This window comes from Nonomuraea sp. B12E4 (assembly GCF_039871825.1).
In the GTDB taxonomy this organism is placed as follows: Bacteria; Actinomycetota; Actinomycetes; order Streptosporangiales; family Streptosporangiaceae; genus Nonomuraea.
Map to the genome: position 1 here is coordinate 1 of NZ_JBDPME010000024.1, position 114282 is coordinate 114282.

Consider the following 114282-nt stretch of genomic DNA (forward strand, 5'->3'; position numbering starts at 1 on the left):
GGGGACTGCTTGGGGTCCTGCTGTGGTCCTGCCACCTGCTCCAACCTCTTCCACGGAGTGATCAAACTACCCGCGGTTGATGGGTGTTTCGGACCGGGACTGGTTCATTGACTCTGACGCGGAAGGGTCGGTGCGATGGCTGCTAATGAGTCCTTGGCGCTCGTAGAAGCGCAGCGCGGAGGCAGGGACGCCGCTGCGCCCGGACAACTCCCCGATGGTCAACTCCTGGGCAACCTCGCCTGAATCTGACATATCGCTCACCCTAGCTTGACTTAAACCTTTGTTTAAGCACGAGCCTGTTCACACGGCGCGACGAGCGCCGCACTCCCCAACAACCCCGAGGAGCCCTGTCATGCCCGAGCAGCCGATCAGGCTCGTCGTCATCGTCGGCAGCGTCCGGTCGGGCCGATCCGGCCCGACCGTCGCGAACTGGTTCGCTCGTCAGGCCCGCCGGCATGGAGAGTTCGACGTCGATGTCGTCGACCTGGCGGAGGTCCCACTCCCCATGACGCTGCCGGATTTCGGGTCGGCGCCGCCCCCTGAGGCGGCACAGGCTCTTGAAAGCCTGACACCGCGGTTGGACGCCGCCGACGTGTTCGTCGTCGTGACGCCGGAGTACAACCACAGCTTCCCCGCGTCGCTGAAGAACGTCATCGATTGGCATCACCAGCAGTGGCAGGCCAAACCGGTTGGCTTCGTCTCCTACGGTGGCCTGTCCGGCGGGCTGCGGGCGGTGGAGCACCTGCGTCTGGTCTTCGCCGAACTACACGCGGTGGGGATCCGGGACACCGTCAGCTTTCACGGCGCCGGCCAGTTCGATGACAAGGGCGACCCGTCCAGCCCGGAGGGCTGCACGAGAGCAGCCACCATCATGCTTGACCGGCTCGCCTGGTGGGCCCGGACATTGCGCGCGGGCAGGACCGCCCGCCCTTACGCCGCCTGACCCTCACGCACGGAACGCGGCCTGCCCGCCAGCCTACGACGAGCAAAGAACTCCACGGAGACCGCAATGACCGAGACAGTACGTCGGTGGATCAGGCGTCATGCTCATCCCCTCACCACCCTTGCCCCCCACGCCCCGCTGACCGATCTGGCCGCCCTGCGCGACCTGACGCGTGATACCACGGTCGTCGCCCTCGCCTCATCGGCCCGCCAGGCCCACGAACTGTCGGCCATCGCCCATCGGATGCTGAGATTCCTGGTCGAGGAGATGGGGTTCCGCTCGATCGCCCTGGAAGGCGACAGCGCCGCACGCCTGAACCTCGACGAGTACGTCTACACCGGCCGAGGCGACCCGCATACGCTCCTGGCCGACGCCCGGTCCTTCTGGCGGACCGAGGAGATCGTCGAGGTCATCCGATGGATGCGCGCCCACAACGAACGGCACCCGGACGACCCGGTCCGCTTCGCCGACGCGCCCGACCGGGCGCCCCTACGACTCAGCAATCTGCCAGAGATGGTCGGCGACGCCATCGAACAACGCCTGGCCGAGGACACGATCTGGTGGCACGAACACACCGGCGACAAGATCGTCTACTGGGGCGGCCTCGCACACATGGTCAACGGAGCCACCCGGACGGTCCTCCCATCGCTCACGCACCGCAACGCGGGCAGCTACCTACGCGAACGCTTCGGCAGCGGCTACCTGTGCATCGGACTGACCTTCCACCGCGGGTCGCTGCCCTACCCAGTCCCCGCCCCGCCGCCCGACTTCGCCGAGGCCCCTCTGGGCGATGCCGGCCTGGACTCCTTCTTCCTGGACCTGCGCGCGCAGAGTCCGGCCCCGGTTCGCGCCTGGCTCAACAGTCCGGCCAGAACCCGGCTGATCGGCCCCGTCTATGACCCCGGTGACGACGCCGCCCACCACCTATCCGGCGGTTCGCTCGCCGACTGGATGGACATCGTCGCCCACCACCGGCAGGTGACACCCGTCCGCCTCATCAGCCGGGACCGTAGTCGAATCGCGCATCGGGTCCGGGGCGTGGCGTGGCAAGGACGCCGGAGTTGAAAATGGAAGCCGCAAGGATCGAGATCCCTCGTGCGGCGCAGGCCGGCAGCAACTCGTCGAGGGCGGATTGTCGCAGCAATGTGTAACGCGGGCCTGATGTCAACGTCGGGCTGGCATCCTGTTACATTCAAGGTCAAAAGATCAAAAGCGGCAGGAATAAACGGCCTTGCCGTCGGCCGCCGCGGCACAGGACCGGCTCGACGATCTCGGGGGATAGACACTCGACGAGCCACTGGCCCTGCTCAGTGCGACTGGCAGATACAGCCTGGTCGAGGCCCGTCGTGTGCCATTTGGGCGGCCAGGTCTGCCGATCGACGATTGGAGCAATGTGCGGAGCAGCTTCTCCAAGCTCGCCACCGTCTTCGTGACGATGGCGATCCTCTTACCCGCCTCGACGACCGCGTCGGCCAGCACGGCGGCCCCCGGCGGGACAGCCACGAAAATCGCGGGAAAGCGCGGAGTCATAGTCTGGGGACCGTGCGAGGAGGACTCCACCGTCGAGTGCGGCACACTGGCCGTCCCCATCGACTGGTCCAAGCCGAACGGCCCCACCGTCGACCTGGCCCTCGCCCGGCGCAAGGCCACCGACCCCTCCGCGCGGATCGGATCCCTGCTGAGCAACCCGGGCGGACCCGGCAACTCCGGCGTGGACGACATCCTTCGCCCCTCCGGCTTCAGTAAGAACGTCCAGCGGCGGTTCGACATCGTCGGCTACGACCCCCGGGGCGTCGCCCGCAGTGGCTCGGTGACCTGCTCGGCTTCGGTGTACAACAAGATGCCGTACCCGGTCATGACCAGCCAGGCCGACTACGACAAGTGGGTCGCCTTCGACAAAGAGCTGCACGCGGACTGCCGCAAACGCACCGGCCCCCTGTACGACCACATCGACTCGGCCAACGTGGCGCGCGACATGGACGCCATTCGCGCCGCGCTCGGCGAGGACAAGCTGACCTCGTACGGCGTCTCCTACGGCACGCTCGCCCAGCAGATGTACGCCGAGCTCTTCCCGAACCGGGTCCGAGCCATGGTGCTGGACAGCAACATGGACCACAGCCTGAACGTCAAGGCGTTCCAGGTGACCGAGGCGGCCACCGTCCAGGACAGCTTCGACGAGTTCGTCGCCTGGTGCGACCGGGACACCGACTGCGTCCTGCACGGGCGAGACGTCCGGGCGCTGTGGAAGGGACTGCTGAAGAAGGCGGACCGCGGCGAGCTGTACTGGCCGGGCGACACCGACCGCCCGGTGAGCGCCCACAACCTCCTCTGGCTGGGCGTGGTGCTCAATGAGGCGCCCGACTGGGAGCAGGAGGCCAAGGTGCTCCTCGCCCTGGACGGCGGGCCGGTGCCGGATGACATGCCGGGCCCTCCCGGCAACGGGCCCGTGGACGGGGACACCGCCGAGCTGCCGACCGCGATCCTCTGCGAGGACTTCAACCTGTCGCTGCGGAACTACGCGGAGTACGCCGAGGTGATGCGTAGCTCCAACCGTCAGGCCCCGGACATGCGCTACAACCCGATGCCGATGGGAGACATGCCCATCTGCCAGCACCACCCCACCAACAACCCGCAGCACCGCCTGCGGTACACGGGCAGCGCTCCGCTGCTGGTGGCCAATTCCCTGCACGACCCCGACACGCCATACGCGTGGTCGGCCAACGTGGCCCGCCAGCTCGGGTCCAAGGCCGTGCTGCTCACCTACGAGGGCTGGGGTCACGGCGTCTACGGCATGACCGAGTGCACCACGGCGGCGATGGACGACTACCTGATCTCGCTGACCGCGCCGCCGAAGGACTTCCGGTGCCCGGCTGTCGAACCGGAGGCCGAGTAGCGGTAACCCCCGCCCTCGGGGGTTCTCAGGCGACAGGCCGGGGAGCGCTGATCGCGCTGCTCGACCCGGCCCTGAGATCCCCGAGGTGCGGGTGGCCGTTGGTCGCCTGATGGCTTGGGCACGCGACCGCCAGGCATCGCGTCGCAAGCTCATGGTGATCGATGGCCACCATTCCCCGGCCACCCGCGTGGCCCGCGGCTCGGTGTGTTCGCGGCGGAACGGCGGGCAGGCCGAAGTGATATTGCTACGGTTGCCCAAGCGATATCCACATGAGGGGATTTATGTTCGGCATTGTCCGCCCGTGTCGGCACGTCATGTGCAAGGGGCTCTACGCGGACTGGATGAGCCACCTGTGCGGGCTCTGCCTGGCACTACGCGACGAGCACGGACACCTCTCCCGCCTGGTGACCAACTACGACGGCCTGCTCGTGTCCGTCCTCACCGAGGCCCAGTCGCCCGCGTCCGCACCGCGCCGGCGGGCGGGCGCGTGCGCGCTGCGCGGCTTCAAGGGGGCCGACGTGGTGGAGGCCGCGGGGGTACGGCTGGCGGCGTCGGTGTCGCTGCTCCTGGCGGCCGGCAAGGTACGCGACCACGTGGCGGACGGGGACGGCGCGTACGCCCGCCGCCCGGTGGCCGCCGGCGCCACCCGCCTGGCGAACCGCTGGTCCTCGGCCGGCACCGCCACGGCCGGGGCACTGGGCTTCGACCCCACCCCGCTGGCGGCGGCGGCCGGCCGCCAGGCCGTGCTGGAGCGCTCCTCGGCCCGGGCACCGGCGGGAAGCGCGGCGGCGCCGGGGTTACGGGAGCTGACCGGGCCCACCGAGGACGCCGTGGCCGCCGCGTTCGCGCACACCGCGGTGCTGGCGGGCAAGCCGCACAACCGGGCGGCCCTGGAGGCGGCCGGGCGCGGGTTCGGCAGGCTGGCGCACCTGATCGACGCGGTGGAGGACCTGGCCGCGGACCGGGCGTCGGGGGCGTACAACCCGCTCGTCGCCACCGGCACCGACCTGGGCGAAGCGCGCCGTCACTGCGACGCCGCGCACGCCGACCTGCGCGCCGCCGTGGACGGGCTGGACCTGGCGCGCCCCGCGCTGACGCGCGCCCTGCTGCTACGGGAGACCGGCAGGGCCGTCTCCCGCGCCTTCGCCACCGCCGGAACACCCGGCACCGGCTACCCACCCGGGCACCAGCCCGCCGATCCAGGCACCGGTCACCCACCCGGGCACCGGCCGGTCGATCCCGGCGCGCCGCCACCGGCGGGGCGGCCGCCGAAGCCGGATCCCGGCGGTCTGCTGTCGCTGATGTGCACCGCGCTGACCTGCTGCACATGCGGCCTCTACCGTCCCCCATGGGACGAGGACCACGAGAGCTCGCTCTGCCAGCGCTGCGACTGCTCCGGCTGCGAGGGCTGCGGCGACTGCTGCTCCTGCTGTTCCTGCTGTTCGGACGCGGAAGGCAGCGGCTGCTGCGAGGGCTGCGACTGCGGCTGTGACTGCGGTTGCGGCTGACCGCCGCGGAACCACACCCTCCCCGCACCAGGGCACCACCCCGGAAGACGGCAGCCCGACACGGGCCGACGACACAGCACCGACGGCCCGGAGAATCTGCCCTGATCAGGCCAGGCGAAGTCCGGCGGGCCGGAGGATGTACGCGGCCAGGCTCTGCACGAAGCGCGTGATCAGCGCTTCGAGGAGGATGAGCGCGGCCTTTGCCAGCAACGAGGCCAGGAACTCAGTCAACTCTCTACCTCTTCGTGAAACTACACTTAGAGGCATAATCGGGCATAAAGGTGTATATATGGTCATGATCAATATGTCGAAATGGTGAACAGTTGATGACTAGTCCGCATCAGACTGCTCGATCTTGCTCGCCAGCAGGACCGCGGCGCCGGCACTTCCCAGGCCGATCCCCCACCCGATCGGGCCGACCGGGCGGCAGCCGAAGAGCTGGCTGAGGCCGGGCACCGAGACGATCACGCCCAGCACGCCCAGGGACGACAGCGCGGCCAGCATCACCAGCCTGTCCCGCCCGCCCAGCGCCAGCGTCTGGATCAACTGGGCCGCCACCAGCCCGATGAGCCCGACGGTGTCCGCCCGGCCGCGGGTGCCGGTCACCCGCGCCATCAGCCACGCCGCCGTCGCCGCGGCGGCCGTGGTGACGGCGCGCAGGTAGATGTCGCGGGTCAGAGCGGCGCCCAGCGAGGCCTCCGGCCCCTCGGAGAGCAGCCGCTCGGGGCTGGCGGCGCTGGGCGGCCGGATGGCCACCGCCATCGCCGGCAGCATGTCGGTGAGCAGGTTGACCAGCAGCAACTGGCGGGCGTTCAGTGCGCTGCGGCCGGTGAGGAGGCTGGATCCGAGCGTGAAGGCGATCTCCCCGACGTTGCCGCCGAGCAGGATGCCGAGCGCGTCGCGGACGGAGGCCCACATGCCCCGGCCCTCGACGATCGCGTCGATGATCGTCTCGATCCGGTCGTCCACCACCACGATGTCGGCGGCGGCGCGGGTGGCGGGGGCGGCGTGCGAGCCGATGGCCACGCCCACGTCGGCCAGCCGGATCGCGGGCACGTCGTTGGCGCCGTCGCCGGTGACGGCCACGACCGCGCCCGTCCTGCGCAGGCCGGTGACGATCCGCGCCTTGTGCTCGGGCGTCACCCGGGCGAACACCGCCACCTTCGCCAGCGCCTCGACCAGCGCGTCGTCGTCGAGCAGCTCCAGCTCGGGTCCGGTCATCACGCGCATGCCGTTCAGGGCGCCGATCTCCGCCGCGATGGCCTCCGCCGTGCTGGGATGGTCGCCGGTGATCATCACGACCCGGACGCCGGCCCGCATGAGCTGCTCCACGCTGCGCTTGGCCGTCGGGCGCACCGGATCCGCCAGGCCGATGAACCCGCGGAAGCACAGGCTTTCGATGCGCGACTCGTCGAGGTCGGCGCGGCTGGACGCGGGCCGTTCGGCGACGGCCAGCACGCGATAGCCCTGCAGGGCGAGCCGCTCCACCTCCTGCTCCAGTTCCTGCCTGATCCGGTCGTCCATCGGGATGGTCCGCCCGTCCCGCTGGACGCTCGTGGAGCAGGTGAGCACGATCTCGGGGGCGCCCTTGACGCTCAGCAACTGCCCGGACTCGCACCGGCCGAGCACGGCGTGGTAGCCGCGGGCCGGTTCGAAGGGCAGCTCGTCCACCCGTTGCCAGTTCCGCAGACCGTCCCCCGGCGTGATGTCGAGCTTCTCGGCGCCGCGTACGATCGCCCGGTCCGTGGGGTGCGGGATGGCGCGCCCGCCCTCGAACCGGGGCCCCGCCCGCAACGCCGCGGCCACGATCATCCGCATCTCGGGCGTGGCCTCCTCCACCGCCTGCTCGACCCGGCCGTCCGAGACCCGGCCCAGGCTGATGCGGCCTTCCGTGAGGGTCCCCGTCTTGTCGAAGCAGAGCACGTCCACCCGGCCCAGGGCCTCGATCGTGGACGGGTTGCGCACCAGCGTGTTGTGCACCGACAGCCGCTTCGCCGAGGCCAGCTCGGCCACCGTGGCGACGAACGGCAGCCCTTCGGGGACCGCCGCCACCGTCATGCTCACCGCCGGGGCGAGCGCCTGCGACAGCGGCGAGCCGCGGAACAGCTCGACGGCCATCAGGACCAGGCCGGAGCCCAGCGCGGCCGGCAGGATCTTCCGGCTCAGCGCGCGCAGCCGCAACTCCACCCCGCTCGGCGGCGGCTCCTGCCGGGCCAGCCTGGCGGTCCTGCCCGCCTCGGTCGACTCTCCCGTGGCCACCACCACGGCGAGCCCGTGCCCGGCCGCGACGGTCGTCCCCTCATACACCATCGAGGCGCGGTCGGCGATGGCGGGCGCCGCGGTCGGCCTGGCGGTCTTGGGCACGAGCTGCGACTCGCCGGTCAGCGTGGACTCGTCGATCTCCAGCCCGGCCGCCTGGATCAGCCGCCCGTCGGCCGGTACGGCGTCGCCGGCCCGCAGCTCGATCACGTCCCCCACGACCAGGTAGTCGGCCAGGCCGGGCACGGGGCCGCAGGGGCGGCGCAGCCGTACCTTGACGGCGGTGGTCTCGGTGAGGCGGTGCAGCGCCCGGCTCGCGCCGCGCCGCTGGGCGCCGCCGAGCACGGCGTCCACCACGATCACGCCGCCGATCAGCACGGCGTCCAGCACCGAGCCGAACGCGGCCGACAGGCCCGCCCCGCTCGCCAGGACAGGCGTCAGCGGGTTGGCGAGCTCGTGCACGGACGCGCCGATCAGGGACTGCGGCCTGCCGTCGGCCCGGCGGGGGGCGGCCGTCCTGCGGCGTTCGGCCTCCTCCTCGGTCAACCCGGCCCGGCTGGTACGGAGCCTGTCCAGCACGTCCTGGGCCGCCATCGCGTGCCAGGGCGTGTGGTCGGCGCGTACCGGCGGTGCCTCCCGCCCCACTTTCCGGCCCGCCCACTCCCCGGCCACGAGGGCGGCCAGCGTCGTCCCGTCGCGCACCAACTGGGCGCGCCGGACCGCGGTCGGTGCCGGGCCGAGGAACGCCACCGTGGTCCCGGCCACCGCGCCGGCGGCCGCCACGAACACACCCCGCACACTCGTCCTCCTGGCCGCGGCCAGATACCGCAGCAGCAGGTGCACGCCGTCGAGCTCGGCGATCACGTCGGCGTCCCAGGGGACCCGCCCTGCCCCGTCGAGCACGCCGATGCCGAGGTCGGCCTGGCACAGCCCGCGCCGCCCGCGCCGTGACACCAGGGCCACGCCGTGTCCCTCGGCCTGCAGCGCGCGAACCGAGGAGACCAGCCGGGGGCCGCCCTCGACCCTATCCGTGCCCAGCCGCCGGGCCACGCCGATCTCCCCACCGGCCAGCACCACCCGGCACGTCCGTTTCGCCGCCGCGACCAGGGCCTCCGCGAGCGGGTCCAGCTCGCGGGCCAGGCCGACCAGGGCGACCAGGGTCCCGTCGCGCTCCACCGCGACCGCCCGGATCCCCTGCTCGCTCCACTGCTCGGGCACGTCCGCGTGCGGCGCCACGCGCCAGCCGTCCCTTTTGCGCCGGGCAGCCGGGTCGGTGAGGTCGACGAGCGCGTACAGCCGGGCGTGCAGCTCGTCCGCGTCCAGGTCGGGGGCGAGCGGCAGCACACCGTCGATCGTCCACCTGCCCGTGGTGAGCACCGGGGCGTCCAGCACGATGGTGTCGATGCGGTCCATGTGGCACAGGGCGGTGCGGTTGAACACGATCGTGCCGTGCCCGGCCAGATAGCGGGTGGCGGCGCTGGTGTAGGCCTCCCTGCCGAGGTTCGCGGCCTTGGGGACGCCCGAGACCAGGACGGACAGGCCCCGCTGGTGGCTGCGGCTGACGATCGTGGCCAGGCCGTCGGCGGCCACCGCGGCCGCGCTGGCCGCGTCGGCGTACCGCTCCACGGGCCCGCGCGGCAGCGGGGCCGGGCGCGTCGGCACGGCGGTCCTGACGTGGCGGTACGCGCCCGCCTCGGCCGCGAACTCGACCTCGCGCCGATCCCATGCCCGGCGCCCGGCACGCGTGTCGATGTAGCGGCTGGTCGCGGCGACGGAGTCCACCACCAGCGACATGGGCCGCATGGCCAGCGTGTTCGTGACGATCCTGCCGGTCGCCACCATCGCCTCCACGACCGGCCGGCCGAGACGCTCCTCCAGCTCCCTGCGGATGCGCGGGGTGTGCTCGACCAGCGCGAGAACGTTGGGCACCGCCGGGGGCAGCTTCGGGACACGGGTCACCGTGCCGACCGCGGCCATCACGGCACCGGCGAGGTGCAGGCCGAGGCCGGCGGCGGCGCGAGCGTGCTGTTCGACGCCGTCCAGCGTGCGCGCCCGCCCCGGCTCCTGGCCTGGGCCCACGTCGAGCTCCTCCACGACGGCCAGAAGGTCGTCCAGCCCCACCTGTTCCTCAGGGCCCTCCTCGCGGGCCACGAACACGCAGCCGAGCGCCCCGTTCACCTCGGCGCGCACCGCTCCGAGCGCCCGCAGCCGCTCCTCCAGCGCGCGGGCAGCCCTCTCGGTACGTGGCCCGCCGAGGTTCCGCAACTGGATGCGGACCCCGCCGGGGCACGAATGAACCCGCCGGGAGCTCGGGAGGAGCTTCCTCACGGGTTCGGGGAGCATGTTGTGGAGCGTGTCGACGGCGAGCAAGCCGAGCAACGCCATTTGTCCTCCCGCCCAGGGCGTCCTGGCTCACCCGCGTGCTGCGGGACTCTTGCGTGTTCTGGTCGTGGTGGTCTTGCGTCCGCTGCCGGCAGCGGACGTCGTGGCGACCTTGCGCCCCTCTGCGGCGCGAGCCGCCGTGGTGGCCTTGCCGGTGGTGGCGCGGGACGTCGCGGTGGTCTTGCGGCTGCCGCTCGTGGCCGCGCTGGTCCGGCTGGTGGTGCCGGAGGTCCTGCTGCGGGTCGTCGTGGCGGCGCGCTTCGCGGTCCCGGCGGCCTTCTCACGCGTCGTGGTCGCGGCGCCCTTCGCGCGGCTCGCGGTGTCGGCGGCCTTCGCGCGGGCCGTCGTCGCGGCACCCTTCGCGCGGGTCGTGGCCCCGGTGGCCTTGGTACGAGTGGTCGTCCCGGCAGCCTTGGCGCGGGTCGTGGTCCCGGCAGCCTTGGCGCGGGTCGTCGTCCCGGCGGCCTTGCGGGCGCCGGTGGTGCCGCCGGTCGCGGCGGTCCTGCGCCGGGCGGTGGTGCCGGGCGTCGTGGCCCTGCGCCGCGCGGGAGTGGCCGGCTTGCCCGGCTCGACCTCCTTGGCGGCCGGAGCGGCGGCGGTCGCGCGTGCCCTGCCGGCTAGCTGTTCCTGGCGCCGGCGCCGCTGCGCGATGACCGTGCCCGCGCCGATGGCGGCAGCGACCGGCCACTCGACGACCCCGAGAACCGCCAGCGCGCCGAGCGCCCCGTAGTACGCGATCCGCTCGGGCGGCGGCAGGAACGTGCGCGCGACGTCGACGTAGTGGCCGACCTCCTGCCTGCTGACATGCGGCATCTCGACATGCGGCATTTGAACTCGCGGCATTTTAACCCGCGGCATCGGAACCCGGGGCATCGAAACGTTCGGCATCTCAATGCGCGGCATTCGCATGTCGGGCCGGCGCAGCTCGATCTTGAGCATCGGCAGGTCCAGCGTGAACCGCTTGGGCACCTTACCGTCGGACGCAGCGGTGCGTCCGCGCGGCTGGGTGACGGCCATGATCCCTCCCTCTGTACGAGGAAATCCTTGGTGTCACCCATTTCCATCACTCGTCCCGTTATTCCGGACAGTAAGTATTTGGCGATTTTGCCTTCCCTATACCTGTTTCTTCGGGCTCGCCTCATCTCCGCCCCGGAACCAGGATTCCCGGCCCCGCAACCGCCCCGCCGTCCATCCCCTCCATGACGGCGTTGAGAGACAGGTCCTCGTGTGCGGGCCAACCGTGGGCGGCCCGCCGCGCCGTCCTCGCCGGGGGCGGCGCGGCGGGCGGCGGTCAGGGCGCGCAGCTCCGCTGCCACTTGCCCGGCCGCACGCACCGGAACAGGGAGGGGTTGACCACCGACGGCGGGCGCCACTCCTGCGCCGCCTGCTCGTAGGCGTAGGCGAAGGAGAGGAGCTTGGCCTCGGTGTAGGCGGTGCCGAGGAAGCTCATGCCGAACGGCCGCCCGTTGGCCGGGTCGTAGCCGATCGGCACGGCGACGGACGGGTACTGGGCCCGCGCGCCGATCCCGGCCGAGCCGCTGCCGGTGAACAGGATCGCGTCGAGGTCCTCGGCCGCCAGCACCGAGTCGATGCGCTGGCGGGCGCCGGCGATGCCGTTGTCACGGTCGGCCTCGTAGGCCGCCTTGGTGGCCGGGTCGTCGACGTCGATCGCGTTCGAGGTCTCCAGCAGGGTCTGGCCGAACTTGATCGTGCCCTCGGCGGCGTGGGCGAGGTTGTACCGGACCACGTCGTCCAGGGTCTTCATGGGAGCGTTGCGGGGCAGACGGGCGAGGTAGGCGTTCAGGTCGCGCTTGAACTCGTAGTTGAGGATGCCCGGCGGCAGGCCGCCGGTGTTCACGGTCACAGGGACGACCGTGGCGCCCTGGGCGCGCAGCACGTCGAGGGCCCGGTTGAAGGCGATCGCCTGGTTACCGGTCGGGCTGCTGGCGACACCGACACGCACGCCCTTGAGCGCCTCCTTCGACAGCGCCGCCGTGTAGTCGGTGCCGGCGACATCCTTGCTCGTCTCCGTCGCGGGGTCCTCCGGATCGATGCCGGTCAACGCGGTCAGCAGCGCGGCGGCGTCGTACACCGAGCGGGTCATCGGGCCGGCGGTGTCCTGCGAGGCCGCGATCGGCACCACGCCCGTCCTGCTGACCAGGCCGACGGTCGGCTTCACGCCGACGAGGGAGTTGGCCACGGACGGGCTGAGGATCGAGCCCGAGGTCTCGGTGCCGACGGTCACCGTCGCCAGCCCGGCGGCCGCCGCCGCGCCCGAGCCCGAGCTGGAGCCGCTCGGGGTCTGGCTGACGTCGTACGGGTTCAGCACCTGCCCGCCGAGACCGCTGTAGCCGGAGGGCATGCCGTTGGTGGTGAAGTTCGCGAACTCGGTCAGGTTGGTCTTGCCGATGATGACCGCGCCGGCCGCGCGCAACCGCTTGACGAGGAAGGCGTCGTCGGCGGGGTGGGAGTCGGCCAGCGCGAGCGCGCCCGCCGTGGTGGGCAGCCGCCGTACGTCGATGTTGTCCTTGACCAGCACGGGGATGCCGTGCAGCGGGCCGCGTACCTTGCCTCTCCTGCGGTCCCGGTCGGCCTGCCTGGCCTCCTCCACCGCGCTGTCGTTGAGCACGCGCACGGCGTTGAGGCCGGGCCCGTCGGAGTTGAGCGCGCGGATGCGCTCGATGTAGTCGTTGGTGAGCTCCTCGGAAGTGAGCTTCCGGGCACTCATGGCCTCCTGGAGCTGCTCGACGGTGGCGGTTTCGAGGTCGATGCGGGATCCGGCCCGGTCGGCCGCGGCCCGGTCCGGCGCGACCGGCGCGACCACGCCCAGGGCGGCCGCCGTGGCGAGCGCCGCCAGGCCCACGAGGCCCACGGTGGCACGGCGCGGTACGGATAAGACACGAGAACGGTCCATGGGGTGCATGCATGTCCTTCCGAGGTGTCCCATCTCGGCCACATCGGCACGAGTGACACACGATGATCACGCAGGAAGGGTGCAACGCGTAAGTTATGCCGAGGTTTCCGACCGGTTACTATCACCTTCCGGCCCCGACACCCAAGGGCAGCTCCGCGTACGCCGCACCGGCCGGGCGTCGACAGGGCGCGGTGGCCCTGAGCTCCTCGATCAGCCGGTGCTGTCGTTCGACGCGCGGCACGATCGGGTGGAGGCTGATGAGCAGGCCTTCACGCTGAGGAGAGATGCCCGACATACCCATGACGGTCTTTGCAGATCACCATGAAAGCGGCCGATCACCCGGATTTGGGTAGGAGCCCCCGCAAGAGGACGATCGTCGAGAAGGGCCTGCCGATGCGGAGCGAGGGCGAGCTGATGCTGGGCGGCCTGCTGCGCGCCAACCACCTGACCGTGCTGGAGCACCTGCCAGGTGTCATCACGGAGCACGTCAGCCAGGCCGGGTTCGCCGACCCGGTGGTCTACGTGACTGACCTGCAGCAGCAGCTCCTGGTGCCGCTGCCGGGGCAGTGGGACGCGGACGGCGGGCCGCTCCAGCCGCTCCGGATCGACACCACGCTCGCCGGCCGGGCCTTCCGCGGCGTGGAGGTCGTGCGCTCCAGGGTCACCTCCGGTTCCGCGGACGACAGCCCGGAACCCGGGGAGGGCGAGGCACAGCGGTGGTGGGTGCCGCTGCTGGACGGCGCCGAGCGGGTCGGCGTGCTCGGGGTGACGGTGACCGAGGGCGAGGAGCTCGCCGAGTGGCGGGCCACGAAACTGGCCTCGCTGATCGCGGTGCTGGTGATGAGCAAGCGCCCGCAGAGCGACTCCTACGCCCGGGTGGTCCGCACCCGCCCGATGACCCTGTCCGCCGAGGTGCTGATGACGCTGCTGCCGCCCGGCACGTGCGCCAACGACGACGTGGTGGTCAGTGCCGCGCTGGAACCCGCGTACGAGGTGGGCGGGGACATCTTCGACTACGCCATCGACGGGGACATGCTGCACCTGGCGATCTTCGATGCCATGGGCCACGACACCTCGGCCGCGCTGACCGCCACCATCGCCGTGAGCGCGTGCCGCAACCACCGGCGCCAGGGAGCCGACCTGCCCGCGACCGGGGAGGCCATCGACGCGGCCATCGCCGAGCAGTTCGTCGGCCAGTTCGCCACCGGCGTGCTGGCCGGTCTCAATCTGCGTACCGGCTGGCTGAGCTGGGTCAACCGGGGCCACCACCCCCCGCTGGTGCTGCGTGCCGGCCGCTGGGTGGCCACCCTGAGCAGCGAGCCCGACCCGCCGATGGGTTTCCGGCTGAGCCCGTCCACCGGGTTGCTCGGCTACCAGTTGCAGCCGGGTGACCGGGTGCTGTTCTACACCGACGGAATCATCGAGGCGCAGAGCCCCGACGGGGAGGTGTTCGGGCTGGAACGGTTCATCGACTTCATCATCCGGCACGAGACCGACGGCCTGGCCGCCCCCGAGACGTTGCGCCGGCTGATCCAGACGATCCTGAAGCACCAGCGCGGCCGGCTCCAGGACGACGCCAGCGTGCTGCTGGTGGAGTGGCGCAGCCTCCGGGAGCAGCGGCTCACCCTTTGACGGCTGCTCCCGGTGCGGCGGCTCACCCTGTGACGCCCGGCTCAGGCCGCGTCGCGATGGTGGCCCGGGCCCTCCCGGTACGGCGGGGCGAGGTCCGCGCCGCGCAGTCCCGACGCGTGGCCGTGCAGGTCGGCCGTCTGCACCGCGCGGCTGATGTCGGTGGGCGTGAGCAGGCCGATCAGCCGCCCCTCGGGGTCGAGCACCACGGCTCGGCCGTCGGGGCTGCCCCTCATCCTGGCCAGCAGCTCGATCAGCAACTCGTCGGGCCGCGCCTGCGGCACCTCGGCGGGCGGGCAGGCGATGTCCCGCACCCGGGTGACGTCACGTACGGCGGGGTCCACGTGGCGCACGCGGTTGAGCGTCACCAGCCCGGCGAAGGAGCCGTCGTCGCCGACCAGCGGGTAGGTGGACAGCCGCCGCGGCATCACCACCCGATCGACGAGCTCCGCCACGGTCTCGTCCGGGTGCGCGACCACGGGGTGCCGCGACATCACCTCGCCGACCCGGACGCCCTGCAGGGCGCTGCCGAGCCGGGTCTGCTGCTCCTCGGCGCTGGCGGCGTTCACCAGGAAGAGGCCGATCAGGGCCAGCCACAGCCCGTCGAAGCTGCGACCCGTGACCACCTGCAGGAATCCCAGGGCGATGAGCCCGTAGCCGAAGCCGCGCCCGGCGCGCGCGGCGGTGATGGCGGCGCGGACACGGTCGCCCCAGCGCGCCCACAGGGCCGCCCGCAGCACCCGCCCGCCGTCCAGGGGCGCGGCCGGGATCAGGTTGAAGACGGCGAGCAGCACGTTGACCCCCGCCAGGTACGCGAACATCCCGGCCACCAGCCCTGGCCCGAGCGTGGCCGAGGTCAGCAACGCCACGACGGCGAACACCACCCCGGCCGCCAGGCTCGTCGCCGGGCCCACCACGGCGATCCGGAAGTCGGCGCCGGGCGAGCGCGGCTCGCTCTGCAACTCCGCGACCCCGCCCAGCAGCCAGAGCGTGATCCGCGACACCCCGACGCCCTCCCGCCGGGCCATGATCGCGTGCGCCAGCTCGTGCGCGAGCAGCGACGCCATGAACAGCACGGCCGCCACTATCCCCGCCAGCAGGTAGACGGCCCAGGACCGGCCGGGGAAGACCAGCGGGAACCGGCCGAAGGCCAGCCCGAACACCAGGATCGCGACGATGACCACCACGCTGATGTTGAGTCCGACCTGGACTCCCGCGATGCGGCCCAAAGAGATGGATGAGCGCATCTCGCCTCCCACGCTCGATCGATGCCCGCCCCCTACCCCCACCGGGCCGCAGGTCACCCGCCCCAGCCGGATTGACCGGACCATTCCCCAACGCGGGGATTATGCCCTTGAGCTGCGTCATCACTTCCCCCGATCCCCGGGCCACCCCTGCCGGCGCGCACTATGCTGCTTCGCACCCACCGCAGACGAGAGCGCAGGGCTTCCCATGGCCGAGCACGTCATCACCGCCCACTCTGCCGATTCCTTCGACTGCGCCTGTGGCCTGCCCCTCGACGGCCGGGCCGGGGCCGTCCGGCACGCCGCCCAGTCCGGCCTGTGCGCCGCGTGCCTGGGCTCGGGACAGGCCGCCACCGGCCGGGACGTCACCGGTGACTGCGGGGCCTGCGGCGGCTCGGGGGACGCGGCGGCCAGGAGCGTCACGGTGCAGACGCGGGTGACCGAGGAGTTCGTCCGGAGGACGGCGGCGCTGCTGCCCGACGAGTTCGGGCTGGCCGAGGTGGTGGCGCTGCTGGAGAGGCACCTGCCGAGGAGCGGCGGGATGGAGACCGTGCTGTCGGTGGCGGCGGGCATGATCCGTTATCTGGAGGTGCGGGGACAGATCGTGCTCTGCTCGGCACCCGATTTCGTGCCCGCCGAGGGGATCAGGAAGAACTACAGCGACCCCCGGTGGATTCGGACCTCTTGAGTGATTTGCGGGTCTTGATACTTTATTGAGAGGTGTGCCGGGAAGTCTGGTCGGCGGTTCCGTCGCCGCGCCCGGAGGTCCCGCCCATGCTCCTCGACCCCCCCGCCTTCCACCCCTGTGCAGGGCGAGTGGTCGCGTGACCGTGACGGCGTGGTTGGCGGTGGCGGTCTTCCTGTTCGCGTACACGCTGATCGCCACCGAGAAGGTGCACCGGGTGGCGGCCGCGCTCGGCGGGGCGGCGATCATGCTGCTGGTCCACGCCACCGGCGCGGGGTCCGCGTTCTTCGACGAGCGCTCCGGGATCGACTGGAACGTGATCTTCCTGCTGCTCGGCATGATGGTCATCGTCGGGGTGCTGAAGCAGACCGGGATCTTCGAATACCTGGCCATCTGGGCGGCGAAACGGGCCCGGGGGCGGCCGTTCCGGCTGATGGCGCTGCTCATCGTGATCACCGCCTCCGCCTCCGCGCTGCTGGACAACGTGACCACCGTGCTGCTGATCGCGCCCGTCACGTTCCTCGTGTGCGAGCGGCTGGCCCTGCCGGTGGCTCCCTACCTGATCGCCGAGGCGCTGGCCTCCAACATCGGCGGCGCCTCCACCCTGGTCGGCGACCCGCCGAACATCATCATCGCCAGCCGCGCCGGCCTGACCTTCAACGACTTCCTGGTGCACATGGCGCCGCTGATCGTGGTGCTGGTGGTGGTGTTCGTGGGGCTCTGCCGGTGGTTGTTCCGGAAATCGTTCCGGTACGACCCCGAGCGGGCCGCCGCGATCATGACGCTGAACGAGCGCGCGGCCATCGCCGACCGCCGCCTGCTGCGGCAGTCGCTCGCCGTGCTGGCCCTGGTGATCGTGGCCTTCGTGCTGCACCCCGTGCTGCACTACGAGCCCTCGGTCGTGGCGCTGCTCGGCGCCGGCACGCTGGTGGCGGTCACCAAGGTGACGGCCGAGGAGGCCATCGCCGAGGTGGAGTGGCCGACCCTGGTGTTCTTCGCGGGCCTGTTCGTCATGGTCGGAGGGCTGGTGGAGACCGGGGTCATCGACCGGATCTCGCACGCCGTGGCCGAGGCCACCCAGGGGCGGCTCGCCCTGACCACGATGGTGCTGCTGTGGGGCTCGACGCTGCTCTCCGCCGTGGTGGACAACATCCCGTACGTCGCCACCATGAGCCCCATCGTCGCCGACCTCGTCCAGGCGAGCGGCGGCCACGAGCACGCCCAGGTCTACTGGTGGGCCCTGGCCATCGGGGCCGACCTGGGCGGCAACGCCACGGCCGTGGGAGCGGCGGCCAACGTCGTGGTCATCGGCATCGCCGCCCGCAACGGCACCCCGATCAGCTTCTGGCAGTTCACCAGGTACGGGCTGGTCGTCACGCTCGTGACCGTGGCGATCTCGACGCCGTACCTGTGGCTGCGTTACCTCATCTGAGGGGCAGCACGTCCACCCCCTGCTCGTGGTCGGCGCGCGGGCCGAAGATGCGCCGCTCGGACTCCGCGACGGGCACGTCGTTGATGCTCGCCTCCCTGCGCCTCATCAGCCCGGACTCGTCGAACTCCCACTGCTCGTTGCCGTAGCTGCGCCACCACTGCCCGGTGGCGTCGTGGCATTCGTACTGGAAACGCACCGCGATGCGGTTGCCCAGCACCCCCCACAGCTCCTTGCGCAGGGCGTATTGCAGCTCCCTGTCCCACTTGCGGCGCAGGAACGCCCTGATCTCGTCGCGTCCGGTGAGGAACTCACCACGGTTGCGCCAGACCGAGTCCTCCGTGTACGCCGACGCGACCCGGTCCGGATCGCATGTGTTCCAGGCGTCCTCGGCGGCCTGGACCTTGATCCGGGCGGTCTCCTCGGTGAACGGCGGGACGGGCGGGCGTGACATGGTTGCCTCCATCGGCGGGAAATCGCTCTCCTGGGCACCCTAGAAAAGTTTGTCCAGCGTGATGGGGAGGTCCAGGACCCGCCGGCCCGTGGCGTGCCGTACGGCGTTGGCCACGGCCGCCCCGACGCCCGTGATGCCCACCTCGCCCACCCCGAGCAGCCCGAGTGGCATGGTCGGATCGGGATCGCCGAGCCAGTGCACGTCGATGCGGGGGGACGTCGGCGTGCACGGGGACGTGATACTCGGCCAGGCTGGAGTTCACGACCCGGCCGGTGCGGTGGTCGACCAGCGTCTCCTCCGACAGGGCCAGGCCGAGGCCCATCACGATGCCGCCGCGCAACTGCGCCGCGACCGTCTTCGCGTTGATCACCGTGCCCACGTCGAACACGCCTGCCCAGCGCGACACCCGTACCTCGCCGGTGTCCCGGTCCACCCGCACCTCGCAGAACTGCGCCCCGGTGGCCGCCTTCACCCAGTTGCGGCGGTCGCGCAGCATCTTGGCGGCGAACCCGAGCATGCCGGGCCCCGCCTCGACCTCCAGGTGGTCGCGGCCCGCCCGGGTCAGGATCGCCGCGTACGTCTCCCCGGCGGATCCCTCGTACAGCCCTCCGTCGCGGGCTTCCAGCCGGTCCAGCCGGCGCCCGCGCAGCGGCGAGCCGGGCGCGCGCCGGGCCAGGGCGAGCACGGACCGCTTCAGCTTGTCCGAGGCCGCCAGCAGGGCCGCCGCGGCGCTCGCCGTCTGCCCCGAGCCGCCCGCGCCGGGCCCCGGCGGCATGGATGCCGTTGTAGGCGCCGCAGCCGGGCCAGGCGGCCGGAGCACAAGCAGCAGCGGCGCGAGGCGATTCTCACCGCCGCTCGCGAACTCGCTGTTGCCTCCGGCGTGCGCAACGTCAGCCTGGGTGCCGTCGCGGAGGCAGTGGGCCTGGCGAAGTCCAACATCATGCGCTATTTCGGCACCCGCGAGGAGATCTACCTCATCCTGGCCGGCGACGAGTGGCGGGAGTGGGGAGAGGTCGTCAGCGACCGGCTGCCTGACTGCGCCGGGTCGGACGAGGTGGTGGCGGCCCTGGCCGAGACGCTGACCGCCCGGCCGCTGCTCTGCGACCTGATGAGCCACACCACGACCAGCCTCGAACACAACGTGTCGGTCCCGGCGGCCCGCATGCTCAAGCACGCCATCCTGGGCGTGATCGCCGACGTGGGCGCACTGGTCTCGCACGTCACGGACCTGACGGAGAGCGAGGGGATGGAGCTCGTCTCGGCGGCGACCGGCCTGGCCGGCATGCTCTACCCCGTCGCCCATCCCTCGCCGACCATGGCCGAGCTCTACGCCCAGGACCCCGACATCGCCGCGGCCTGCCCCGAGATGATGCCCACCCTCATCCGCATGCTCAGCGCGGTGGCCGCCGGCCTGCCCGCGCTCCGGCCCTGAAACTTTCACCCGCGCTGTACAGGGACGCCCCATCCGGTGTACATAACCGGTTAACCACCGAGGAAGGGCGACCCCATGCGAAAGCGACTCGGGCTCGTGGCGGCGGCGTTCCTGTCGCTCCTCGTCTCGATGCTCATCGTCCCGGCTCCCGCGCACGCCGCGGTCGGGCTCCGGGTCAACGGCACCAGGATCATGGAAGCCAACGGAAACGCGTTCGTCATGCGCGGCGTGAGCCACGCGCACACCTGGTTCCCCACCCAGACCAGCTCCTTCGCCGCCATCAAGGCGCTGCGCGCCAACACGGTGCGGGTGGTGCTCAGCGGCGGCAGATGGCCCGCCAACAGCGCCTCGGACGTGGCCAACGTCGTCTCGCTCTGTAGAACGAACCGGTTAATATGCGTGCTCGAAAACCACGACACCACGGGGTACGGCGAGCAGAGCGGCGCGTACACGCTCGACCAGGCGGTCACCTACTGGAACAGCGTCAGGAGCGCGCTCACCGGCACCGAGGACTTCATCATCATCAACATCGGCAACGAGCCCGTCGGCAACAACAACGCCGCGCAGTGGACCAGCGCCACCACGAGCGCGATCAGCCGGATGCGCACCATCGGCTTCCAGCACATGCTGATCGTGGACGCGCCCAACTGGGGCCAGGACTGGCAGTTCACCATGCGTGACAACGCCCAGGCGGTGTTCAACTCCGACCCGCAGCGCAACACGGTCTTCTCGATCCACATGTACGGCGTCTTCGACACGGCCGCCGAGATCACCGCCTACCTCAACGCGTTCCAGACGGCCGGGCTGCCGCTGATCGTCGGCGAGTTCGGGCACAACCACTCCGACGGCAACCCCGACGAGGACACGATCATGGCGCAGGCCCAGTCGCGCGGCCTCGGCTACATCGGCTGGTCGTGGAGCGGCAACGGCGGCGGCGTCGAATACCTCGACATGGTGACCAACTTCAACCCCGCCAGCCTGACCTCCTGGGGGCAGCGCATCTTCAACGGCGCGAACGGCATCAGCACGACCTCGCGCGAGGCCACCTTCTTCGGCGGCGGCGGGGGCGACGACACCACCGCGCCCACCACTCCCGGCACCCCGTCGGCCTCCGACGTGACCTCCAGCGGCGCCCGGCTGACCTGGCCGGCCTCCACCGACTCCGGCGGGTCCGGCCTGGCCGGCTACAACGTCTACCGCGAGCAGGGCGCCAACGACACGCTGCTCGGCCAGAGCACGACCAACTCCGTCACGCTGACCGGGCTGAGCCCTTCGACCCAGTACCAGGTCTACGTGCGGGCCCGCGACGGCGCGAACAACCTGTCCGGCAACTCCCCCACCACCACGTTCACCACCACTCCGGGGAGCAGCGGGGGCGGCGGCTGCACGGTCACCGGCACCGTGCAGACCCAGTGGAGCGGCGGCTACGTCGTCCAGCCCGTCACCGTCACCAACAGCGGCACCTCGGCCATCTCCGGCTGGACGGTCACCTTCACGCTCCCCAGCGGGCACACCGTGACCGGCTCGTGGAACGCCCAGGTGAGCGTCAGCGGGCAGACCGTCACGGTCCGCAACGCGGCCTACAACGGCAACCTCGGCCCGGGCGGCTCCACCAGCTTCGGCTTCCAGGCCGGCCGCCCCAGCGGCAACACGGCCACCACGGGCTCCTACACCTGCACCGCCTCCTGACCCACCCGCCGACCGCCCCCAGCGTATTCACCACCGCCGGGGGCGGTCATTCTGCCTCAACGCCGCCCGCTCACGGCTCAAGCAGGCCGAGGGATGCTGTGAGCGCTAACAGCGCAACGCGGGCCAACGGTTCAGGCACTGGATCGTGGTGGCCTGCTCGGCGAACTCCTTGAGCGTCTTCGGCCCCCGCTCCGGGTCCAGGCCGGCCTTCTCGTACAGGTCCTTGTTCCAGAACCAGACCGACAGGTCGAGCGTGTGCGGGAGGGTGTACTGGCGGGCGTCGAGCGTGCCCAGCTTCATGTGCGACGGCGCGAGGCTGTCCTTGTACGGCAGCGCCGCGATCTTGTCGGTGACGTCCAGGAACAGGCCCTGCGCGGCGGAGCTCTCCTTCCAGCCGAACGCCCTGGCCAGAGGGCTGATCTCGGGGCAGACCCGGACGGTGGGGCTGCTCACCTCCGACAGCGTCGGCAGGTTCGGCATCCCGGTGCTGCTCGGCGCGGAGGACGCGTTCGGCGCGGGCGAGATGGCCGTGCTGCTCTGCGACGCCCGCGGCGACGCGATCAGGGAGCAGCACCACCTGCGAGCGCTGCTGTCGCGCCGGGTGGACGGGCTGATCGTGGTGGGCGAGAACACCGATCCACGCCCGTCGGTGAGCAAGGACCTGCCCATCCCCGTCGTGTACGCCTACGGCCCGTCCGAGGACCCGGACGACGTGTCGTTCGTGCCCGACGACGTGGGCGCGGCGACGATGGCCGTCAACCACCTGCTGGCACTGGGCCGCCGCAGGATCGCGCACGTCACGGGCCCCGGGCACTACAAGGCGGCGCGTGACCGCGAGGAGGGGCTGCGCCAGGCGCTCGCGGCGGCGGGGTTCGAGCAGGCCGGGCAGACGCTGTCGGGTGTGTGGTCGCAGCGGTGGGGGCGGCACGCGGCGGAGATGCTGCTGATGGCCGAGCCGGAGATCGACGCGGTGTTCTGTGGCAGCGACCAGATCGCTGCCGGGTTCGTGGAGGCGGCCAGGGAGCGCGGGCGGCGCGTGCCCGACGACATCGCGGTGGTCGGCTACGACAACTGGGAGGTCCTGTCCACGGAGACCCGGCCGGCGCTCACAACCGTGGACATGAACCTGGAGCTGCTCGGCAGGACCGCCGCGCAGCACCTGTTCGCCGCCATCGACGGCAAGGCGACGCCCGGGGTGCACAAGATGCCCTGCCAGCTCGTGATCCGCGACTCCACCTCACCACCGGGCATCTCCTGACCCTCCCCTCCCCGCGGGACGAGCCCGGCTGGGGAGGTGGTTTCCTTGTATCCATGCCTGTTCTGGTGGTCGACGGCGGCGACAAGCTCTGCGTGCAGTTGCTCATCGAGCTGCGCGGCCACGTACGCGCCGCCGGGCCGGGGGCGGTGATCCACCTGATCGCCGCCGATCCCGCGGCGCCGGTGGACCTGCCCGCGTGGTGCCACATGACCGGGCACACCTACCTCGGGCCGGTGCCGGGGGCAGATCGGGCCACGTACGCGCTGCGCGTGGCCGAGGGCGCCAAGGAGACGGACGAGACGAGGCCCTGGCACTCGGCTTAACTGGTTAATACCATAACTGGATGGCAACGCTCCGGCCCAGTGAAAGTGGCCTACAGTAGGGGAGTTATCCGGTTCAGGAGAGGGAGTCCGTGAAGCGACCGACGATCGCCGACATCGCCACCCGGGCGGGAGTTTCCAAGGTGGCGGTCTCCTACGCGCTCAACGGGCAACCGGGGGTGTCGGAGGCGACGCGGGCCAGGATCGTCGCCATCGCCGACGAGATCGGCTGGCGGCCCAACAGCGCGGCGCGGGCGCTCAACGGCGCCAGGGCCAACTGCGTCGGGCTCGCCCTCTGCCGGCCCGCCCGCATCCTGGGCGTCGAGCCGTTCTTCATGGAGCTGATCAGCGGCATCGAGGGCGTGCTCGCCGACCGCTCATACGCGCTGCTGCTCCAGGTCGTCACCAGCCACCAGCAGGAGAGCGAGGTCTACCGGCGCTGGTGGGGCGAGAGCCGCATCGACGGGGTGTTCCTGGTGGACCTGCACTACTCCGACACCCGGGTGACCGAGCTGGAGCGGCTCGGCATGCCGGTCGTGGTCATCGGCCATCCCTCGGAGTCGGGCACGCTGTCGGCCGTCTGGTCCGACGACGGCCAGGCCGTCCGCGAGACCGTGAGCTACCTGGTGGCGCTCGGCCACCACCGCATCGCCCGGGTGGCCGGCCTGCCCGGGCTGGTCCACACGGCCGTACGCGACCAGGCGTTCGCCCAGGCGTGCGAGGGCCTGGCCGAGCACGTCACCGTGCACACCGACTACACCGGCGAGGAGGGTGCCCGGGCCACCCGGCGGCTGCTCAGCTCGCCCGACCGGCCCACGGCCATCGTCTACGACAACGACATCATGGCCGTGGCGGGCCTGTCGGTGGCCCAGGAGATGCGGGTCGAGGTGCCGGCCGACCTGTCCATCGTGGCCTGGGACGATTCCCCGCTGGCCCAGGTCGTCCGGCCGCCGCTCACGGCGCTCACCCGCGACATCCCCGCCTACGGGGCGCACGCCGCGCAGCGCCTGCTCGCCTTGATCTCCGGCGAGAGCGTGCCCCCCTTCGAGGACCGGGCGGCCTCGCTGACCCCGCGCGGCAGCACGGGACCGGCTCGTTCCCACACGTAGCCCCCGGCGAGCTCTCACCCGGGGAGCGAGTCTTCGGACACGCCGCGAACGTATGCCCGCGCCTGCGGAATGACCCTGGCCGGGACCCTCGTGCCACCGGCACGTGCCGCGGGGCGGGGTCCGCGCGGCTGGCAGACCGCCCGTCCCGACCCACGGCACGTGCCGTCCCCTCCTCCGCGGCACGTTCCAGGAGCCGCTCGCGTCCCCCACGCAGAGGCGGCTCCTACCGTGACTGAGTGCGAAGGGGGCGCCCCGAGTACCTCGATACCGAAAGAAATTGAGAAATCTGCCGGATTCATGGCCCGGGCGCCCGGTTGCCCCGGCCAACGGGTGACGGCCAGACCCGCATCGTCAAGCCGGCCGCGCCGGCGCCGGTCCTGGAGGGGTTCTTCTGATGAGGTTTCGCACCACGATCGAGCTCGGCGGCAAGACGGCCACGGGCTTCGAGGTCCCGGCCGAGGTCGTCACGGACCTGGGACCGGCAAGCGGCCCGCCGTGACGGTCACGATCAACTCCTTCACCTACCGCAGCACGGTGGCGGTCATGGGCGGTCACTTCATGCTGCCCCTGAGCGCGGAGAACCGCCGGGGGGCCGAGGTCGCGGCCGGGGACGAGGTGGAGGTGTCCGTCGAGCTCGACACCGCCCCCCGGGAGGTCGCCGTCCCCGCGGACCCGGCAGCGCCGCATCGTCGACACGATCGCCAAACTCGCCGACGGGACAGCCTGACGCCGTACCCTGAGCCGACACCCTCTGCGCGGCCTGGCACCACGGCCGGAACAGAAGCCCAGGCCACCCGCCCGGGGCGAGTACTCGCGGTGCGTAACGGTGGACATGACGGGTACACGGGCGATATGGCTGAGGGCTTCGAAACCGACATGCTGTGGGACGAGTTTCACCGGACGGTCAACATGAGCTCCGACGAGCTGCGGTCCTTCCTGCTGACCGACGCCTCCGCCGAGGAGGGGTTCCCGCCGGACCCGGACCTGGGCATCGACGAGCTGGGCCGTGGGGTGCTGCACGTCCTGAGCAAGCGGAAGGGCGACCTCACCACGGGCGATCTCGCGGTGATGCGCCAGGTCGTGGAGCTCGTGAAGACGATGGGCGACATGACCGACGACGACTCGCGGCGCGAGCTCATGATCGTGGGCCACGACCCGCTGAGAGGATAGTCATGGTGGAGCCGGGCCCATGGATCGACGGTTACGTACGAGCGTGGAACTCCAACGATCCCGACGAGATCGCCGCCCTGTTCACCGAGGGGGCCGTCTACTACACCGAGCCGTACAGCTCGCCCTGGCAGGGACGGGACGATATCGTCGCCAGGTGGCTGGAACGGAAGGACAAGCCTGGCGAGGCCACGTTCGAGTGGCATCCGGTGAGCGTGGCGGACGACGTGAGCGTTATCCAGGGGGTCACGACATATCCGGACAAAACGTACAGTAACCTGTGGGTTATCCGGTTCGTATCCGACGGGCGATGCCGGGAATTCACCGAATGGTGGATGCGACACGACGCAAAGTGATGCAATGGGCCGAGCCGTCTTCACCCGAGGAGATCCATTGAGAGACAATCTCGACCTCGCTGCCAGTGCCCAGGAGCTGGCCGACGCCGCACCTACGGGATCGATCGACCGTGCCGCCGCCTCCTCAGTGGCCATCACGCTTGCTACGACCCGTGACATCAGCGCCGCCAGGAAGACGCTCGACGGAGTCACGCCACAAGAGGTACGCGAAGCCGCGGTAGCGCTGTTCGACCGGCTCTCCGCGGGCTGACCCCCCAACCGACGGCCATCTCCGGCCGGGCATGACCATGCGCCCCGAGCGCCGCCACGACAGGGCCGCGTGACCGGGACCCCCGTGGCGCCCCCGGTAGCCTCGGCGCGAATGGGACGGCGTTAGCGAAACTGCGTTGGCGGGCGGCGCCCCGCCGAGCGGTGGATCAACGATCAAGCGGCACATCGCCTACTACCAGGCCACAGCGTGGTGTCGGCCCGGACCTGCGTGGTGTCGGCGGGCCCTGCGTGGCGCGGACGGGCCCGCACCGCACGGACGTGTTCTCTGCGGCTCGGATTGCCCGCGTAACGTGGCAAAGCCCGCGTTCACCGCGCGGTGCGTTTCCCGCTCATACCTGAGCCGCCTCTCCGCTACCTGAGCGCCGCACCGACAGCGTCCGGGATCGCCATCCGGGCGGCCGGGATCGCCCCCCGCCGACCACCTCGGCGACCGCCGCAGCGGTGCCGGTGGTGATGGCCGCGTCCGAGCGAGAGTTAGGCGCTCCCCTGATCAGGGCTGTCGGCAGCCCGGCGGTGAAGTCCAAGGCCCAGCCTGAACGACGTGCAGCTCAGTGAGCGTGCGAGCCGCAACTCGCCAACGACCCCGCCTCCCACGGCCGACCCCATCCGGCCAGCCGACCATCGCAACGATCAGCAACCGCCGCTCGTCGTGGGCTGGAGTCCATGTCGGGTTGGAGGGGTCGCGGGCTGGGTCCGGCGGACGGGGTCTTGGGGTGTAAAAGAGGGTCCCTTGGGGTGGTTGCGGACTTTGGTTAGTAAACCCGGTGTCAGTGCACCAAAAGGCTCTTGAGACCCTTGATGAACCCATGGTCGGCCGTGCCGGCCCTTGTCCCCTCCTTCGAAAGGATCTCGATGTCGAACGATGCTTCCTCGATTGCGGTGGCCGCGACTCGGAGCCGGACGGTGAACATCCTGCTTGGCCTGGCTCTTCTGCTGATGCTGGTGGACATCGTGACCGCGGAGGCGGGTGGTTGGGCCAGTGCGCAGTTCGTGGTGGGGGCAGTGGCGTTGATCCCTTTGGCCTTCGTCATCGGGGAGGCCACGGAGCGGCTGGCGGAACATACCGGCCCGGTGGTCGGTGGCCTGCTCAATGCGACCATGGGGAACGCGCCGGAATTGATGGTGTCGTTGTTCGCGGTGGCGGGTGGATTGTTCACGGTCGTGCGGGCGTCCTTGGTGGGATCTGTGGTGAGCAACCTGCTGCTGGTGCTGGGCACCTCGATGGTGTTCGCTCCGAGGGGGCGGGTGACGCGGTCCTCGGTGGTGGGGGCGCTGGGGCAGGTGGCCTTCGCGGTGGTGCTGTTCGCCGGGATGGCCGTTCACTACGGGTGGCGGCAAAGCGGACAGCAGGCATCGGGGTTCGACCTGCCGTTGTGCGCGATCCTGCTGGTGCTGTACGTCGTGGTGACGGCCCGGTCGGTGCGCGCGGCCGTCCTGGAGCAACGGAAGAACCGTGAGGCCGCCGACGCCGAGGAGCCGTCGTGGTCGGTGCGCAAGGGACTGTTGTATCTGGTGCTGGCGACGGCCGCGACGGTCGTGGTCACGCATGTGGTGACCGACACGATCGAGGCGTTCGCCAAGTCGAGCGGGCTGGGGTTGTTCTTCACCTCGGCGGTGGTCGTGGCGCTGGTGGGGAACGCGGCCGAGCACGGCGGCGCGGTGGTGGTCGCGGCGCGCGGGAACCGGGATCTGGCGTTGGAGATCTCGCTCAGCTCGTCGGCGCAGGTGGCGGTCTTCGTGCTCCCGGTGGTGGCGTTGCTGTCGGCGACTTTTGATCCGTTGCCGATGGCGTTCGAGCCGGTCGAGATCATCAGCCTGGCGATCGCGGTGGCGCTTCCGGCGCTGGTCCTGGGGCGCGGGTTGTCGAGCCGGGTACGGGGCGGCATCCTGCTGGTGGGATACGTGGTGCTGGCCGGCTTCTATTTCGTGGCCGGCTGAGGCGACCTCGGCCGGCGCGGGTTCGCTCGTCCTCACCCCTGGCTGACGTGGCCCGGCTGTCCTGTCCCCGCGTCAACGCGGGGTGACCGGTGGATGGCCGCCGAGCCGGGTCTGGACGCCGTGGCGGGCGTGGTCGGCCGCACGCGGGTCGTGGTGGAGTTGGAGGGTGTGGTTCAGCGCCATGAGCAGCCCCATGAGTTCGAACACGAGCTGGCCGGGATCCGTACCCGCCGGCAGGTCACCGGCCTCCACGGCCCGCCCCGCCTCCTTGCGCAACCGCCCGAGCCAGGCGTCGAACCGGCTCTCGACCGCGTCCCGCACCGGCCCCGGCCTGCCGTCGAACTCGTGCGCCGCGGCCACGAAGAAGCACCCACCGGGAAAGACCGCGCGTTCGAGGTAGGAGATCCACGTCTCGCACAACGCCCGCAGCCTGGTCAGGCCGGGCGTGATGGTCACGACGGGCACCCAGACCTCGGTACGGAAGATCTCGCCCGCGCGGTCGAGTGCGGCCAGTTGCAGGGCCTCCTTCGAGCCGAAGTGGCCGATTACGCCTGCCTTGCTCATGCCCAGCTCGGTGGCCAGCCGGCCGATGGTCAGCCCTTCGAGGCCCTCGGCGGAGGCGATGGCGACCGAGCGGTCGAGGATGGCCGAACGGGTGCCGCGCGCCTCGGCGACAGATCGACGCGGGCTCACCGGATCACTCCGCCGGCCGCCCGGCACCCTCCGGCCGCCCGAATCGAGGGACGCCCTCCCGCCACCCGAGTGGTGCCACACCGTCCGATCACCCCACGAGCATGGCAGCGGCCGTGGCGGCTGAGGCGGTGTGATGACGTGGCGTTGGGGACAGGCATGAGGCCAGTTTAGCGTCCGAACGTTCGGTTGCTATAGTGCGACGCCATGAATGGATCACGACTTGTCGCCATGGGTCACTACCAACCCGCCAAGGTCCTGACCAACGATGATCTGGCGGTGATGGTGGACACCAGCGACGAGTGGATCACCAGGCGGGTCGGCATCCGTACCAGGCATGTGGCCGAGGCCGACGAGAGCGTGGCCGACCTGGCCGGGCACGCGGCCGCCAAGGCGCTGGCCAACAGCGACCTGGACCCGACCGACATCGACCTCGTGCTGATCGCCACCTGCACGCAGACCGAGCGCGCCCCCAACGTCGCCTCCCGCGTCGCGGCCAGGCTGGGCGTGCCGCGCGCCGCCGTGACGGACGTCGGCGTGTCGTGCTCCGGGTTCACCCACGCCCTGGCCATGGCCGACCACGCGATCCGGGCAGGAGCGGCCACGAACGCCCTGGTCGTGGGCGCGGAGAAGATGACGGCGGTCACCGACTGGACCGACCGGACCACGTGCGTGCTCACCGGCGACGGCGCCGGGGCGGCCGTGGTGAGTGCGGCGCCCGAGGCGGCGATCGGTCCCGTCGTGTGGGGTTCGGCGCCGGAGCTGGGCTCGGCCGTACGGATCGAGGGCACCCCGACCCGCTTCTCCCAGGACGGGCAGAGCGTCTACCGCTGGGCCACCACCCAGATCCCGGCGCTCGCCCGCCAGGCGTGCGAGCGCGGCGGCGTCACCCCCGGGGAACTGGCCGCGGTGGTGCTGCACCAGGCGAACCTGCGCATCATCGAGCCCATCGCCGACAAGCTGGGCGCGGTCAACGCGATCATCGCACGTGACGTGGAGGTGTCGGGGAACACCTCGGCCGCCAGCGTGCCGCTGGCCCTGTCGAAGCTGCTGGAGCAGGGCAGGATACCGGCCGGGGCGCCGATGCTGCTCTTCGCCTTCGGCGGCAACCTGTCCTACGCCGGGATGGTCGTACGCTGCCCCTGACCGTGCTCGGCCAGCACGGCCCGCATGTCGGCGACGGCCCGCAGCGTGCCGCGTACCGTGCCCGTGACCTTGGAACGCCCGGCCCGCGGGAGATAGCTGACGTCGACTTCGGCGACGCGCCATCCCGCGGCGGCGGCCCGCAGCACCATCTCCAGCGGATAACCGAACCGCCGGTCGGTCAGCCCCAGGCCGACCAGCGCGGTGCGGCGGCACGCCCGCATCGGCCCCAGATCCCGCACCGCCACCCCGGCGCCGCGCCGCAGCCGCCGGGCCAGCACGGCGTTCCCCAGCCGCGCGTGCAGCGGCCAGGCCCCGCGCTCCGCGGGCACCCGACGCCCCAGCACCAGCTCCGACTCCCCCGCGACCACGGGGTCGGCGACGAGCGGGAGCTGACGCGGATCAAGGGAGGCGTCGGCGTCCATGAAGCAGATGACCTCCGCGGCGCCATCGGCGGCCCAGCGAGCATCGGCGGCGAGCAGCCCGGCATGGCAGGCGGCCCCGAACCCGCGCCGGGGCTCGCGCACGACGAGCGCCCCATGGGCGGCGGCCACCCGATCGGAGCCGTCGGTGGAGCCGTTGTCGACCACGATGGGGCGGTAACCGTCCGGCATCCGCTCCAGCACCCAGGGCAGCGCCTCGGCCTCGTTCAGGCAGGGCAACACGACATCGATCACCCATCAGACGCTAGAGCCCGCAGCCCCGCTCAACCCTTACGAACCCGTGACCATGCCCGTGGATCGCCCCGATACCCGGCCGCCCACAGGCCGCCTCCCGCCGCCCGTTCCTGCCGGCGGCTCGCGCGGCGGGCGCGCGCGGTGTCAGATGGACTTCGACCTGGGGTCCCCAGGCTGCCCGATCGGCTCTAGGAGGCGAACTCCTTGATGCCGTCCTCGAAGCGGATCTCCGCGGTGAAGCCCAGCTCCGTGGCCGCTCGGGCCGGGGAGGCGACGATGTGGCGGACGTCTCCGAGCCGGTAGTCGCCCGTCGTCACCGGACGCGGTCCTCCGGTCTGCGTCGCCAGGGCCGCTGCCAGGTCTCCCACCGTGTGCGGGGTGCCGCTGGCGATGTTGTACGCCACCAGCGCCCCCGGCGTTCCCGCCCCGAGAGCGAGGGCGTTGGCCCTGGCCACGTCCCGTACGTGGATGAAGTCCCGTTGCTGGGCGCCGTCCTCGAAGACCCGGGGCGCCCGGCCCGCCAGCAGCGAGGACAGGAAGATGGAGGCCACCCCGGCGTAGGGGGTGTCCCGTGGCATGCCGGGGCCGTAGACGTTGTGGTAGCGCAGGGCCACGGCGGTGCCGCCGGTTTCCCTGGCCCAGTTCGCCGCCAGGTGTTCCTGGGTAAGCTTGGTGGTGGCATACGCGTTGCGGGGGTCGAGTGGGGCGTCCTCGTCTATGACCGAGGGGGACAGGACGCTGTCACAGTGCGGGCATCTCGGGTCGAACAGGCCCCGCTCCAGGTCGTCGGTCCGCCTCAGGCCCGGGCGTACGCGGTCGTGACGCGGGCAGTCGTAGGCGCCCTCGCCGTAGACGACCATGGAGGAGGCCAGCACCAGCCGGCCCACTCCGTGCCTGGCCATGGCGGCCAGCAGGGTCGCGGTGCCGTAGGCGTTGACCGAGGCGTAGTCGGGCAGGTCGGCCACGTTCACGCCGAGGCCGACCTTGGCGGCCTGGTGCACGACGGCGTCGACGCCCGGCAGGAGACGGTCGAGGGCCTCGGGATCGCGGACGTCCACGCCCGTGCGGAGGTCGGCGGTGACCATCTCGTGGTCGAGCGCCTCCGCTATGTGGCTGCCGATGAAGCCCGCCGAGCCGGTGAGGAACACGCGCATGCCCCGATCCAACACCGGCCCGCCCTCTACGGATCTTACGAAGCGGGAACGCCGCTCCCCGTCGGTTCGGGAGATGTTGCGCGCGGGAGCCGGGCCAAGAATCTGCAGGCTTGCCAGGCGCGGACACCTTGGACGGGCCGCCGCGGGCCGTCGCTCCTGCCGACGGGCTCCACGACGCGGAAGCCGACGCCCCGCAGGCCAGTTCGATGGCCAACGTTAATCCTGTCGGCCCCGAGCCGACGACAAGCACGTGTGTCATGAGGACGACGATGCCCGGGACCACTGCCAGATCGCTGTCAGCCGCTTCCAAGGCCGAACTTCCGGTTTGGCCGCCGATGCGCCAAGGTAAGGGCAACCTTTATCGCTAAGTGAGGAGACCTGTGGCCAACCCTGGCACCCTAGACACTCAGGGTAGCGATTTCGCACGACTGTCCCGCACAATCACGGACGCCGGCCTTCTGGACCGGCGTCCCTTGTATTATGCGGTGCGGCTCAGCATCCTCACCGCCGTCTACCTCGGCGGCTGGACGCTGTTCGTCTGGCTGGGTGACTCGTGGCTGCAACTGCTCGTCGCGGCCGGGATGGCCGTCCTCTTCGCGCAGTTCGGCTTTTTCGCCCACGACCTCGGCCACCGGCAGGTCTTCAGGACCCGCCGGCCGAGCGACGTGGCGGGCCTGCTCATCGGCAACCTCGGCATCGGTCTCGGCTGGGGTTGGTGGACGACCAAGCACAACCGGCACCACGCCAACCCGAACCACGAGGACCACGACCCCGACGTCTCACCGGCCGTGATCGTCTGGTCCACGGATCAGGCCAGCAAAAGCCAGGGATTGCCGCGATTTATCGCAAAATATCAGGCCTTCTGGTTCTTCCCCCTACTCACCCTGGAGGCGTGGCACCTGCACATCGCCAGCGTCAAGGCGCTGCTCCAGCCGTCGGCCAAGCGCCCCGGCCTGGAGCTGGCGCTGCTGGCGACGCACTTCGTGCTCTACTTCGGCCTCATCCTCGCCGTGCTGCCGCTCGGCAAGGCGCTGCTGTTCCTGGTCGTGCACCAGGGGCTGTTCGGGGTGTATCTCGGGTGCACGTTCGCGCCCAACCACAAGGGCATGCCCATCCTCACCAAGGACGACAAGCTGGACTTCCTGCGCAAGCAGGTGCTGACCTCGCGCAACGTGCGGGGCGGCTGGTTCACCGACGTGGCGCTCGGCCAGCTCAACTACCAGATCGAGCACCACCTGTTCCCCAACATGCCGGCCCCCAACCTGCGCAGGGCGCAGCCGATCGTCGAGCGGTATTGCGCCGAGATCGGCGTCAGCTACCTGCAGACGGGGCTCGTCGAGTCGTACGGGCAGGCCCTGCGCCACCTGCACGAGGTCGGCGCCGGCCTGCGCTGAGAGGCTCTCACCCCTCTTCCTCGAGTCGCCGCCGCAGCCGGTCGCGGCGGCGCTCGAGCTCGGCGATCAGTTCCTCCTGTTCGTCGGCCTGGCTGATCATGGCCGAGATCTCCACCTGGTCGGTCACGCCCATGTCGCGCATCTGGTCGCGCATTTCCCGGTTTTCCCGCCGCAACCGGTCTAGGTCCTCTTCGACCTGCCGGAGCTCATCCTTTGTGCTCATTCACCGGCTCTACCCAGCACCGCCGGTGGGCTATCGCGGGGGCCGGGGGGCGTGCCCGGTCAGAAGAGGGGTACGCCGTCGCGGGTCAGCTTCCAGTTGGACTCGGCGAAGTCCGCGGGGTCGATGGTGCCCTTGGCGGTGGCGTACTCGATCAGTGCCTGGCGGATCTCCACCTGCGCGTTGTAGACCACCTCGGCCCCGGTGACGTGCGGGAATCCGCCGCCGCCCGACTGGCGGTAGTTGTTGATCGCGACCACGAACTGCTTGTCCGCCGGGACCGGCGCGCCCTCGTAGGTCAGGTTAGCGATCCGCTGGCCGGCCGGCTTGGCCACGTCCACGTCGTAGGAGACGCCGGAGAGCTGGTCGTAGTTGTAGTCGGGGGTGTTGCCGGCGTTGGTCAGCTTGGAGACGTCCACCGGGTCGCCCGGGTTGAGCTGGTTGAAGTACCTGGCGGAGTATTCCAGGTAGTCCTTGATCTGAGCGCCGGTCAGCTTGACCGCCAGGAGCGTGTTGTCGTACACGTAGAGCCCGGCCACGTCCCGCACCCGGATGTCGCCGGCGGGGAAGACGGCGGAGCGGCTGAACGGCGCGGCGATCGACAGCACCGGCAGTGTGTTGTCCGGCAGGGCCTGCTTGACCGTGTCCACCTGGACACGCTGGATGTAGTCCAGGATGGGCGTGTCCTTGTACGGCGACTCGGCCGCCCGCAGATCCTGCGCCGACTTGGCCACGACCTTGTTGACGTAGCCCACGGTGGTGTCGTGCTGCGGCTTGAGCAGCCGGACGATCTTCGGATCCTCCTGGACCGTGTTCGTGTTGAGCGTGGTGGCGGACCTGCCCGTCACGACCCACTCGCCGCGCTGCTTGGTGAGCTGGAAGTCCAGCCGCGACAGGCGGTTGCCCCACCGGCCGGGCTCGGTGAGCAGCACCTGCTTCCCGGTGACCTTGTTGGTGACGAACCGCTGCGGCACGTCGTTGTGCGCGTGCCCGAACAGCACCGCGTCGATGCCCGGCACCTGCTCGGCCACCATCGCCGAGGCGTTCTCGACCGGCAGCTCGCTGCCGTAGGAGGACATGCCGTCGTCGCCCGCGTGCGCGGTCACCACGACCACGTCCACGCCCTGTGCGCGGATGACCGGCACCCACTTCCTCGCCGACTCCACCAGATCGGTGAAGCGCAGCCGGCCCTCGACGTTCGCCTTGTCCCAGATGGCCACGCCGGGGTTGGTCAGGCCCAGCACGCCCACCCTGATCGGCTTCTCGCCCTTGACCTTCATGGATTTGATCACGTACGGCTGGTACGCCGGCCGCCCGGACTGCTCATAGACCGCGTTCGCGCCCAGCACCGGGGCCTTCATCTGCTTGATCCAGGTGGCCAGCAGCGGCAGGCCGTAGTTGAACTCGTGGTTGCCCAGGGTCACGGCGTCGTACCCGATGGCGTTCATGGCCCTGGCCATCGGGTGGATCTGGCCGGTCTCGGTGATCGGCTCCACCTTGGCGTAGTAGTACGCCAGCGGAGTGCCCTGGATGGTGTCCCCCGAGTCGAACAGCAGCGTGTGGTCCGCCCCGCGCTCCGCCCTGATCTTGTTGACCAGCGACGAGACCTTGGCCAGGCCGATGCTGTTGCCGGCGCCGTCGGTGTAGGCGGCGTCCTTGTAGTAGTCCCAGTTGAGGGCGTTGCTGTGGAGGTCCGAGGAGCCCATCACGGTGATGGTGACGGTCTTGGACTTCGCGGCCTGAGCCGGGGGTGACACCAGGGCCAGCACGCACAAGGCGGTGGCCCCGGTGAGGCCGAGTTTCTTGGGTTGCATGAAACTGCAGAGTAACCCGGACAAATTAATCGTTGGTTACTTCTCAGCGGCCGATGGGCTTGTCCGGTCACTGGGCCTTGATCGAGGCGTCCTCCGGAGGCATCTCCGGGGGCGCGGCGCGCAGCCAGCGGCAGTCGTGCGGGCCCAGCGGCACTCGCGGCGTGGCGAGGGCCTGACGGGCCGCCTTTCGTATGGTACGAGTCCGAGACACGCCGTACACGGCCAACCACCCGTCGCATCCGGCTCAGCGGTCAGAAAGCACCGCCTGCCGGGCCCTCAGCGCGATCTCCAGCTCGAACCGGATGTCCGGATCGGTGAGCTGGTCACCGTACAGCTCTTCGAGCTGCCGCAGCCGGTAACGCACGGTCTGCGGATGCACGTGCAGCCTGGCCGCCACCTCGCCCGCGCCCCGGCCGTGCCGCAGCCAGGCCAGCAGCGTCTCCGCCAGCCGGTCCTGCTGCGCCGGGCGCAGGTGGGCCAGGGGCGCCAGCCGCACCTCCGCCAGCGCGCTGACCAGCTCCTCGTCCTTGAAGACCACCAGCGTGGCCAGGTGCTCCTCGCACCGCAGCAGCCCGCCGGGCAGGACCCCCCGCCGGGACAGCTCCAGCGCCTCCCATGCCCACCGCAGGGAGGTCGCCGCCGCGGCCAGCGCCACGGCGGGCCCGATCGCGGCCCGCCGCCCACGCAGCGAGTACTCCAGCGACTGGGACCGGCCGGGCCCGGCGGGGTCGGGCACCAGCAGGCACGGCACCGGCCGCGCCAGGCCGGCGAGCACGTCGGGCGGCAGCGCCGGAGCGCGGCGGGCGCCGTTCGGGTCGTCCAGCGCCACGCACGCCACCGTCCGCGGCAACCGCCACCCGGCGGCCCTGGCCAGGTCGGCGACGGCCGCCGGGGCGGCGGGCGGGTGGGTCAGGATCAGGTCGAGCAGGCGGTCGCGGCGGCGGCCGATCTCGCCGGCGGCATGCGCCCTGGCCTGCTGGTAGCCCTCGGCCGCCGCGTCGGCGAGCTGGTCGAGGTGGACGAAGATGGCCTCGCCCAGGTCGTACAGGGACTGCGGGGACAGCCCGAGCGGGCCCGCGAGCTCGGTGAGCCGCCGCCAGCCCACTCGGGCGCCGAGCCGCATCGCGGCCTGCAGCGGCTCCAGGTCGCGGCCCTCGGCCGCCTCCCCCTTGCCGATCAAGCGGAACGGCTCGGGGTTCCAGGGGGTGTCCGGGTGCTCGACGCGGTCGACGAAACCCGTGACGGCCTGCTCCACCGCCCTCGTGACGGCCTTGAGGTAGAGCCCGTCCGACGGCCGGGCGTATTCGGGGATCCGGGTCTGGATCTCCTTGACCACCTCGTCGGTGACCTGGCCGACGCCTGACCTGAGCGTCCGTACGATGTCCGCGGGGGCACGGCTCTCGCTGCTGTCACTCTCGATGGCCATCGTCCCTCCTGCCGCCGTTGTGACCCGGCGACAAGAGGATACGGAGCAAGGGCTTGGTTTTTGTCACTTCTGGAGGAAGACGCCGAACTCCTCCTTGTCGATCAAGCCGTCACCGTCCCGGTCGAGCTTGCGCACGCCTTCCTGCGCGGCTTCGAGAGTCACCGGCTGGCCGAGCACCTCCATCAGCCGTACCAGCTCGACGGCGGAGATGCGGCCGTCCTTGTCGGCGTCGATCAGGTCGAAGGTGGTCGCGTATTCGCTCATGAGTCGCCCTTCCGCGAATCCGTTCAGGACCTGTACGAGACAGGCCAGAAGGCATATTTCGCGCGAAGACTATCGGCTCGCGCCCCGGCGCACCTTGATTGTGCCCGAGAAGAATCGGTGGCCGGGATGTCATTCACGCGGCCTGGCGCAGCGCCGTGACGAACGCGCTCACCTGCGGCCTGGTGTCTCCCTCCCGCCAGGCGATGGCCAGCTCCCCGGGCGGCAGCCCGGTCACCGGCCGGTAGGTCATTCCCGGGCGGCCGTAGAGCGCGGCGTTCCCCTCGGTCACCAGCACCACGCCGAGCCCGCCCGTCAGGGCCTCGAACACCACGTCGGGCGTGTTGGCGACGCTTCCGATGACCGGCTCGTCGTCGCGAGCGTCGAGTCCGAGCCAGTAGTCCCGCAGCGGCCCCGCGGCGGCGGGCAACGCGATGAACGGCTCATCCCGCAGCTCCGCGAACGGCACCTCCGCCAGCTCCGCCAGCCGATGGCCGTCCGGCATGGCCACCCCCCGGCGCTCTCGAACCAGCACGTGAGTGCTCAGCCCCGGCGGCACCGGCAACCAGATGAACGCCACGTCGGACGACCCGTCGGCCAGCCCGCCGCTGGGGTCGTCCCACCCGACCAGCCGCAACGACACCTCCCACCCGGGCATCGACTCCCGGAAGCGCCGCAGGGCCTCATGCTGCAACCCCCGGCCCACGGCCGTCTGCATCCCGATCACCAGCGTCCCGGAGGGCGCCGCCGCCCGCGCCGACTCCAGTCCGCCGGTCCAGCGTTCGAGCAGGTCGCGGGCGACCGGCAGCAGCGCCTCGCCCTGCTGGGTGAGCGTCACCCCGCTGGGCACCCGCTCGAACAGCCCGAAGCCGAGCTGCCGTTCCAGCGCCCGGAGTTGCTTGGACAGCGCCGGCTGCGACACGAACAGGCGCTCGGCGGCCCGCGTCACGTTGAGCTCCTCGGCCACGGCGACGAAATACCGCAAATCACGCAGATGCACGTCCATAGCCATCGGTTATAGCAAGAGGTCTTGGACTCCGCACGGATGGGGCGGCAAGCTCCCACCCATGAAGACACGCGAACTTGGCAGCCTGCGGGTCCCCGCCATCGGTTTCGGCGCCATGGTGCTCTCGCCCGGCGTGTACGGCGATATCGACGACACCCGAGCGGAAGCCGCGCTCAAGGCGGCGCTGGACGCGGGCGGCACCCATGTGGACACCAGCGACGCCTACGGAGCGAACGGTCACAACGAGCGCCTGGTCGGCCGCGCCATCAAGGGCCGCAGGGACGAGGTGGTGCTCGCCACGAAGTTCGGCCTGGCCATCCCGGAGGGCGAGCCGAGCCGGGCCCACCCGGTGGGCTACGCCTTCAACGAGCTGCGGGTGAACGCGGAACCCCGCCTGATCCGCGGCTACGCGGAGCGCAGCCTGCGCAACCTGGACACCGACGTGATCGACCTCTACTACGCCCACTATCCGGACCCGGGAGTGCCGATCGAGGACACCGTCGGGGCCATGGCCGAGCTGGTGCGGGACGGCCTGATCAGGCACGTGGGCCTGTCCAACGTGACGGCGGCCCAGCTCAGGGCGGCACACGCCGCGCATCCCGTCTCGGCCGTGCAGAACGAGTGGTCGATGTGGCGCCCGCTGGACCCCGACCTGCTGGCCACCGCCCGGGAGCTGGGCGTGGGGATCGTGGCCTGGAGCCCGCTGGGCAACGGTTTCCTGACGGGCACCGTACAGTCGCTGGGCGAGGGCGACTTCCGGCACAACGCCCCGCGCTTCTCCGCGGAGAACCTGTCGGCCAACAACGACCGCTATGCCCCGATCAGGACCCTGGCCGCCACCCTGGGCATCTCGCCGGCCCAGCTCGCGCTGGCCTGGCTGCTGCACCAGGACGAGCACGTGGCGACCATCCCGGGCAGCCGCACCCCGGCCCACATCACGGAGAACCTGGACGCCGCCGACCTCACCCTGCACCCCGACACGCTGGCCAGGGTCGACGAGGCCCTCTCCGGCATCGAAGTGACGGGCGGGACTCTGCTCTGAAAGGCAGGGCCGCCCCGGCCCGGTGGTGGCACGGGGCGGCCCGCTCGCGCCGGCCGGAACGCGCTCCCGGCCTGTGCGCTTCTGCTTGAAGACCCCACCCCGAGGCTTCGAAAGTCTCACGCACCGGGCACCGGGGCAACGGCCGGGCAGCGCCGCCACAGGACCCTGACGACGAGGTGACCCGGCCCCGCCCGAGGTCCCACGAAAACCGAAAGGGCCCCCGCGCTTGGCTGCGCGGAGGCCCTTTCGGTACGGCTGCGACGTCTGACGTGCACCTGAGCCGGTCAGACGGCGTGATCCGGCGGATCAGGCGGCGTGGAGGTACACCTGGCCGAAGACCTCGGACAGATTCTTCAGGTCGGTGGCCACGTCCACCTCGGGGTTGGCCGGGTCGTAGATGGTGGCCAGGCGGGGACGGATCGTGCCGAGCTTCTTGAGCTGGTCCCAGGTGGTGCTGGCGGCCCACTTCTCGCCGTACACGCGGCTGACCTGGCCCTGGTCGTTCTGCCAGCGGGACCACAGGGTGACGGTCTCGGCGGCGTCCTCCTGGAGCGGCATCGCGATGCGGTCGCTGATGGCCTTGGTGGCCTGCTCCTCGGTGAGCTGGGCGGTCCCGGCGGTGGCGAAGGAGGCGTCCTCGTACGCGATCTGGCCGTAGGCGTCCCAGGCGCGGGCGCGGACCTCGATCGACTGGTTGCGCTGGGCCTCGGCGGCGTCGATCTGCCAGGTGGCGTACTCGGTGGCCAGGCGGCCGCTGTCCAGCGAGAGCTGGTCGATGAGGCCGCTGGTCAGCCAGGCGCCGACGCGCTCGGGGTCGAGCAGCGGATACTTCTTGGTCATCTCGGTCTTGCAGGCGTCGTTGCCGCCGCAGCCGAGCGCCGGGACCACCGTGTGCACGGCCAGCTTCTTGCCCGGCACGAGGGTGTGCAGCGCGGTCGTGGCCTCGGTGACGAACTTGTCGATCTCGTCGGCCGTGGTGAACGTCTGGTTGTACCCGAGCTGCGAGGAGAACCTGATCCCGACGACCCCGGGCTGGGTGGCGGCCAGCGCGGCGACCTTCTTGGCGGCCTCCTGCAGGGTGCCCGCCTTGTAGTCGTCGGCGAGCTCGGTCTCGATCCAGACGCGCATGCCGGTCTGGGCGCCGGCCTGGGTGGCCTGGCCGGCCGGGGTCTTCTCGGCGGCGGCCCGGTCGGCGGCGCTGATGCCGTGGCCGTCCACGTAGCACTGCTCGCCGTTCTGGCACTCGGGCGTGCCGCCGTCCTCGGCACCCGGCACGTCCGGCGCGCCGACGTCATGAATCTCGCCGTCGCCCTCGGAGTCGGTGGGGCACTGGTCACCGGGCTGGTCACAGGTGAACTCGAGGCGGTCCGGCGGGCCGGAGTCGATCATGTTCTGACCGTCGTCGTTGAGCCAGAAGGCCGCGATCTCCAGGGCCTCCTCGGGGGTGGCCATCCACCGGCAGACCACGTACGACGGGGTGCCGGCCGGCAATTGGTCGTTGCAGCTGCGGGGGTCGTCCTCCGACCACGCTGGAACGCCTATGCCCAGGAGTGAGAGGGCGAGTCCGATGACGAAGATCTGCCGCAGTCGCTTTCGCATGGGCCTACTTCCCGGGGGTGATCGTGGGCATACCGCACAATATCCGGACGATCAAGAACGTTCAATGCGATCCGTGACTTGTTCACGCCGTCCTCAACAACCAGTCGCCCCGCCTGTCGCACAACGTTTCCAAACCCGTCGAACGCCGGCCACCCGGCCGTTACACCGAACGCCCACCCGTAAAGCCTCCCTCCTCCAGAACCCCAGAATTCAACGCATACCTTTCGAAAAGCGGAACCTTCAATCGTCCACCTCGACCCACACCCACCCGCTGCCACCAGGCCCCGGCCGCACAGCCCTGGCCCGCCCTTCAGCCACCTTCACCCACCCCATCCGCTCACCCTCGCCAACCTCCCCGGCGTCGAGGGGCCCGGTCGCCTCGACGGGCTCGACCGACTCGGCCCGCTCGTACCTGGCGGCCATCGGCACGGGATCGGTGTCCACGCCGAAAACAACCGGCCACCCATCGCCACCCACCACCCACCCCGCACTCGCCGCAAGACGGCGCCGCCCCCCACCGACGTCCCCACCCACCGAGCCGGCACCCGGAAAAGCGCCACCGCCGGCATCCGTCGCCGACGCGCCCTGGAAAGCGGCGGCGGCGAGCAGCATCGCCACCATGGCCAGGGACAGCATCAGGGCCGGCCACGGCAGGCCGGCGAGCAGGCTCTCACGGGTGTCGACCTGGGTGGCGGCGGGTCCGCCGACCACCACCCGGCGCACGTTCGGCTCCGGTGGCATGGACCGGATCAACCTCACCAGGGCCGGGGCGGCCTCCGTGGTGGATTCGTGCCGGACCGCCAGCCGCACCGCGCCGTTGGCCTGCGAGAGCCCGGTCACCCGCACACCCGTCACTTGGGGCAGCCTCTCCAGCCGCGCCACCAAGGGCCGGACGTCGGCCGCGGTGACGCGGGTGACGGCGCTGATCGGCGTGTATCCCTGCCCGAGCGGGCCGGGGGTGGCGGGGCGGGTGGTGAAGGACCGTTCGACCAGGACGTGTACGTCGATCGGGGCCATGACGCCCGGGGTGAAGTCACGCTCCACGGTCTCCGCCACCTGGCGGCTCTCCGCGGCGGCGGGAAGCGCCCGGTGGCCGGAGCTCCCGAAGGTGACCCGGGTCAGGGGGAACGCCAGCACCAGCAGGACCACGACCACCACGACCGCATACGGCAGCGGCCGCCGGGGCACGCTGGAGGCGACAGCGTGCCCGCCCCCGGCGGTACGTCCGGCCGTCGCCATCGTCCGCACCACGGCCTGCTCGCCGCCGGCCCCGCCCCGGAGTTCCGCCCGGAACGCCCTGAGCATGAAGAGCGAATAGTCGACGGCCAGCCCGAACCCGAGCAGCACGACCACATACCAGGAGAGGTCAGTGGTCGGCCGGAGCCACGCCAGCGCACCGAGCACGGCCACCGCCCCGACGACCAGCGGCAGAACGGCCGCCACCAAGCTCCCGGACACCAGCACGAGCAGCACCAGCAACACCGGCGCCGCGACCGCCGCGACCCGGGCCAGGTCGGCGGCGGTCCGGTCGTCGAGCTCCGCCGCCAACGGCACCGGCCCGCCGACCGCGACCCGCAGGTTCTCGACGTCCCTGAGCCGGGCCTCGATCGCCGCGTAGCCCTCCCGCTTGGCCTGGGGCCCGCCGCGCAGCGTGACCAGCGCGTACGTGGAACGCCCGTCCCGCGACACCATCTCCTTGGCCCCGCCGGTCCAGTACGTCACCACCTCCCGCACATACGACCCCGGTAACCGCCGCAACGAGTCGTGCACCGCCCGCCTGTACCGCGGGTCCCGGACCCTGACGGTCGGATGCCGGTAGAGGACGACCACGTCCGCGGCGCCGCCGTACCAGGTCTCGGACCAGCGCGCGGCGGTCGCGGAGTCGGTGCGCGGGTCCTCGGGACCACCGCCCGCACCCTGCCCGGGCGGCCCCGCGACCAGCGGCGCGGCGAGCACGGCGGCCGCCAGGGTCAGCGCCGACAGCGTCCACCGACCGCGATGGACCAGGCGCCCAACGAACTCGAACAAGGGCTCGCGGTCCCCTCGCCGACAGCAGGGAACTAGCAAATTACGGGAGACAGCCGGGCGATTCTTGCCAAACATCCTCACATTCCGCGTTCAGTCTTATCAGCTCAGTGACAACAGCGGGCGGAATATAGGCGACAATGAGCGAGCGGGAACGGCAGAATAACGGGGTTTGACTGCTTATTAAGGGGCCGCGACCGTGCACAGCTTCCTGGGCGACCTGCGACTGCTCCGGGACCGCCGCTTCGCGCTCCTGCTGACAGCGCGGACGATCTCCGTCCTGGGCAGCGCGTTCGCGCCTGTCGCGCTGGCCTTCGGCATCCTCAACCTGCCCGGGGCGACCGCCTCCACGTTGTCCATCGTGCTCACCGCCGAGTCGGTGCCCATGATCGTGTTCATGCTGGCCGGCGGCGTGCTCGCGGACCGGCTGCCGCGGCAGCGGGTGATGATGGTGGGCGAGTTCCTGATGACGGCGGGGTTCCTCGCGCTGGCGATCATGCTGCTCGTCGGCTGGACCCCGCTTCCGGCGCTGGCCGCCGCGGCGGCGCTGAGCGGGGTGGCCACGGCGGTCACGTTCCCCGCGCTGACCGGGATCATCCCCGAGGTCGTGCCCACCGACCGGCTACAGACCGGGAACGCGCTGCTCGGCCTGGGCGCGAACGCCTCCCGCGTGGCCGGCGCCGTGCTCGGCGGGGCCACGGTGGTGCTGTTCGGCGGGGGCTGGGCGCTGGCGGTGAGCGCCGCGATGTTCGCGGTGGCGGGCGTGCTGATCGCGATGTTGCGGATGCCGCCGGGCGATCGGAGCGCGGCCGGGCGGCGCTCTGTCCTGGCCGACCTGCGCGAGGGGTGGCGGGAGTTCCGGTCGCGGCAGTGGATCTGGGTGGTGGTGGCGCAGTTCTCGCTGCTGGTCATGGCCGTCCAGGCCGGGCACGGCGTGCTCGGGCCGCTGCTGGCCAAGGAGTCGCTGGGCGGCCCGGCGGCCTGGTCGGCGTTCCTGGCGGGCGAGGCCGCCGGGACGATCGCCGGGGTGCTGGTCTCCATGCGGCTGCGGCCGAGCCGGCCGATCCTGGTGGCGGTGCTGGTGTGCCTGCCGGCGGCGCTGCCGTACGTGCTGCTCGGGGTGAGCGCGCCGCTCTGGGGGATCGTCGCCGGGGCCTTCGTGGCGGGCGTGTGCTACGACGTGTTCGGGGTGCTGTGGCAGACGGCGATGCAGCGCGAGGTTCCGGCCGAGTCCCTGTCGCGGGTCAGCTCGTACGACGTGCTCGGGTCGATGATGTTCGGGCCGATCGGGCTGCTGCTGGCGGGGCCGGCGGCGAGCGTGTTCGGCACCCGGGAGGCGCTGCTCGGATGCGCGGTCCTCGTCATGCTGCCCACGCTCGCCGCGCTGCTGTCGCCGGGGGTGCGCGACCTGCGCGCGCCCCGGCTCGAACCCGCCTCAAGCTGACGTCAGCTTCCCGGCCGTAAACGACCGAGCTTGCAGCTCCTCGCCGTCGATGGCTTCGACGGTCCGGTCCGCGTCAGGCAGCGTGACTCACTGCCCAGCCCGCCTCACCGCGAGCGGCGATGTTGCGGGCTGCGTTGACGTCTGCGTGCTCAGCGAAGCCGCATGACGTACACGAGAAAGAGGCGCGGTGTGCCGACAGGGTCTTGAGCTGTTCGGCGGACGCGGTGAACCTCAGGTTCTTCAGCCTGCCGGCAACCGACCAGATCGACACCGTCCGCGCGTCGATCTGCCAGGACGGGCAGCGGTCGTCGAACGGCTGGGCGGCGTCGGCGCGGAAGGCGATCGGCGTGGCTTCGGCGCAAAGAGTTCGGCCCGCATGTGCGCCAATATCTGTGGGGCGGACAGTTCTGGTCCCCGTCCTACTTCGCCGCCTCCTGCGGCGGCGCCCCACTGTCGATCATCAAGGAGTACATCGAAGACCAGAAACGGCCGGACTGATCCGCCCACATGACCGGCCGCCAGGGCACCGCTCGGGCCTGGAGGCCCTCCCGCGCTGTCGTTTCCTCCCGGGCGTAAACGCCCGGGGTTCCACGCCAGATTCAGCTGAAGAAGGCGTTGGCCCTGGGCTGGAACATCAGCGCCACAGCCCCCAGCACCGCCAGCACGTGCAGGGTCCGGCTGGCCGCGAAGGCCAGCCCCATCGCGTCCGCCCCGGCCACACGACGGGCGGGACCGGGGTCGGGTCGTGGACGGTGCTGTTGCCGGGGATGGTCGTGGTGCTCATGGTGGGCCTCCGGTGTCAGGGGATCGTCACTGGAAGTGTCCGCCGCGCGGGCCCTCCGGATCATCCCCGCCATCCCCCCAGTCCAGGTCGGGAGCGCCCTACCAGACCTGTCCGCTTGTCCTCAGCCCCCGGCTGGGGGCTCGGTCGTGCGGCCCGAAGCGGGGTTCGGGCCGCCGGGTCCCGTCGACCACGTCCGCCATGTACGCGGCGAGCGCGGGAGCGTGTTTGAACCCGTGTCCAGAATCCCCGCCCAGCAGCCACACCCCCGGGGACACCTCGGCGACGAGCCACTCGGCGTCGGGCGTGAGCGTGTACTGGCACACCTGGCTGAACAGCACCGGCGCCCCCGCCAGCGACGGGAACCTGCGCCGCAGGTAGGCCCTGGCCGGCTCCTCGCTGTGCGCGTCCACGACCCGGCTGCCGTGCTCCGGCTCGTACGGTGGCCCCTCCGCGTCGGAGGTGGCCTTCATCCCCGTCCCGTCCACGTCGCCGTGCCCGTAGATGGAGGCCCCGTACTCCAGCCAGGCCGGCGTCTCGGGCAACGACCACGCGGGGGGCACCGCGAAGTGCAGCGTGTCCTGCTTGGTCACGGTAAGCTGCCCGACCTCGAACAGCGCGGGCAGCCACGCCCCGCACGCCCACACCACCCGGTCGGCGTGCCGAACCTCGCCGCCGACCTCGACCGCGCTCAGATAGGGCGATTCCTTCCCCGGTACGGGCGTCGCCCGGCCCCTGACCAGCTGGACCCCGGCCGCCACCGCCAGGCCCGCGGTCACCTGGGTGGCCCGCCTGGCCCTGATGACGCCCGCGTGCGGCTCCCAGAGCAGGAAGCTCAGGTCGTCGCCGCGGTAGTCGGGGAAGAACCTGCCGCCGTCGCGGGGGTCCAGCACCTCACACGGAATATCCAGATTTTTCAGGACCTGGGCGCTGGAGTGCTCCCACCCGTCCGGCGTGCCGGCGAACCACACCATGCCCGCCTCCAGGTAGAGCTCCTCCCCCACCCGCTCGCCCAGCCGCCGCCACTCGTCCCTGGCCTTCCAGGCGAACCGGGCGTACCAGTCGTCGGCGCCGTGCGCGCAGCGCATCAGCCGGGTCTCGCCCGCGCTAGCCTGCCGTACGTGTCCCGGTTTGTGTTGTTCGACGAGCGTCACCTGCCAGCCCGTTTCGGCTAGCCGCAATGCCAGTGACGACCCCCAAATACCCGCTCCGACCACAATGACCGATTTCATAAGACCACGGTGACCGGAATGGACGGTGACGGCAAGGCTCAGACGATGATGAGCCGGACGACAACGCCCGCGCAGTTTCCCGCCACGCAGATCCGCACCGGCACCTCGGACACGCCGGGCGCCTGGGGAACGCCGCCCACGTGACCGTCGGGGCCGATGGTGACCTGCCGGGGCAGCTTGGCGTGGTCGGTCACGGTGAAGGTGGGCAGCACGCCGTCGGGGCCGCCGTCCACGCCGATCTCGCCGTTCAGCGCGGCGCCCGCCCGGCCGGGGAAGGTCAGCTCGCGCGGCTCCCAGGGCACGTTGGGCAGCACCACGAGGGTGACCCGTTGCACGTGGCACGACCGGCCCGCGCAGATCTGGACCGGGGTGACGTAGGTGCCGGCGCGATACGGCGTGCCGTAGAGCCTGCCGGCGGGATCGACCTTGACGCCGACGGCGAGGTAGGCGGCACGGAACACGACGCCATTCGCGGTGGGCAGCAGCCGCTGGTCCACCTCGATGCCCTCGGTGACGTAGAAGGTGTCCTCCACCAGGGCCCGCCGGGGGTCGAGCGGGGCCTCCTCGGACATCTGGGTCATGGTGAGGGAGGGCACGGTGAGAGATAGTGCGCACACGGCTGCCCCGGCAAGCAGGAGCACCCACTTCTGCCGCATCATCAATCCCCCTGGCTCAACTCACCGTTATGTACCCTCTTCACCGCGCAGCGTCACTAGATAATCGGTCGCATGGCCGCTGAATCCGCTCAGACTCTGGAACGCGGGCTCCGCCTGCTGAGACTGCTCGCCGACGGCAAGTCCGGGCGCACCCCGACCGAGCTGAGCGCCGAGCTGTCGCTGAGCCGGCCCGTGGTCTACCGGCTGCTGACGACGCTGATGAACGAGGGGTTCGTGCGCCGGGACGCCGAGGGGCGGGTGCATCTCGGGTTCGGGCTGCTGGCGCTGGCACAGGCCGTACAGCCGCTCTTGCGGGCGGCGGCGATGCCGACGCTGCGGCGGCTGGCCGAGGAGGTGGGCGCGACCGCGCACCTGACGGTGGCCGAGGGCGGCGACGGGCTGGCCGTGGCGGTGGTGGAGCCGTCGTGGACCGACATGCACGTGGCCTACCGCGAGGGCTCGCGCCATCCGCTGGTCAAAGGCGCGGCGGGGCGGGCGATCCTGGCGTTGCGCGAAGGTCTGGACGACTACTTCGTGTCGGAAGGGCAGTTGCAGGAGGGAGCGAGAGGGGTCGCCGCGCCGGTGACCGGGCTGCCGTGGTTGGAGGCGTCGGTGGGCGTGGTGACGTTCGGACCGCTCAGGGAGTCCACGGGGCCGCGGGTGATGGCCGCAGCCGCCGAGCTCGCGGCCACGCTGGGTTGACATCTCCATACCGATGGCGGACGTTGGTCACGGATAGAGGACACATACGTCCGATTTACGGACACAATGGAGGAGAAATGCCCTACTACCGTGTCGTTGGGGAGGTCCCGCGTAAGCGACACGTGCAGTTCAGGCGCCCGGACGGCGGTCTCTACGCGGAGGAGCTGATGGGCGAGGAAGGGTTCTCGTCCGATTCCTCGCTGCTCTACCACCGCCACCTGCCGACGGCGATCGTCAAGGTCGAAGCGGTCCCGCCGGCGAAGGAGACCCGTCTGGAGCCCAACCTGCCGCTCTCGCCACGCCACTTCCGCACGCGGGAACTGCGGAGCGCGGGCGACCTCGTCATGGGGCGCATGCCGCTGGCGGGCAACAACGACGTCCGATTGTCGTACGCGACCAGCGACCGGCCGAGCGAGCTCTACCGCAACTCCACCGGCGACGAGTGCGTCTACGTACAGCGCGGCACCGTACGCTTCGAGTCCACGTACGGCGTGATCGAGGCCGGTGAGGGCGACTACGTCGTCATCCCGACCGGGACGATCCACCGCTGGGTGCCTGACGGCCAGGTCAGCGTGCTGGCCATCGAGGCGTCCGGGCACATCAGGCCGCCCAAGCGCTACCTGTCGCAGCACGGGCAGTTCCTGGAGCACGCGCCCTACTGCGAGCGCGACCTGCGCGCCCCGGCCGAGCCGCTCATCGTCGAGGGCGAGGAGGTGCCGGTGATGGTGCGCACCCGGGGCGGGCTGACCAGGATGATCTTCCGTGACCACCCGTTCGACGTGGTCGGCTGGGACGGCTGCCTGTATCCGTTCGCGTTCAACATCAACGACTTCGAGCCGATCGTGAAGCGGACGCACGCGCCGCCGCCGGTGCACCAGACGTTCGAGGGGCCGGGGTTCGTGGTGTGCTCGTTCTGCCCGCGGCCGCTGGACTATCATCCCGAGGCCGTACCGATTCCATACAACCACCACAATGTGGACTCCGACGAGTTCATGTTCTACGTGGGCGGCGACTACTCGGCGCGTAAGGGCTCGGGCATCGACATCGGGTCGATCTCGCTGCACCCGGCCGGGTTCACGCACGGCCCGCAGCCCGGAGCGGTCGAGGCGGTGGTCGAGGCGGTCGCCCGCGGCGTCACGACGACCAGCGAGATGGCCGTCATGGTCGACACGTTCCGCCCGCTCGACCTCGGTCAGGGCGCGCTGGCGTGCGAGGACCCCGGCTACGCCTGGACCTGGGCCCGATGAACATCTACACCGCGCTGATCGACGACGCCGGGCTGTTCCCGCCGACCTCGCTGCACATGGACGAGGCGCTCGATCGCAACCGGCGCGACCTGGAGCGGGGCAGCCCGGTGCTCACCCACCGCTTCCTGTGCCCGGCCAGCCGGCTCGACCGGTTGCGCGGCATGAGCTTCCGGCCGCGGCGGATCGGCCTGATCGCGGACACGACGCGGCTGCCGTCCTTCGACGACCTGCCCGTGGACTTCGTCGAGGCCCGGCTGCCGCCCGACTCGTCGGTCGAGGGACTCGCGGGAACGTTCGATCTGCCCGCGAACGTGCGGCTCTTCGTCGAGGTGGAGCCGCGGAAACTGGGCATCACCGTACCCGTGGGCGTGGGGCTCAAGGTGCGCTGCGGCGGGTCGAACGCCGAGGCGTTCCCGGCGGTGGAGCATCTGGCGGGCTTCATCAGGCACTGCGTCGAGCACGACATCCCGTTCAAGGCCACCGCCGGGCTGCATCATGCCGTCCGTCACTTCGACCCCTCGCTCGGCGTCGACCGGCACGGCTTCCTGAACCTGGTGCTGGCGGTCTGCGAGGCCGTGGACGGGCGCGACCCGGTGCCCGTGCTGCGCAGCACCGACGTGGGCCATCTCGTACGTCTCGCGCAGGCCGTGGCGGCGGACACCGCGAAGCGGGCCCGGCGGCTGCTGGTGAGCTACGGCTCGTGCAGCACCAGCACGCCCCTCGAAGACCTGCACACCCTCGGACTGATCAAGGAGACCCCGTGAACGGAGCACTGCTGTGAGCTGGGGAGTGGACAATCTGCCCTACGGGGTGTTCTCGGCTCCCGGCGAGCGGCCCAGGGTGGGGGTGCGCTTCGGCGACCGGATCCTCGACCTGGCGCCCGCGCTGCACGACGAGGTGTTCGCCGCGCCCACGCTCAACCCGTTCATGGCCCGTGGCCGCGCGGCCTGGCACGACACCAGGACCCTGATCCGCAACAAGCTCACCGACGACCTCGCCGTCGTCGAGCCGCACCTGATCCCCCTGGAGCAGGTGCGGCTGCACCTGCCGTTCGAGGTGGCCGACTACGTCGACTTCTACTGCTCGATCGAGCACGCGAGCAACGTGGGTAAGATCTTTCGTCCCGGCTCGGAGCCGCTGAAACCCAACTGGCGGCACCTGCCGGTCGGCTACCACGGCAGGGCGGGCACGGTCGTCGTGTCCGGCACTCCCGTCAGGCGGCCCAGCGGGCAGCTCGGGGCGGGGGTGTTCGGGCCGTGCGCGAAGCTCGACATCGAGGCGGAGCTGGGGTTCGTGGTCGGGGTGCCGACCGCGCCCGGTGTTCCGGCCGGGCCGCTGGAGGAGCACGTGTTCGGGGTGACCCTGGTCAACGACTGGAGCGCGCGCGACATCCAGGCGTGGGAGTACGTGCCGCTGGGGCCGTTCCTGGCCAAGTCGTTCGCCACATCGGTGTCGCCGTGGATCACGCCGCTGGAGGCGTTGCCGCGGGTTCCCGGGCGGCCGCAGGACCCCGAGCCGGTGGCTTACCTGCGCCGGCGGGGTGACTGGGGGCTGGACATCTCCCTGGAGGTGCTGCTCAACGGGGAGGTCGTGGCGCGGCCGCCGTACTCGGGGATGTACTGGACACCCGACCAGATGCTGGCGCACCTGACGGTGAACGGGGCCTCGCTGCGCACCGGCGACCTGTTCGCCAGCGGCACAATCTCCGGGCCCGAACGCGGACAGCGGGGCTCGCTCATCGAGCTGACCTGGAACGGGACCGATCCGATCAAGCTGGCGGGCGGTGAGACGCGCACATTCCTGGAAGACGGAGACACCGTCACCATCCGGGCCACCGCAGGCGACCTGACATTGGGCGAAGTTTCCGGAACTGTCGAATAGGTAACTCAACGTGCTTGATCGCTGACTCATCGCTACCCTGGGATCGCCCCTCCCTCGGAAAGCAGGAGTCACATGCGGCGTGCCGTGCTGATCTGTGTTGCCCTCCTCCTGATCTGCTGCGGCTGCGGCGCCGCCCCGGCCCAGCCCCCGACCCCGCCTCCGGTCGTGCGGATCTGGCCGGCCCCCGACAGCAAGCGCGCCCGTCCCGACCGTGGTGTGGTGGTCAGGGCGCGCGGCGGCACACTCTACGCCGTCCAGGTCTCCGAAGCCGGGCAGCAGGTGCCCGGCCGGCTCGACCGCTCGCGCACCGTCTGGCGCTCCGACTGGACGCTGAAACCCGCCGCCGAATACACGGTGACCGCCAGGGCCGCGGCCCCACGGGGTCCCGCCACGGTCGCGAGGAGCCGGTTCCGCACCCGGGCGGTGCCGCGCACGGTGCGGGTGGCCGCGACCGCGCCGCTGCCCGGCGAGACGGTCGGCACCGGGATGCCGGTCATCGTCGACTTCGACGGCCCGGTGACGGACAAGGCGGCCGTCGAGCGGGCGCTGGAGGTCAGGTCGCAGGCCCCGGTCGAGGGGGCGTGGCGGTGGATCGGCGACACACGGGTGGTCTACCGCACCCGGCGGTTCTGGGCTCCCCGGCAGCAGATCACGGTCACCGCCCACCTGGCCGGCGTCCGGGTGGCCGACGGCGTCTACGGCGGCGCCGACTCCACCTTCGCCTTCACCGTCGGCCGCGGGCAGACCAGCTCGATCGACACCAGGACGCACCGGATGGAGGTCCGCCGCGACGGCGAGGTGGTGCAGCGGATGGCCATCAGCGCGGGCATGGCCACCACCCCCGAATACACCACGACCAGCGGCATCCACCTGACGATGGACAAGGCCAGCCCGGTCCGCATGGTCTCGCCAGGCCGCGAGAAGGGCGACCCCGGTTTCTACGACGTGATGATCAAGCACGCCGTACGCATCTCCGACAGCGGCGAATACGTACACGCCAAGAACAATGTGTGGGCACAGGGCCGGGCAAACGTGAGCCACGGTTGCATCAATTCCCGCCCTGACCAGGCGGCCTGGTTCTTCGACACTTCCCTGCGCGGCGACCCGGTGACCATCACGGGCACCAGTCGCACGCTCGAATGGGACAACGGCTGGAGCTTCTGGCAGCTCTCGTGGCGCAGGTGGCAGGCGGGAAGCGCCCTGTCCGGCGCGGATGTCGCGAGGGGACGGGTCCCATGAGGATAGTTCCAGGATTAACGTAGTAAGGGGGGAACTAGAAGCGAAGACAGGCCCGTTGTCCAACCAGGAGGGCCGGACATGGATGAATGGATCGTCTGGGTAATCCTCGCAGTCGTCCTCGGCGTGGCCGAAATCTTCACGCTCACCGCCTCACTCGGGCTGCTGGGCGTGGCCGCCCTGCTGACCGCGGCGACGGCTGCCATCGGATTGCCCGTCCCCCTGCAGTTGCTCTTCTTCGCCGTCTCATCGGCGGCCGGTCTGCTGGTGATCAGGCCGATCGCGATGCGCCATATCAGGCAGCCGCCGCCGCAGCGCTTCGGCATCGAGGCACTCGTCGGCAAGCCCGCCTACGTGGTCGCGGAAGTCACCGGCCGCGACGGGCGCGTGCGCATCGGGGGCGAGGAGTGGTCGGCGCGCGCATACGACGAGACTCTGGTGATCCCCACAGGGGCGACCGTCGACATCATCGAGATCGAAGGGGCTACCGCCCTCGTATATCCCCGGGAGTGACCAATGGATCCGCTGTTGCTGGTCGGACTTTTCATCATACTTTTCGCGGTGTTCACGGTCCTCAAAGCCGTCCGCATCGTCCCGCAGGCGCGGGCGCGCAACGTGGAGCGGCTCGGTCGCTACCACCGCACGCTCAAACCGGGTCTCAACTTCGTCATCCCGTACATCGACCGCGTCTACTCCGTGATCGACCTGCGCGAGCAGGTGGTCAGCTTCCGCCCGCAGCCCGTCATCACCGAGGACAACCTGGTCGTGGAGATCGACACGGTGCTCTACTTCCAGGTCACCGACCCGCGGGCGGCGGCGTACGAGATCGCCAACTACATCCACGGTGTCGAGCAGCTCACCGTCACGACGCTGCGTAACGTCGTCGGCTCCATGGATCTGGAAAAGACCCTGACCTCCCGCGACACCATCAACAGCCAGTTGCGCGGCGTGCTCGACGAGGCCACCGGCAAGTGGGGGCTGCGGGTCAACCGCGTCGAGATCAAGGCCATCGACCCGCCCAAGACCATCAAGGACGCGATGGAGAAGCAGATGCGGGCCGAGCGTGACAAGCGGGCCGCGATCCTCAACGCCGAAGGCCAGCGGCAGTCGCAGATCCTCACGGCGGAGGGTGACAAGCAGAGCCGCATCCTGCGGGCCGAGGGCCAGCGGACGGCGGCCATCCTGGAGGCCGAAGGGCAGTCGCGGGCCATCGACCAGGTCTTCCAGGCGGTGCACCGCAACGACCCGGACCCCAAGCTGCTGGCGTACCAGTATCTGCAGGTCCTGCCGCAGCTCGCGCAGGGCGACGGCAACACCTTCTGGGTGATCCCCAGCGAGGTGACGTCGGCGCTGCAGGGCGTCTCCAAGGCGTTCACGGAGGCCCTGCCCAGGTCGGCGGCCACCAGGGACGAGATTCCCGAGTCGGTGTCGGAGATGGACGAGGAGGTCGCCAAGGCCTCGGAGGCGGCCGCCGAGGCGGTCGCGGACGCCCAGGAGGCCGAGGGCCCCAGCGGCCCCCGCCAGCTCACCCAGGCCACCCAGGAGCCCTCCCCATTCCCCGACCTGGACCACAACCCCAAGAAAGCCGAACACTAACCCGGGTCAGGCTACGGAGTCGAACAGGTGGCGCAGTCCTTCCTCGCGATGCGCCGCCCGGGCCCGGCAGTTGATCTTGACGAGTGCGTCCGCCAAGGAGACGTCGGGATTCTCCGCCGGGATGTCATCCCCCATCCGCGTACGCAACCACTCGGAGATCTCAGCCCACGAGTAGATGCTGATGTTGTCGGCCTCGATGAGCGGGGCGGGGAACCCGCCGGGACCGCGCTGCCCCATGGCGAGCTGCCGCAGGCTGGCCTGCGTCCGCCCACCGTGCCGCCGCGCCGCGTCCCCCAGCGTCACCCCGTCGTCGTGCCCGACACCGACCGCCCAGAGCCCGTCGATCGTCCGAATCTGCTTGACGACGGACGCGACGGCGTCCAGCAGGGTCGCCGCCTCACGGTCGCACATGAAGTACGGCCGAGTGCCCCCCACCAGCGAACAGTCGTCCATGCCCGCCTCGAAGAGCCGGTTGGACTCGTCCGCGTCAGGCTCACGGTTGAGCATGACCCGGAAGTCCCACTCAGTCATGAGGTCTCCTCTTTGTCGTTGGCGCACTCAAGGTGCGTGGCGGCCCATTGGCGCATCTGCTTCGCATGCGTGCCGGGGTTTCGGGGGGGTGCAATTTACCGAAAACGGCCTGTCACCGCATACGCAGATGATCCACCCCCAGCGGTGCCCGTTGTGATCAGCGACAACGGAGAATGCGCTGCCCTCCTTGCGGATCGCTTTGAGCTCCGCATTGATCTCGTTGTGCTGATGTCTTCCTCGACTGACCATGTAGCAACCCTGCAACAGTGTTGCATGGTTGGAACGGCATTTCCACCCCTGGAGATTTCCACATATCTTTACTGTCCGCCCAGCCCGCCAGGTTCCGTTCGAACCCTACTCCGGTGGTCCCAGGCGGCGCCCGAGGTCGTCCCCCCAGGCGGCAATCCAGGCTCGGAGCTCCGCGGCCTCGGCTTCGCCGATACCTTACGGTTCGAGATCTGCCGTGGAGAATCGCGCGGCACGTGGCAGCCTGATCGAGGCGAGAAGATCCAGCAGCTCCGCCATGTCACGGCCTTTGAGCCGTGCCACGCCCAAAGCCGCCGATCAGAAGGAGGCCGTGGGGGTTGAGAAAGGGCACCACGTCATCGCCCGGCCCCTTCCCGAGACGTCTCCTCTCAGAGTCTCACTCCTGGCCGGCGTCGAAGTACGCGGCCAGTTCCGGGTCCAGGGCGGGCACGTCGTACGGCATCCCGGCGTTTCGCAGCGACATGGTGGCCATGTAGCCGGCCGCCACGCTCATCCGGGCCGCCACCGGTGAGGTGTCCGTGGTCCCGCCGTCCCGGGCGAAGCGCAGGAACTCGGTCATGATCTCCGGGTCCGCGCCCCCGTGCGTGCCCTGCGCCGCCGGCACCTTGTACGCGATGTCGCAGTCGTCCCGGTACCCCGCGGGCCCGGTGTTCCAGACCTTGACCGTGTCCCCCGGGCCGTCCCCGAAGTTCTCCAGGCGCCCCTCCGTACCGATGACCGTGTAGTTGCGCACGTAGTCGGGGCTGAAGTGGCACTGCTGGTAGGCGGCGATGACCCCGTTGTCCAGGCGCATGTTCATGACCGACACGTCCTCCACGTCCACCACGTGGTGCAGGTCCTTGCGCTCGGTCGGCGGCCACTCGTACTCCTCCAGCCAGTTGTCCGGACGCGGCGTGCCAGGGGCGCGGCGCGGCAGGTCACCGTGGAGCAGGAGGTCGCCGAACGCGTTGACCCTGGTGGTGTAGCCGCCGGCGAGCCAGTGGATCACGTCCAGGTCGTGGGCCGCCTTCTGCAGCAGCAGGCCCGTGGTGCGGGTGCGGTCGGCGTGCCAGTCCTTGAAGTAGTAGTCGCCGCCGTAGGAGACGAAGTGGCGCACCCAGACGGTCTTCGGCTCGCCGATGACACCCTTGCGGATGATGTCGCGCATCAGGCGTACGACGCCCATGTGGCGCATGTTGTGCCCGACGTAGAGACGGGTGCCGGTCTCGCGGGCGGTGCGCAGGATGCGGTCGCAGCCCTCCACCGTGATCGCCATCGGCTTCTCCAGGTAGACGGCCTTGCCGGCCTGGAGGCAGTCGATGGCCAGGCGCTCGTGCGTGTCGTCGGGCGTGTTGACGATGATCGCGTCGAGGTCGCGCCTGCCGAGCAGCTCGCGGTGGTCGTCGGTCAGGAACTCCGCCTCGAACCGTTCGGCCTGCCGCTTGAGCACCGCCGGGTCGGAGTCGCACAGCGCGGCCACGACCGCGCCCTTGCCGGGGCGGTGCCCGGCCAGCGCGATGCTCGTCCGCAGGCCGAGGCCGATGACTCCGATGCGCAGGTCTTCCACGGCGTGAAGCATAGCTGTGCGGGCACTTAAGAAGTCCTCGATGGACACGGGCCGAGGCGAGCGGGCACAGTACGTTCCCAATGAGGAAACCCGCGCAACGGGCTGCCGCCAAGGCCGTCACCAGGCGTGATATTAGGTGGCAGGTTGAGGGGCAGGTTTCATGTCGGGGTCCTCGCAGGGGGAAATGCGGCATCAACCACCACCGGCTGAGGCCGGTGGTTGCTCTCACGGTCCCGACTGGCTGAAGGGAGGCCGGTAGCGTGTGGCTGGTTGACGACAGCCCAGCCCGCAACGCCGCGTGCGGCGATGTCGCGGGCCGCAGTTGCACGACTGATGGCAGCCCTTTCCGTTCGGCGTCGGAGCGACGGATCGCCATCGCGCACCTCCTGTCACCGGGTCCTCACGCATCGCACGAGTTCGCAACGTAACCAAAGCTTTCCCTATCATTTTCGAAGGAGGATGGCGCTCATCTCGGCCCTGAAGGACCGGGCCTCCGCGTCACAATTCAGATGAAAGCGCTGGTCAAGGAGAAGGCCGAGCCTGGACTCCGGCTGGTGGACGTGCCGGAGCCCGAGGTGGGGCCGGGCGAGGTGAAGATCCGGGTCCTGCGGACCGGCATTTGCGGCACCGACCTGCACATCAGGAAATTTGATGACTGGGCGCGGCAGACGCTGAAACCCCCGATCATCGTGGGGCACGAGTTCTCCGGGCACGTGGTCGAGGTGGCGCCGGGCGTCGAGGACATCTCCGTCGGCGACCTCGTCAGCGGCGAGGGTCATCTCGTGTGCGGCAAGTGCCGTAACTGCATGGCCGGCCGCCGGCACCTGTGCCGCAACACGATCGGCCTCGGGGTCAACAGGGACGGCGCGTTCGCCGAATACCTCACCCTGCCCGCCTCCAACGTCTGGGTGCACCGGGTCCCCGTCCACCCCGACGTGGCGGCCATCTTCGACCCGTTCGGCAACGCCGTGCACACTGCCCTGTCCTTCCCCCTGGTCGGCGAGGACGTGCTGATCACCGGGGCGGGCCCGATCGGGCTGATGGCGGCGGCCGTGGCCACACACGTCGGCGCCCGGCACGTGATGATCACCGATGTCAGCGACGAGCGGCTCGACCTGGCCGGCAAGCTCGGCGTCTCCCTCGCGCTCAACGTCGCCCGGTCCACCATCGGCGAGGGCATGCGCCAGCTCCACCTGCGCGAGGGGTTCGACGTGGGGCTGGAGATGTCGGGCAACCCGGGGGCCATGCGAGACATGATCGCGAGCATGACCCACGGAGGGAAGATCGCCATGCTCGGGCTGCCCGCCGAGGAGTTCGCCGTCGACTGGGCCACCGTGGTCACGTCCATGATCACCATCAAGGGCGTGTACGGCCGCGAGATGTACGAGACCTGGTACAACATGTCGGTCCTGCTCGAAAAGGGCCTCGACCTCTCCCCGGTGATCACCGACCGGTTCCCGTACGAGGAGTTCGACGCCGCCTTCGACACGGCGGCCAGCGGCCGGACGGGCAAGGTCATCCTGGACTGGAGGCCGGAAAGCACGAGTGACGAGCCAACGGAGGCCGAAGCGGCCGTGACCATGGACAGGAGCGCCTGATGTTCACAAATGTGCGCGAGCAACTGCGTACGACGCTCGACGAGATCACCGAGGCCGGGCTGCTCAAGCCCGAACGCGTGATCGGCACCCCGCAGAGCGCCCAGGTGAGCGTGGCCGGGCGCGAGGTGCTGAACTTCTGCGCCAACAACTACCTGGGCCTGGCCGACAACCCGACCGTGGTGGCGGCGGCCAAGGAGGCGCTGGACCGGTGGGGGTTCGGGATGGCGTCCGTCCGGTTCATCTGCGGCACTCAGGAGGTGCACAAGGAGCTCGAAGCGCGCCTGTCGGACTTCCTCGGCATGGAGGACACCGTCCTGTACAGCTCGTGCTTCGACGCCAACGGCGGCGTGTTCGAGACGATCCTCGACGCCCAGGACGCGGTGATCTCCGACGCGCTCAACCACGCCAGCATCATCGACGGCATCCGGCTGTCCAAGGCCCAGCGCTACCGGTACGCCAACCGTGACATGGCGGACCTGGAGGCCAGGCTGAAGGAGGCCTCGGACGCGCGGCGGCGGCTGATCGTGACCGACGGCGTGTTCTCCATGGACGGATATCTCGCGCCGTTGCGGGACATCTGCGACCTGGCCGAACGCTATGACGCCATGGTGATGGTCGACGACTCCCACGCCGTCGGCTTCGTCGGACCGACCGGGCGCGGCACGCCCGAACTGCACGGGGTCACCGACCGGATCGACATCATCACCGGCACCCTGGGCAAGGCGCTCGGCGGGGCGAGCGGCGGCTACGTCTCGGCCCGCAAGGAGATCTGCGAGCTGCTGCGGCAGCGCTCGCGCCCCTACCTGTTCTCCAACTCGCTGGCGCCCGTCATCGCCGCCGCGTCGCTGCGCATCCTCGACCTGCTGGAGACCTCTGACGACGCACGCGAGCGGCTGCGCTCGAACACCGCCCGCTTCCGCAGCGAGATGACCAGGGCCGGGTTCGACATCCTGCCGGGCGACCACCCGATCGTGCCCGTCATGATCGGTGACGCCGCGGCGGCCGGTGCCATGGCCGAGCGCCTGCTCGACCTGGGCATCTACGTGATCGGCTTCTCCTACCCGGTGGTCCCGCACGGCCAGGCCCGGATCCGGGTGCAGCTCTCGGCCGCGCACTCGCCGGAGGACGTCGACCACGCGGTCCAGGCGTTCGTACAAGCCCGCGGGTGAGTATTCTCCCGCCTGGGAGTGCCGTCGCTTCGAGGAGCGGCGGGAGCGAGCGACCAGAGCGGGAGAAGGCGACGGCTCATGGCGACCGAGCAGCTCGCGTGATCGACACGCGGCGGTTGCGTACGTTGCGCGCGGTGGCCGACCACGGCACGGTCACCGCCGCCGCGGCCGCGCTGCACCTGACCCCCTCCGCCGTGTCCCAGCAACTGGTCGCGCTGGAGCACGAGGTGGGGCACCGGCTGTTCACGCGTGACGGGCGCGGCGTGCACCTCACCGCCGTAGGCAAGATCATGCTGGGCCACGCCAACGAGGTCCTCGCCCAGCTCGAACGGGCCGAGGCCGACGTGGCCGCCTACACCACCGGCGAGGCCGGCGAGGTCACCGTGGCCTGCTTCGCCACCGCGATCGGCGCCGTGCTCTCGCCCGCCATCGCGGGCCTGCGCGCCACGGCTCCCGGGCTGCGCGTACGCGTGCTGGACGCCGAGGGCGACCACAGCCTGACCATGCTGCTGGACGGGGAGGCCGACCTGGCCGTCACCGTCGAATACCGGGGCGCGCCCGACGCCGCCGACCCCCGGCTGTCGCGCCATCCGCTCTACGCCGAGCCGTTCGACCTGGTGCTGCCGCACGACCATCCGCTGGCCGGGTCGGCCACGCTGGTGTCGCTGGCCGCCGAGACCTGGATCGGGCCCTATCCGGGCAACCCGGTGCACGACGTGATCACGTTCGCGTGCCAGCAGGCGGGCTTCACACCGAACCTGGTCCACTGCTCCGACGACTTCCGCGCCGTGGTCGCCCTGGTGGGCGCGGGGGCGGGGGTGGCGCTCGTGCCGCGGCTGGCGCTGCGGGACATGGCGCTGGCGGGGGTCGTGGTGCGGCACACGCCGGGTCCGGAGCGCCGCGTCTTCGCGGCCGTCCGCCGGGGCGCGGACTCCCATCCGCTGCTGCGCCCGCTCCTGTCGGCCCTCCATACGGTCGCCGGCTCGCTCGGAACCGAGTGAAACACTCTGACTTATCCGGACATCTCCTCAGGCGTGTTCACCGATCGGCAGGACCGCCTCCATGGGGCCGCTTTGCCGACTGCCCCACCTCTTGATCTACGAGGTAGCGTGCAGTCCGTATGAGCTTTGGAAACGTACCGTACCGCACGCTGCTCGGCCTGCCCGGGGTGACCGGGCAGGCCGTTCTCGGCTTTCTGGCGCAGCTCACGCAGCAGGTGGCGCCCGTGGGGATCGTGCTGGTGGTCCAGTACGCGAGCGGTTCGCTGGCGCTGGCCGGGGTGACGGCGGGGGCGTTCTCCGTGGGGGCGGGCATGGGCAGGCCCGTGCACGGGCGACTCATGGACCGGCGCGGGCCGGGGCCGGTGCTCGCCGCCACCGCGCTGGTGCACACGGCGGCTCTCGTGGTGCTGGCGGTCCTCGCCGGCGGTGACCTGCCGTCATGGGTGATGGTGGCCCTGGCCTGGCTGGCCGGGGCCGGGCTGCCGCCTATCTCGCTGAGCATGCGGATCGCGTGGGGGCGGCGGATGGCCGACTCCGGGCGCACGGCGGCCTACAGCCTGGTGTACCTGGTGCAGGAGCTGGCCTTTCTCATCGGGCCGCTGGTGTTCGGGCTGCTGATCGCGGCGGGCACGTCCGCACCGGGCGGGGCGGCGCCGGAGACGGTGGAGTCCTCCTCACTCGCGCTGGTCGTGGTGGCGGTGGCGGCCGGGCTCGGCACGCTGGCCTTCGCGCGGGCGCTGGGGGCGGGGCCGGTCACGGAGACGCGGGATCGGGGCCGGGTGTTCGCGGATCGGCGCATGCTGGTGCTGGTGTCCGTGGCGCTCCTGCTCGGCGGGGTATTCGGGGCGCTGCAGGTAGGGCTGCCCGCGCTGGCCGCCGCCCGGGACGCGCCGGCGGCCACCGGGTTACTGGTGGCGGCGCTGTCGCTGGGCGGGATCGCGGGGGCCGCCGTCTACGGGGCCCGGTCCTGGACGTCCTCTCCGGCCGTGCGGCTGGTGGGGTTGATGCTGGCGCTCGGGGTCGTGGTGGCACCGCTCGTACTGATCGAGGCGTTGCCGGTGGTCTGGATCGGGTTGTTCGCCGGAGGGCTGGCGTTGAATCCGGCGGTGACCACGACGTCATTGCTGGTGGACGAGTTCGCGCCGGCGGCGCAGGCGGAGGCGTTCGGGTGGGTCTCCACGGCCATCGGGATGGGGGGCGCGGTGGGGTCGGGGGTGGCCGGGGTGACCGGGGAGGGGCACGGGGCTTCCGCGCCCTTCCTGGCGGCGGCGGCGTTCGCGCTGGTGGGGGCGGGGTTGGCGCTCACCTTGCGCGGGCGCGGGTAGGGGTGGGTCAGGCTCTGGTCGCTCCGGCCCTGGCCAGGTCGAGCGCCTCGGCGAACCGGGCGTACCGGTCCAGCTCCGCGTCCACGGGGTCCAGCACGTACGCCTTGCCGACCTCGCCGATGGCGTTGTGCAGGGCCTTGGCCGTACGGCGGGCTCTGCGCCTGCCGCCCGCCCACGCTGCCAGCCGTGACAGCAACGCGACCAGGACGCCCGCGACCACGCCGCCCGCCAGCAGGACCGTCGGCCACGGCACCACGCCCACGGTGGGGAGCGGCGGCTGGGGCAGGCGCAGATAGTCCAGCCCGAGCAGCACGCCGAGCCACAACGCGCCGGCCACCATGGTCGCGAACACCAGCCACTGCAGGACGTTCACCACCCGCCACCACCTGGGCCGTTTCGTGGCGCCGACGGAGGTCCTGGCCACCGCCTTGTCCACCGCGTCCGCCAGCTCCCGCGTGCGGGACCTGGCCGCCTGCCGCACCGCCGCCCCCCACGGGCCCGGCAGCCCGGACGCGGCCGCCTCGCCGACGTCCCTGATCGCCGTCTCGACCTGAGCTCTCTGTACGGCCGACGCCGCCGGGACCGAGGTACGCCCGACGATCTCCCTGCCGGGCTTGGCCTGCGGTGCCATGGCGCCGATGCGCAACCTCCTGAGGGGGTCGGGCCGGAACTTGCGCATCCACCGGGTAACCGGCCAGCCGGTGGCGACGACGGCCCGGTGCCGGTGCCCCTTGGCCACGGCCTCCACGACCAAAGGCGCGCCGGCGGCGTCGGAGAGCGCTCGGGTGAGCGCCTTTCCGAGACCCGCCACCCGCTTCCCCGCACCCTCCGCCACCCGATCGGCGGCGCCTTCCGCCGCCTGCTTCCCGGTGCCCTGCTCGACGCGCCCACTCACCAGCACACCGCCGCCGGACACCGCCCGCACGCGCTCGGCCCGCACGCGCTCGGGCTGCTCGTGGTCGGCCTTGTGGCCGGCCGGCTCGGGGCCGCCGCCGGGCGATGCCGCTTCCGGCTCGCCCTCTGCCGCACGCCCGTCGTGGACCGGTGCGTCCCCCTCGGCATGCGGAGGCCCGGCGGGCTCGTTGGTCGTGTACGGGGTGGGCTCCGGTGGGCCTGCCGTGGCGAGGTGGTCGGCGGCTGTGGTGATGTCGGCGGCCAGGCGGGCGGACCAGGACATGCGTTCCGAGACGCGGTCGCCGAGGATCGCGCGGAGCTCGGGCAGGCCCGTGCCGGTGCGGGCCGAGACGGCGAGCACGGGGACACCTCCGAGGCCGTCGTCGTCCAGGAGGCGGCGCAGGTCGCGTGCGCACCGGTCGACGGCCTGCGGTGGCAGGCGGTCCGCCTGGTTGAGCACCACCAGCATCACGTCCCGGTGCCTGGCCAGCGGGCGCAGGTAACGCTCGTGGAGGGCGGCGTCGGCGTACTTCTGCGGATCCACCACCCACACCAGCAGGTCGACCAGCTCCACCAGGCGGTCCACCTCCAGGCGGTGGGAGAGCCGGATGGAGTCGTGATCGGGGAGATCCAGGAGGATGAGTCCGGACAGGTCGGAGGTGGCGGGTGCGGAGTGGCGTTGCGGGATGTCCAGCCAGTCGAGCAGCGGGCCCGTGCCTTCCCCGTCCCAGAGCGCGGCCTGCGCGGTGGAGGTCGTCGGCCTGGTGACGCCCACGGCCGCCAGGTCCTGCCCGGCCAGGGCGTTGTAGAGCGACGACTTGCCGCTGCCGGTCGCCCCGGCCAGCGCGGCGACGGTGTGCTCGACGGAGAGGCGGCGGCGGACCCCGGCCCGCCCGGCGACCGCCCGCGCGCCGGACACCGCCCGCTCGGACAGCCGCCCATCGCCCAGCGAGGCCGCCTCCAGCAGGGCCGCGAGCCTGGAGTCGAGCGACGGGCCCTCCTTACGGCGCAGCAGCTTCACGGCTTCTCCTCCGGCTCCGAGATGGCACCGGGCGGCCTGGCGGGGAACTCCGAGGCGGCATCGGGCGGCGTCGCGGCAAGCTCCGAGGTCCCGCCAGATGGCGCGGCCGGAAGATCCAGGTCGTCGGGGGCGGCCGGAGGGTTCGGGTTGTCGGGCTTTGCCGGGAGTTCCAGGGCCGGCTCGGCGGCGGGTAGCTCCGCACGGTGGTCGCGGACGCGCACGGCTGACGCTCTCAGTGCCTCCGCCGTCCCCCGGGGTGGCTCCACCATCTCCAGTTGGGCCGTGAACCGGGACGACTCCTCCGCCAGCAGCTCCCGCACCCGATCACGCAGATCGGCCCGCGCCCGGATCGTCAGCGTACGCACGGCCTGGTCCCCGAACACCGCCTCCAGCAGCTTCTGCGACAACACGCTGGTCCCGCCCGCGATCCCCACCTCGATCCCGGTCAGCCCGCCGGTGGAGGCGAACACGGCCAGCATGAGCAGCAGCCCCGCCCCGTTCACGCCGAACGACGCGATCCGAGCCGCCGTACGCTTCTCCGACCCCTCCTCGCGTACGAGGTCCAGGACGTATTCCTGCCAGCCCCGGACCGCGGCCTCGGCCCGCCTGCCGAGGTCAGGCGAGGCACGGCCGAGGCGGGCGGACTCGACGGCGCCGAGCCGTTCGAGCAGCCCGGGCCCGCCGGGCGCGGCCGACCAGCCGTCCAGGGCGCGTTCGGCGGCCCTGTCGGCGGCGCCCCTGATCAGGGCGCCCACGCCGCTCTCCAGCGCGTTCCTGAGCTGGACCTCTGGCATGCGCCCGGTGAAGAACCCGACGATCCGGTCACGCAGCCAGCCCACCCGGCTCTCCAGGGAGCGCATGAGATCGCCGGTGCCGATGAAGTCCTGCCACCGGGCCAGCACCTCGCCCCGCAGCAGCGACCCGTCGCGCATGCCCTCGTCGAAGTCGGCCATCCCGCCCGCGTACGCGCCGGCGACGATGGAGTGCAGGCCCTCGAAGGCGGACTGCTGGCGTTCGACGGCCTCGGCCAACGACGGCACCCGGACGGCCAGGCTGTCGAGCGCCCCCGACAGCGTCTGGCGCACGACCCGGGACCGCGCCGCGGCGTCGGCGGCCAGCCCGGCGAGCCAGGAGGCGATGGGCCGCACGGTCTCGGCGGGCAGCCGGGCCTTCTCGGAAGGGAGCGCGGCCTCGGGGACGGTGAACAGCCTGGTGCCCTCCAGGCCGTTCTCGACGAGGAGGCGGGACAGGTCGCGTGCGACGGGTTCGGAGGCGTCCGGTGGCACCCGGTCCAGCACGACGGCCAGCGCGGTGCTGCGTTCGCGGGCCGAGCGCAGGAAGCTCCAGGGCACCTCGTCGGCGTACCGGGCGGCGGTCGTGACGAACAGCCACAGATCGGCGGCGGCCAGCAGTTGCGCGGCGAGCTCGCGGTTGGCGGTCACCACGGAGTCGATGTCGGGCGCGTCGAGCAGCGCCAGGCCCGCCCCGAGCGTCTCGGAGGTCACCACGCGCAGCGCTCCAGGCCCGGCGCCGGTGGCGCGGGACAGGCCGGGCAGGACGTTCTGGCCCATGAACCAGTCGCGGTCGGCCGGGCTGACCACGAGCGTGGGGACGAGCGTGGTGGGCCGCAGCACGCCCGGCTCGGCCACGTCGGCCCCGACCAGCGAGTTGACCAGCGTGGACTTGCCCGCCCCGGTGGACCCGCCGACGACGGCGAGCAGCGGCGCGTCGAGCGCGCGCAACCGGGGCAGCAGATAGTCGTCGAGCTGCCCGGTCAGCTCCCGCAGCGCCCGCCGGTCCGCCTCCGCCGCGCCGACCGCCAGCGGGAACAGCTCGCGATCCAGCGGCCGGCGCAGCGCCTCCAACGCGCCAAGCAGGTCCATAAGACCCACGCTACGTGCTGCACCCGCACCGAGCGGCCACCACGACAGGCGGAGTGTCGCGCCAAAGCCCGCAGGGCGGCTGGCGGAGTGTCGCGCCAAGCTCGCGGGGCGGCTCCCGTACGCCGGGCTGAGTGTCGCGGTCAGCCCGCGGGCGGTTCCCGCAGCACGTAGCCGACGCTACGCAGGGTGTGGATGAGTCGAGGCTCGACGTCGTCCACCTTGCGCCTGAGGTAGGACACGTACGACTCGACCACGCCCGCGTCGCCGCCGAAGTCGTAGTTCCACACGTGGTCGAGGATCTGCGCCTTCGACACCACGCGCCCGGCGTTGACCATGAAGTAGTGCAGCAGCTTGAACTCCGTCGGCGACAGCCGTACCTGCCGGCCGCCCCGCCACACCTCGCGGGCGTCCTCGTCCAGCTCCAGGTCGGCCACCTTGAGCTTGCTGGCGGGCGCGCTCTCCCCCCGAGTACGCCGCAGCACGGCCCGGATCCTGGCCTGCACCTCCTCCAGGCTGAACGGCTTGGTGACGTAGTCGTCGCCGATCCGCAGCCCGGCGATCTTGTCCTCGGTGGCGTCGCGGGCGGTCAGGAACAGGACGGGCGCGTCGATCCGCTCGGCCACCTCGAAACCATCCAGATCGGGCAGCATCACGTCCAGCACCACCAGATCGGGCGAGGTCCGCTGGGCCACCTCCACGGCCTCCTGCCCGTCGGCGGCGGTCAGCACCTCGAACCCGGAAAAGCGCAGGCTGGCGGAGAGCAGATCGCGGATGCTGGGCTCGTCGTCCACCACCATGATCAACGCTTCGGGTTTCGTCACCAACCCAGAGTGACGCAGGCACCTGAGGGTTAGCTGAAGGGTCACTCCAAGGCGAGTGAAAGTCCCCCGGACGGTCGGACCAAGGGGAACGGCAGCTCCACGGGTCAGTCCAAGGCGAGCGGGAGTTCCACCCGGAACGTGGAGCCCGCCTCGGGAGAGCTGGTCACCGTCACCGTGCCACCGTGCGCCTGGACGAGCGCCCGTACGATGGCCAGGCCCAGTCCGGTGCCGCGGTCCTCGCCCCGGCGCCGCGACCGGGCGGAGTCGGCGCGGTAGAACCGTTCGAAGACCCGCTCGACCTGCTCCGGGGTGAGTCCCGGCCCGTTGTCCACGACCTCCAGGAAGAACGTGTCCGTGCCCGCCCCGGCCCGGACGATGATCGGCGAGCCGGGCTCGGTGTGCACGATCGCGTTGGTGATGAGGTTGCTGATGACCTGGCGCAGGCGTACCTCGTCACCGGACACGATCAGGGCCGCGCCGCCGACCACGTCCAGCTTCACCAGCCGTTCGGGCGCGAGGATCCGGGCATCCTGTACGGCGTCCGCCGCCAGGGCCAGCATGTCCACCGGCCGCATCTGGAGCGGCCGATGCTGGTCCACCCTGGCCAGCAGCAGCAGGTCGTCCACCAGCATGCTCATCCGCCCCGCGGCCTTCTCCACGCGCTGCATCAGCTCGGCGGGGTCGGCGCCGGGGTTCTGCCTGGCGTACTCGGCGAAACCGAGGATGGAGGTCAGCGGGGTGCGCAGCTCGTGCGAGGCGTCGCCGACGAACTCGCGCATCCGGTCCTCGGAGCGGCGGGCCGCCGCCTCGGAGGCCGACCTGGCGGCGAAGGCCGCCTCGATCTGGGCCAGCATCCCGTTCAGCGACCCGGCCAGGCTGCCGACCTCGGTACGCGGGTCGGCGTCCGGCACCCGGCGGCCCAGCTCCCCGGTGGCGATGGCCTCGGCCGTCCGCTCGATCTGGCCCAGCGGGCGCATGCTCCGGCGCACGATGGTGATGCCCGCGACGGTCAGGATGAGCAGGATGCCGCCGCCGCCCAGCAGCTCGATGAGCACGAGCCGCTTGGTGATGGCGTCGACCTCCTCCAGGTCCACCGCGACCACGAGGGTGCGCCGCTGGACCACCTTCTCCAGCACCCGCCACTCACCGTCCCCCTTGACGGCGGGCGCCGTGTAGGCGTCGGCGGCCGGCGAGGCGGCCAGTACGGGCTTCGGCTTCTGATCCACGTCACGGTCGGTCAGCATCGGGACGAACGAGCCGCGGGGCTCCCTGACCAGGACGATCGCGTCGGACTCGATGAGGATCGGCCGCTCGGGGGTGTCCCTGTCGTTCTTCCAGTCGCTGAGGACCTTCTTGTGCATCCTGACGCTGAGGAGGTGGAGCTGGCTGTCCACCCGGTCCATGAGGTAGCCGTGCAGCACCGACACGCTCACGACGCCGATGAAGGTCATGCCGAAACCCAGCAGCGCCAGCATCGACGCGATGAGCTTGATCCTCAGCGGCAGGCCGCGCATCAGGGGCCTGGCGGCAGGCGCAGAACGTATCCGACGCCCCTCAGGGTGTGGATGAGACGCGGGCTACGGTTGTCGATCTTCCGCCGCAACACGGACACGTACGACTCCACGATGCCCACCTCGCCCCGGAAGTCGTAGTCCCACACGTGGTCCAGGATCTGTGGCTTGGACAGGACGCGGCCGGCGTTCGTCATGAAATACCGCAGGAGCTTGAACTCGGTCGGCGACAGGGCCACGGCGTTGCCCCCGCGCCACACCTCGTGGCTCTCCTCGTCCAGCTCGATGTCGGCGAAGGTGAGCCGGGGCGGTGCCGACTGCGGCTCGCCGCTCGTACGGCGGAGCACGGCGTGGATCCTCGCGACCACCTCCTCCAGGCTGAACGGCTTGGTGACGTAGTCGTCGCCGCCGATCGTGAGTCCGCGGATCTTGTCCTCGGTCTCGTCACGAGCGGTCAGGAACACCACCGGGGTGTGCAGCCCGCCGCCGCGCAGCCGTTTGACGATCTCGAAACCGTCCAGGTCGGGCAGCATGACGTCGAGCACGACCAGGTCAGGGCGGTGCCGTTGCACGGCGGCGACGGCGTCGAGGCCGCTCTTCGCCGTGGTCACGTCGAATCCGGCGAACCTCAGGCTCGCGGCGAGCAGTTCGAGGATGTTGGGGTCGTCCTCGACTATCAGCAGGCGTGATTCCATCACCTCCAAGGATGCCCTCATCGGACGAGTGCTGGGACAATTCCGGCAATGTGCCGGGCAATCGCCAGGCTCGACGTCGCGGCGGGCGACGGCGCGTTGCGCACGAGGACGATGTTGCCGTGCACGTCCACCACGAAGTCGTCGACCATGCGGCCATCTCTGGCGACGGCCTGGGCGCGCACGCCCCCAGGGGCTTTCTCCAGGTCGGCGGCGGTGAGCTCGGGTACGTAGCGGCGGGCGCCCTTGACGAACGCGTTCTTGACGAGGGATCCGTGGATCTCCTTGAGCCCGGTACGCCAGTGGGCCCGGGCGAGGCGGAGGGTGCCCGGCCAGCCAAGAATTTGCCGGAAATTTCGGATATTTCGCCATTGGTAGCCTTCGTAGGCCAGGGCCGGCACCGCGTTCGGCCCCACCAGCACCTCCCCGCTGGTCTGCCGCGTCAGGTGCACGCCCAGGAACGGGTACCGAGGGTCGGGCACCGGATAGATCAGGCCCCGGACGAGATCCTTGGCCGCGCCCTGGAGCGCGTAGAACTCCCCCCTGAACGGGACGATCCGCACATCACCCCGATGTCCCGCCATTTTCGCCACCGCGTCCGTGCCCAGGCCGCCGCACACCACCAGGCGGTCGAAGGTGAACTTGCGCCGGCCCGCCACCACCTCGACGCCCGCCGCGCGTTCCCTGATCGCCCGGACCGGGTGCGAGAGGCGTACCGACCCGCCCAGCTCGGCCACGTCGAGCGCGAGCCGGCGCGCGACGGCGGGGAAGTCGGCGATCGCGGTGTGGGGTGAGTGGATCGCGCCGACGCCGACCGCGTGCGGCTCGATCTCGCGCAGCGCGAGCGCGTCGAGCTCGGCGATGCCGGGCACGCCGTTGGCGCGGGCGCGCTCGGCCAGCGCGCTCAACAGCGGCCGCTCGGCCCGCGTGCTCGCCACGACCAGCTTGCCCACCTCCTGGTACGGCAGCTCGTGCGCGGCGCAGTAAGCCTTGAGCAGCGCCACGCCCTCGCGGCACAGCCTGGCCTTGAGCGAGCCGGGCGGATAGTAGATGCCCGCGTGGACGACGCCGCTGTTGTGCCCGGTCTGGTGGGCGCCGACCTGGCTCTCCTTCTCCAGCACGGTCACCTCGGCGCCCCTGACCTCGGCCAGCTCGCGCGCCACCGCGAGCCCGACGATCCCCGCACCCACGATCCCGATCTTCTCCGTCACATGACGATTTTCCGGCTAACGAGGCCGTCCCCGCCATATCCCGACGAATCGAACATGCGTACGATGGCCCTATGTACGTCCCGCCAGAATGGCCCGCCGAGGTCCGGCCGCCCAGTGTTCCCGACTGGGAGACCTCGGCGGTGGCCTGGCTGCTCGACGCGGTGCCGCCGGACTACCGGGCGTATGAGGTGCTCAGACGGCATCCCGTGGCACTGGCCGCCATGGCCCGCCACCACGTCACCTCCGCCGTCGAGGCCGCCCGCGCGGGCTATCGGGGGGCGGCGGTCGATCTCAAGGGACACCTGCCGCCGCACGCGATCGAGGCCGTACTGGACACCTACCGTGAGGAGGGCCCGCGCCTCGTGCGCCTGGCCCGCTCGATCGAGGTGGTCGAACGCGCCCTCCGGGGGGATCTCTTTACCATGCGCTTTTAAGTGATCTTTTACGGCGGAGCACGGTGGGCTCCAACCACCGACGCGGCTTTCCCGCATTCCAGGGAGACGCTTACCGACTTCCCCGCTCACTCACCGTAACGGCGCACGGGCACCGGCTTCTTCGCAAGACGTGTTGACCATCCCTGCCCCTAACGCGTGCGGCGGGCGAGGAAGGTGATGCCGCCGACGGCGATCGCGGCCGCTGCCAGCCAGATGAGGACGTTCGTGAGGGTTAAGCCGGATGTGCCGCCCGTGTCGGCGGCGGCCGGGGCTGCGGTGGCGGAGCGCGTCGCCGACGGGGTGGGGGTGGGCCGGGCGCCCTCGCGTTCGGGGAGCGGGACCCGGTAGACCGGGCTCTTGACGCCTTCCGATCCCGTCAGGAGGGCCTTGCCGTCGCGGGTGTAGGTGATCGACTCGGCCTGTTTCAGCTCCGGCATCTCCAGCCTGGAGATCGTCTTGCCGGAGGGCTGGTAGAGGGTGGCGGAGAAGTACGTACGGATGACGTACGACGAGCCGTCGGGCGCGTAGGCGGCGTCGGTGGCCATGAGCGGGGCGGCGGCCACCTTGCGCAGGACGTTGGTGCGGTCGGCGCGCAGCTTCTTCGGCGCCGCGTAGACCGAGCCCGCGAACTCCTTGGACACCACATAGAGCCGCCCCGTCTTGGGGTTGACCATGATGCCCTCGGCGTTGCGGGCACCGTCGGCGTATTTGAACCGGTAGCGGGTGGCGGGCAGCGTCGCGCCGGCGATCGTCCGGGGCTCCGGCACCTTGTAGATGGAGATGTCCGGCCAGGCGCCGTCCATGTTGTCGCCGATGTCGGCGAACCACAGCACCCCGCGCCCGGTGGCGGCGTCCTTGGTCGCCGCCATGGCCTCCCAGTCTCTGGCCTCGGCGCCGCTGATCTGGAAGGCGGCCCTGGTGCGCCCCTTCCCGTCGACGGCGTAGAAGGTCGGGGCGGCGGAGCTGTCGTTGTGCGTGTAGTAGATCCCGTCGTGCGTCGGCGAGACGGCCAGCCCGCTGGACTCCGTTATCTTCGGGTCCTTGAAGGTGAACAGCCGCTCCGTCCCCTCGTCCGCCGCCTGGGCGGGAACGGCGAACAGCAGGCAGGCCGCCGGCACGACGGCAGCGAGCACCCGGACCACGACATCCCCCACGCGGACATCATGCCCCACCGGCGGCCGGTCCGGTCGTCACCACGGCGGTGGTGCCCACCCTGGCGCTGTGGCGGTGGAAGCCGGTGCCCTGCAGCACCACCAGCAGCACGTTCGCCACCGCCATGGCCGTCCACAGCCCCGTGATCCCCCACGTCCTGGCCACCGGTACGGCCGCCACGACCAGCAGCCCGTACCCGACGGCGAAGTACAGCAGGCTCGCCCCCGACCGCTTGGAGCGCCGTGAGCCCGAACCCCTGCACCGCCTGCACGGCATCGGCCACCGACGACACCAGCATCAGCGGCAGCACCGCGAGCACCCGCTCCCGCACCCCGGCGTCGTCGCTGAACAGACTCAGCGCCCACTCCCCGAACACCGCCAGCAGACCGGCCCCGGCCAGCGTCCCCAGAACGGCGAGCACGGCCGCGCTCCGGTTGGCCCGCCGCGCCCCGGCCGCGTCGCGGGCCCTGGCCACCTCCGGCAGGGCGGCCTGCGCCACCGACATGGAGGCCAGCATGATGATCCCGGCCAGCGTGGTCAGCAGGACGTGGGCGGCCGTGTCGCGCGCCCCGGTGGTGCCCACCGCGAAGGTGACCACCCCCAGCACGCCGAACTTGATGAGCACGGTCCCCGCCAGCGGGATGCTCACCTTCGCCAGGTTGACCATCTCGCCGACCCTGGGCCACGCCCGCCCGATCGGGCGCCCGAGCCCGCGGCGCAGGCTGACGTTCGCCACGACCGCCGCCGCCAGGCCCGCGACCAGCCAGGCCACGCCCACGCCGGTCAGCCCGAGCGGCGGCACCAGCACGGCCGTCAGCACGCTCAGCAGCACCGCGGAGGCGAGGCTGGGCCACAGCACATTACGGCTGCGCCCAAGAGCGACCAGGATGGTGCTCGTGCCTCCGGTGGAGGCGAAGACCAGCAGGTAGGCCGCCAGGAAACAGGGCAGCGAGCCCAACTCGCCCACCACCTCGCCCGGCACTCCCGCCGCACCCGCGAACAGCGGCACGGCGAGCACGGCGAGGGCTCCGAGCAGGCCCGTGACGAGGCTGAGCCAGCGCGCGTCCCGCACGATCGGCACGGCCCCGCCCGGGTCGTCCCGGTACGGGGCGACGAACGGCCCGAGCCCGCGCAACGCGGCCTGCACCGCGGCGCCGGCGGGATTGAGCACGGCCGTCATGACCGCGAAGGCGGCGAGCGTGACGGTGTCATGACGGCCGAGCACGGAGGCGACCACCAGAGAGCCGATCGTGCCCGTCGCCATCGCGAGGAACAGCGGCGCCGCGGAACGGAGCAGCGCGATCACGACACGGCCCGGAGGATCATGAAATGAGCATATGGCCTGGAGTGCACTCCAGGTTTGTAATCTTTATTTCATGGAATACGTCAACCTCGGCCGCAGTGGCCTCCAGGTGAGTCCGCTCTGTCTCGGCACCATGAACTTCGGCCCGGAGACCTCGGAGGAGGACTCCTTCGCGATCATGGACAAGGCCCATGAGCTGGGGATCAACTTCTTCGACACCGCCAACGTCTACGGGAGGAAGAAGGGCGAGGGGGTCACCGAGCAGATCCTCGGCCGGTGGTTCGCCCAGGGCGGCGGGCGCCGGGAGAGGACGGTCATCGCGACCAAGCTGTACGGCGACATGGGCGACTGGCCCAACGAGAAGCGGCTGTCCGCCCTCAACATCCGCCGGGCCTGCGACGCCTCGTTGAAGCGGATGCAGACGGACTACATCGACATCTACCAGGCCCACCACATTGACCGGAACACCCCGTTCGAGGAGTTCTGGGAGGCGATGGAGGTCCTGCGGCAGCAGGGCAAGATCCTTTACGTCGGCTCGTCCAACTTCGCGGGCTGGCACATCGCCAAGGCCCAGGAGACGGCGGCCAAGCGCAACTTCACCGGCCTCGTGAGCGAGCAGTCGCACTACAACCTGCTCACCCGCGCGGTGGAGCTGGAAGTGCTGCCCGCGTGCGAGGACTACGGCGTCGGCGTGATCCCGTGGAGCCCGCTGGCCGGCGGCCTGCTCGGCGGCGTGCTGCGCAAGATCGACAAGGGCCGCTCGGCCGCCGAGCACATGGTCACCCAGCTTGAGAAGCACCGCGACAAGATCGAGCAGTACGAGAAGTTCTGCGACGGCCTGGGCGAGGACCCCGCCAACGTCGCCCTGGCCTGGCTGCTCAAGCAGCGCGCGGTGACGGCGCCGATCATCGGGCCGCGCACCATGGAGCAGCTCGAAGGCACGATGCGGGTGCTGGAGATCGACCTGGACGGCGCCGCGCTGGCCCGGATCGACGAGATCTTCCCCGGCCACCGCACCGCCCCGGAGGACTACGCCTGGTGACCAGACCCGGCCCGCACACCTGATCGCCCTGCCGGTCGTGCGTCCCGTGCGCGACCGGTCAGGCGAGCACGGCGCCGACGACGACGATCAGCAGGAGGAGGCCGAGCACGATGGGCAGCAGCCAGGGGCGAGGACGGTCCACGACGTGGAGCCTAGTCGCGCCCGGAGGGTGCGAGCGCCCATTCGGCGAGTGACTCGTACCTCACCTGGGAACCCGTATGGCTACGGACAAGGCGGACGTGCTCCGCCCGCCAGGGCGAGCCGGTGAAGCCGGACAGTGACTCGACCAGCGGGCGCAGGTCGATCTCCGTCTTGGCGCGGCCGAGCGTCAGGTGCGGGTGGAAGCGTTTCTCGTCCGTATGGAGGGCGCCGGCCCGCCGCCCGCCCGCTTTGAGGGAGTCGGCCAGCGCGGTCATGGACTCACCGGTGACGCCGGCCCAGAAGACCCTGGCCCGGCGGGCGGAGGAGAAGGCGCCGAAGCCGGCGAAGGCCAGGTCGAGGGCGGTGTGGCGGCGTACGGCCCGGGCCAGGCGCACCTCCAGCTCGGGCAGCACCCGCTCGGGCACCTCGCCGTAGAAGGCGAGCGTGATGTGCCAGGTGGCCCGGTCGGGCCAGCGCAGCCCGGGCACCTGCCCGACGTGCGGCGCGATGGCGCTGGAGAGCTCGTCCAGCACCGCCTCGGGCGGCACCAGAGCCGCGAAAAGCCTCATGCCCCCCAATTCTCCCCCGGGATCACTCCACCCGGGAAACCGCCCCACCCGGCCTTGCGCGGCTCGCCCGTCCGACCGCCCGGGAATCCCCTTCGACCTTCCGCGGCCCCCTGTCCGACCGCCCCGGAAATCCCCCTCGGCCTTCCACGGCTCGCCCGTCCGACCGCCCCGGAAATCGCCCCCGGCCGGTCCCCCGCGTCCTATCGCGGCGGACCGGCCGTGAGGGCTTGACTCATGCAGTGGCGAGCGCGCGCTCGGGCCTGCCGACCCGCGCTCTGATCAGCCGCGTCATCAGCAGTGCCAGCACCGTGCCGGCCAGGACCATCGTCCCGGAAAGGATCACGCCCAGCCGCGGCCCGCCCATATCGGAGAACCACCCGACCAGCGGCGCCCCCAGCGGCGCCCCGCCGGTGAACACCAGGAAGTAGATCCCCATGACCCGGCCCCGCATGTCCGGGGAGGTGGCGATCTGGACGCCGGCGTTGGCGGCGGTGTTGATGGTGATCAGCGCGATGCCGGCCGGCACCAGCAGCGCCAGGTACGCGGGATAGACCGGCGCCAGCCCGGCGGCGACCTGGAACACCCCGAACCCGATGGCCCCGGCCAGCAACACCTTCCGCGACAACTGGGCCCGGCGCGCCGCGAGCAGCGCCCCGCCGAGCGCCCCCACCGCGAACATGCTGGAGGCCAGCCCGAACGAGGAGGCCCCTGCCTCGAACACCTCTCGTGCCATCAGCGCGATCGACATCGAGAACGCCTGCGAGAAGATCGACACGAACCCGATCAGCAACACCGGCATGAGCAGATCCTCACGCTGGATCACGTGCCGCAGCCCCTCGCGGAGCTGCCCCTTGGCCCTGGGCACGGGTTCGGACGGGGTCAGCTCGGACTTCCGCATGAAGACCAGGCTGTAGATCACCCCGCCGAACGTCGCCGCGTTGATCAGGAAGAGCGGCCCCGTCCCACCGAGCATGGAGATCAGCACGCCGGCGAGCGCCGGGCCGACCACGCGGGCCAGGTTGAAGCTGGAGCTGTTCAGGGCGATCGCGTTCGGCAGGTCCTGGCGGCCGACCATCTCGACCACGAACGCCTGCCGCGTCGGCACCTCCACACAGGAGATCAGGCCGAGCAGGAACGCCATGACGTAGACGTGCCACACCTGGGCGGTGCCGGTCATGGTCAGCACGCCGAGAGTGAGGGCCAACAAAGCCATCAGCACCTGGGCGGTGACCAGGATGGGCCGCTTGGGGTAGCGGTCGGCCAGCACGCCGCCGAACATCCCGAACAGCAGCATGGGCAGGAACTGCAGAGCCGTCGTCGTCCCGAGCGCCGAGGCGCTGCCGCCGCCCTGGTGCTGGGTCAGGTCGAGCACCAACCAGTCCTGGGCGGTGCGCTGCAGCCAGGCGCCGGTGTTGGAGACGATGCCCCCGGCCGCGTACATGCGGTAGTTGCGGATCCTGAGAGACCGGAACATTCCGGTCCTGGGTTCTTGAGGCTCTATATCTTGCTGAGCTTCTCCAGGATCGGCGCCGCCTGCCGCAGGACCGACCTCTCCTCCGGCGTGAGTTCCTTCAGCCGCTGCGTCAGCCACGCCTCCTTCCGGCGCCGCTCCTCCTTCAGCAGCTTCAGGGCGGATTCGGTCACGGTCACGGTCACCTGCCGCCGGTCGGTCGGATGCGGCGTGCGGGCGACCAACCCGCGTTCCTCTAGCGCGGCGATCACGCGCGTCATCGAGGGCGGTTGTACCTTCTCTAGCTCGGCCAGCTCGCCGGGAGTTATTCCGGAGTGCCGTTCCACCGCGGCGAGCGTCGCGAACTGCGTGGGAGTCAGCGAGTGAGCCGCCGCCTGTCGTCGTAGGCGCCTGGTCAGCCTTGCCATCGACACGCGCAGGGCTGAAGCCAGGCCTGCGTCGCTGCGCAGGTCCATCTTGGGCTGGGTTTTGGTTAGCATGAGTCATTACCTTTGCTAACTATAGGCGAAGGCAAGATATTTCCCCATATCGGACGTGTCACACTCTGATACCCGAAGCCGCCCCACCTGCGCGGGACGGCCCCCGGGCGTGCGGCTCATACTCCCAGGATGGCCCGGATCGGCCCCATCGCGAAGTAGATCAGGAACAGAACTGTGACGCCCCACAGCAGCGGGTGGATTTCCCGCACCTTGCCCCGTACGAGCTTGATCAGGACATAGCTGACGAAGCCGGCGCCGATGCCGTTCGAGACCGAGTACGTGAACGGCATGACCACGATGGTGAGGAACGCCGGGATGGCCAGCTCGTAGTCGTTCCAGTCGATCTCACGGATCTGGGTCATCATCAGGAAGCCGACGACGACCAGGGCGGGCGCCGCCGCCTCGTACGGGACGACCGTGACGAGTGGCGCGAAGAAGACCGCGAGCAGGAACAGCGCCCCGGTCACCACGCTGGCCAGGCCGGTGCGCGCGCCCTCGCCGACGCCGGCGGCCGACTCGATGTAGGTGGTGTTCGAGGAGACGGAGGCCGCGCCGCCGGCCGCCGCGCCGAGCGAGTCGATGAGCAGGATCTCCCTGGTACGCGGCAGCATCCCGTCCTCGCCCACCAGGTTCGCCTGGCGGCCGACGCCCACGATGGTGCCCATGGTGTCGAAGAAGTCCGTGATCAGCAGCGTGAAGATCAGCAGGAGGACCAGCAGCACCGAGACCCGGCTGAAGGCGCCGAACGGGTCGACCTCCTGGAACAGGGTGAGCGGGTTGTGGAAGTCGAAGGTCAGGTCGTGCAGGGTCGGCACGTTCAACTGCCAGCCGCCGGGGTTCCGCGCCGAGAACGCGCCGGACCTGGTGACCAGCTCCACGATGATCGCCAGCACGGTGGTGCCGACGATGCCGATCAGGATGGCGCCCTTGACCTTCCGCGCCACCAGCGCCGCCGTGACGAGCAGGCCGACCACGAACACGAAGATCGGCCAGGAGGTCAGGTTGCCCCCGATGCCCATCTCCAGCGGCGGTCCGGCGGGCACGCGGCGCACGAAGCCCGCGTCCACGAACCCGATCAGCGCGATGAACAGCCCGATCCCCACGCTGATGGCGGTCTTGAGCTGGGCCGGGATGGCCCGGAACACCGCCACCCTGAGCCCCGTCAGCACCAGGACGCCGATGACGACGCCTTCGAGGAGGACCAGGCCCATGGCCTCCTCCCAGCTCATCACGCTGGCGATGTTGAAGGTGACGAAGGCGTTCAGGCCGAGGCCCGCGGCCATCGCGAAGGGCACCCGGCCGACGACGCCCATGAGGATCGTCAGCACGCCGGCCACGAAGGCCGTCCCGGCGGCGACGAGCGCCACGTTCGGCGTCGTACCGTCTCCGATGACCTGTTTCTCCACGTCCGTGCCGTTGGCAATGATGATCGGGTTAAGAACCACGATGTAGGCCATGGTGAAGAACGTGGCCAGCCCGCCCCGGATCTCGCGGGAGAAGGTCGAACCCCGTGCGGTTATCGCAAAGAAACGATCTATGGCAGTTGATGCGTTATTCACGACGCGAAGAGTGACAGGCCCAATGAGCTGCGAAAAGAGCCGGGATGAGATCGAGACCCGATTGCAAGCTAGGCTGGATATGTGAAGCAGCAGTGGCACCCCGACCCTGAGCCGATCAAGACCAACGACACGGCCGCCGTCGCCGTGGGCACCGCGGCGTGGGCCGTCGCCCTGGTCGTCCTGCTGGTCTTCCGCCCCGCCCCGGAGAACACGTGGTGGATCTGGACCTGCGTGACGGGCGTCGGGTTCGGTTTGTTCGGCATCTGGTTCGTCCGCCGCCCCAGGCGCGGTTGACCGGCCGTCCCGTCCAGGCGCGGCTGATCGGCCGTCCCGTCCAGGCGCGTTTGACAGGAATCCCGGCCACGAGCTGACATTCGTCATCTTCCGGCATTCCCCGAAGTCACCCGGAAGTGGTGTTTCCGCCCACTACATCGGCGCATGCCCGTCAAATCATGCTTATCGGCATGAAGAAGTCTGCAGTGACCTTCCTCCTGAGTGCGGTGGCCCTCACGGCCTGCAGCACCGGTACCACTACCACGAGCAGCAGCACCCCCGCGGCCGCCGAGAAGACCGTCGGAACCGTCGCCTGGAGCCCGTGCACGGACCTGATCGGCCCGGACGGCAAGCCGTTCACCCCGGGCCCCGGCGTCGAGTGCGGCAAGATCCAGGTCCCCCTCGACCACGCCAAGCCCGGCGGCGAGAAGATCGATCTCGCGCTGATCCGCGTCAAGGCCACCGGTGACCGGCTCGGCTCGCTGGTGTTCAACTTCGGCGGCCCCGGCGGGTCCGGCGTGGACACGATGGCGCTGGCCACCCAGTCATTCGCGAACCTGGGCAAACGCTACGACCTGGTCAGCTTCGATCCGCGTGGCGTCGACCGCAGCTCCGGCGTCAAGTGCGGCGGCGAGATCGAGAAGCTCCTGGCGGCCGGGGTCGACGACGACGTGGACCGGATGGCGAAGGAGTTCGCGCGGGCCTGCGAGCGGGACTCGGGCAAGGTCCTGCCCCACGTCGGCACCGTCCAGGCCGCCAAGGACCTCGACCTGCTGCGGGCCGCGCTCGGCGACGACGAACTCAACTACTTCGGCCTCTCGTACGGCACCCAGCTCGGCGGCGTGTACGCCACCCAGTACCCCGGGAAGGTCGGCCGCTTCGTGCTGGACGCGGCCCTCGACCCGACCGTCACGTTCGAGGAGCGGGCCCTGACCCAGGCGGCCGGGTTCGCCCACGCGTTCAAGGCGTTCGCCGAGGACTGCGTGGCCAAGAGCTGCGAGCTCGGCGACGACCCGGCCGCCGCGCAGCGGGCGGTCGAGACCCTGCTGGACGGCCTGAAGACCAAGCCGATCAAGGTGGGGAACCGGGAGCTCACGTACGGGCTGGCGCAGCTGGCCGTCATCACCCCGCTGTACGCCAAGGCCAGCTGGCCGCTGCTGGAGCGGGCGTCCGCGGCGGCCATCAAGGGCGACGGCACCGCGCTGCTCACCCTCTCCGACCTCTACACCGGGCGCAGGGCCGACGGGACGTATTCGACGATGATGACGAGCCTGCAGGCCATCAACTGCGCCGACACCGCCGAGCGGCCCACCGTCGCCGAGACCGCCCGGATCTCCGACAAGATCCGCAAGATCTTCCCGATCCTGGCGATCGAGGGGTCGATCACCGCGTGTGCCCACTGGCCGGTGCCCGGGGACGACGCGGCCAAGCACGTCGACGCCACCGGCTCCGCGCCGATCGTGGTCATCGGCGGCAAGGGCGACCCCGCCACCCCGTACAAGTGGGCCCCCGAGCTCACCCGCCAGCTCAAGACCGGGGTGCTGGTGACGTACGAGGGCGAGGGGCACGGGGCCTACCTCAGCGGCAACGCCTGCGTGAGGAGCACGGTGGACGCCTATCTGACGGAGGGGAAAGTGCCGGCCGCCGGCACCACCTGCGCCGCCTGACCGACGACCCGCTGAGGGAGGCCCTGCGGGGACACTTCCCTCAGCCGCCGCTCACGACCGCCGCCCGCACGGCCCATTCGTCACCGTGCGGGTGGCCGGCGCCGTGCGGGCGACCGGCGCGGGTCAGGACAGGTCGGCCTCCGCCAGCAGGAGCGGCACGGCCTCGGGGTCCCGCAGCAGGGCGGCCACCGCGAGGCGGTCGTTCCACTGCCCGGTCGCCCAGGCCAGCCCGCGGGCCAGCCCGTCCACCCCCGTGCAGTGCACGGCACCCTCGAAGTAACGCCAGGCGCACTCCACCCCGTCCACCAGCAGCTTCTCGTGCGCCACATAGGTCTCGGGCGCGGTGGGCAGCAGGGACCGCACCTCGGCGGGCACCTTCGTCACCTCTCCCTGCGAGGTGACCTCGCCCGAGGCGAGCTCCCCGGCCAGCGGCAGGTCCAGCAGCTCCGACAAGGACTCCGCCAGATCGTACGAGGCCAGCACCAGGGGCCGATCGGTGACCAGTTGCAGCAGGTCGGGGGCCTCGACCACCACCGCGTCGTCGGCGGAGGCCACCACGATGGAGCCCCCCAGCACCGCCCGCACCCTGGACGGCGGCGCCACCCGGGACGGGTCGACGGCGGCCAGGGCGATCCACAGGGCGCGCAGTTGCGCCCGGTCCACCTGGATCGACTCGTCGGCCATCAGGTCCAGGAGCTCCTCGGGGCCGCCGTGCCCGGCCAGCAGCTCGGACAGGGTCGTGCGGACACCCAGCATCGACAGGGCCGCCTCGTCCAGGCCCGCGGGCACGTCTTCGTAGAGGCCCTGGAGGAGCGGATCGGCGCCCGGCAGCCGCAGCTCCGTCGGCTTGCGCCCGCCCAGCACCGGATGGTTGGCCAGCCACCAGGCCGTGTAGGAGGGCACCTCCACCCCCTGCACCCGCAGCGGATGCAGGGCGGCGCGCAGCGGCGGCCGGGTCAGCAGCGCCAGCGCCGCCGGCCAGTCGGCCACCAGCTCCAGGTCGCGCACCGCCGGGAACTCCGCCACCAGCGGCGGCACGTCGAGCTCCGGCAGCAGGTCGAGCACGTGGTCGAGCCACTCGTCCTCGCCGTCGAGGTCGTGGTCGCAGTCGTCGGGGTCGAGCAGCACGTCGGACTCGTGCACCACCGCGAACCCGTCGAGCACGCCCGCCGCCGCCAGCACCCGCGAGCCGTAGACCTCCTCCAGCTCGGACGCCGCCACCCCGAGGTGCGTGCCGGACTCCAGCAGCCCCGCCAGCGCCCCGTCGGCCAGCATGAGCTCCCCGGCCGGGTAGAGCTCGCCGTCGGTGCCGCGCAATGCCAGCTCGGCCAGCCACGGCGCCTCGCCGGGAGCCAGCCCGGCCGCCGCCACCAGCGACAGCACTGCCCGCGCCACCGGCTCGGGGTCGGGGCTGTCGAGCGACTGCGCGACGGCGGCCTTGGTCAGCGGGTCTTCGAGGACCGTGCGCGGCGTGGCCTCGGCGGCGCCGAGGCGCAGCAGCGCGGGATGGGCCGCCTGCGGGTGCACGATGCGCAGCCCCAGCGGCGTCAGGTCCAGGTCGGCACCGCCGTCGGTCAGGATGAGCGTGCCGCGCGGCCCCCGCACCACTCGGCCGTCGGTCAGCGGCACCGGCAGGGCGCCCAGCGACTCCGGGTCGTCGGCGGGCAGCACCTCGTAGAGCGAGCGCCACCACGACGGCTCGCGCGCCTCCACCGCCTCGCCGGACAGCAGGTCGACCACGTCGGACAGCTCGACCCTGCGCACCCCCAGCGCGGCCATGGCCGGATGCCGGGGCGGCCACCCGGCGGGCAGCAGCCCGGGCACGAAGTCGGCGACGGTCGCGAGCAGCCCCGCCGAGCCGGCGGACACCACGGCGGCCTCCCGGCCCGCGACCACCCAGCCGTCACCTTCGGGCTCGCGGGCGGGGTGCTCGACCTGCCACTCGGCGTCGGGTTCGTAGACCTCGGCGTCGGCGAACGACGGCGTCTGCACGGCCGGCGCGGGCGCGGACAGCGCCGGCAGCAGCGGCGTGCCGGGCAGCCGGGACAGCACGGCGCGGCGGATCCGGGCGTCGAGCTCGCCCTTGCCCATGAGGGAGGGCACCAGGTCCAGCAGCTTGGGCGTGCGCGGCAGCTCCCGCAGCAGCCGGACGTAGGCGTCGGCCGCCCGCTCCACCAGGAAGTCGGTGAGCGGCCCCGCGGCGACGTGGCGCCGGTCGGTGGCCATCGGAAACGACGCGATCAGCAGCGCGGGCAGGTCGAGCGGCTCGTCGCTGGGCGTGGGCGCGTGCACGACGGGCGGCACGGTGCCGGGCAACGGCACCGGCTCCCCCACCCCGCCACCGGCCCCACCAGCCCCGGCGGCATCGCTGACCCCGGCGACCGGGACGGCCCAGCGCACGGACCAGAAGGGGCGGGCGCGCTCCTCGGTGGGCCGGTCGGCGAAGAGCCTGCCCACCTCCTCGGCCGTGAACTCGCCGGACTCCGACACCACGTGCCAGCCCTCGGCGACCACGGTGCGGGTCACGCCGTCGAGCTCGATCTCGATGGCCCGCAACGCGGGCATGCCGAGCAGCAGCGCGGGGCTGGTGTCGGCCAGCATGCGCCGGACCGCGGCGAGGGCGGCGCCGTCGCGCATCGGCAGGCGTACCAGCGTGTCGAATCCCTCGGGCACGTCGAGCGGCGGCCCGTCGAACGGCAGCCGCAGCAGCGGCACGTGCCCGGCGCGGTCGGCCAGCTCGCCCGCCAGCTCCGGGATCCCGGCCACCACGGCCGTGGTCTCGGCGCGCGACCACCGGGCCGAGCCGCCGCCGCGCGAGCCGATGGCGGGCTCGTCACAGACCGAGACCACCGCCGCGAACCCGACACCGAACCGGCCCGCCGCGCCCGCCTCGTCCCGCTTGCCCGAGACGCGCAAGGTCGACAGGCCCTCCACGCCGGTGGCGTCCAGCGGGGCGCCGGTGTTGGCGGCCGTCAGCACGTCGCCCTGGAGGGTCAACCGCAACAGGCCCGGCGCGCCCGCGCGCAGCGCCGCGTCGGCGGCGTTCTGGGCGAGCTCGACGATCAGCCGGTCACGGTAGCCGCCGAGAGCGAAGTCCTCCTCGGCGTTGGCGTCCTCGCGGAACCTGGCGGGCGAGGCCGTCCACGCGGCGAGCACCGCGGCTCGCATCCGGTCACAGCCAAAGCTTGCGGTCATCGATCACGATCCTGGTCGAGGGTTGGAAGCCACCGTAGGTTAGCGGCCTGCACCGACACTCGGGCTCAGGAATGGCCAAGCTCCTCGTTGGCGGATTCGTCGACCGAGCCCGCCTCCTCCTCGATCAGGTCGTAACCGAGGTCATCGAGGATCGGTATGGCCTGCTCACCGGGTGGCGGCAGGGTCGCGGCCTCCGAATGCGCGCCACAGCCGTGGTCTGCGGCGACGACCTTGCCGTCGTCGGGCGCGTATTCATTGGCGCAGACCCCGAACGACAGTCGCAGCTCACCTGACAGCAACCAGTAGAAGCCGCAGGTGGAGCACTGCGCGGGCGCGGCGTGTGCGATCGGAGTGTGCGGCCCGTGCTCGCCCGAGTGCCAGCGCCTGGCAGCCCGGTCTCTGCCGACGGCCGAGAGCACACGGGCTCGGCCCAGGCCGTACTCGAAAACCATCTGGTGGTCTGTGTCTTCGTCGGTCTCGGTGAAACCCGGCGCGAGCCTGTCGTCGTCCTCCGCGGCCGGAAGCAGATCGCCCACGCCGAGATCACCGGGGCGCAGCCGCTCGCTCCACGGCAGCCACTCGGGAGCCAGCAGCGCTCCCGAGCCGGGCAGCAGAACGGCCTCGCTGACCGTGACCTTCTTCGCGCGCGAGGCGCGCGTCACGGTGACGGCCCAGCGCCAGCCCCGATAGGCCCGGTCCAGGCAGGCGAAGTAGTGGGTGACGATCCGGTCGCCCTCGCTCTCGCAGCCGAGGTGCTCGCCGGGCTCACCCGGCGACGCGAGCTCCTCGGCCGCGGCGCGTGCCAGATCGACCGCGGCGACACAGGCCTGATCGGGAGCGGCGACGCGGGCCCTGGTGCGGCTCATCGGGCCGGCTCCGCCGAAAGGTACTGTTCGCTCACACTTCATTCTCCCCCATCGGGGGACGTGAACGGGCCCACAACCACAGATCCGCACCTGAGATCGCCGACCAATTGGGTAAGACTGGTAGGCGTGGAGGGAGGCTGGGAGCGAGCACGTGATTTTTCGCGGCGCGTGGGGCGCGGAGTCGCCGGCGCGGGCCGCGCGACCGCGCGTGCCGGCAAGGCCACGGCCGGCGGGACCGCGCGGGCCGGCCGGGCCACCGCCAAGGGGGCGCAAAAAGTCGGCAGGGCGACCCGCCGGCTCACCTACGCCAACGGCGCGGGCCGCACCGGGCTCGGCCGCCTGATCGAGCTGTCGGCGGGCAACAGCGCGAGCGACGCGATGGTCACGGTGGCCCTGGCCAGCACCGTGTTCTTCGGCGTGCCCGTCGGCGAGGCCCGCGGCTCGGTGGCCCTTTACCTGGTCATCACGATGTTGCCGTTCGGGCTGCTGGCACCGTTCGTGGGGCCGATACTCGACCGTTTCAGGTCGGGGCGGCGCTACGTGATGGCGGGCACGCTGTTCGGGCGGGGGCTGCTGTGCTTCGCGATGGCCGCCGCCGTGGGGCCCGGCGACCTGCCGACCCTGTTCATCGGGGCGCTCGGCGTGCTGGTGCTGTCGAAGGCGTACAACGTGTCGCGGGCGGCGATCATGCCGAGCGTGCTGCCCGCCGACATCGGGCTGGTGTCCGCCAACGCGCGGGTGGCGCTGTTCACGCTGGTGTCGGCCGGGATCGCGGTGCCGGTCGGCGCGGGGCTGACCGCGTGGCTGGGCAGCGCGACGGTGCTGCGCGTCGCGATGGTGGCGTTCCTGCTGCTCGGCGTCGTCGCGGTACGCCTGCCGCGACACGTCGACTCCCCCGACCTGGAGGAGGAGGGCGCGGCCCCGCGCTGGCGCACCCTGCTCAAGGTCGGTCCCGCGGTCGCCGAGGCCGTCTGGGCCAACGTGGCCGTCCGGGTCTTCTCCGGCTTCCTGCTGTTCTTCCTGCTGTTCCTGGTCCAGGACCAGGCGGTGCCCTGGCTGGCGGCGGATCAGCAGGCGGCGCGGGACCCGTTCTTCGACATCCCCAAGACGATCGCGCTGCTGGCGGGTGCGGCCGGGCTCGGCGGCCTGCTGGGCGCCGCCGTCGCCAACTGGACACGTAAACACGCGCCACAGCTCATCGTGCTGGTCACGCTGGCCGTGGCCGCCGTCACCACCGTCGTTACCGCGATCTTCTTCGGTGTGTGGACGGCGCTGGCGATCTCACTGATCACCGCCTTCGCGCAGGAGCTGGGCAAGCTGGCACTGGACGCGATCGTGCAGCGGGAGATCGGCGAGGAGGTGCGCTCGTCCACGTTCGGCGTGGTCGAAGCGGTGCTCCAGCTCGCCTGGGTGTTCGGCGGCCTGGTGGGGCTGGTGTTCTCACTGGCGCGGAGCGGCACGGCCGGGCTGGTCACGCTCGCGGTGCTGCTGACCGTCGCGCTCGCCTGGCTGCTGGTCTCCAGGCGGAAGCGCGTGCGCGCGGCCACCGCCAGGGTGCACAGGGAACGGGCCGGATACGCCGACCAGCACCCCCGGCCGGACACACTCGACCCCACCAAACCCCTGACCAACCCCAACAGCCCCTGACCAAACCCCAACGGCCGTACCCCGAGGCGTCCGGCTGGGCACGACTTCGGGCACGCTCAGGGGGGCGGGACGCGTTCGGGCGTCCCGCCCTTGTCCGCTTGTGGGAATCAGACGTCGAGGTCGTCCGCGACGGCCCTGAGCACCTGCGCGATCTTCTTGGCGTGCGGCGCGTCCGGGTGTTTGCCCCGCTGGTAGGAGGTCGAGACGCCGTCGAGCAGCTTGATCAGGTCTTCGACGATGACCACCATCTCGTCCGGCTTCTTCCGCTTGGCCTTGGGCTTCGCCTTGGCCAGGGTGGGCGGTTGCTCCAGGATCCGGACCGAGAGCGCCTGCTGACCCCTGCGCCCCTCCGCCACGCCGAACTCGACCTTCTGGCCGGGTTTGAGCGGGCCGGCGCCTGTGGGCAGCGCGGAGGAATGCACGAAGACCTCACCGCCGTCGTCGCGGGTGAGGAAGCCGAAACCCTTGTCGGCGTCGTACCACTTGACCTTGCCACTCGGCACAGGAGGACCTCGTTCGAACTGTCGAAATAAGGACGGATGGATAGGTTATGCCCCGCGAAGCGCCAGGGCGACCGGGTAAATTTCCGGCATTTACCGGAGTTCATCATGCTTGCGCCAACCGGCGAACCAGTCCGCGAATTCGGTCAGGTCGCCCAACGCCACATCTGCTCCGTGATCACGCAGCTCTCTCACCGTGTAGGGGCCCGTTGCGACGGTCACGCTCACGGCGCCGCCCGCACGTGCCGCCTCGATGTCCGCGACATGGTCACCAACATAAGCCGCCGCGCCGAAGCGCGCGAGTGCCGATCCCTTGGCGGTGCCGAAAAGCGAACCGACGACCTCGTCCACGGCGAGCCCGAGCGCCTTGAGGGTGCCGGCGGCGTCCCGTACGTTCTTGGCCGTGACCACGATGACGCGGCCACCACGGGCGTGTACGGCCTCGATCGCGTCGTGCGCACCCGCCATGGCCGTGTGCGCCGGAACGCCCATGTTCGGATATATCTCCCTATACAGATCGGCGGCCGCGGCAACCTCCTCGGCGGGAAGCCAGTTGGCCAGCTCGACCTCCAACGGCGGCCCCAACCTGCTGACGATCTTCGCGCTGTCCATGGGCACCCCCAAACGCGAGGACAGCTCGTTGTAAACGGCCGCGATACCAGCCCTTGTGTCCGCCAAAGTCATGTCCAGGTCGAATCCCACCGAAGTTGTCACGTATGAAGGATGCCAAACAGTGCCCTTCCCCGCGTAACGGCCCTTGTTCTGTGGCCATAGGAATGGGAAGAAAGGAATTACTTATCGGAGAGGAGCGGCCGTGAGCGAGACCCCCAAACCTCCGCAGGCCGGTGACAGGCTCGTCGCGTCCTCCGCCCCGCCCCGCCCCCACCGTCCCGCCCGGCCGGGCAGGACGCCGGTGACGCTCTGGCACCGCCTGGTCAACGGCGCGGCCTACGTGGTACGGGTCGCCGCCCGGATGGCCGCGCTGTCGGTGCTGCTGTACGCGGTCTTCACGGTGTTCCGGGCCAACCCGGCGAACATCTGGTACCAGTTCGTCGAGTCGCTGGCCGCCTCGCTGTCCCTGGGCCTGGCCAACCTGTTCCAGCTCGCCGATCCGCGCTGGACGACGCTGGTCAACTACGGCCTGGCCGCGATCGTCTGGCTGGTTCTCGGCTCCGCGCTCTCGGGCCTGATCCGCCGCGCCGCCCCCTGAGCCCGCTCCCCGAGCCCACTGCACGCGGTTGCGGCAACCCGTCAGGTGCGGACGTGGCTCACCGCAACGACTACTCTCCTTACGGAGGTATCAGGAGAGACATGACCAGATCGACCCGTGAGCGGATCATCGATGAGGCCCTGCGGCTGTTCGCCGAGCGGGGCTACTCCGCCACTTCCGTGGCCGAGATCGAGGCCGCCTCAGGGCTGTCTCCCGGCGCCGGCGGACTCTACCGGCACTTCAAGTCCAAATATGAGGTGCTCGCCGCGGCGATCAACGAGCACGCCAGCCGGACACGGCTCCAGGTGGCCGAGAGCCTGGCCGAGCTGAGCGGCATGGAGTCCGCGGTGGACCTGGAGGACCGCCTGTCCCACCTGTGCCGCGCCGGGCTGGCCAAAGTACGCGAGGAGTCCGAGCTGACCCGGGTGTTCTTCCGCGACCTGAGCCAGTTCCCCGAGTTGGTCGCCGTGGTGCGCGAGGGCCTGCTGCAGCCCATGTTCGACGCGATCGTCACCTGGTTCCAGGCCCAGCCCGAATACCGCGACGCCGAGCTCGACTGGACGGGCATCTCGGCGGTGCTCGGGGGCGCGGTGGTGCACTACAGGCTGTTCCAGGAGACCGTGGGCGACCTGCCGGGGCACGTGGCGAAGGACCAGTTCGTGACCGCCTGGGTTCGCCTGGCGGTCGGCCTCCTCCCCAGCCCGGCCCCCGTAAGCTGACGCCGCGCGACCTGACCTGTCAGCCGACGCCGCGCGACCGGACCGCCCGTTATTTGACGCCGAGCAGCCGGTAGGCCAGCCACACCACACCCACCGCGGTCCCGATCATGAACATCGTGCCGCTGACGTCGTAGAACTGGGTCAGGAACGCGTCCAGCCCCGGATTCGCCCCCACCCGCAGCCCGCCGATGAGCGCCCCGCCCACCGTGTGGCCGAACACCGGGCCGCCGGCTCCGACGACCTTGTCACGCAGGTTCCAGGTCTCGCTGAACAGCACGATCGTGACGCCGACCGCCCACGCCACCAGCGGGACCGGGAAGATCGCCACCAGCGGCAGATCGAACGGCACCAGCAGCGCCGCCACCACAAGGATCACGATCGCGGCGGTGTCGCGCGGGTGCTCCTTGACCACCGTCCTGGCGTCCCTGCCGCCGGTGGCCATCGGGTTGGCGCCGGACATGGCCGCCCGGCGCAACCCCGCGAACGGCAGCCCCCGGCCGGCCTGCCTGTCGAGCCGCTCCTGCGCGATCTTGCGGTACGCCTGCACGCCCGGCGGCGTGTCGCGGTCATCGACGATCGCCGGGAACCGCAACGTGGCACCCGGTCCCGCCCCCGTGCCCCCGGACTCGCCCGGCGCCCCGTCACCACCACCGGACCGGCCCGCCGGGGGTGCCGGGTCGCGTCCCGTGCGAGCCCCGGTGGCGCCGGCCTCGGCCAGCCGCCGCAGCTCGCGCTCCACCAGTGCCACCGGATCCCCGAACCTGGCCAGCACCTTCGACACCTCGCGGGCGTTCTGGCTGCCCTGGCGCTCGACCTCGATCCTGGCCCGCAGCCGTTTGACGAAGTCGAGCCGCTGGTCGGCCCTGAGCACGCCGTGAGCCGCGTCCGCCGCCTTGGAGACGTAGTTCAGCACGAGTTGGTCCGCGCGCTCTATCACGTCAAGCAATGCTGCCTCAATCAGGTGGGACATACCATGGCATCGATGGAGTTCACGGAGTGGATCAGGGGGCGCACCGACGAACAGCTACGGGCGCTCGTCTCCGCGCGGCCCGAGTTGATCACTCCGGTGCCCGCGCATCTGGAGGGCCTGGCGTCGCGGGCGGGCAGCCCGTCGGCGGTCGGCAGGGTGCTCGACCGGCTCGACCGCTTCACGCTCGCCGTGGTCGAGACGCTGGCCGTGCGGGCCGGGCCGACGCCGAAGAAGGAGCTGCGCGACCTCGTCGCCGCCGCGATGCGGGGCGGCGACCTCGTCGCCGCCGCGATGCGGGGCGGCGGCCCCGAGCCCGCGCTGTCGGCGGCGCTCGACCGGCTGCGCGAGCTGGCGCTGGTCTACGGGCCGGACGACGCGCTCGACCTCGGCCCCGGCGTGCGCAAGGTGATCGAGGACCCGGCCGGGCTCGGGCCGAGGGCCGTGGACGTGTTCCGGCACCATCCGCCCGAGCAGCTCGACGAGATGGCCGACGACATCGCGCCCGGCACCCCCGGGTCGGGCAAGGAGCGGCTGGCGGCGGTGCTGGCCGACCCCGCCGCGCTCGTCGAGTCCGTCTCGCCGGAGGCCAGGGGGGCGCTCGACCAGCTCGTCTGGGGCCCGCCCACCGGCCGCGTGCCCAACGCCAGGCGCGAGGTACGCCTGGCCTCGGCCCGCTCGCCCATCGAGGAGCTGCTCGCCCGCGGGCTGCTGGCGGCCACCGGCGAGGAGAGCGTGACGTTGCCCCGCGAGGTCGGCCTCCACCTGCGCGGCGGCCGGGTGCACCGCGACCTGCCGGCCGTGCCGCCGCCGCTCGAAGGGACCGCGCGGGACCGCGAGCTGGCCGATCGTACGGCGGCCGGGCAGGCGTTCTCGTTCGTCAGGTCGGTCGAGGAGCTGTGCGAGCGGTGGAGCATCGATCCGCCGGGCGTGCTGCGTACCGGCGGGCTGGGCGTGCGCGACCTCAAGCGCTCGGCGACCGAGCTGGACCTGCCCGAGTGGGTGGCGGCGCTGGTCATCGAGATGGCGCACGCGGCCGGGCTGGTCGCGGCGGGCGGCGGCGTGGACGGCGAGTGGCTGCCCACCTCCGCCTACGACCTGTGGCGGGTCAGGGGCACCGCCGACCGTTGGGTGACGCTGGCGGCCACGTGGCTGCAGACGGACCGGGTGCCGGGGCTGGTCGGCGAGCGCGACGAGCGGGACAGGCCGCTCAACGCCCTGCACACCGACCTGCGCCGGGCGTCCGCCGCCGGGGTGCGCGCGGCCACGCTGGGCGTGCTGGCCGCGGCGCCGGGCCTGGCGCCGACCCGCGACTCGGTGCTCCAGCGGCTGGCGTGGGAGCAGCCGCGCCGCCGCGGGCCGCTGCGCGAGCAGCTCACCGAGTTCGCGCTGCGCGAGGCCGAGCAGGTCGGCGTGACCGGGCTGGGCGCGCTGTCGGCGCACGGGCGGGCGCTGCTCGACGGCGCCGACCCCGCCGAGGCCCTCGCGCCGCTGCTGCCGGAGCCGGTCGATCACGTGCTGCTCCAGGCCGACCTCACCGCCGTCGCGCCGGGACCGCTCACGAGCGAGCTCAACCGCTGGATGACGCTCACCGCCGACGTCGAGTCGAAGGGCGGGGCCACGGTCTACCGGTTCAGCGAGGGCTCGATCCGGCGCGCGCTCGACGCGGGGCACAGTGGTGAGGAGCTGGTGACAATGCTGGGCCGGCACTCGGCCACGCCGGTGCCGCAGGCGCTGTCCTACCTGGTGACCGACGTGGCCCGGCGGCACGGCCGCATCCGCGTGGGCACCGCGAGCGCTTACATCCGCTGCGACGACCCCGCGCTGCTCGACCAGATCACCGCCGACCGCCGCTCCGCCGCGCTGCGGCTGCGCCGGCTCGCCCCGACCGTCATCGCCTCCCGGACGTCACGGGCGGCGCTGGTGGACTCGCTGCGGGCGATGGGCTACTCCCCGGTCGCCGAGTCGCTCGACGGCGACGTGATCATCTCCCAGCTCGAAAGCCGCCGTACGGAGGGCGTGGCGCCGGTCCGCACCGTGGCGTCGGCCAACGGGCTCGACCAGGAGGTGGCGGCGGCAGCCGTACGCGCGTTGCGGGCCGGTGACGCGGCGCACCTGGCGCGGCGCGAGCCCGTCGACGCCCCCAACGGTCAGGTGCCGCGCTCGCCCGCGACGGCCACGATCTCGGCCCTTCAGGACGCGATCAAACAGGGCGTACGCGTGTGGATCGGCTATCTCGACTCCCAGGGCAACGCGACCTCGCGCATCCTGGAGCCGGCCCGGATGGAGGGCGGCTACCTGACCGCCTACGACGAGACGCGGGCCGCCGTCCACCGTTTCGCCCTGCACCGCATCACCGGCGTGGCCGGACTCTGACCACCCGCGCTCAGCACCGCCGGGGCAGAACTCCGACCACGCGCATCACCAGCGTGGCAGGACCGTGATCACCCGCGCCGGCCTGGCCAGCAGGTCCAGCGACTGCCTGGCCACCGCCGCCGCGGGCCCGTCGCCGCCCGCCAGCCGCCGCAGGTGCCGGCTCGTGTCGGCCGGGTAGCGCACGGACAACCCGCCGCCCAGCGCCACGGCCGCCGTCGTGGCCACGACGTCCCCGGGGTCCGCCGCCCAGGCCAGCGCCAGGCGGAGCGCCTCGGGCGCCAGGGCGTCGTCGGCGCACATGTACGACAGCACGTGCGCCGCCGCCACCCGCTCCGGGGCCGTGCCCCGCGCCCACACCTCCAGGAACTCCTGCTGGGCCTCCTTGAAGGAGTGCGCCGCCAGCGACGCCACCCCCTGCGCGGCCCGTACCATGACCTCCGGTTCCTGCCCCGCCAGCGACCTGACCCAGTCCCGCAGCGGCTGCCACAGCCAGAACCCGTACCGGCGGACCAGCTCCGCCAGCACCTGGTCGCGATGGTGCGGCACCAGGAAGTCCGTCCCCGAGGCGTCGGCCAGCGGGCCGCGCGGCGGCCGCAACCCGGTCTCGGGGCAGAACCGTTCGAGCTCGGCGAGCCGGTCCTGGAAGCCGGGCCCCGGCGCGAACGCGAGCGCCGCCACCGCCAGCACGTCCCGCATGGGCGGCTTGGTGTCGAACCAGGCCGCCACCTCGTCCTCCACGAGGGCCGCCTGGCCGGCCAGGCGCACCACTTCAGCGGGCGTGCGCAGCGTCAGCGCCAGGTCCCTGGCCCGGGTGATCTCCTCCGGGCTCCGGCCCGCCCGCAGGTCGAACGTGCTCAGGCACAGGTCGAACAGCTCCCCCGTCTCGGGCGCGGTCCAGGGCTGCTCCACCTCGACCGCCTGCGAGGGAGCCCCGTTCCTGGTGATGACGAGGTAGGAGCCCGACTCGGCCAGCTTGCGCGCCAGGTCGACCAGCTCGGTCCTGTCGGTGCTCGTGGCGATCCAGTCGTGCAGCAGGTAGGCCCGGCCGGGTTCGTACTCGGTCTCGGACAGCAGCTCGCGGGCGGTGCCGGCCGGGGACAGGACGGTGATCGTGCCCTCCGCCAGTGACATGCGTGACAGCAGCGCGATGCCGCCTAATCGTTTGCCCGTCTCCTCCTCGCCCACGAGCACCAGCAGGTGGCGCGTGGTCAGCCGGCGCACCGCTTCGGGGAAGCAGGCGGGCTCCAGATAGGAACGCAGAAGGGTGTCGGCCTCGCGCCTGTCGAGGTCCCGGGTGACGGGGGTGGTCACCGCTCGCAGGTGGTCGTTGACTGTCATGAAGCTCTGACTGAGCGTTATGTTCTCGAGGTCAATCCCGCCCGGCTCAGGCGTGTGGGTCACGAAAGTCACCTCGGACTTGACGAAGAAGGTTTCCTACCGAAAATGCCCTAGCCCAACAAATTTCTTCGATTTAACACCGCGATATCACACAGCGTCACCACGCCGCTCTGACCAGGGCCTTTGCGGGATAGTCGGCACGTGGCCCACTGATGCGGACACGTCGATCATGCCCTCCGCTGGTCTCGGCAGGTCGCACGGCGGTTAGACCTCCTTACCTTTACACGATCTAGGCCGACAAGAAAACAGGAATGGCCTCAGAAGCAGATTTCTGCACATTTACGGGGAGTAAGGGTCGTGTCCACAATGGCGGTCAAGTCGGAGTGGGGTTGACGACGCGTACGCGGTCGCATCAGTTTGGGCATGTGACCGAGCAAAACGCTGGGCCGATTGGCCGAGGAGTCGTGGAGCCGTTTCGACGACCACGAGTCGGTGTACTACGAAGGGGTCTGGCACCGCAGTCACGCGCTCGCCGAACGGGCGCGCCGGATGTGCGGCGGGGAGTTGCGTACCGGGGACATCGGGTGCGTGGACGACGACGGCTACCTCTACGTCGTGGACAGGAAGAAGGATCTGATCATCCGCGGCGGCTTCAACGTCTTCCCGCGCGACGTCGAGGACGCGCTCAACCAGCATCCCGACGTGGTGATGAGCGGTGTCGTGGGCCGCCCAGACCCGCGCCTCGGAGCGGAGGTCGTGGCGTTCGTGCAGCTCGGAAAGGGTGCGGCGGCCGACGCCGAGGAGCTGATCGAGTGGACCCGCGACCGGGTGGGGCGGGTGAAGTATCCGCGCGAGGTGAGGTTCGTGGACTCGGTGCCGGTGACGAGCGTGCTCAAGCTCGACCGGAAGGCGCTGCGGGCCAGGCTCGGCTGAGGTCCGGGCGGGTCTAGGGTGAGATCACGCTCCACGTCAGGCGCGTGCCGATTCCGTGATAAGTGTTGACCTGTCTGGAGGTGAACGTGAGTCAGGAAGATCCGTCGGACTACCCGTATCAGCCTTATGGCGCTCCCTACGGCCAGCAGCCGCCCCCGCAATACGGCTACGGTTACGGCTACCCGCCGCCCCCGCGCGACGAGGGACCGAACGCCAACGCGATCGTCTCGCTCGTGCTCAACCTCCTCGCGCTCGTGTCCTGCTGCAACGTACTGGGGCTGCCGGGGGCCATCCTGGCCGGCCTGGCGCTCGGCAGGGTCCGCAGGGAGCCGCAGGCCGCCCGCACGATGCTGGTGTGGAGCTGGGTCCTGTTCGGGCTCGGCTTCGCGTTGACGATCGGCGGTTTCCTCTTCCTGGGCCTGAACGGCTACCTGGACGACTAGCACCGGGCGGCTGGGGCCGCTGATCGCCGTGGGATTGCCGGACTAATCCGGGCGCTCCGGTTGTTGGTGTACCGGAGCGGCAGAGCCGGGATCAGGAGACGATGGTCCTGTTGAGCCCAAGCCCCGAAACCCCATGGAGACACCCCTGTGAGCGACGGACCTCTGATCGTTCAGTCGGACAAGACGTTGCTGCTCGAAGTCGACCATGAGCAGGCCGACGCGTGCCGTAAGGCGATCGCGCCGTTCGCCGAGCTCGAACGCGCTCCGGAGCACGTGCACACCTACCGCGTCACCCCGCTGGCGCTGTGGAACGCCCGCGCCGCGGGACACGACGCCGAGCAGGTCATCGACGCGCTGATCGGCTTCAGCCGCTACCCGGTGCCGCACGCGCTGCTGGTGGACATCGCCGAGACCATGGCGCGCTACGGGCGGCTGCGGCTGGAGAAGGACCCGGTCAACGGCCTGGTGCTGACCTCCACCGACCGTGCGGTGCTCGAAGAGGTGCTGCGCTCCAAGAAGATCCAGCCGATGCTGGGCGACCGGATCGGCGCCGACTCGGTCGTCGTGCACCCGAGCGACCGGGGCAACGTCAAGCAGGCCCTGCTCAAGCTGGGCTGGCCGGCCGAGGACCTGGCCGGCTACGTGGACGGCGAGCACCACCCCATCAAGCTGCTGCAGGATGGGTGGGCGCTGCGCCAGTACCAGCAGGACGCGGCCGAGGCGTTCTGGCACGGCGGCTCGGGCGTGGTCGTGCTGCCGTGCGGCGCGGGCAAGACCATCGTCGGCGCGGCGGCCATGGCGCACGCGCAGGCCACCACGCTGATCCTGGTGACCAACACCGTCTCCGCCCACCAGTGGAAGACCGAGCTGCTCAAGCGCACGTCGCTGACCGAGGACGAGATCGGCGAATACTCCGGCTCGAAGAAGGAGATCCGCCCGGTCACCATCGCCACATACCAGGTGATGACCACCCGGCGCAAAGGTGTCTACAGCCATCTGGAGCTGTTCGACGCCCGCGACTGGGGCCTGATCGTCTACGACGAGGTGCACCTGCTGCCCGCGCCGATCTTCCGGATGACGGCCGACCTGCAGGCCCGCCGGCGCGTCGGGCTGACCGCGACGCTGGTGCGCGAGGACGGGCGCGAGGGCGACGTGTTCTCGCTGATCGGTCCCAAGCGCTATGACGCGCCGTGGAAGGAGATGGAGAACCAGGGCTGGATCGCACCCGCCGACTGCGTCGAAGTACGCGTCACGCTGACGGACGAGGAGCGGCTGGCGTACGCGATGGCCGAGTCCGAGGAGCGCTACCGCTACTGCGCCACCACGCCGTCGAAGACCCGCGTGACCGAGGCCCTGGTGCGCCGGCACCTGGGCGAGCAGGTGCTGGTCATCGGCCAGTACATCGACCAGCTCGACGAGCTCGGCGAGCACCTCAACGCGCCGGTCATCAAGGGCGAGACCAGGATCAAGGAGCGCGAGCGGCTCTTCCAGGCCTTCCGCGACAAGGAGATCCAGGTGCTGGTGGTGTCGAAGGTGGCCAACTTCTCCATCGACCTGCCGGAGGCGGCCGTCGCGATCCAGGTGTCGGGCACGTTCGGCTCGCGCCAGGAGGAGGCGCAGCGGCTCGGGCGGGTGCTGCGGCCCAAGGCGGACGGCGGGGGCGCCCGCTTCTACACGGTGGTCAGCAGGGACACGGTCGACCAGGAGTTCGCGGCGCACCGGCAGCGGTTCCTGGCCGAGCAGGGGTACGCATACCAGATCATCGACGCCGACGACGTGCTGGGCGGGGTGTAATGCCCAGCCGCTCGGGTGAGCGGCCAGGCATCAGCGTGGTGTCACGTCCACGAAACTCCGCGGGCCGAAGACATCGAACCACCCCCCTCACCTGCGTACTATCACGCCGCCTGCGACATACCCTCATGATCCGGCAAACCCACCTGATATGCCCGATTTTTTCGGTATTCCCCGGTTGATCAACTCGCCGTCACGCCGCCCACGAACAGCACGCCCTCGGCCAGGATCCAGGACGCCACTCCGGCGCCCATGAAGCGGGTGAACACCCGCTGGTCGCGCCTCGACCGCGGGATGAGCCAGGCGGCCGCCGTGCAGCAGGCGGCCAGCGCGGCGAACAGTCCCGACACCGCGGAGACCCTGCCGAGCCGCTGGGAGCACGTCGAAGCGGACTCACCGCCCGCACAGAACGCCTCCAGCCCCCATCCGGCGAACACCGACAGCCCCCACAGCGCCGCGAGCAGGAAGCTCGCGATCGTGGGAAGGATCGGAGACACCCGCAGCCGAACCCGCGCCATCACCTGTCCGTACCCACGTAAATGCTTTGGTAGGCCACGGGGACCGCTACTAAACTGGTCGATTCGCTGCCTTGACCACCTCTGTCTACCGACCCGGGAGGCGATTCCGCATGCCCGCACACCAACTGGCCCCCGACATACCCTCCGACGTCCTCGCCGCCGAGCAGGCCCACCTGGCCGAGTCCAGGGCCGCGCTCAAAGCCATGCGAGCCCACGCCCAGTCACTGTCCGCGGACGCGGCGGGCGACTGGGTCTCGCAGCAGGTCCTGCAGTCCCTGCTCGACCAGCGGGTGGCCGCGCTGGCCGACCACCCGGACACGCCGCTGTTCTTCGGCCGCCTCGACCGTGACGCCCCCGAGCAGACGAGCACGCCCCAGGAAGGCGACGAGGAGCCGGCCGAGCTGCCCGGCACCATCTACGTCGGCCGCCGCCACGTACACGACGGCAACAGCCGGCCGCTGGTCATCGACTGGCGCGCGCCGGTGTCCCGCGCCTTCTACCAGGCCAGCCCGTCCGAGCCGATGGGGCTGGCGCTGCGGCGCCGCTTCGGCTACCACGGCGGCGTGCTCACCGCGTTCGAGGACGAGCCGCTCGGCCAGGGCGGCGAGATCGGCCCGTCCAAGATCCTCACCGAGGAGATCGAACGCCCCCGCACCGGCCCGATGCGCGACATCGTCGCCACCATCCAGCCGGACCAGGACGAGATCGTACGTTCGACGCTGGCCCATACCGTGTGCGTGCAGGGCGCGCCGGGCACCGGGAAGACGGCCGTCGGCCTGCACCGGGCCGCCTACCTGCTGTTCACCCACCGCGAGCGGCTGTCCAGGTCCGGCGTCATGATCGTCGGCCCCAACCGCGCCTTCCTGTCCTACATCTCCTCGGTCCTGCCCGCGCTCGGCGAGATCAAGGTCGACCAGACCACCATGGCGGGGCTGCTCGGCGACCACGACACCACCGAGGACCCGATGGTCGCGGCGGTGAAGGGCGACGCCAGGCTGGCGGCGGTCCTCGAACGCGCACTCTGGCTGCACATCGTGAAGCCGGAGGAGGGGGTGGTCTACACCCAGGGCGCCTACCGCTACCGGGTGGCCGACTACGAAGTACGCGAGATCGTGGCCTCGTTGCGCGGCACCACGCGGTACAACCCGGGGCGGGCGGCGCTGGCCCAGCGCCTGGCCCACCTGGTGCTGGTACGCATGGAGGAGCGCGGCGGGTCGCCGGACGACCGGGTCCAGGACGCCGTGGCCCGCTCGAAGCCCGTACGGCAACTGGTGGACGCGGTCTGGCCGAAGCTGACGCCGGAACAGGTGCTGTTCCGCCTGCTCTCCGACCCGGAATTTCTCGCCAAAGCCTCTAAATCCGATTTGTCGCCTGACGAGCGAGAAATGCTGATCTGGCGGAAGCCGTACCGGGGCTGGAAGTCCGCCAGGTGGAGCCCCGCGGACGCCGCGCTCCTCGACGAGCTCCGCGACCTCATGGATCGCACCCCCTCCCTGGGCCACCTGGTGGTGGACGAGGCCCAGGACCTCTCCGAGATGCAGTTGCGGGCCCTCGGCCGCCGCTGCCGCAACGGCTCGGCCACCGTGCTGGGCGACCTGGCCCAGGGCACGACCCCGTGGTCGACCACCTCGTGGGAGTCGGTGCTGGGGCACCTCGGCCAGGCCGAGGGCAAGGTGACGGAGCTGACGCTCGGCTTCCGCGTACCGCGGGAGGTCCTCGACTACGCGGCCCGGCTCCTCCCCTCGATCGCCCCCGATCTCGCCGCCCCCCGCTCCCTCCGTCCCGGGGCCGGCTCCCTCACGATCCGCCCCGGCGGCGCGGTCGCCGAGGCCGCCGAGGAGAACCTGGCCAAGGAGGGCTCGATCGGCATCATCGCCCCCGACGCGATGGTCACCGCGATCTCCCAGGCCCTGGCCGGCCTCCCGCACGCGATCCTGGACCCCGACTCGGCGGACGAGCACCGCCTGCTCATCGTCCCGGCCACCCTGGCCAAGGGCCTGGAGTACGACCACGTGATCGTGGTGGAGCCCGCCGACATCGTCGAGGCCGAGCCGAGGGGCCTGGCCCGCCTGTACGTGGTGCTGACCCGAGCGGTGACCTCCCTGACGGTCCTCCACGACAAGCCCCTGCCACCCGAGCTGGCCACTATGTGACCGGCGGGAGCAAGCGGGCACCCTGATCGGCACGGGGCACGGCCACTCCTAGGATGGCCAGCAGAAAGCTCTCAACTAGGAGGATGCCGTGCCCGCACCACTGCCACACGAACACCTGCCGTCCGTCCCCGCGCTCGTGGTCGAGAGCGACGACATCCAGCACGAGGAGCGGCTGAGCGAGCGCCACGTCTTCAACGACTGGGGCATGCGGGGCGAGAACCTCTCCCCCAACCTGCGCTGGTCGAGCGCCCCGGCCGAAACCCGTGGCTACGCCGTCACCTGCTACGACCCCGACGCCCCCACGGGCAGCGGCTTCTGGCACTGGGTCCTGTTCGACCTGCCCGCCTCGGTGACGGAGCTGCCGACGGCCGCCGGCACGGCCCCTGACTTCAAGGGCCTGCCGGAGGGCGCCGTCCACGCCCGCAACGACTACGGGATCAAGGCCTACGGCGGCTCGGCCCCGCCCCCCGGCGACCCGCACCGCTACGTCTTCACGGTGCACGCCCTGGGCGTGGACAAGCTGGGCATCGACAGCGACGCGAGCCCGGCGGTGGTGGGCTTCAACATCACCGCCAACACCCTGGCCCGCGGCCACGTCATCGCCTACTACGGCGTCTGAAGCCGGCCCGGACCGCAGGCGGTCTCCCCTGAGCGCATCACCGCGATCCTGCGTTCCGTGTCGCTCGGCGGGCAGAGCCTGACGATCACTCCCGACGAGGGGTTCGCCCAAGGTATCCAGATCGGCGCTCATCACAAGGAGCACGCCGAATACATCGGAGCCACCGCTCGGGCGCGCCGCCGTGCCCTACGTCTGGCGGAATGTGACGCCAAGCTGGCTGAGCACAGAGCGGCTACGACGCTGCCGTGGCCGCGTGCGGCGCGACCGAGCGGGCCCTGGGCAGGGCCGGAGCCGAGCACGCGCTCGACCCCGAGCAGGTCGAAGAGGCGCTGACGAGCAGACGGAGTCCTCGGCCGAGAGACGGTGATTCCGCATCCCCCGTGAGAGCTACCGGAATCGTCCACCCAATGGCGATTCGCCAACCTTTGCCGAACTCGTAGCGTTTTCGCTGGTCGCCGACCGTACACCGACTCAACGGAGGTCACCATGAGCCCGAGCGACACTCCGCACCACGCGCCGCAGGAACATGCGGCCGTCCCGGCTCGGGCGGCGTGCGCGTCGACGGCGGGCACAGTACCCCTGGCTGGACCCCGATTGGGGCGTAGGCGGGAACGACGGGGAGGCGCTCCGGCTGGTGTGCTGATCACTGTCCACCAAGCACTCCCCAAGGGAAACACTGAAATGGCAGTCAACAGCCGGCCGGTTGCCGAGCAGGCTACGGGTCAGACCGGGCTTCAGAGCTTCATCCGCCGCCGTCCACTGATCAGCTTCTTCGTCCTGGCGAATCTGATGAGCTGGGTCGGCTGGTTGCCCTACGTCCTGTCGGCGAACGGCCTCGGGATCGTGGAGTTCTCCTTCCCCGCGGTGCTCGGCACCACGGGTGACCGACGGAAAGGTCCAGTTGCCGAGCCCGTCCAGGGTGACGCGCGTACGGGCGATCACGTCCCCCGGGCGAGCGGACCGCCTGGCGGCCGTCATCTCGCGTGTCTTCGCCTCCGAGGCGGCCGGCATCTCCACCTCCTCGCCCTCAGACCCTAGACGAAGTGGGTCCAATGTCCTGGGCCGGTGCTGGGTGTCCTCCATCGTGCTCTGTCTGGTGTGAGGACGCCGCCGGCCTCGCGGCGCGGACCGGGTCGGGATTCAGTCCGCACCGGAGACGAGCCCCACGCGGTAGGCGAGGACGACCGCCTGGACGCGGTCGCGCAGATGGAGTTTCGTCAGGATCCGTGACACGTAGGTTTTCACGGTCTCGGCGCTGATGAACAGCTTCTCGGCGATCTCCGCGTTCGACCGGCCCTCGGAGATCTGTTGGAGCACTTCGAGCTCGCGCGGGGTCAGCGCGCGTACGATCTCGTCCCTGGCCGGCTTGGAGGTGTCGGCGGGGCGGAGGCGGTCGGCGAAGTGGCCGATGAGGGTGCGGGTGACAGCGGGGGCCAGCAGGGACTCGCCACGTGCGATGGTCCGCACGCCGTTGACCAGCTCCGTCGGTGGCGTGTCCTTGAGCAGGAAGCCGCTGGCTCCGGCCTTGAGCGCTTCGTAGACGTACTCATCGACGTTGAAGGTGGTGACGACCAGCACCTTCGCCGGAGTGGCGCTGCCGGGACCGGCCAGTTGCCGGGTGGCCTCGATGCCGTCCAGGATGGGCATCCGGATGTCCATCACGATGACGTCCGGGCACAGCCGCCGCGCCGCCTCGACCGCCGCGCGGCCGTCCGCAGCCTCCCCGACCACGTCCATGTCGGGCTGGGCGGAGAAGATGGTGATGTAGCCGGCCCGCACCAGTTCCTGGTCCTCGCAGATGAGAACCTTGATCGGGTTGTCGGTCATGTCTCGCTCCCGGAGGGGATGAGGGCGCGGACGCTGAACCCGCCCTCGGGCAAGCCCGCGGCGACCAGTTCGCCGTCGAGCATGCGCAGCCGCTGGCGCAGCCCGTCCAGTCCTCGCCCGCCCGACGGCACGAGGGGCCCGGTCCCGGTGGGCTCGGCCTTGGGGGGCCCGGGCTCGACAGAGCCTGTCCCGCTGGGCCCGTCGTTGGTCACCTCGATGGCGATGCGGTCGGGGTGGCGGTGCACCGTGACCGTGGTGCGCCGCCCTGTCGCGTATTTCATCGCGTTGGTGAGCGCTTCCTGGACCACCCGGTAGGCGGCCAGCTCCACGTCCACATCCTGTGGCCGCTGCTCGCCGTGCTCGGCCAGTTCGACCGGCTGGCCGGACAGGCGAGCCTGTTCGACCAGGTCGGCGATCCTGCCCAGCGTGGGCGTGCGGTCCGCGGGGCCCGATTCTCCGGTCGCCTCCAGCACACCGAGCAGGTGCCGCAGCTCCCTCAGTGCCCGCCGCCCGGTGTCGCTGATGGCGGCCAGACCGGCCCCGGCGCTTTCCGGCGCCGTACCGACCATGAACTGTGCCGCGTCGGCCTGGACCACCATGGCGGTCACATGATGCGTGACCACGTCGTGCAAATCGCGGGCGATGCGTGCCCGCTCGACGGCCCTGGCCACGTCCGCGCTGAGCCGCCGGCGCTCGGCCTCCTCAGCCCGCCACCGGCGCATCCCCACGCCAGCCATCCAGATCACCACCAATGCTAGGTAGAACGCGAGAAAATCCTGGACTCGATTGGGCGACCCCAGGCCGTGCAGCACGACCGCCAGCACGGCATAGCCCGCGGTCGACACCGCGGCCAAGCCGCGACGGAACCGGACCTGATGAGCTCCGGCCGCGTACAGCGCCAGATAGAGCCCCACGCTGGCGAACGTCGGGGGATAGGACAGCGCCTGATCAACCGCGAAGGCGGTGCCGATGACCGCCAGACAGGCCGCGGGCCATCGGCCGCGCAGGGCCAGCGGTGCCGACTGCGCCAGGGTCAACGCCAGGGCCAGCGCGTCGGACGGGCGCCTGGGCAGGTCGCCGATCTGCGCTGAGATGGCGGACAGTGTCGGTACGAATGCCAGCAGCGTGAGCACTGCCGCCAGCGCGCCGTCCTTCGCGAAGGCGGGGCCGGCTCGCCACGAGTCCGACCAAGACCGGACAGAACGGGTGACCTTCGAGAGCATCGGGCAAGCCTAACGACGGCCACGACGCCTCCGCACCAGATGGCCGCTACGGCGGGCGAGAACGAGCATCGGCACGGCGAGCAGCACGCTCACCAGGACGGGCACGATCGACGCCTCCAGCCCGAAGCCGCCGCCAGTCAACGCCATAGGACCGGTCACTTCGACGACCAGCAGCCCAGGGGAGGCGTGGCCGGAGACCGGGATGCCGAGCAGCCCTTCGGCCACGTTCCAGGCGAAGTGCAGGCCCACGACGAACCAGATGCTGCGCCGCCAGAGGTAGGCGGCTCCGAGCAGAACGCCTGCCTCCAGCGCGATCGCCAGCGAGCTCCACAGCGTGGCACCCGGGTTGAACAGATGGATCGCGCCGAACAGCAGACCGGTGACCACCAGGGCCGCTCGGCTGCCGTACAACTGCTCGAGGCCCTGCAGGGCCAGGCCGCGGAACATCAGCTCCTCGGTGACGGCCGCGCCGGCCGTCGTCGCGGCCACCGTGAAGACGACCGGCAGGAAACTCTCCGACGACCAGGAGAACGAGTAGCCCCCGGCGACCGTGATCAGGAGCACCGAGGCGAGCACGAAGCCCAGACCGATCCCGGCGCCGTGCAACGCCTCCCGCCGCGCCCCACGCCAGGCGATCTCCGGCGTGGCCCGTCCGGCGACGAGGCGCATGACCGCCCAGTAGACGGCCACCGCGGCGACCGCCCCCACCACGGCCGGCACCGGTCCGCTCGAGGTCAGGGCCGACACCACACTGACTCCGAGCAGTCCGATCAGCCCCCAGACGAGGGGGGACCGGCCGATCCTCCGCATCCGACCGCCAGCAGGGGATGTCTGATGTGCGGCAACATCTTGCGTACTCATGGTGACCTCCGTTGACGTCCGGTGATGCCGGCGACGCAGCAGCAACGCTATGAGGGCGGCGCAAGACGGCGAATCACCAGTGAGTGGACAGTTTCCGGTAGCTCTCACGAGGGATCGAAGAACCGAGCAGCAGCGGAAGGTGGAATCCAGCGCGCGAAGCCCGCTACGCGCAGCCGGGTTCCAGCCTGTGCCGAGTTTCGCGGCCTGATAGCAGCCGTCGTCCACATCTCGTGGTTTGCCGGGCGGACGCCCCCGCCCGGCGGGTCACGGCTGGTGAGGGTGATCCGGCACGGTTCCTGTCCCCCGTGAGAACTACCGGGGATGTCCGTTCCAGTGGGATGGCACAGCCCGCTCCGCTCCGTAATCTGCCTTGCGCCGCAGCGAAATCACTGCGGAAATCCAGTCGAGAGGATCGCAGTCATGATGCCCAAGGACCATCCGGAAGGCACCCTCCCGCAGGCCGGCCCCTCCCCGCGCCGACGCCGGTTGCGCACGTTCCGGTTCCCCGTCCTGCTGGTCACGTTGTTCGGTGTGATGACAGCGATCGCCGGGATCAACCAACTCGTCTCGCCCCTCCCGATCCTCGCCCTGCTGGTAGGGGCCGGCCTGGCCGTCGTCGGTGTGGCCTGCTACCACTGGCTCTGCCGAACCGTCGAGCTCCGGCCGAGCATCCCCGAACTCGGTAAGACGGGCAGATGGTCCCACCTGTGGCGCGGCGCGCTGCTCGGGTTCGGCCTGTTCACCGCGTTGATGGTGCTGATCGCGATGTTCGGTGGCTGGCAGGAGGTGTCCTGGGGTTCCTTCGGCGGATCCCTCGGCACCGCCGGCATGATGGCGAGCGTCGCAGTGGCCGAGGAAGCCCTGTTCCGCGGGGTCCTGTTCCGCATCATGGAGGAACGCACCGGCACCGTGATCGCCCTGGTCGTCTCCACGCTGCTGTTCGGTGCGACGCACCTGGTCAACGTCAACGCCACGCTATGGGGCGCGCTCTCGATCGCCTTGACAGGCGGATTCATGATGACCGCCGCCTACATCACCACCCGCTCGCTGTGGCTGCCCATCGGCCTGCACTTCGCCTGGAACTTCACCCACGCCGGCATCTTCGGTGTCATGCTCTCCGGGTCGGACACGCCGCCTCACGGCCTGCTGAACGTCACCCTGTCCGGCCCGTCCGCAGTGACCGGGGGCATCTTCGGACCCGAGGCCAGCCTGCTCGCACTGCTGGTCTGCCTGGTGCCCACGATCCTCCTGCTGCGGAGGGCAGCCCGCACCGGCCAGATCCGTCGCCGCCCGCACCGCGCCAAGCCCACCGCCTGACCGCCGGGCATGGAGGAGCCGCCGCCGGCCTTCCTGGTACCGGCGGGCCCCAGGAAGGCCGGACGCCTGGTTGACACACCGCCCAGCCGCACCCTTGAAGCACGCGATTTCGAGAAAGCGAACGTTCTTATGGGCAAGCACGACGGCAAGAAGGTCGTGATCACAGGCGGTCGTAGCGGCTTCCGCGCCCTTCGTTCGAGCACCGGAGACCGCACTGTCCATACACCGGCCCCGCTACCACGTGCGGAACGCGCCTATGGGGGGAAGGTGTCGAAGTAGCCCGCGGGCCTTCAGGATGTCCAGCTTCATCTGCAGGGTGCCGGGGCGGCCGGCGACCTCGGTGCTCAGGTACAGCTTGCTGTACCGCCAGGTGCGCCGCCGGCCATCCTCCAGGCAGCGCAGCGGTGACAACGCCGGTCCGCGCGCTCGCGAGGGTTGAAAGGGTCCAGACCGGTGCCCGGTCGGGATGCGTGCACGAGGATTTGCGCGACGACGTCCGGCGGATGGCCTCCGGCCCGTCGGACGTGGCGGGGGCAACAGATCACACCGCTCGACATCGACCGCATTCCAGTCGGACTCCGGCGTCTTGGGACGCGCACCTCCTCGCCTGTACCAGGTCAGCGACTTGGTGGCGGCCACCAGCAGATACCGCTTGGCCTTCGCCGGCCCGACCCGGATCGGCGTCTCATCGCAGCACACCACGTGGGCGAGGGTGAGCAGGGTCCGGATGCGGGCGTTGGCCTTGGCCACCGCGCCGGCGGCCCGGCTGATCAGGCCGTGGACGAAACCGGGCGAGGGCTCGGCCCCGGTCAGCGAAGTGACCAGCTCAACGCAGCGGTGCACCGGGATCGCGTGGACCACCATGAGATAGACGCACCAGGCTTGCAGGTTGATCCCGAAGCTGACCGGCGCGGCGGGCACCCCGGCCGGACGCTCGGCGCAGTGCACCCTTCCGCACCGGCAGGCCACCGTGTGCAGGTTGAGCTGAAAGCGCCGGGCGCTCACCAGCGGAATCTCGATCTGCTGATGACGAGCCGTCACCCCCAGATCGGCCGCCTCGCCCAGGTCGGCCCCGCACGCACACGACCCTTGCGGGAAGTACTCAGTGATGTCCCCGGCAGCCACCCGATCCGACCAGGCCAACGCCGTCCCCTCGGCACCGGGCTGCTTGCCGGGCCCGCGCTTACCCGCCTGCCCGCTCTTCGCCGCACGCTTCTTAGGTGCAGTACGGCCCGGCAGGTCATCGACCGAGGGCGGCATCCCGGAATTGCCGCTGTTGCGCGAGATCAACCGTTCCAGGCGGGCCGCTCGCTCCCGCAACTCGGCGTTCTGCTTCTCCAGGATCGCCACGCGCTCGCGCAGGGCGGCGTTCTCCACCAAGAGGGCACGCGTCAGAGCAATCAACTCCTCGCGGGGCATCTCCTCCAGGCCTGACACCAGAAGATCACACCATCATCCGCCCGCTTGATCAAAGTCACGGACGGTAGCACACCTAGCCGGAAGGTCACACCCTGCGCACGGCCTGAATGTTTACGCGCTCAGGTGTACGGCGATGCCGGAATAGCGTCGCCCGGCCCCGGACTCACCCGCCCACCAGGTCGGCGTGAACGCGCAGGGAACGCCATCGCCTTCAGCCAAAACGCCAGCACATCCAGCTCACGTGGGCTGAGCCTAACCGTGGCCGGAGAAATGACTCCGCCGAATACGGTCATCGCCGCCAATCCGAGCCAACCGCCAAAACGCCCCCAGGCCCAAAAGGCCCCGCCCCCCAAAACACCCCACCACCCGAAAAGGGCGCCCCACCGACCTCGGCAGGGTGTCCGGAATCCGGCGTGGTGTGCGCGATCAGTTGCCCGCCGACGCGCCGGCACACGACGTGAGCTCCGGCATCAACACGTCCACCGGCGGCAGCCCCACGTGCGGGCTGGGCAGACAGAACGGCACCCGCAGCTTCTTCAGGACTTTGAAATCACTGCCGAAGGGGTTGATGATCTGCGACTCGGCGACCGTGGCGTCCGCGCGGCCGGGGGCGGCCAGGGCGGTGGCGGCGGCCAGGGCGAGGGCGGCGACGCCGAAAAAGCGCTTGGTGCGAGAGAACATGCAACTACTCCTCTTGCCTGAGAGGTTTGGCGGCAACCAGACTTCCTCACTCCAAGTAGCGGATCAATTCTGAAACGTAATACCTGGGAATCGAAACGAGGGCGGCCCGGAAATCCGGGCCGCCCTCGTTGGGAACGGCGAAGAAAAGACCTAGAAGTCCATGTCGCCGCCGCCACCCGGCATGGCCGGAGCGGCAGGGGTCTTCTCGGGCTTCTCGGCGATGACGGCCTCGGTGGTGAGGAACAGCGCCGCGATGGACGCGGCGTTCTGCAGCGCCGAACGCGTCACCTTGGCCGGGTCCAGGATGCCGGCGTCGAACATGTTGACATATTCGCCCGAAGCGGCATTCAGGCCCTCACCCGGGGTGAGGTTGCGCACCCGCTCCACCACGACGCCACCCTCGAGGCCGGCGTTGACGGCGATCTGCTTGAGCGGCTCCTCCAGAGCCTTCTTCACGATCGCCGCGCCCGTGGCCTCGTCGCCCGACAGCTCCAGCTTGTCGAACGCCTTGGCCCCGGCCTGCAGCAGCGCCACGCCACCACCGGGGACGATGCCCTCCTCGACGGCCGCCTGCGCGTTGCGCACGGCGTCCTCGATGCGGTGCTTGCGCTCCTTCAGCTCCACCTCGGTCGCGGCGCCGGCCTTGATCACGGCCACGCCGCCGGCCAGCTTGGCCAGCCGCTCCTGGAGCTTCTCCCGGTCGTAGTCGGAGTCGGTGCGCTCGATCTCGGCGCGGATCTCGTTGACCCGCCCGGAGATCTGCTCGGCGTCACCGGCGCCGTCCACGATCGTGGTCTCGTCCTTGGTCACGACCACCTTGCGGGCGCGGCCCAGCAGGTCGAGGGTGGCGGTCTCCAGCTTGAGGCCGACCTCCTCGGCGATGACCTGGCCACCGGTCAGGATCGCGATGTCGTTGAGCATGGCCTTGCGGCGGTCGCCGAAGCCCGGAGCCTTGACGGCCACCGAGCGGAACAGGCCACGGATCTTGTTGACGACCAGGGTGGCCAGCGCCTCGCCCTCGACGTCCTCAGCGATGATCAGCAGCGGCTTGCCGGCCTGCACGACCTTGTCGAGCAGCGGCAGCAGGTCCTTGTTGGCCGAGACCTTGCTGTTGACGATCAGGATGTACGGGTCCTCGAGCACGGCCTCCATGCGGTCCGAGTCGGTGACGAAGTACATCGACGTCATGCCCTTGTCGAAGCGCATGCCCTCGGTGAGCTCGAGCTCCAGGCCGAAGGTGTTGCTCTCCTCGACGGTGATGACGCCTTCCTGGCCGACCTTGTCCATCGCCTCGGCGATGAGCGAGCCGATCTCGGCGTCGGCGGCGGAGATGGAGGCGGTGGAGGCGATCTGCTCCTTGGTCTCCACGTCCCTGGCCAGCTTGGAAAGCTCCTCGCTGACCCGCTCGACGGCGGCCTCGATGCCCTTCTTCAGAGCCATCGGGTTGGCGCCGGCGGCCACGTTGCGCAGGCCCTCACGCACCAGCGCCTGGGCGAGCACGGTGGCGGTGGTGGTGCCGTCGCCGGCGACGTCGTCGGTCTTCTTGGCGACTTCCTTGACCAGCTCGGCGCCGATCTTCTCCCAAGGGTCCTCGAGCTCGATCTCCTTGGCGATCGAGACACCGTCGTTGGTGATCGTGGGGGCGCCCCACTTCTTCTCCAGCACGACGTTGCGGCCCTTGGGACCCAAGGTCACCTTGACGGCGTCGGCGAGCTGGTTCATACCGCGCTCGAGACCGCGCCGGGCGTCCTCGTCAAACGCGATCATCTTGGCTGCCATAAGGCTAGACCTCCCAGATGCAGGGTGGCTTGTCGTGGACCGAGCCGACGCCCGCGACGGCATGGGTCAGCATCTCCGTTCGGCAGACCCCATCGTCTCGATCCGAGTGTTGGCACTCTGCTGCACAGAGTGCCAACGAACTGTTTAGCACTCTACCCTGCCGAGTGCAAGCGAGCACCCACCTGACGGGCATGCAGCCCCAGGTCAGTCCCCAAGCCGGCCCTACCGCCAAGTAACTCCGGCGGGCCGCTGGATGCGACCCGCCGGACCCCAAGTCGACGAAAGGTTGTGTGGCAGGCTCACACGGACTGCGCTGCCGTGCGATCCCGGCCGGTGCATACCAGTGAGGTGATTCAGACCGCCCGGACGGACTCCGCCTGCGGCCCCTTCTGGCCCTGCGTGATCTCGAACTCGACGCGCTGCCCCTGTTCGAGAGATCGGTACCCGTCCATCAGGATCGCTGAGTAATGGACAAATACATCCTTACCACCGTCTACCGCGATGAAGCCGTAGCCCTTGTCCGCGTTGAACCACTTGACGGTGCCCTGCGCCACTTCCGACTCCTCTTACTGGGCTCCCAGATCTCGCCCATTCCTCCGCGAGACCTGTAATCGTGCGACTTAACGGAAATCAAGCCAGACGATCGCCCTCGACCATACCTGTGGCACGGGGTTCGGCAACAGAGTCAATCCGCAAACTACGTATTTCTTCGCGGACAAGGTGGTTCAACCTTGAATTGACCAGGAAAAGCAGAAGGCGCCCGCTAGGGGCGCCTTCTAGGGTGGACGTGTTCGGGTGTTCGGCACTCAGCCGCCGGCTACGGCGGGGATGATTGAGATCTGTGTGCCCTCAGGGGCAGGAGTGTCGAGCCCTTCGGCAAATCGGACGTCCTCTTCCCCCACGTATACGTTGACAAAACGACGAATCTTGCCCGATTCATCCAGAATTCTCGCGCCGATCCCCGGGTAGTCGGAGTCGAGCTTGGCAAGGACGTCACGAAGAGTCGCGCCCTCACCACTCACCTCCGCGTTGCCGCCGGTGTAGGTGCGCAGAATCGTCGGAATCCGCACAGAAACGCTCATGTTTAAGTTCGCCTTTCCTGATTGTCAGACAGCCGCGCGGAACGCGTCGAGAGAGGGCCGGATCACGGCGGTGGGCTGGGCGTCGTCGCTGATCGCGTCCAGCGTCTTGAGCCCGTCACCGGTGTTGAGCACCACGGTCTCGGCCTCGGGATCGAGCTGTCCCGTCTCGACGAGCTTCTTCAGCACGCCCACCGTCACGCCGCCCGCGGTCTCGGCGAAGACGCCCTCGGTCGCGGCCAGCAGCTTGATCGCCGCCACGATCTCGGCGTCGGTGACGTCCTCGACGCCCCCGCCGGTGCGCCGGGCGATGTCCAGCACGTAGGGCCCGTCGGCCGGGTTGCCGATGGCCAGGGACTTGGCGATGGTGTCGGGCTTGACCGGCCGGACGACGTCGTGCCCGGCCTTGTACGCGCTCGACACCGGCGAGCACCCGGCCGCCTGCGCCCCGAAGATCTTGTACGGCGTGTCCTCGACCAGCCCCAGCGCCACCAGCTCCTTGAAGCCCTTGTCGATCTTCGTGAGCTGCGAACCGGAGGCGATCGGGATGATGATCTGCTCGGGCAGCCGCCACCCGAGCTGCTCGGCGATCTCGTATGCGAGCGTCTTGGAGCCCTCGGCGTAGTAGGGCCGCAGGTTGACGTTGACGAAGCCCCACTTGTCGCCCATCGGGTCACCGATCAGCTCCGAGCAGAACCTGCTGACGTCGTCGTAGTTGCCGTCGATCCCGATCAATCTGCCGCCGAACACCCGGGCCATGGCGATCTTGGCCTGTTCGAGGTTGGCCGGGATGAACACGCACGCCTCCAGCCCGGCCCGGGCCGCCGCGGCCGTGACCGCGCCGGCGAGGTTGCCGGTCGAGGAGCAGGAGAGGGTGTGGAAACCGAAATTGCGGGCCGCCTCGACCGCCATGGCGACCACCCGGTCCTTAAAGGAGTGGGTGGGATTGCCCGAGTCGTCCTTCACGTGCAGGGACCGAAGGCCGAGCGCCCGGGCGAGGTGGTCCGCCTTGACAAGTTTGGTCCAGCCGGGGTTCATGTTGGGCTTACTCATGACGTCGGCCGGGACCGGCAGCAGCGACCGGTAACGCCAGATGTTGGCAGGGCCGGACTCGATGTCCGCGCGGGTGACTTCACCGAACGAATAGGCGGCTTCGAGCGGCCCGAAACACTCCTGACAGGCGAAGCTCGGACCCAGCGGATAACCCTTGCCGCACTCGCGGCAGGACAGACCGACAGCAGGACCAAAGTCAAGCGACATGAAGCGAGGCCTTCCCTCATCTTCGCCCGCGGCCACCTTGACCGCAGACCGGAATTGGCACCTGTCCCGGTCGGCCTCGCCAGGTCGCGAGCCTCAGAACCGGGAGGGTTGCCGGGGCTTCGCAGGGCCGGTCCCTCCACCCCTCTGGATGAGCAATATTCAGTTGTCGAAATGGACTCTACCCGCCCAAGTGGCCGAAACATCCACCCGTCTCAATAGATGAGACGGGTGGTCTCAGCGATAGTCTTCGCCCAGCACTCCCTGCACATATTTGCGCGCCTGGTGAATGCGCGACTTCGCAGTGCCCAGCGGAATCTTGAGCTGTTCAGCCACTTCGTTGTAGTCGAGCTGGACGATGTCACGCAACACCAGCGCCTGCGCCAGATCGGGCTTGTCGGCCTCCAACGCCTCCATGGCATCCAGCAGGTCGAGCCGTGACCCCGCGATGACGCTGACCCGGCGCACGTCCGGCTTCTGCATCGGCAGCTCGTCCGAGCTCTGCTCGGCCGCCCTGCGTTTGAGCGAGCGGTAGGTGGTCCGCGCGCAGTTGGCCGTCACGATGTGCAGCCAGGTGCTGAACCTGGCCCGCCCCTCGAACCGCCCGATGTTGCGCGCCACGGCCAGCAGAGTGTCCTGCGAGGCCTCCTCCGCGTCCTGGTGATAGGGCAGAATCCGGGCGCAGTGACGCATCACATCAGGCTCGATCCGCGCCAGCAGCTCGCCAAGCGCACGGTGGTCCCCGGCGGCGGCGGAGCGGGCGAGTTCCTCGGTTAGCTCATCAAGCGCCATAGCTGGGATCCTATGGTCGAAGGGAGCCTAGATGAACAGCATTCTGCTGGCCTCCAACAGAGGGCCCGTCTCCTTCACCGTCTCCGACGACGGCGAGCTGACCATGAAACGCGGGGGTGGCGGCCTGGTGTCCGGGCTGTCGGGAGTGGCCAAGGACGACGGCGTGCTGTGGGTGTGCGCCGCGCTGTCCGACGGCGACCGCAGCGCCGTACGCCTGGCTCCCGGCGGCCGGATCGACCAGGCCGGCTACGACACGGGCCCGGTGCGGATGCTCGACATCCCGCCGGCCACCTTCCACCGCGCCTACAACGCTGTGGCCAATTCCACCCTGTGGTTCGTCAACCACCTGCTCTACGACATCCCCAACTCGCCCAACTTCGGCACGAGGTTCGAGCGCGAGTGGGAGTCCTACCGCGACTACAACGGCGCGTTCGCGCTGGCGCTGGCCGAGAACGCCGGGCACGGCGCCCGGGTGATGGTGCAGGACTACCACCTGACCCTGACCCCGGCGATGCTCCGCGCCGAACGGCCCGACCTGCGCGTCGCCCACTTCAGCCACACCCCGTGGGCGCCGCCCGAATACTTCTCCCTGCTGCCCGACGAGGTGGTCGGGGAGGTCCTGGAGGGCATCCTGGGCGCCGATCACGCCGGGTTCCTGGCCGACAGGTGGGCGCGGGCGTTCATGGACTGCTGCGAGTCGTTGCTGGGCGCGGAGGTGGACCGCGTCGGCCGCAGCGTCACGCACGAGGGCAGGACGACCCGCATCGGGGTGCACAGCCTCGGCGTGGACGGCGAGGCGCTCTGGCAGCGGGCCTGCGAGCCCGACGTCGAGTCGCACATGACCGCGCTCAGGGAGCAGGTGGGCGACCGCCACCTGATCGTCCGCATCGACCGCACCGAGCTGTCGAAGAACATCGTGCGCGGCCTGGTGGCCTACCGCGAGTTCCTCGCCGCGCACCCCGAGTGGCACGGGCGCGTGGTGCACCTGGCCTTCGCCTATCCCAGCCGTCACGACCTGCCCGAATACCGTGAATACACCGCGTCGGTGCAGCGCCGCGCCCAGGAGATCGAGGACGAATACGCCACCGAGGACTGGGACCCGCTGATCCTCAACGTCAACGACGACTATCCGCGTTCGCTGGCCGCGTACCGGATGGCCGACGTGCTGCTGGTCAACCCCATCCGCGACGGCATGAACCTGGTCGCCAAGGAGGGCCCGATCCTGTCGCCCCGGTGCGCGCTCGTGCTCTCGCGCGAGGCGGGGGCGGCGGCCGAGCTGAGCCCGTACGCGCTGATGGTCAATCCCTACGACATCAGCGGCACCGCCGGCGCGCTGCACGACGCGCTGGTCATGCCCGAGGATGAGCGCCGGATGCGGCGCGACAAGCTGTACGCCGCGGCCACCGCCCTGCCACCGGACAAGTGGCTCGCGGCCCAGCTCGACGCCCTGAGCTGAACGGGGGGTCAGCGCCGGTCGGCACCCTTCTGAGCTGAACGGGGTCAGCGCCAGTCGGCGTCCTTGAGCGCGGCGGCCAGCCCCGGCGTGCTCCACTGGTCGACGACGAGGATCCCGGTCGCCGGCAGATACCACTCGCGCTGCACGTAACGGGACTTCCGCTCGAAGCGCGTGCGGGTGACGCAGGTGGCGTTCCACTCGTTGTAGGCGGCCTTGTGCCCGGGGCCGACCTGGCGCAGGCCCTTGGTCCTGATCTTGCCGAGCACCTGGCTCCACGCGCCGTTGTGCGGGCAGGGCTGTACGTCCGTGGCCGGGTAGAAGGGCCGGGCACCGGTGTAGGGCCGGAAGATCTCGTCGCCTCGCTTGGACGCCTTGGGCCCGAGCACCCAGAAGCTGTCGCAGCCGGGAGTGCCGTACGAGCTCGTGGGCTTGGCGCACTTGCCGGTGACCACCCGGGTCCAGTCGGCGGCGACGCGATGCGCCTTCCACGTGGCCGGCAGGTGGAGCGTCAGGCCGCCCCTGAGCTTGAGCGCCTGCGTGGGCGCGGCCGAGGCGGTCGCGGGGAGGGGAACGGCGAGCAGGGTGGCCGCGGCGACGGCCGCGACGGCAAGGCAACGCTTGGACATGCGGTCGACCCTAGGGCCCGCGGCTTGCAATCCGGTCACGAATGGCTGTGCTCGGGCCGATCGCGAACTTCGGCGGCTCGCGGGCCCGTCACGGGCGGGTGAAGGCGGAGGCCAGCTCGGCGAGCAGCGCCACCACGCCCTCGGGCCCGTCCACCACGATGTCGGCCCGCTCGGCCAGCGCCGTCACCTCAGCGGACCCGCTGCACACGGTCACACCCGGCAGCCCGGAGGCGCGTACGGCGTCGAACGCGGCCAGGTCGCCCAGATCGTCACCGACGAACATGACGGACCTCGCGGCCCGCTCCGCCAGGAACAGGCTGAGCGCGTGCCCCTTGTCCATGCCGGGCGGCCGCAGCTCCAGCACCATGCGCCCGGGCTCGACCACCAGACCGTGCTTCTCGGCCAGCTTGGCCAGCGGCCCGCGCAGCGTGGCGAACGCCCCCTCGGGGTCGGCGCTGCGCCGGGTGTGCACCGCGACGGCCCGGCCCTTGTCCTCGACGGTCACGTCCCGCAGGCCGAGCGAGTCGAGCAGCAGCGGCAACTCCGCCTCGGCGCGCGGCACGCCGGGGGGTGGCGGCGGTGCGGAGACCCGGCCGTCCTCCCAGCGTTCGAAGCCGTAGTGGCCGAGCACCACCAGCCCGGGCACGTCGGCGAGGCCGGGCCCGAGCTCCAGCGCGGTGGCCGCGGGCCTGCCGGTCACGATGGCCACCGCGCCGACGTGGGCGCCGAGGTCGGCGAGAACCGCCGGCGCCTCCGGGTGGATCACGGCCGTGGCGGGGTCGGGCACGATGGGCGAGAGGGTCCCGTCGAAGTCGAGCCCGATCACGGCGCCCGCCGGATCGCTCAAGATCGCTTCCATTCCAGGGATGTTCTTCACGCGCCTGCCGTACCCAGCCGGTCAGGGACGCATGCCGAGCCTTCTGGCCGCGCGGTCGCGCTGACGGGTGGATCGTAACCTGCGCAGCCGCTTGACCAGCATGGGATCGTGCTCGAGCGCCTCGGGACGATCGATCAACTCACCGAGCAACTGGTAGTAGCGGGTGGCGGAGAACCCGAAGCTCTCCTTGATGGCATGCTCCTTCGCGCCCGCGTAGCGCCACCATTGGCGTTCGAAGGCGAGGAGCTCCAGATCGCGTTCGGACAGTGGTTGGTGGGACGGCTCCTGGGCAGCATTGTCACCGCTGAGCGGTGCTCCCATGGTGTCCTCCTCGAAAGGGGCGGGCGACGATCACATCGCCCACACGCGGCCCGTGACCATCGTAATGTGCGAAGTGCGGCTGTTCACGACGGATTGGGGGACGTACAGTCACCAAATGTGACCTCCGTAATCACCCTCCTCACCGACTATGGGCTCGAAGATGGCTATGTGGCGGCCTGTCATGGCGTGATCGCCGGGATCGCCCCGCAGGCCCGGGTGATCGACGTGTGCCACCTGATTCCCGCCGGGGACGTACGGCGAGGCGCGGCGGTTCTCGCCCAGACCATCCCGTACCTCCCCCTCGGCATCCATATCGGCGCGATCGATCCGGGAGCCGGGGGCGCCCGGCGCGCGGTGGCCGTGGAGGCGGGCGGCCGGGTGTTCATCGGCCCCGACAACGGCCTGCTGTCCTGGGCGGTGCACGCCAGCGGCGGGGCGCAGGCCGCCTTCGAGCTCAGGAACGAGGAGCACTTCCTGCGCCCGGTCTCGCCGACCTTCCCCGGGCGGGACGTGTACGCCCCGGTGGCGGGGCGGCTGTGCGGCGGGCTGACGCCGGCCGACCTGGGGCCGCGGGTGCCGCTGGATCGGCTGGTCAGGCTGCCCGAGCCGACCTCGCTGCTGCGCGAGGGCTCAGTGGAGGGCGAGGTCGTCTCGGTCGACCGCTTCGGCAACACCCAGCTCTCGATCACGGCCGGCGACCTGTACGCGCTGGGCGTGCGGGTGGGTGACACTCTCGGGGTGTGGCTGGGGCGGCGGCAGCTCTCGCTGCCGTACCGGGAGACGTTCGCGGCGGTGCCGCCGGGGGAACTGGTGGCGTTCGCGGACTC

The 114282-nt window shown here is 70.7% G+C and carries 103 protein-coding genes, 3 pseudogenes and 1 riboswitch (1 of these 107 only partly in view); of the genes and pseudogenes, 48 read left to right on the plus strand and 58 right to left on the minus strand.

The features are described 5' to 3' along the window. Window positions 1-129 precede the first annotated feature (129 nt). Window positions 130-252 (minus strand): annotated as a pseudogene (locus ABGB18_RS37120) (MerR family DNA-binding transcriptional regulator); the annotation flags it as partial. 100 nt (window positions 253-352) lie between these two features. On the opposite strand from ABGB18_RS37120, the gene ABGB18_RS37125 reads away from it, so the two are divergent. From ABGB18_RS37125 to ABGB18_RS37140, 4 genes are all read left to right on the plus strand, one after another. Next, window positions 353-943, plus strand: coding sequence for an NAD(P)H-dependent oxidoreductase (locus ABGB18_RS37125; protein ID WP_347700347.1), 591 nt, complete (start codon window positions 353-355; stop codon window positions 941-943). 66 nt (window positions 944-1009) lie between these two features. After that, the gene (locus ABGB18_RS37130) at window positions 1010-2008 is read left to right on the plus strand and encodes an erythromycin esterase family protein (protein ID WP_347700348.1); all 999 of its coding nucleotides are present in this window, start codon (window positions 1010-1012) and stop codon (window positions 2006-2008) included. Between the two features lie 328 nt (window positions 2009-2336). After that, window positions 2337-3836, plus strand: coding sequence for an alpha/beta fold hydrolase (locus ABGB18_RS37135; RefSeq protein ID WP_347700349.1), 1500 nt, complete (start codon window positions 2337-2339; stop codon window positions 3834-3836). Window positions 3837-4117: 281 nt separating this feature from the next. Continuing rightward, the gene (locus ABGB18_RS37140) at window positions 4118-5344 is read left to right on the plus strand and encodes a DUF5685 family protein (RefSeq protein WP_347700350.1); all 1227 of its coding nucleotides are present in this window, start codon (window positions 4118-4120) and stop codon (window positions 5342-5344) included. Between the two features lie 105 nt (window positions 5345-5449). On the opposite strand, the gene ABGB18_RS37145 is transcribed toward ABGB18_RS37140, so the two are convergent. The 4 genes from ABGB18_RS37145 to ABGB18_RS37160 all read right to left on the minus strand — a co-directional run bounded on the left by ABGB18_RS37145 (window position 5450) and on the right by ABGB18_RS37160 (window position 12899). Continuing rightward, on the minus strand, window positions 5450-5575 hold the full coding sequence (locus tag ABGB18_RS37145) for a hypothetical protein (protein ID WP_347700351.1): 126 nt from the start codon (window positions 5573-5575) through the stop codon (window positions 5450-5452). Between the two features lie 99 nt (window positions 5576-5674). Continuing rightward, window positions 5675-9988: a cation-translocating P-type ATPase gene (locus ABGB18_RS37150; RefSeq protein ID WP_347700352.1), complete on the minus strand. Its 4314-nt coding sequence runs from the start codon at window positions 9986-9988 to the stop codon at window positions 5675-5677. A gap of 27 nt (window positions 9989-10015) precedes the next feature. Then, the gene (locus ABGB18_RS37155; protein WP_347700353.1) at window positions 10016-11002 is read right to left on the minus strand and encodes a hypothetical protein; all 987 of its coding nucleotides are present in this window, start codon (window positions 11000-11002) and stop codon (window positions 10016-10018) included. A gap of 274 nt (window positions 11003-11276) precedes the next feature. Then, entirely contained in the window at window positions 11277-12899 is a 1623-nt protein-coding gene (locus ABGB18_RS37160) for an amidase family protein (RefSeq protein WP_347700354.1), read from the minus strand. 345 nt (window positions 12900-13244) lie between these two features. On the opposite strand from ABGB18_RS37160, the gene ABGB18_RS37165 reads away from it, so the two are divergent. Further along, window positions 13245-14531 (plus strand): PP2C family protein-serine/threonine phosphatase, encoded by a 1287-nt coding sequence (locus tag ABGB18_RS37165; RefSeq protein WP_347700355.1) that lies wholly within the window; start codon window positions 13245-13247, stop codon window positions 14529-14531. Window positions 14532-14572: 41 nt separating this feature from the next. On the opposite strand, the gene ABGB18_RS37170 is transcribed toward ABGB18_RS37165, so the two are convergent. Continuing rightward, window positions 14573-15775: a site-2 protease family protein gene (locus tag ABGB18_RS37170; protein WP_347700356.1), complete on the minus strand. Its 1203-nt coding sequence runs from the start codon at window positions 15773-15775 to the stop codon at window positions 14573-14575. A 205-nt stretch (window positions 15776-15980) separates the two neighbouring features. Here ABGB18_RS37170 and ABGB18_RS37175 point away from each other — a divergent pair, with 205 nt between their 5' ends. Together ABGB18_RS37175 and ABGB18_RS37180 are read left to right on the plus strand one after the other, a co-directional pair. Continuing rightward, entirely contained in the window at window positions 15981-16460 is a 480-nt protein-coding gene (locus tag ABGB18_RS37175) for a hypothetical protein (protein ID WP_347700357.1), read from the plus strand. 136 nt (window positions 16461-16596) lie between these two features. Continuing rightward, a complete protein-coding gene (locus ABGB18_RS37180; protein ID WP_347700358.1) occupies window positions 16597-17889 on the plus strand; it encodes an ArsB/NhaD family transporter in 1293 nt (430 codons plus the stop codon). Here the strand turns inward: ABGB18_RS37180 and ABGB18_RS37185 are convergent. The 3 genes and pseudogenes from ABGB18_RS37185 to ABGB18_RS37195 form a co-directional block, all read right to left on the minus strand. Then, entirely contained in the window at window positions 17882-18340 is a 459-nt protein-coding gene (locus ABGB18_RS37185) for a nuclear transport factor 2 family protein (RefSeq protein WP_347700359.1), read from the minus strand. The two genes, ABGB18_RS37180 and ABGB18_RS37185, sit on opposite strands and share 8 nt — an antisense overlap. Before the next feature lie 39 nt (window positions 18341-18379). Then, a complete protein-coding gene (locus tag ABGB18_RS37190; protein ID WP_347700360.1) occupies window positions 18380-18511 on the minus strand; it encodes a hypothetical protein in 132 nt (43 codons plus the stop codon). Between the two features lie 100 nt (window positions 18512-18611). Then, window positions 18612-19115: pseudogene (locus ABGB18_RS37195) on the minus strand (molybdopterin cofactor-binding domain-containing protein); the annotation flags it as partial. Here ABGB18_RS37195 and ABGB18_RS37200 point away from each other — a divergent pair. Together ABGB18_RS37200 and ABGB18_RS37205 are read left to right on the plus strand one after the other, a co-directional pair. After that, the gene (locus tag ABGB18_RS37200) at window positions 19080-19772 is read left to right on the plus strand and encodes a TetR family transcriptional regulator (RefSeq protein ID WP_347700465.1); all 693 of its coding nucleotides are present in this window, start codon (window positions 19080-19082) and stop codon (window positions 19770-19772) included. The pseudogene ABGB18_RS37195 and the gene ABGB18_RS37200 sit on opposite strands and share 36 nt — an antisense overlap. Before the next feature lie 75 nt (window positions 19773-19847). Continuing rightward, window positions 19848-21461 carry a cellulase family glycosylhydrolase gene (locus tag ABGB18_RS37205; RefSeq protein ID WP_347700361.1) on the plus strand — a complete coding sequence of 538 codons (1614 nt, stop codon included), beginning with the start codon at window positions 19848-19850 and terminating at the stop codon, window positions 21459-21461. 105 nt (window positions 21462-21566) lie between these two features. Here the strand turns inward: ABGB18_RS37205 and ABGB18_RS37210 are convergent, their stop codons facing one another. Next, window positions 21567-21914 (minus strand): extracellular solute-binding protein, encoded by a 348-nt coding sequence (locus ABGB18_RS37210; RefSeq protein WP_347700362.1) that lies wholly within the window; start codon window positions 21912-21914, stop codon window positions 21567-21569. Between ABGB18_RS37210 and ABGB18_RS37215 the strand changes: the two genes are divergently transcribed. The 7 genes from ABGB18_RS37215 to ABGB18_RS37245 all read left to right on the plus strand — a co-directional run bounded on the left by ABGB18_RS37215 (window position 21901) and on the right by ABGB18_RS37245 (window position 27879). Continuing rightward, on the plus strand, window positions 21901-22719 hold the full coding sequence (locus tag ABGB18_RS37215) for a substrate-binding domain-containing protein (protein WP_347700363.1): 819 nt from the start codon (window positions 21901-21903) through the stop codon (window positions 22717-22719). The genes ABGB18_RS37210 and ABGB18_RS37215 overlap by 14 nt on opposite strands. Before the next feature lie 53 nt (window positions 22720-22772). Beyond that, a complete protein-coding gene (locus ABGB18_RS37220) occupies window positions 22773-23042 on the plus strand; it encodes a sulfurtransferase TusA family protein (protein ID WP_347700364.1) in 270 nt (89 codons plus the stop codon). 89 nt (window positions 23043-23131) lie between these two features. Further along, window positions 23132-24148, plus strand: a complete 1017-nt coding sequence (locus ABGB18_RS37225; RefSeq protein WP_347700365.1) for a LacI family DNA-binding transcriptional regulator — start codon at window positions 23132-23134, stop codon at window positions 24146-24148. Between the two features lie 495 nt (window positions 24149-24643). After that, on the plus strand, window positions 24644-25318 hold the full coding sequence (locus ABGB18_RS37230; protein ID WP_347700366.1) for a DUF3140 domain-containing protein: 675 nt from the start codon (window positions 24644-24646) through the stop codon (window positions 25316-25318). 2 nt (window positions 25319-25320) lie between these two features. Further along, on the plus strand, window positions 25321-25671 hold the full coding sequence (locus ABGB18_RS37235; RefSeq protein WP_347700367.1) for a nuclear transport factor 2 family protein: 351 nt from the start codon (window positions 25321-25323) through the stop codon (window positions 25669-25671). 37 nt (window positions 25672-25708) lie between these two features. Next, a complete protein-coding gene (locus ABGB18_RS37240) occupies window positions 25709-25921 on the plus strand; it encodes a hypothetical protein (RefSeq protein WP_347700368.1) in 213 nt (70 codons plus the stop codon). 923 nt (window positions 25922-26844) lie between these two features. Next, window positions 26845-27879: a hypothetical protein gene (locus tag ABGB18_RS37245; RefSeq protein WP_347700369.1), complete on the plus strand. Its 1035-nt coding sequence runs from the start codon at window positions 26845-26847 to the stop codon at window positions 27877-27879. Window positions 27880-27951: 72 nt separating this feature from the next. Here the strand turns inward: ABGB18_RS37245 and ABGB18_RS37250 are convergent, their stop codons facing one another. Then, the gene (locus tag ABGB18_RS37250) at window positions 27952-28572 is read right to left on the minus strand and encodes a TetR/AcrR family transcriptional regulator (protein ID WP_347700370.1); all 621 of its coding nucleotides are present in this window, start codon (window positions 28570-28572) and stop codon (window positions 27952-27954) included. 204 nt (window positions 28573-28776) lie between these two features. On the opposite strand from ABGB18_RS37250, the gene ABGB18_RS37255 reads away from it, so the two are divergent. After that, complete coding sequence (locus tag ABGB18_RS37255; protein WP_347700371.1) at window positions 28777-29715, plus strand: beta-ketoacyl-ACP synthase III; 939 nt, start codon at window positions 28777-28779, stop codon at window positions 29713-29715. On the opposite strand, the gene ABGB18_RS37260 is transcribed toward ABGB18_RS37255, so the two are convergent. Both ABGB18_RS37260 and ABGB18_RS37265 read right to left on the minus strand, forming a co-directional pair. Beyond that, window positions 29685-30389, minus strand: coding sequence for a glycosyltransferase family 2 protein (locus tag ABGB18_RS37260; protein ID WP_347700372.1), 705 nt, complete (start codon window positions 30387-30389; stop codon window positions 29685-29687). The two genes, ABGB18_RS37255 and ABGB18_RS37260, sit on opposite strands and share 31 nt — an antisense overlap. 188 nt (window positions 30390-30577) lie before the next feature. Continuing rightward, window positions 30578-31543, minus strand: a complete 966-nt coding sequence (locus tag ABGB18_RS37265) for an NAD-dependent epimerase/dehydratase family protein (protein ID WP_347700373.1) — start codon at window positions 31541-31543, stop codon at window positions 30578-30580. Window positions 31544-32001: 458 nt separating this feature from the next. Between ABGB18_RS37265 and ABGB18_RS37270 the strand changes: the two genes are divergently transcribed. Next, window positions 32002-32937 carry an acyl-CoA desaturase gene (locus ABGB18_RS37270; protein WP_347700466.1) on the plus strand — a complete coding sequence of 312 codons (936 nt, stop codon included), beginning with the start codon at window positions 32002-32004 and terminating at the stop codon, window positions 32935-32937. Between the two features lie 7 nt (window positions 32938-32944). Here ABGB18_RS37270 and ABGB18_RS37275 read toward each other — a convergent pair whose 3' ends face one another. The 5 genes from ABGB18_RS37275 to ABGB18_RS37295 all read right to left on the minus strand — a co-directional run bounded on the left by ABGB18_RS37275 (window position 32945) and on the right by ABGB18_RS37295 (window position 37664). Next, a complete protein-coding gene (locus ABGB18_RS37275; protein ID WP_347700374.1) occupies window positions 32945-33160 on the minus strand; it encodes a hypothetical protein in 216 nt (71 codons plus the stop codon). A gap of 59 nt (window positions 33161-33219) precedes the next feature. After that, the gene (locus tag ABGB18_RS37280) at window positions 33220-34971 is read right to left on the minus strand and encodes a 5'-nucleotidase C-terminal domain-containing protein (RefSeq protein WP_347700375.1); all 1752 of its coding nucleotides are present in this window, start codon (window positions 34969-34971) and stop codon (window positions 33220-33222) included. A 244-nt stretch (window positions 34972-35215) separates the two neighbouring features. After that, window positions 35216-36397, minus strand: a complete 1182-nt coding sequence (locus ABGB18_RS37285) for a helix-turn-helix domain-containing protein (protein ID WP_347700376.1) — start codon at window positions 36395-36397, stop codon at window positions 35216-35218. 63 nt (window positions 36398-36460) lie between these two features. Next, the gene (locus ABGB18_RS37290; protein ID WP_347700377.1) at window positions 36461-36661 is read right to left on the minus strand and encodes an EF-hand domain-containing protein; all 201 of its coding nucleotides are present in this window, start codon (window positions 36659-36661) and stop codon (window positions 36461-36463) included. Between the two features lie 133 nt (window positions 36662-36794). Beyond that, the gene (locus ABGB18_RS37295) at window positions 36795-37664 is read right to left on the minus strand and encodes a LysR family transcriptional regulator (protein ID WP_347700378.1); all 870 of its coding nucleotides are present in this window, start codon (window positions 37662-37664) and stop codon (window positions 36795-36797) included. A gap of 61 nt (window positions 37665-37725) precedes the next feature. On the opposite strand from ABGB18_RS37295, the gene ABGB18_RS37300 reads away from it, so the two are divergent. Further along, window positions 37726-38706, plus strand: a complete 981-nt coding sequence (locus tag ABGB18_RS37300; protein ID WP_347700379.1) for an aldo/keto reductase — start codon at window positions 37726-37728, stop codon at window positions 38704-38706. Window positions 38707-39012: 306 nt separating this feature from the next. Here ABGB18_RS37300 and ABGB18_RS37305 read toward each other — a convergent pair whose 3' ends face one another. Continuing rightward, entirely contained in the window at window positions 39013-40305 is a 1293-nt protein-coding gene (locus ABGB18_RS37305) for a hypothetical protein (RefSeq protein ID WP_347700380.1), read from the minus strand. A gap of 240 nt (window positions 40306-40545) precedes the next feature. Beyond that, window positions 40546-42333: an MMPL family transporter gene (locus ABGB18_RS37310; protein ID WP_347700381.1), complete on the minus strand. Its 1788-nt coding sequence runs from the start codon at window positions 42331-42333 to the stop codon at window positions 40546-40548. A 196-nt stretch (window positions 42334-42529) separates the two neighbouring features. Between ABGB18_RS37310 and ABGB18_RS37315 the strand changes: the two genes are divergently transcribed. Beyond that, window positions 42530-43774, plus strand: a complete 1245-nt coding sequence (locus ABGB18_RS37315; protein ID WP_347700382.1) for an MFS transporter — start codon at window positions 42530-42532, stop codon at window positions 43772-43774. A gap of 73 nt (window positions 43775-43847) precedes the next feature. Here ABGB18_RS37315 and ABGB18_RS37320 read toward each other — a convergent pair whose 3' ends face one another. After that, entirely contained in the window at window positions 43848-44045 is a 198-nt protein-coding gene (locus ABGB18_RS37320) for a zinc ribbon domain-containing protein (RefSeq protein ID WP_347700383.1), read from the minus strand. Window positions 44046-44164: 119 nt separating this feature from the next. Between ABGB18_RS37320 and ABGB18_RS37325 the strand changes: the two are divergent. Beyond that, window positions 44165-44272: pseudogene (locus tag ABGB18_RS37325) on the plus strand (transposase); the annotation flags it as partial. A 101-nt stretch (window positions 44273-44373) separates the two neighbouring features. Here the strand turns inward: ABGB18_RS37325 and ABGB18_RS37330 are convergent. From ABGB18_RS37330 to ABGB18_RS37340, 3 genes are read right to left on the minus strand one after another with little or no spacing between them, the layout of a single operon-like run. After that, window positions 44374-44622: a hypothetical protein gene (locus ABGB18_RS37330; RefSeq protein ID WP_347700384.1), complete on the minus strand. Its 249-nt coding sequence runs from the start codon at window positions 44620-44622 to the stop codon at window positions 44374-44376. 34 nt (window positions 44623-44656) lie between these two features. Next, window positions 44657-45787: an FAD-dependent oxidoreductase gene (locus tag ABGB18_RS37335; RefSeq protein WP_347700385.1), complete on the minus strand. Its 1131-nt coding sequence runs from the start codon at window positions 45785-45787 to the stop codon at window positions 44657-44659. Between the two features lie 38 nt (window positions 45788-45825). Next, window positions 45826-46446: a hypothetical protein gene (locus ABGB18_RS37340; RefSeq protein ID WP_347700386.1), complete on the minus strand. Its 621-nt coding sequence runs from the start codon at window positions 46444-46446 to the stop codon at window positions 45826-45828. A 69-nt stretch (window positions 46447-46515) separates the two neighbouring features. Here ABGB18_RS37340 and ABGB18_RS37345 point away from each other — a divergent pair, with 69 nt between their 5' ends. The 7 genes from ABGB18_RS37345 to ABGB18_RS37375 all read left to right on the plus strand — a co-directional run bounded on the left by ABGB18_RS37345 (window position 46516) and on the right by ABGB18_RS37375 (window position 53105). Next, a complete protein-coding gene (locus ABGB18_RS37345) occupies window positions 46516-47145 on the plus strand; it encodes a helix-turn-helix domain-containing protein (protein ID WP_347700387.1) in 630 nt (209 codons plus the stop codon). 77 nt (window positions 47146-47222) lie between these two features. After that, on the plus strand, window positions 47223-48392 hold the full coding sequence (locus ABGB18_RS37350) for a homogentisate 1,2-dioxygenase domain-containing protein (protein WP_347700388.1): 1170 nt from the start codon (window positions 47223-47225) through the stop codon (window positions 48390-48392). Further along, the gene (locus ABGB18_RS37355) at window positions 48389-49156 is read left to right on the plus strand and encodes a hypothetical protein (protein ID WP_347700389.1); all 768 of its coding nucleotides are present in this window, start codon (window positions 48389-48391) and stop codon (window positions 49154-49156) included. Before ABGB18_RS37350 ends, ABGB18_RS37355 begins: the two co-directional genes overlap by 4 nt. A gap of 13 nt (window positions 49157-49169) precedes the next feature. After that, complete coding sequence (gene fahA / locus ABGB18_RS37360) at window positions 49170-50273, plus strand: fumarylacetoacetase (RefSeq protein WP_347700390.1); 1104 nt, start codon at window positions 49170-49172, stop codon at window positions 50271-50273. 72 nt (window positions 50274-50345) lie between these two features. Then, the gene (locus ABGB18_RS37365) at window positions 50346-51512 is read left to right on the plus strand and encodes an Ig-like domain-containing protein (protein WP_347700391.1); all 1167 of its coding nucleotides are present in this window, start codon (window positions 50346-50348) and stop codon (window positions 51510-51512) included. Between the two features lie 78 nt (window positions 51513-51590). Then, a complete protein-coding gene (locus ABGB18_RS37370; RefSeq protein WP_347700392.1) occupies window positions 51591-52022 on the plus strand; it encodes an NfeD family protein in 432 nt (143 codons plus the stop codon). A gap of 3 nt (window positions 52023-52025) precedes the next feature. Beyond that, a complete protein-coding gene (locus tag ABGB18_RS37375) occupies window positions 52026-53105 on the plus strand; it encodes an SPFH domain-containing protein (RefSeq protein WP_347700393.1) in 1080 nt (359 codons plus the stop codon). Between the two features lie 6 nt (window positions 53106-53111). On the opposite strand, the gene ABGB18_RS37380 is transcribed toward ABGB18_RS37375, so the two are convergent. After that, window positions 53112-53636, minus strand: a complete 525-nt coding sequence (locus ABGB18_RS37380) for a hypothetical protein (protein ID WP_347700394.1) — start codon at window positions 53634-53636, stop codon at window positions 53112-53114. Between the two features lie 643 nt (window positions 53637-54279). Beyond that, entirely contained in the window at window positions 54280-55449 is a 1170-nt protein-coding gene (locus ABGB18_RS37385) for a Gfo/Idh/MocA family oxidoreductase (protein WP_347700395.1), read from the minus strand. Between the two features lie 509 nt (window positions 55450-55958). On the opposite strand from ABGB18_RS37385, the gene tdh reads away from it, so the two are divergent. The 4 genes from tdh to ABGB18_RS37405 all read left to right on the plus strand — a co-directional run bounded on the left by tdh (window position 55959) and on the right by ABGB18_RS37405 (window position 60542). Beyond that, on the plus strand, window positions 55959-57047 hold the full coding sequence (gene tdh / locus ABGB18_RS37390) for an L-threonine 3-dehydrogenase (protein WP_347700396.1): 1089 nt from the start codon (window positions 55959-55961) through the stop codon (window positions 57045-57047). After that, window positions 57047-58216, plus strand: coding sequence for a glycine C-acetyltransferase (locus ABGB18_RS37395; protein ID WP_347700397.1), 1170 nt, complete (start codon window positions 57047-57049; stop codon window positions 58214-58216). The genes tdh and ABGB18_RS37395 overlap by 1 nt, the downstream gene beginning before the upstream one ends. Window positions 58217-58314: 98 nt before the next feature. Beyond that, window positions 58315-59217 (plus strand): LysR family transcriptional regulator, encoded by a 903-nt coding sequence (locus ABGB18_RS37400; RefSeq protein WP_347700398.1) that lies wholly within the window; start codon window positions 58315-58317, stop codon window positions 59215-59217. 119 nt (window positions 59218-59336) lie between these two features. Continuing rightward, the gene (locus ABGB18_RS37405; RefSeq protein WP_347700399.1) at window positions 59337-60542 is read left to right on the plus strand and encodes an MFS transporter; all 1206 of its coding nucleotides are present in this window, start codon (window positions 59337-59339) and stop codon (window positions 60540-60542) included. Between the two features lie 7 nt (window positions 60543-60549). On the opposite strand, the gene ABGB18_RS37410 is transcribed toward ABGB18_RS37405, so the two are convergent. The 6 genes from ABGB18_RS37410 to lhgO all read right to left on the minus strand — a co-directional run bounded on the left by ABGB18_RS37410 (window position 60550) and on the right by lhgO (window position 68575). After that, window positions 60550-62457 (minus strand): GTPase, encoded by a 1908-nt coding sequence (locus ABGB18_RS37410; RefSeq protein WP_347700400.1) that lies wholly within the window; start codon window positions 62455-62457, stop codon window positions 60550-60552. Further along, a complete protein-coding gene (locus ABGB18_RS37415) occupies window positions 62454-64340 on the minus strand; it encodes an ABC transporter (protein ID WP_347700401.1) in 1887 nt (628 codons plus the stop codon). Before ABGB18_RS37415 ends, ABGB18_RS37410 begins: the two co-directional genes overlap by 4 nt. A 140-nt stretch (window positions 64341-64480) precedes the next feature. Further along, entirely contained in the window at window positions 64481-65137 is a 657-nt protein-coding gene (locus ABGB18_RS37420) for a response regulator transcription factor (protein ID WP_347700467.1), read from the minus strand. Between the two features lie 128 nt (window positions 65138-65265). Continuing rightward, entirely contained in the window at window positions 65266-66675 is a 1410-nt protein-coding gene (locus ABGB18_RS37425; protein WP_347700402.1) for a HAMP domain-containing sensor histidine kinase, read from the minus strand. Continuing rightward, on the minus strand, window positions 66675-67367 hold the full coding sequence (locus ABGB18_RS37430; protein WP_347700403.1) for a response regulator transcription factor: 693 nt from the start codon (window positions 67365-67367) through the stop codon (window positions 66675-66677). The genes ABGB18_RS37425 and ABGB18_RS37430 overlap by 1 nt, the downstream gene beginning before the upstream one ends. Window positions 67368-67384: 17 nt before the next feature. Then, window positions 67385-68575, minus strand: coding sequence for an L-2-hydroxyglutarate oxidase (gene lhgO / locus ABGB18_RS37435; protein ID WP_347700404.1), 1191 nt, complete (start codon window positions 68573-68575; stop codon window positions 67385-67387). A 71-nt stretch (window positions 68576-68646) separates the two neighbouring features. Here lhgO and ABGB18_RS37440 point away from each other — a divergent pair, with 71 nt between their 5' ends. Further along, window positions 68647-69009, plus strand: coding sequence for a hypothetical protein (locus tag ABGB18_RS37440; protein WP_347700405.1), 363 nt, complete (start codon window positions 68647-68649; stop codon window positions 69007-69009). Between the two features lie 149 nt (window positions 69010-69158). On the opposite strand, the gene ABGB18_RS37445 is transcribed toward ABGB18_RS37440, so the two are convergent. Both ABGB18_RS37445 and ABGB18_RS37450 read right to left on the minus strand, forming a co-directional pair. Then, window positions 69159-70151: a hypothetical protein gene (locus ABGB18_RS37445; RefSeq protein WP_347700468.1), complete on the minus strand. Its 993-nt coding sequence runs from the start codon at window positions 70149-70151 to the stop codon at window positions 69159-69161. Further along, window positions 70037-71467, minus strand: a complete 1431-nt coding sequence (locus ABGB18_RS37450) for an MATE family efflux transporter (protein ID WP_347700406.1) — start codon at window positions 71465-71467, stop codon at window positions 70037-70039. Before ABGB18_RS37450 ends, ABGB18_RS37445 begins: the two co-directional genes overlap by 115 nt. Before the next feature lie 70 nt (window positions 71468-71537). Between ABGB18_RS37450 and ABGB18_RS37455 the strand changes: the two genes are divergently transcribed. Next, on the plus strand, window positions 71538-72506 hold the full coding sequence (locus ABGB18_RS37455; RefSeq protein ID WP_347700407.1) for an aldo/keto reductase: 969 nt from the start codon (window positions 71538-71540) through the stop codon (window positions 72504-72506). A gap of 152 nt (window positions 72507-72658) precedes the next feature. Here the strand turns inward: ABGB18_RS37455 and thpR are convergent, their stop codons facing one another. The 4 genes from thpR to ABGB18_RS37475 form a co-directional block, all read right to left on the minus strand. Further along, entirely contained in the window at window positions 72659-73216 is a 558-nt protein-coding gene (gene thpR / locus ABGB18_RS37460; protein ID WP_347700408.1) for an RNA 2',3'-cyclic phosphodiesterase, read from the minus strand. Window positions 73217-73448: 232 nt separating this feature from the next. After that, on the minus strand, window positions 73449-74690 hold the full coding sequence (locus tag ABGB18_RS37465) for an MFS transporter (protein ID WP_347700409.1): 1242 nt from the start codon (window positions 74688-74690) through the stop codon (window positions 73449-73451). Between the two features lie 23 nt (window positions 74691-74713). Further along, window positions 74714-75166: a MarR family transcriptional regulator gene (locus ABGB18_RS37470; protein ID WP_347700410.1), complete on the minus strand. Its 453-nt coding sequence runs from the start codon at window positions 75164-75166 to the stop codon at window positions 74714-74716. Between the two features lie 116 nt (window positions 75167-75282). Continuing rightward, on the minus strand, window positions 75283-76725 hold the full coding sequence (locus tag ABGB18_RS37475) for an NCS2 family permease (protein ID WP_347700411.1): 1443 nt from the start codon (window positions 76723-76725) through the stop codon (window positions 75283-75285). Between the two features lie 81 nt (window positions 76726-76806). Between ABGB18_RS37475 and ABGB18_RS37480 the strand changes: the two genes are divergently transcribed. Together ABGB18_RS37480 and ABGB18_RS37485 are read left to right on the plus strand one after the other, a co-directional pair. Next, window positions 76807-77019: a DUF2530 domain-containing protein gene (locus ABGB18_RS37480; RefSeq protein WP_347700412.1), complete on the plus strand. Its 213-nt coding sequence runs from the start codon at window positions 76807-76809 to the stop codon at window positions 77017-77019. A 170-nt stretch (window positions 77020-77189) separates the two neighbouring features. Then, window positions 77190-78665 carry an alpha/beta hydrolase gene (locus ABGB18_RS37485; RefSeq protein WP_347700413.1) on the plus strand — a complete coding sequence of 492 codons (1476 nt, stop codon included), beginning with the start codon at window positions 77190-77192 and terminating at the stop codon, window positions 78663-78665. 123 nt (window positions 78666-78788) lie between these two features. On the opposite strand, the gene ABGB18_RS37490 is transcribed toward ABGB18_RS37485, so the two are convergent. Together ABGB18_RS37490 and ABGB18_RS37495 are read right to left on the minus strand one after the other, a co-directional pair. Continuing rightward, entirely contained in the window at window positions 78789-81860 is a 3072-nt protein-coding gene (locus ABGB18_RS37490; protein WP_347700414.1) for a hypothetical protein, read from the minus strand. A gap of 65 nt (window positions 81861-81925) precedes the next feature. Continuing rightward, window positions 81926-82726, minus strand: a complete 801-nt coding sequence (locus tag ABGB18_RS37495) for a DUF3027 domain-containing protein (RefSeq protein WP_347700415.1) — start codon at window positions 82724-82726, stop codon at window positions 81926-81928. A gap of 168 nt (window positions 82727-82894) precedes the next feature. Between ABGB18_RS37495 and ABGB18_RS37500 the strand changes: the two genes are divergently transcribed. Beyond that, complete coding sequence (locus tag ABGB18_RS37500; protein WP_347700416.1) at window positions 82895-84373, plus strand: MFS transporter; 1479 nt, start codon at window positions 82895-82897, stop codon at window positions 84371-84373. Between the two features lie 107 nt (window positions 84374-84480). On the opposite strand, the gene ABGB18_RS37505 is transcribed toward ABGB18_RS37500, so the two are convergent. After that, window positions 84481-84876 carry a cold-shock protein gene (locus tag ABGB18_RS37505; protein ID WP_347700417.1) on the minus strand — a complete coding sequence of 132 codons (396 nt, stop codon included), beginning with the start codon at window positions 84874-84876 and terminating at the stop codon, window positions 84481-84483. A 90-nt stretch (window positions 84877-84966) separates the two neighbouring features. Continuing rightward, window positions 84967-85587 carry an HAD family hydrolase gene (locus ABGB18_RS37510; RefSeq protein WP_347700418.1) on the minus strand — a complete coding sequence of 207 codons (621 nt, stop codon included), beginning with the start codon at window positions 85585-85587 and terminating at the stop codon, window positions 84967-84969. A 100-nt stretch (window positions 85588-85687) separates the two neighbouring features. Between ABGB18_RS37510 and ABGB18_RS37515 the strand changes: the two genes are divergently transcribed. Then, window positions 85688-86083, plus strand: coding sequence for a hypothetical protein (locus ABGB18_RS37515; RefSeq protein ID WP_347700419.1), 396 nt, complete (start codon window positions 85688-85690; stop codon window positions 86081-86083). A gap of 101 nt (window positions 86084-86184) precedes the next feature. After that, the gene (locus ABGB18_RS37520; RefSeq protein WP_347700420.1) at window positions 86185-86802 is read left to right on the plus strand and encodes a helix-turn-helix domain-containing protein; all 618 of its coding nucleotides are present in this window, start codon (window positions 86185-86187) and stop codon (window positions 86800-86802) included. 49 nt (window positions 86803-86851) lie between these two features. Here ABGB18_RS37520 and ABGB18_RS37525 read toward each other — a convergent pair whose 3' ends face one another. Further along, complete coding sequence (locus ABGB18_RS37525) at window positions 86852-87739, minus strand: hypothetical protein (protein WP_347700421.1); 888 nt, start codon at window positions 87737-87739, stop codon at window positions 86852-86854. A 45-nt stretch (window positions 87740-87784) separates the two neighbouring features. Between ABGB18_RS37525 and ABGB18_RS37530 the strand changes: the two genes are divergently transcribed. After that, complete coding sequence (locus tag ABGB18_RS37530; RefSeq protein WP_347700422.1) at window positions 87785-90145, plus strand: helicase C-terminal domain-containing protein; 2361 nt, start codon at window positions 87785-87787, stop codon at window positions 90143-90145. Between the two features lie 45 nt (window positions 90146-90190). Here ABGB18_RS37530 and ABGB18_RS37535 read toward each other — a convergent pair whose 3' ends face one another. Beyond that, a complete protein-coding gene (locus ABGB18_RS37535) occupies window positions 90191-91483 on the minus strand; it encodes a hypothetical protein (RefSeq protein ID WP_347700423.1) in 1293 nt (430 codons plus the stop codon). A 450-nt stretch (window positions 91484-91933) separates the two neighbouring features. On the opposite strand from ABGB18_RS37535, the gene ABGB18_RS37540 reads away from it, so the two are divergent. The 3 genes from ABGB18_RS37540 (at window position 91934) to ABGB18_RS37550 (ending at window position 94653) form a co-directional block, all read left to right on the plus strand. Next, complete coding sequence (locus tag ABGB18_RS37540) at window positions 91934-92416, plus strand: hypothetical protein (protein WP_347700424.1); 483 nt, start codon at window positions 91934-91936, stop codon at window positions 92414-92416. Between the two features lie 86 nt (window positions 92417-92502). Continuing rightward, window positions 92503-92859 carry a DUF4190 domain-containing protein gene (locus ABGB18_RS37545; protein WP_347700425.1) on the plus strand — a complete coding sequence of 119 codons (357 nt, stop codon included), beginning with the start codon at window positions 92503-92505 and terminating at the stop codon, window positions 92857-92859. 147 nt (window positions 92860-93006) lie between these two features. Next, window positions 93007-94653, plus strand: coding sequence for a DNA repair helicase XPB (locus tag ABGB18_RS37550; RefSeq protein ID WP_347700426.1), 1647 nt, complete (start codon window positions 93007-93009; stop codon window positions 94651-94653). Between the two features lie 179 nt (window positions 94654-94832). Here the strand turns inward: ABGB18_RS37550 and ABGB18_RS37555 are convergent, their stop codons facing one another. Next, entirely contained in the window at window positions 94833-95168 is a 336-nt protein-coding gene (locus ABGB18_RS37555; RefSeq protein WP_347700427.1) for a hypothetical protein, read from the minus strand. 110 nt (window positions 95169-95278) lie between these two features. Here ABGB18_RS37555 and ABGB18_RS37560 point away from each other — a divergent pair, with 110 nt between their 5' ends. Continuing rightward, a complete protein-coding gene (locus tag ABGB18_RS37560) occupies window positions 95279-97321 on the plus strand; it encodes an AAA family ATPase (RefSeq protein WP_347700428.1) in 2043 nt (680 codons plus the stop codon). 88 nt (window positions 97322-97409) lie between these two features. After that, window positions 97410-97940 (plus strand): YbhB/YbcL family Raf kinase inhibitor-like protein, encoded by a 531-nt coding sequence (locus ABGB18_RS37565; RefSeq protein WP_347700429.1) that lies wholly within the window; start codon window positions 97410-97412, stop codon window positions 97938-97940. A 1140-nt stretch (window positions 97941-99080) separates the two neighbouring features. Here the strand turns inward: ABGB18_RS37565 and ABGB18_RS37570 are convergent. From ABGB18_RS37570 to ABGB18_RS37580, 3 genes are read right to left on the minus strand one after another with little or no spacing between them, the layout of a single operon-like run. Continuing rightward, window positions 99081-99767 carry a response regulator transcription factor gene (locus ABGB18_RS37570; protein ID WP_347700430.1) on the minus strand — a complete coding sequence of 229 codons (687 nt, stop codon included), beginning with the start codon at window positions 99765-99767 and terminating at the stop codon, window positions 99081-99083. Next, window positions 99764-100990 carry a histidine kinase gene (locus ABGB18_RS37575; RefSeq protein WP_347700431.1) on the minus strand — a complete coding sequence of 409 codons (1227 nt, stop codon included), beginning with the start codon at window positions 100988-100990 and terminating at the stop codon, window positions 99764-99766. Before ABGB18_RS37575 ends, ABGB18_RS37570 begins: the two co-directional genes overlap by 4 nt. A gap of 9 nt (window positions 100991-100999) precedes the next feature. Next, window positions 101000-101800, minus strand: a complete 801-nt coding sequence (locus tag ABGB18_RS37580; protein ID WP_347700432.1) for a CPBP family intramembrane glutamic endopeptidase — start codon at window positions 101798-101800, stop codon at window positions 101000-101002. Window positions 101801-102271: 471 nt separating this feature from the next. Here ABGB18_RS37580 and ABGB18_RS37585 point away from each other — a divergent pair, with 471 nt between their 5' ends. After that, a complete protein-coding gene (locus ABGB18_RS37585; RefSeq protein ID WP_347700433.1) occupies window positions 102272-103168 on the plus strand; it encodes a type II CAAX endopeptidase family protein in 897 nt (298 codons plus the stop codon). A 234-nt stretch (window positions 103169-103402) separates the two neighbouring features. Here ABGB18_RS37585 and ABGB18_RS37590 read toward each other — a convergent pair whose 3' ends face one another. The 7 genes from ABGB18_RS37590 to ABGB18_RS37620 form a co-directional block, all read right to left on the minus strand. Continuing rightward, window positions 103403-104605, minus strand: coding sequence for a transposase (locus ABGB18_RS37590; RefSeq protein ID WP_347700434.1), 1203 nt, complete (start codon window positions 104603-104605; stop codon window positions 103403-103405). 408 nt (window positions 104606-105013) lie between these two features. Next, window positions 105014-105268 carry a hypothetical protein gene (locus tag ABGB18_RS37595; protein ID WP_347700435.1) on the minus strand — a complete coding sequence of 85 codons (255 nt, stop codon included), beginning with the start codon at window positions 105266-105268 and terminating at the stop codon, window positions 105014-105016. Between the two features lie 150 nt (window positions 105269-105418). After that, window positions 105419-107047 (minus strand): chaperonin GroEL, encoded by a 1629-nt coding sequence (gene groL / locus ABGB18_RS37600; RefSeq protein WP_347700436.1) that lies wholly within the window; start codon window positions 107045-107047, stop codon window positions 105419-105421. A 353-nt stretch (window positions 107048-107400) separates the two neighbouring features. Beyond that, window positions 107401-107601, minus strand: coding sequence for a cold-shock protein (locus tag ABGB18_RS37605; protein WP_020546479.1), 201 nt, complete (start codon window positions 107599-107601; stop codon window positions 107401-107403). 252 nt (window positions 107602-107853) lie between these two features. Further along, entirely contained in the window at window positions 107854-108129 is a 276-nt protein-coding gene (locus ABGB18_RS37610; RefSeq protein ID WP_043633550.1) for a MoaD/ThiS family protein, read from the minus strand. A gap of 24 nt (window positions 108130-108153) precedes the next feature. After that, a complete protein-coding gene (thrC, locus tag ABGB18_RS37615) occupies window positions 108154-109386 on the minus strand; it encodes a threonine synthase (RefSeq protein WP_347700437.1) in 1233 nt (410 codons plus the stop codon). A gap of 13 nt (window positions 109387-109399) precedes the next feature. Continuing rightward, a riboswitch (SAM riboswitch) is annotated at window positions 109400-109541 on the minus strand. A 79-nt stretch (window positions 109542-109620) separates the two neighbouring features. After that, a complete protein-coding gene (locus ABGB18_RS37620) occupies window positions 109621-110175 on the minus strand; it encodes an RNA polymerase sigma factor (RefSeq protein ID WP_347700438.1) in 555 nt (184 codons plus the stop codon). A gap of 31 nt (window positions 110176-110206) precedes the next feature. On the opposite strand from ABGB18_RS37620, the gene ABGB18_RS37625 reads away from it, so the two are divergent. After that, window positions 110207-111631, plus strand: coding sequence for a trehalose-6-phosphate synthase (locus ABGB18_RS37625; RefSeq protein ID WP_347700439.1), 1425 nt, complete (start codon window positions 110207-110209; stop codon window positions 111629-111631). 44 nt (window positions 111632-111675) lie between these two features. Here the strand turns inward: ABGB18_RS37625 and ABGB18_RS37630 are convergent, their stop codons facing one another. From ABGB18_RS37630 to ABGB18_RS37640, 3 genes are all read right to left on the minus strand, one after another. After that, complete coding sequence (locus tag ABGB18_RS37630) at window positions 111676-112257, minus strand: hypothetical protein (RefSeq protein ID WP_347700440.1); 582 nt, start codon at window positions 112255-112257, stop codon at window positions 111676-111678. Between the two features lie 88 nt (window positions 112258-112345). Further along, window positions 112346-113116, minus strand: coding sequence for a trehalose-phosphatase (gene otsB, locus ABGB18_RS37635; protein WP_347700441.1), 771 nt, complete (start codon window positions 113114-113116; stop codon window positions 112346-112348). 39 nt (window positions 113117-113155) lie between these two features. Next, window positions 113156-113455, minus strand: a complete 300-nt coding sequence (locus ABGB18_RS37640; protein ID WP_347700442.1) for a DUF3263 domain-containing protein — start codon at window positions 113453-113455, stop codon at window positions 113156-113158. 117 nt (window positions 113456-113572) lie between these two features. Here ABGB18_RS37640 and ABGB18_RS37645 point away from each other — a divergent pair, with 117 nt between their 5' ends. Next, window positions 113573-114282, plus strand: the 5' portion of a protein-coding gene (locus ABGB18_RS37645; RefSeq protein WP_347700443.1) for an SAM-dependent chlorinase/fluorinase. The gene runs 97 nt beyond the window's last position; the window shows 710 of its 807 coding nt (coding positions 1-710); its start codon is at window positions 113573-113575; the stop codon falls past the right edge of the window.

Excerpts from the sequence above, each read along its gene's own strand:
- ABGB18_RS37125 (WP_347700347.1), top strand. The coding sequence starts at position 353 with ATGCCCGAGCAGCCGATCAGGCTCGTCGTCATCGTCGGCAGCGTCCGG.
- ABGB18_RS37130 (WP_347700348.1), top strand. The coding sequence starts at position 1,010 with ATGACCGAGACAGTACGTCGGTGGATCAGGCGTCATGCTCATCCCCTC.
- ABGB18_RS37140 (WP_347700350.1), top strand. The coding sequence starts at position 4,118 with ATGTTCGGCATTGTCCGCCCGTGTCGGCACGTCATGTGCAAGGGGCTC.
- ABGB18_RS37150 (WP_347700352.1), bottom strand. The coding sequence starts at position 9,988 with ATGGCGTTGCTCGGCTTGCTCGCCGTCGACACGCTCCACAACATGCTC.
- ABGB18_RS37155 (WP_347700353.1), bottom strand. The coding sequence starts at position 11,002 with ATGGCCGTCACCCAGCCGCGCGGACGCACCGCTGCGTCCGACGGTAAG.
- ABGB18_RS37160 (WP_347700354.1), bottom strand. The coding sequence starts at position 12,899 with ATGGACCGTTCTCGTGTCTTATCCGTACCGCGCCGTGCCACCGTGGGC.
- ABGB18_RS37170 (WP_347700356.1), bottom strand. The coding sequence starts at position 15,775 with ATGCGCTCATCCATCTCTTTGGGCCGCATCGCGGGAGTCCAGGTCGGA.
- ABGB18_RS37175 (WP_347700357.1), top strand. The coding sequence starts at position 15,981 with ATGGCCGAGCACGTCATCACCGCCCACTCTGCCGATTCCTTCGACTGC.
- ABGB18_RS37185 (WP_347700359.1), bottom strand. The coding sequence starts at position 18,340 with ATGTCACGCCCGCCCGTCCCGCCGTTCACCGAGGAGACCGCCCGGATC.
- ABGB18_RS37190 (WP_347700360.1), bottom strand. The coding sequence starts at position 18,511 with ATGCCACTCGGGCTGCTCGGGGTGGGCGAGGTGGGCATCACGGGCGTC.
- ABGB18_RS37205 (WP_347700361.1), top strand. The coding sequence starts at position 19,848 with ATGCGAAAGCGACTCGGGCTCGTGGCGGCGGCGTTCCTGTCGCTCCTC.
- ABGB18_RS37220 (WP_347700364.1), top strand. The coding sequence starts at position 22,773 with ATGCCTGTTCTGGTGGTCGACGGCGGCGACAAGCTCTGCGTGCAGTTG.
- ABGB18_RS37235 (WP_347700367.1), top strand. The coding sequence starts at position 25,321 with ATGGTGGAGCCGGGCCCATGGATCGACGGTTACGTACGAGCGTGGAAC.
- ABGB18_RS37255 (WP_347700371.1), top strand. The coding sequence starts at position 28,777 with ATGAATGGATCACGACTTGTCGCCATGGGTCACTACCAACCCGCCAAG.
- ABGB18_RS37265 (WP_347700373.1), bottom strand. The coding sequence starts at position 31,543 with ATGCGCGTGTTCCTCACCGGCTCGGCGGGCTTCATCGGCAGCCACATA.
- ABGB18_RS37275 (WP_347700374.1), bottom strand. The coding sequence starts at position 33,160 with ATGAGCACAAAGGATGAGCTCCGGCAGGTCGAAGAGGACCTAGACCGG.
- ABGB18_RS37280 (WP_347700375.1), bottom strand. The coding sequence starts at position 34,971 with ATGCAACCCAAGAAACTCGGCCTCACCGGGGCCACCGCCTTGTGCGTG.
- ABGB18_RS37285 (WP_347700376.1), bottom strand. The coding sequence starts at position 36,397 with ATGGCCATCGAGAGTGACAGCAGCGAGAGCCGTGCCCCCGCGGACATC.
- ABGB18_RS37290 (WP_347700377.1), bottom strand. The coding sequence starts at position 36,661 with ATGAGCGAATACGCGACCACCTTCGACCTGATCGACGCCGACAAGGAC.
- ABGB18_RS37295 (WP_347700378.1), bottom strand. The coding sequence starts at position 37,664 with ATGGACGTGCATCTGCGTGATTTGCGGTATTTCGTCGCCGTGGCCGAG.
- ABGB18_RS37300 (WP_347700379.1), top strand. The coding sequence starts at position 37,726 with ATGAAGACACGCGAACTTGGCAGCCTGCGGGTCCCCGCCATCGGTTTC.
- ABGB18_RS37305 (WP_347700380.1), bottom strand. The coding sequence starts at position 40,305 with ATGCGAAAGCGACTGCGGCAGATCTTCGTCATCGGACTCGCCCTCTCA.
- ABGB18_RS37330 (WP_347700384.1), bottom strand. The coding sequence starts at position 44,622 with ATGATCCGGAGGGCCCGCGCGGCGGACACTTCCAGTGACGATCCCCTG.
- ABGB18_RS37335 (WP_347700385.1), bottom strand. The coding sequence starts at position 45,787 with ATGAAATCGGTCATTGTGGTCGGAGCGGGTATTTGGGGGTCGTCACTG.
- ABGB18_RS37340 (WP_347700386.1), bottom strand. The coding sequence starts at position 46,446 with ATGATGCGGCAGAAGTGGGTGCTCCTGCTTGCCGGGGCAGCCGTGTGC.
- ABGB18_RS37345 (WP_347700387.1), top strand. The coding sequence starts at position 46,516 with ATGGCCGCTGAATCCGCTCAGACTCTGGAACGCGGGCTCCGCCTGCTG.
- ABGB18_RS37350 (WP_347700388.1), top strand. The coding sequence starts at position 47,223 with ATGCCCTACTACCGTGTCGTTGGGGAGGTCCCGCGTAAGCGACACGTG.
- ABGB18_RS37355 (WP_347700389.1), top strand. The coding sequence starts at position 48,389 with ATGAACATCTACACCGCGCTGATCGACGACGCCGGGCTGTTCCCGCCG.
- ABGB18_RS37365 (WP_347700391.1), top strand. The coding sequence starts at position 50,346 with ATGCGGCGTGCCGTGCTGATCTGTGTTGCCCTCCTCCTGATCTGCTGC.
- ABGB18_RS37370 (WP_347700392.1), top strand. The coding sequence starts at position 51,591 with ATGGATGAATGGATCGTCTGGGTAATCCTCGCAGTCGTCCTCGGCGTG.
- ABGB18_RS37375 (WP_347700393.1), top strand. The coding sequence starts at position 52,026 with ATGGATCCGCTGTTGCTGGTCGGACTTTTCATCATACTTTTCGCGGTG.
- ABGB18_RS37380 (WP_347700394.1), bottom strand. The coding sequence starts at position 53,636 with ATGACTGAGTGGGACTTCCGGGTCATGCTCAACCGTGAGCCTGACGCG.
- tdh (WP_347700396.1), top strand. The coding sequence starts at position 55,959 with ATGAAAGCGCTGGTCAAGGAGAAGGCCGAGCCTGGACTCCGGCTGGTG.
- ABGB18_RS37395 (WP_347700397.1), top strand. The coding sequence starts at position 57,047 with ATGTTCACAAATGTGCGCGAGCAACTGCGTACGACGCTCGACGAGATC.
- ABGB18_RS37405 (WP_347700399.1), top strand. The coding sequence starts at position 59,337 with ATGAGCTTTGGAAACGTACCGTACCGCACGCTGCTCGGCCTGCCCGGG.
- ABGB18_RS37415 (WP_347700401.1), bottom strand. The coding sequence starts at position 64,340 with ATGGACCTGCTTGGCGCGTTGGAGGCGCTGCGCCGGCCGCTGGATCGC.
- ABGB18_RS37420 (WP_347700467.1), bottom strand. The coding sequence starts at position 65,137 with ATGGTGGTGGACGACGAGCCCAGCATCCGCGATCTGCTCTCCGCCAGC.
- ABGB18_RS37425 (WP_347700402.1), bottom strand. The coding sequence starts at position 66,675 with ATGCGCGGCCTGCCGCTGAGGATCAAGCTCATCGCGTCGATGCTGGCG.
- ABGB18_RS37430 (WP_347700403.1), bottom strand. The coding sequence starts at position 67,367 with ATGGAATCACGCCTGCTGATAGTCGAGGACGACCCCAACATCCTCGAA.
- ABGB18_RS37440 (WP_347700405.1), top strand. The coding sequence starts at position 68,647 with ATGTACGTCCCGCCAGAATGGCCCGCCGAGGTCCGGCCGCCCAGTGTT.
- ABGB18_RS37455 (WP_347700407.1), top strand. The coding sequence starts at position 71,538 with ATGGAATACGTCAACCTCGGCCGCAGTGGCCTCCAGGTGAGTCCGCTC.
- thpR (WP_347700408.1), bottom strand. The coding sequence starts at position 73,216 with ATGAGGCTTTTCGCGGCTCTGGTGCCGCCCGAGGCGGTGCTGGACGAG.
- ABGB18_RS37465 (WP_347700409.1), bottom strand. The coding sequence starts at position 74,690 with ATGTTCCGGTCTCTCAGGATCCGCAACTACCGCATGTACGCGGCCGGG.
- ABGB18_RS37470 (WP_347700410.1), bottom strand. The coding sequence starts at position 75,166 with ATGCTAACCAAAACCCAGCCCAAGATGGACCTGCGCAGCGACGCAGGC.
- ABGB18_RS37485 (WP_347700413.1), top strand. The coding sequence starts at position 77,190 with ATGAAGAAGTCTGCAGTGACCTTCCTCCTGAGTGCGGTGGCCCTCACG.
- ABGB18_RS37490 (WP_347700414.1), bottom strand. The coding sequence starts at position 81,860 with ATGACCGCAAGCTTTGGCTGTGACCGGATGCGAGCCGCGGTGCTCGCC.
- ABGB18_RS37495 (WP_347700415.1), bottom strand. The coding sequence starts at position 82,726 with ATGAGCCGCACCAGGGCCCGCGTCGCCGCTCCCGATCAGGCCTGTGTC.
- ABGB18_RS37520 (WP_347700420.1), top strand. The coding sequence starts at position 86,185 with ATGACCAGATCGACCCGTGAGCGGATCATCGATGAGGCCCTGCGGCTG.
- ABGB18_RS37530 (WP_347700422.1), top strand. The coding sequence starts at position 87,785 with ATGGAGTTCACGGAGTGGATCAGGGGGCGCACCGACGAACAGCTACGG.
- ABGB18_RS37535 (WP_347700423.1), bottom strand. The coding sequence starts at position 91,483 with ATGACAGTCAACGACCACCTGCGAGCGGTGACCACCCCCGTCACCCGG.
- ABGB18_RS37555 (WP_347700427.1), bottom strand. The coding sequence starts at position 95,168 with ATGGCGCGGGTTCGGCTGCGGGTGTCTCCGATCCTTCCCACGATCGCG.
- ABGB18_RS37560 (WP_347700428.1), top strand. The coding sequence starts at position 95,279 with ATGCCCGCACACCAACTGGCCCCCGACATACCCTCCGACGTCCTCGCC.
- ABGB18_RS37570 (WP_347700430.1), bottom strand. The coding sequence starts at position 99,767 with ATGACCGACAACCCGATCAAGGTTCTCATCTGCGAGGACCAGGAACTG.
- ABGB18_RS37575 (WP_347700431.1), bottom strand. The coding sequence starts at position 100,990 with ATGCTCTCGAAGGTCACCCGTTCTGTCCGGTCTTGGTCGGACTCGTGG.
- ABGB18_RS37580 (WP_347700432.1), bottom strand. The coding sequence starts at position 101,800 with ATGCGGAGGATCGGCCGGTCCCCCCTCGTCTGGGGGCTGATCGGACTG.
- ABGB18_RS37585 (WP_347700433.1), top strand. The coding sequence starts at position 102,272 with ATGATGCCCAAGGACCATCCGGAAGGCACCCTCCCGCAGGCCGGCCCC.
- ABGB18_RS37595 (WP_347700435.1), bottom strand. The coding sequence starts at position 105,268 with ATGTTCTCTCGCACCAAGCGCTTTTTCGGCGTCGCCGCCCTCGCCCTG.
- groL (WP_347700436.1), bottom strand. The coding sequence starts at position 107,047 with ATGGCAGCCAAGATGATCGCGTTTGACGAGGACGCCCGGCGCGGTCTC.
- ABGB18_RS37610 (WP_043633550.1), bottom strand. The coding sequence starts at position 108,129 with ATGAGCGTTTCTGTGCGGATTCCGACGATTCTGCGCACCTACACCGGC.
- thrC (WP_347700437.1), bottom strand. The coding sequence starts at position 109,386 with ATGTCGCTTGACTTTGGTCCTGCTGTCGGTCTGTCCTGCCGCGAGTGC.
- ABGB18_RS37620 (WP_347700438.1), bottom strand. The coding sequence starts at position 110,175 with ATGGCGCTTGATGAGCTAACCGAGGAACTCGCCCGCTCCGCCGCCGCC.
- ABGB18_RS37625 (WP_347700439.1), top strand. The coding sequence starts at position 110,207 with ATGAACAGCATTCTGCTGGCCTCCAACAGAGGGCCCGTCTCCTTCACC.
- ABGB18_RS37630 (WP_347700440.1), bottom strand. The coding sequence starts at position 112,257 with ATGTCCAAGCGTTGCCTTGCCGTCGCGGCCGTCGCCGCGGCCACCCTG.
- otsB (WP_347700441.1), bottom strand. The coding sequence starts at position 113,116 with ATGGAAGCGATCTTGAGCGATCCGGCGGGCGCCGTGATCGGGCTCGAC.
- ABGB18_RS37640 (WP_347700442.1), bottom strand. The coding sequence starts at position 113,455 with ATGGGAGCACCGCTCAGCGGTGACAATGCTGCCCAGGAGCCGTCCCAC.